The sequence below is a fragment of the Burkholderia stagnalis genome (genome assembly GCF_902830275.1).
Taxonomy (GTDB): Bacteria; Pseudomonadota; Gammaproteobacteria; order Burkholderiales; family Burkholderiaceae; genus Burkholderia; species Burkholderia stagnalis.
In genome coordinates, this window is sequence record NZ_CADESW010000027.1 from 1 (window position 1) to 103,773 (window position 103,773).

The following is a 103,773-nucleotide window of genomic DNA, read 5'->3' on the forward strand; positions in this document are numbered from 1 at the left end:
ATCCTCCGGTTGCCGGGAAATGCGTGCATTTTCCACCTGGGCACATCGATGCCGTTGGCCCGTGAGGATCCACCTCTTCCTCCGCACTCACATTCACGGGTGGGACGCGTTCATTTCAATTCTCCACGGGCCTTCGTTATATGTGTGCTGCGGCAGCGCGCGCCGCGCGTGCATCGCGATGCGCCGCGGCCATCGCGTCACGCGGTTTTCGCGACCGGATCCGCCTGCTCGTCCCGCTCCGCCGATTCGTGCAGCGTTTGCGCGGGCTGGATGCCGCCGCCGAACCACGGCACGTCCGCCGACAGCGCCGCGGTATAGCGCGTCCAGCCGCGCGGGTTGCCGGCGAACAGCTTTGCGCAGATCGGCGCGGCGAGCGCGTCGCGGTCAAGTTCCGCGTCGAGCAGCTGCTGTGGCCACAGGCAGAATGCGTGCAGCACGGCGCTCGCGAATTCGCGTACGGTCATGTGGTCGAACACGTGTTCGAGTAGCGGCAGGTCGGCCAGCATCGGCCGGGTCGCGATCAGCGCGCCGATGGTGGCGTCGTCGCGCTCGCTTTCGAGCAGGCAGCTAAGGGTGTGCATCACGCTGCCGAGATGCAGCAGCAGCGCGCGGCGTTCGAATGCTTCGTTCATGAACGGATCCTCCGGCAGGGAGGTGTGAGCGGTGCGCGTTCAAGCCTCGACTGCAGTCCTGGAATAAAAGGGTAGTAGTGCGCGGATGGAAGTCAAGCGGCGGGTGTCGCGGTGCGCAGGCCGGCGCAATGCGACCGGGCGTCTCAGTGCGGACGGCGGGCGAATTCGGTATCGTCTTGTGCGGCGCGGCGTGCCCGCCGCGTTCCGGAGCCGGGGCCGGCCTGTCCACTCAATAACAAGGAGTCGAACGAACCATGACCGCTGCCTATTTCAGCGTGCCGACGCTGGGCATGCTGGCCCTTGTCCATGTTTACTGGGCGTGCGGCGGCCGCCTGGGCAAACGCGCGGCGATTCCGGAGCTCGACGGCGAGCCGGTGCTGCGGCCATCCAGGGCCGGCACGTTCGCGGTCGCGGTGGCGCTTGCCGCCAGCGCATGCGTGGTGGCCGCACAGGCCGGCTGGCTGCCGCTCGTGCATTCGAGCGTGGTCGCTGCGGGCACCATCGTGCTCGCCCTGATCTTCGCGGTGCGGGCGGTCGGCGATTTCCGCTACGTCGGTTTCTTCAAGCGGATTCGCGGCTCGCGATTCGCGCGGCTCGACACGCTGTGCTATTCGCCGCTGTGCGCGGCGTTGTCGCTATCCATCGCATCGATGCTCTGGGCGCGTTGAGCGGGGTGCTGCGGTGCGGTGGCGGTGTCCTCGTTTCAGCCGGCGGGTGCGTCGAGCAGCGACAGGAATTCGGCGGGGACGGCATCGGTGAGCCATACGCCGTTCTCGGCCATAAAGAAGCGGAAGCCGCGCTCGTGCATGTGCCGCGCGCGGATCGCGAGCACCACCGGCTTGCCGTAGCGCTTGCCGACTGAAATCGCCGTGCTCATGTCCTGCGACAGATGCACGTGATGGCGCGTGCCGGCCTTCAGCCCCTGTGCGCGGATCGAGTCGAGAAAGCGCGTCGCGGTGCCGTGATAGAGCACGTCGGGCGGTTGCCGCTCCGGATATTGCCGCCGCACGGCGGGCGTCGAATGGCCTTGCACCGCGCGGATGCGCCGGCCGTCGTCGGAAAGGGCAAAGCGCTTCTTGTCGTTGGTGGCGACCACGGCCTCGATCGTGGCCCGGTCGAGCTGGCGCCCGTGGCGGGCGGCGCCGGCGACGAGCGCGTCGATATCGGCCCAGCCTTCCGGGTCGAGCTGCAGACCGATCGCCTGCGGTTCATGGCGGAGCAGGTAGCTCAGGTATTTGCTGGTGTCGTCCAGCGTTTTCTTATGGGTATGCATATCGGGGCGTGAGCGTACCAGCTTTTGGTCGCAGGCACACGATTTCCCTGATCGTTGCGCGCGCCGCGCATGGATTCCTGGATTGTTGCGATTTTCGACTCAGTGAATTGCGGCAAAATGCCTCGAAATGGAACCGGTTCCATTTATAATTCGCCGGATCGTCGATCCGGGCCGCCGAGAAGGCCGGGCCGGGCATACCTTTCTTGCTGTCAGCGGGAGCGGTGACTAAGTTGATAAAGCCCGTGGCGACAAAGGGCGGATTCGGGCCGACCGGCACGCATTCGTCAGATGAAAAGACCCGCAAGAGGTCGATACGCTTTGGACTCCGAGAGATCGGGCGCGAAAGCGGTTGTATGACGGTGCAGGCTGCGCGCGTTGCGCAAGGTCGCAGTCTGCATCTTGTTTGTTAGTGAAGCGAAAGAAATAGGCGGCCGGGCGCATTGCGGCCCGGCCGACGCGTGCCGCGCCCGGCGCATGCCGCCTGCGCGCGTTCGAAGCGCTGTCCCCAACGATCATCACCCGACCATGTCCACGCCACCCGACAAACCCAATTCGCGCCGTCATTTCCTGCGCTCGTCGGTCGCGCTCGTGCCGATCGCGTCGCTCGCCGGCTGCGACCTGCGCCCGTCGTCGACGCCCGCGACGACGGCCGGCAACGCGCCCGCCGAATCGGCCGACGCCGCGCGCGCGCCCTACAAGCCGACCTTCTTCGACGGCAAGGAGTGGGCGTTCGTCCAGGCGGCCGTCGATCGCCTGATTCCCGCCGATGCCGAAGGCCCCGGTGCGCTCGACGCCGGCGTGCCCGAGTTCATCGACCGCCAGATGGAGACGCCTTATGCGCACGGCGCGCTGTGGTACATGCAGGGGCCGTTCCAGCAGGGCGTGCCGGAGCTCGGCTACCAGCTGAAGCTCGTGCCGCGCGACATATACCGGCTCGGCATCGCGGCCGTCGACCGGTTCTGCACGAAAGCGCACGGCAAGGCATTCGCGGATCTCGATGCGGCCGCGCGCGACGCGGTGCTCGGCGCGCTCGAGAAGGGCAGCGCGCCGATCGACGACGTGCCGCCGGCCGTGTTCTTCGGTCAGTTGCTGCAGAACACGCGCGAAGGGTATTTCTGCGATCCGGTCCACGGCGGCAATCGCGGGATGGCGGCATGGAAGATGATCGGGTTTCCCGGCGCGCGCGCGGACTTCATGGATTTCGTCAACCAGAACGGCAAGCCGTATCCGTACGGGCCGGTCTCGATCAACGGGGAGCGTAGCTGATGGCCGCTGAGAAAAAACCGCACGTCGATGCGGTCATCGTCGGCTTCGGCTGGACCGGCGCGATTCTCGCGAAGGAACTGACCGAAGCGGGCATGAAGGTGGTCGCGCTCGAGCGCGGCGAATATCGCGACACGTATCCGGACGGCGCGTATCCGAACACGATCGACGAGCTGACCTACAACATCCGCAAGAAGCTGTTCCTCGACCTGTCGAAGACCACCGTGTCGATCCGCCACGGCGTGCAGGACACGGCGCTGCCGTACCGCCAGCTCGCGGCGTTCCTGCCGGGCGAGGGCGTCGGCGGCGCGGGGCTGCACTGGTCGGGCGTGCATTTCCGCATCGCGCCGGAGGAGCTGCGGCTGCGCAGCCACTACGAGGAGCGCTACGGCAGGAAGTTCATCCCCGAAGGGATGACGATCCAGGACACGGGCGTCACGTACGACGAGCTCGAACCGCACTTCGACTTCGCCGAGAAGGTGTTCGGCACGTCGGGGCAGGCGTACAAGGTCGACGGCAAGGTGGTCGGCGACGGCAACGTGTTCGACGCGCATCGCAGCGACAATTTCCCGCTGCCCGCGCAGCTCAACACGTATTCGGCGCAGCGCTTCTTCGACGCGGCGAAATCGCTCGGCCTGCATCCGTACCGGCTGCCGTCCGCGAACACGTCCGGGCCGTACACGAACCCGTACGGCGTGCAGATGGGCCCGTGCAACTTCTGCGGCTACTGCAGCGGCTATGCGTGCTACATGTACTCGAAGGCGTCGCCGAACCTGAACATCCTGCCCGCGCTGAAGCAGGCGCCGAACTTCGAGCTGCGCTCGAAATGCCACGTGCTGCGCGTCGATCTCGACGACACCAAGAAGCGCGCGACGGGCGTCACCTACGTCGATCCGGCCGGCCGCGAAGTGCACCAGCCGGCCGATCTCGTGATCCTCGCCGCATTCCAGTACCACAACGTGCACCTGCTGCTGCTGTCGGGCATCGGCAAGCCGTACGACCCGATCTCCGGCGAAGGCGTGGTGGGCCGCAATTTCGCGTACCAGAACCTGTCGACGATCAAGGCGTTCTTCGACAAGGACACCTACACGAACCCGTTCATCGGCGCGGGCGGCAACGGCGTCGCGGTCGACGATTTCAACGCGGACAACTTCGACCACGGCCCGCTCGGCTTCGTCGGCGGCTCGCCGCTGTGGGTGAACCAGGCCGGCGTGAAGCCGATCAGCGGCATCGCGACGCCGCCCGGCACGCCGCAGTGGGGCTCGGCGTGGAAGAAGGCGGTCAAGGACAACTACGCGCACACGATCTCGATGGACGCGCACGGCACCAACATGTCGTACCGCGACGTGTACCTCGATCTCGATCCGACCTATCGCGATTCGTACGGCCAGCCGCTGCTGCGGATGACGTTCGACTGGAAGGACAACGACATCAGGATGGCGCAGTACGTGACCGGCCGGATGAAGAAGATCGCCGAGGCGATGGGGCCGAAGGCGATCGGCGTATCGACGCGCGAGTTCGGCAAGCGCTTCGATTCGCGCCAGTACCAGACGACTCACCTCGTCGGCGGCGCGGTGATGGGCACCGATCCGAAGACGAGCGTGCTCAACCGCTACCTGCAAAGCTGGGACGTGCACAACGTGTTCGTGATGGGTGCGTCGGCGCTGCCGCAGGGCATCGGCTACAACCCGACCGGGATCATCGCGGCGCTGGCCTACTGGTCGGCGCGGGCGATCCGCGAGCAATACCTGAAAAACCCCGCTCCGCTGGTGACCGTATGAAGCGCACGACACGAGACAACGCCGCGCGCCGCACGGCGCGCGTACTGGCGGCCGGTGCGGCCTGGCTGGCGTTCGGGCTGGCGAGCGGCGCGGCCATCGCGCAGCCGGCAGCCGCGCCCGTGGCGGGCGCATCCGCTTCGGCCGCACCCGCACCCGCACCCGCTTCGGCCACGTCTGCCGCCCCGCAATCCGCGAATGCGCTCGTCGCGCGCGGCGCGTATCTCGCCCGCGCGGGCGACTGCGTCGCGTGCCACACCGCGAGCGGCGGCAAGCCGTTTGCCGGCGGGCTGAAGTTCGACACGCCGATCGGCGCGATCTACTCGACCAACATCACGCCCGACCCGAGGACGGGCCTCGGCGGCTGGACGCTCGAGGAGTTCGACCGCGCGCTGCGCGCGGGCGTGCGCAAGAACGGCGATACGCTGTACCCGGCGATGCCGTTCCCGTCGTACGCGCGCCTCACCGGCGACGACGTGAAGGCGCTCTACGCGTACTTCATGCACGGCGTCGCGCCGGTGCAGCAGGAGAACCGCCCGGTCGACATCGTGTGGCCGCTGTCGATGCGCTGGCCGCTCGGCTTCTGGCGCAAGCTGTTCGCGCCGACGCCGAAGCCGTTCGATGCCGCGCCGTACCCCGATCCGGTGCTCGCGCGCGGCGCATACCTCGTGCAGGGGCTCGGCCACTGCGGCGCGTGCCATACGCCGCGCGCGCCGACGATGCAGGAGCGCGGGCTGACCGACGCGGACGGCCCGGACTTCCTGGCCGGCGGCGCGGCGATCGACGGCTGGGTGCCGACGAGCCTGCGCGGCGAGCCGCGCACCGGGTTCGGCGCGTGGACGGAAGCGGAAATCGTGCAGTTCCTGAAGACCGGCCGCACGGCGCGCACCGCCGCGTTCGGCGGGATGACGGACGTGGTCGGCCACAGCATGCAGCACCTGACCGACGACGACCTCACGGCGATCGCGCGCTACCTGAAGACGCTGCCGCCGAAGGTGCAGGGCGAGACGCCGTACGCGTACGACGCGGCGGCCGCGAAGGCGCTGCAGGCCGGCGACGCGAGCAAGCCGGGTGCGGCGGTGTACCGCGACAACTGCATGGCCTGCCACCGCAGCGACGGCCGCGGCTACACGCGCGTGTTCCCGGCGCTCGGCGGCAACCCGGTCGTGCAGGGCGACGATCCGACCTCGGTGATCCACGTCGTGCTGGCGGGCAGCGCGCTGAAGGGCACGCACACCGCGCCGTCGACCTTCACGATGCCGCCGTTCGGCTGGCGTCTGTCGGACCAGGAGGTCGCGGACGTCGCGAACTTCGTGCGCACGAGCTGGGGCAATACGGGCTCGCCCGTCACCGCCGCGCAGGTCGCGAAGGTGCGCAAGGCGACGCCGGGCACGCGCCCCGAGCCGCCGCCGGGCGCGCGCTATCCGCAGGCGGCCCGCTGACCGGGGCAAGGCGACCGGGGCAAGGCGACCGGGCCTAGGCAACCGGGCCTAGGCGACCAGGCCTAGGCAACTGGGCCCAGGCAACCGGGCCCAGGCAACCGGGCCCAGGCAACCGGGCCCAGGCAACCGGGCCCAGGCAACCGGCCGCGGCGCGCGCCGCGGCCGTCGCCGGAATCTCGCCGAATCCCCGCGCATTTCGTCCCCAAACCCACCGCATTGTCCCGCATCGCGCCGCCGCCCGTGAATTTTTCGCGGCGGCGCGCCATTTCTCCCGCCTCATCCCTTATCCTTGAACCTTACTAAACGGTTACACAGACAAGGGAGGGGGGATGCCACATGACGTCAGCCTGATTGCTTTGCTCGCGGCCGGTTTCGGTCTCGCGATGATCTTCGGTTATCTCGCGTCGCTGCTGAAGATGCCGCCGCTGGTCGGCTATCTGCTCGCCGGGGTCGTGATCGGCCCCGGAACGCCCGGCTTCGTCGGCGATCTGTCGCTCGCGCAGCAGCTCGCCGAGGTCGGCGTGATGCTGCTGATGTTCGGGGTCGGGCTGCATTTCTCGCTCGGCGACCTGCTCGCGGTGCGCAAGATCGCGCTGCCCGGCGCGATCGTGCAGATCACGGTGGCGACGCTGCTCGGCGGCGGGCTCGCGCTCGCCTGGGACTGGAGCATCGGCGCGGCGCTCGTGTTCGGGCTCGCGCTGTCGGTCGCGAGCACCGTCGTGCTGTTGCGCGCACTCGAGGGGCGCGGGCTCGTCGAATCGGTGAACGGGCGCATCGCGGTCGGCTGGCTCGTCGTCGAGGATCTCGTGATGGTGCTCGTGCTGGTGCTGCTGCCGCCCGTCGCGGGGCTGCTCGGCGGCACGCCGCCCGGCGGCGCGCACGCGGCCGGCGGCAGCCTGTGGGGCACGCTCGGCGTCACGATGCTGAAGGTGGCCGCGTTCATCGCGCTGATGCTCGTGGTCGGCAAGCGGGTGTTTCCGCGCATCCTGTGGCTCGTGGCCCGCACCGGCTCGCGCGAGCTGTTCACGCTGTGCATGATCGCGGCGGCGGTCGGCATCGCGTTTGGCGCGGCGAAGCTGTTCGACGTGTCGTTCGCGCTCGGCGCGTTCTTCGCCGGGATGATGATGCGCGAATCCGAATTCAGCCGGCGCGCGGCCGACGAGACGCTGCCGCTGCGCGACGCGTTCTCCGTGCTGTTCTTCATCTCGGTCGGCATGCTGTTCGACCCGAAGGTGCTGCTCGACGAGCCGCTGCACGTGATCGAGGTCGCGGCGATCGTGCTGGTCGGCAAGACGCTCGCGGCGGTCGCGCTCGTGCTTGCGTTCCGCTATCCGCTCAATACGGCGCTGATCGTCGGCGCGGGCCTCGCGCAGATCGGCGAGTTCTCGTTCATCCTCGCCGGGCTCGGCCATTCGCTCGGGCTGCTGTCGCCGGAAGGGCAGAACCTGATCCTCGCAGTCGCGCTGATCTCGATCGCGCTGAATTCGCTCGCGTTCGCGATGATCGATCCGGCGCTCGCGTGGATCCGCAAGCATTCGGCGTTCGCGCGGCGGCTCGACGCGCGCGACGATCCGCTCGCCGCGCTGCCGATGTCCACGCCGCAGACCCACCTGACCGGGCAGGTCGTGATCGTCGGCTACGGCAAGGTTGGCGCGCGGATCGCGCAGGCGCTCGACGAGCGCCGGATTGCGTATGTGGTGGTCGAGCAGAACCGCGAGATCGTCGAGAAGCTGCGCGAAGACGGCGTCGCGGCGGTGTCCGGCGATGCGGTCGAGCCGATCGTGCTCGTGCAGGCGCACATCGCGCGCGCGGGGATGCTCGTCGTCACGCTGCCGGACGTGTTCGACGTGCGGCAGATCGTCGAGATCTCGCGCACGCTGAACCCGTCGCTGGAGGTCGCGCTGTGCACGAACAGCGGCGACGAGGCCGCGCTGCTCGCGAGCGAGGGCGTCGGCACGGTGTTCATGGGCGAGACGGAGCTGGCGCGCGGGATGACCGACCACGTGCTCGCGCGGATGACGATGCCGGCCGCGCCCGCCCACGCGCATTGACGAACGGCGCCGGCGCACGCGTGTCGACACGCGCGCCGGGCCGTCCTCTCAGTAGAACGTCTCGAGCGTCAGGAAGCGTCGGAGGGCGGGGGCAACGGTCACGCGCGCGGCGCGGCCGAGGCCGGCGCCTGCGCGCTGGCCTTCGGCGGCGCGAGCTTGTCCGGCTCGACGGGCGTGTCCGGCGGCACGCCGAGCAATTGCAGCGAGCCGCTCGTGACCGACGAGAACACCGGCCCGGCGACCGTGCCGCCGTAGTAGCCCTGGCCGCGCGGCTCGTCGATCATCACCGCGACGATCAGGCGCGGGTTGCTCATCGGCGCCATGCCGGCGAACAGCGCGCGGTACTTGCCCTTCGCGTAGGTCGCGCCGACCTGCTTGCGGGCCGTGCCGGTCTTGCCGCCGATCCGGTAGCCGTCGACGCGCGCGCGGCGGCCGGTGCCGCCTTCGCCGACCGCCATCTCGAGCATCGAGCGGATCGCCGCCGCCGTCTGCGGCGACGTCACGCGATGGCCGCGATGCGCGTCGAGCGTCTGCTTGTCGTTGCCGTTCTTCAGCAGCGACACGGGGTGCAGCGTGCCGTCGCCCGCGTAGGCGGTGTACATCTGCGCGATCTGCAGCAGCGACATCGACAGCCCGTAGCCGTACGCCATCGTCGCCTGCTCGATCGGCCGCCAGCGTTTATGGGGCCGCAGCCGGCCCGACGCCACGCCGGGGAACGTCAGTTCCGGCGCGCGGCCGATCCCGTATTCCTGGTATTTGTTCCAGATCGTCTCGGCCGGCAGGTTCAGCGCGAGCTTCGCGAGCGCGACGTTGCTCGACTTCTGCAGCGCCTGCGCGACGGTCAGCGAGCCGTGGTTGGACGTGTCGTGGATCACCGCCGGCCCGATCTTGTAGGTGCCGGGGCCCGTGTTGATGATCGTGTTCGGCGTCACCTTGCGCTCGTCGATCGACAGCGCGACGACGAGCGGCTTGATCGTCGAGCCGGGTTCGAACGTGTCGATCACCGCGCGGTTGCGCAATTGCTGGCCGGTGAGGCGCGCGCGGTCGTTCGGGTCGAAGGTCGGGTAATTGGCGAGCGCGAGGATCTCGCCGTTCTGCGCGTCGAGCACGACGACGCTGCCGGCCTGCGCGTTGTTCGCGACCACCGCCTGCTTGAGCTGGCTGAACGCGAGCTGCTGGATGCGCCGGTCGATCGTCAGCTCGATCGTCGCGCCGTGCTGCGCCGGCACGAGCGGGCGCGTATCCGACACGATGCGGCCGAGCCGGTCGCGGATCACCTCGCGCTGTCCGGCGGTGCCCGACAGCGGCGCGTTGGCGGCCAGCTCGACGCCTTCCTGGCCCTTGTCCTCGACGTTCGTGAAGCCGACCACGTGCGCGGCCGATTCGCCTTCCGGGTAGAAGCGTTTCGAATCGGCGATCTGCGTGATGCCGCCGATCTCGAGCTTGTCGAGGCGGCTCGCGGTGTCGGCGTCGATCTGGCGCTTGAGCAGCACGAAGGTGCGGTCGTGGCCGAGGCGACGCTTCACCTCGGCGAGCGGCATGTCGAGCAGCTTGGAGATTTGCGGATAGTCGGCTTCGGCGACCTGCTTCGGGTTCGCCCAGATTTCGTAGGTCGACAGGCTGACGGCGAGCATCGCGCCGTTGCGATCGACGATGCTGCCGCGCATCGCGTCGAGCTCGATCGTGCGCTGGTAGCGCTTCTGGCCTTGGCCGACGTAGAAGTCCTGGTTGGCGACCTGCACCCAGAACGCGCGGGCGATCAACGCGGCGAACGCGAGGAACACGATGATCACGATCAGCTTCGAGCGCCACATCGGCAGGCGCGACGCGAGCATGGGGTGCTTCGTTGCCGCGGCGTACGGATCGGCGGGATGGGTCTTGTTTTTCACGCTCATGCGAGGGCAGGATCGGGCCGCGACGCGGCGGCGGGGCAGTCTGAATAATGCGATTGTAATAAATGAGTAATCACAGTGTGGGGAAAGTGTGTGAGCAATCGCAAAACCGGGCCGGATCAGAGGCGGAAGCAGGCGCGCGGGGGCGCTCGGTGGTCGGCCGGAAGAGGTGAGAACAGGAAGCAGGAGGGCGGTCCGGCGACAGGCGATGCGTGCACCGGAATGCAGCAAAACCGGCGAATTAACCCGGCCCTGATTAATTCATGAAATCGAAAATTAAAAACGCCCCGGCGGGGGCGTCCAAAATCGCGGAACGGAAAAACGAATTCGATAAAACTGGAATAAACCCGAAAACCGCAGACAATACACGTCAAAAATACCTATCGATCGACGGAAATAAATTCCTTGTATTCCGGCTGGATCGTGCATGTGTCGACTTCCTGCAGGCGCCATGCACCTTTTGCGTGCTCGCCTGCGAGCTCGGCAGTGCCTTGTTCGCGCTGCTTCGCATCGAACGACAAACCCTGCAGCTTGCAGACGGCCTTGCCGCTGTCAGCCGCACAGAGCGCCATTGCGCCCTCGACGTCCTTGACCTTGCCCCAGGTCGGAAGATCGATACCTTGATGTGCCTCGCGAGACCAGAGCCCTTCGTCGGTGTCGACCCACAGCACGGCAAAAGACTGCCGGGCCGCTGATTCGCTGCCATTAATTCGAATGGTGAGGCGCATTAGATCGTCTCCTTGAGAAAATGAACATTCGACCGTACGACCTGATAAGTCTAGATTTCCTGCGCTGAAACGCAAGACGCAGCGCGCAATAAATAAACGCGGGGCGCATTCGCAATCCGCATGAAATGACGCCCGATGAAACAGGTTGCGCAATATGCACGCCGTGTAACGCCCGCTGCAGGCGGCGCGACGTCGGCGGCGGCCGGTTGCCCTTCGCGGCGGGGCAATTGCCGGGGCGCGGGGGCGCGTCGATGTGTCGCGCCGGCCGGCGGCCGCTGTTTCAGGGGGGCGGATCGGCTGCGGCGAAAGCGGGACAGCGGCCACCCGGGCGACACACTCCGACAAACGCATACAAATTCGCACACTTTCGCAAAACTTTCAGGACAGACGCGGCGCCGGTCCGGCCCCACACTGGCGCAGTCCCGATCCAGCGCCGCGGCGTCAGTCCGCGGCGCCGCCTGCATTCCCCCTCGTGCCGACACCCCTTGCGGGCGGGCCCCGGATCGGGGCACCCCCCGGGCGCACTCCAGTCGCGACCTGTCAGACAGGTCCCATGCCCGGCGCCCATGCGCCCGACATCCCGCCGCCCGACGAATCTTGAAGGAGAGAAGTTCCGTGCTGAACTGGAAAACCGCCCTGTCGCTCAACTGGCGCACGAGCCTCGTATCGCCGTCCAGCGCGCCGGTGGCCGCGGCGAACGTCGGGCGGCTGGTGCTGACGGGCGCGACCGGTTTCATCGGCAGCACCGTGCTGACGGCGCTCGTCAACGCGGGGCTGCTCGAACGCGTGGTGTGCATCGTGCGCGCGCAGGATCGCGGTCACGCGGTCGAGCGGCTGCGCGAGGCGGCGCTGCGCGCGGGGCTCGCGCCATATTGGGCGTCGCGCCTGACCGACGCGAACGTGATCGTCGGCTCGCTCGGCGACGTCTGGCGCGGCGCCGACGCGGGCCGTCTCGCGCAGGCGACGCACGTTATCCACTGCGCGGGCCGTCCGTCAGTGGCGGACGGCGCACACCTGCAGGCCGACCTCGACGCCTCGCTGCGCTTTGCCGAGGGGTTCGCGCAGGCCGCGCAGCTGCAGCGCTTCGCGTACGTCGGCACCGCGTTCGTGCGCGGCGGCCGGGGCGGCATCGTGCTGGAGGACGCGCAGGGCTGCGACGCGAGGGATTCGGGCGCGGCGCTGGCGGGCGCCGTGCTGGCGGCCGACTACCTGCATGCGAAGCGCGAGATGGAGGCGCGCCTGCGCGCGCTCGGGCTGCCGCTCGTGATCGTGCGTCCGTCGCACGTCGTCGGGCATACGGTGCTCGGCACGCGGCCGTGGCCGAATTCGTTCTGGATGTTCCGCCTCGTGCACGCGGCGCGCCGCTACACGGCGCGGCCGATGACGCGCATCGACATCGTGTCGGTCGACGACGTCGCGCGCGCGACGATGCTGCTGGCGGTCAAGCCGGCGCTCGCGCACGACGTCTACCATGTGTCCGCGGGCGTCGAGGCGCCGATGGTCGCGCAGATCGTGCGCGCGATGGACGAGGCGGCGGGCATGACGGGCGCGCCGCGCTACGCGGCATGCGCGGCGGCGGAACTGCCGTTGGTCGTGCGAGACGTGCTGGGGCGCAACGATCCGGCGCTCGAACGCGTGATCGGCAAGGCGCTGCAGCGCTTCGCGGAATTCTCGGCCGCGGACCGCGTGTTCGACAACAGCCGCGTGCGCGACGAAATCGATTTCGAACCGCTGCCGTTCGTCGACTACGTCGAGGAATGCATGCGCACCTCGCGCGGCGTCGCGGTGACCGAACTGATGCGCGGCGCGGCCTGACCGCGCGCGCCGCTTACGACGGCTCGCCGGCGCCGAGCTCGATCAGCCGGTCGAGCGCGCGGTAGATGTCGTCGAGCGCGGCCGGGCCGAAGCGCTCCTCGAGCAGCCGGTACTGCTCGTCGATGCGCGGGCCGATTTCCGAGACGAGTTTCCGGCTTTGCGGCGTCAGGCTCACGAGCAGCCTGCGCTGATCTTCCTGCGCGCGCGTGCGCCTGATCAGGCCGTCGCGCTCCATCCGCTCCAGCACGCCCGTGAGGCTCGGGCTCAGGATGCAGCAGCGCCGCGCGATCTGCCCCGCTTCGAGCGCGTGCGACGCTTCGCCGTCGAGCACGCGGATGATCCGCCATTGCTGTTCGGTCAACGCAAATTCCTTGAGAATGGGGCGGAACAGCCCCATCAGCGTTTCTCGGGCTTCGAGCAGCAGCATGGCCAGATTGCGGTGGTCGAGCGTACGGTTCATCGAGGTGCGGGGATGGACGGGGACGCGCCAATCTTAACAGGCGGTCGTGACGAATTTCACGTATCAGGGTAATCGAGGTTGTCAGCGCACGATTGTTTACTTAAGATGTTAAGTATTGACGATGCGCCGCGACGCGCGGCAGGGGAATGACGCATGGAGCTGTCTTGCACGACCGCCGCGGCGGCGCCGCCGCTGCCGGTCGCCATCGGTACCGTCTACGGTGCGCTGCTCAACGAGCGCGCCGCGCGCGACGCGCTCGGCGATGCGGTGCACCAGCCGCCTTACGGGCGGCCGCCGCAGGCGCCGGTGCTGTACATCAAGCCCGCCAACACGCACGCCGCCGACGGCGCGGCCGTGGTCGTGCCGGCCGGCGTCGACGCGCTGGAGATCGGCGCGTCGGTCGCGGTGGTGTTCAGCCGCCGCGCGACCCGGGTGGCCGCGGCGCGCGCGCTCGACTACGTGCACGGCTTCACGCTCGCGAGCGACGTGTCCGTCCCGCATCCCGACTACTACCGTCCCGCCGTGCGCTACAAGTGCCGCGACGGGTTCTGCCCGCTCGGGCCGGCGATCGTGCCGCCCGGCGCGCTCGCCGATGTCGACGCGATCGGCGTGACCGTGCGGATCGACGGCCACGTCGCGCAGGCCGCGTCGACGGCCACGCTGGTCCGGCCGGTGCGGCAGCTGATCGCCGACGTGTCGGCGTTCATGTCGTTCGACGCCGGCGACGTGCTGCTGCTCGGCGTGCCGGGCGGCGCGCCGCGCGCGAAGGCCGGCAGCCGAATCGAGATTGCCGCAGTCGGCATCGGCACGTTGCGGCATACGCTGATCGAGGAGGCTGCCCGATGAAAACCGCACGCGTGACCTACAACGGCGCATTGCATGCCGCCGAGCCGGCCGGCGATGGCCTGATCCGGCTCGACACGGGGGCCGTCGTCGCGGAAGGCGAGGTGGGCTGGCTGCCGCCCGTCGCGCCGCGCACGACGTTCGCGCTCGGCCTCAACTATGCGGACCATGCGAAGGAACTCGCGTTCAAGGCGCCGAGCGAGCCGCTGATCTTCCTGAAGGGGCCGAACACGTTCGTCGGCCATCGCGCGCGCACCGTGCGGCCCGCCGACGCGACGCACATGCATTACGAGTGCGAGCTGGCGGTCGTGATCGGCCGCCCCGCGCGCGGCGTGCGCCGCGCGCAGGCGCTCGACTACGTGGCCGGCTACACGGTCGCGAACGACTACGCGATTCGCGATTACCTCGAGAACTACTACCGGCCGAACCTGCGCGTGAAGAACCGCGACACCTGCACGCCGCTCGGGCCCTGGCTCGTCAGCCGCGACGAGATCGGCGACCCGGGCGACCTGGCCTTGCGCACGACGGTGAACGGCCGCGAGACGCAGCGCGGCAGCACGCGCGACATGATCTTCGACGTGCCGGCGCTGATCGAGCACATCAGCGGCTTCATGACGCTCGCGCCGGGCGACCTGATCCTCACCGGCACGCCCGAAGGGCTCGCGGATACGCAGCCGGGCGACGAGGTCGTCACCGAAATCGAAGGCATCGGCCGGCTCGTGAACACGATCGTCGCCGAACACGACTACTATCGCGCCGGCTGAGCCCGCCGCACAAGGAGAGCAGATGACCATCAAGCACTGGATCGACGGCCGGGAGGTCGCAAGCCGCGACACGTTCGCCACGCTGAATCCCGCGACGGGCGACGTGATTACCGAGGTCGCGTCGGGCGGCGAGGCGGAAGTCGACGCGGCGGTGCGCGCGGCGAAGGAAGCCTTCCCGAAGTGGGCGAACACGCCCGCGAAGGGGCGCGCGAAGCTGATGCGCAAGCTCGGCGAGCTGATCGAGAAGAACGTGCCGATGCTCGCGGCGCTCGAAACGCAGGATACGGGCCTGCCGATCGCGCAAACGAGCAAGCAGCTGATTCCGCGCGCGTCGGAGAACTTCAATTTCTTCGCGGAAGTGTGCGTGCAGATGAACGGCCGCACGTATCCGGTCGACGACCAGATGCTGAACTACACGCTGTACCAGCCGGTCGGCGTGTGCGCGCTGGTGTCGCCGTGGAACGTGCCGTTCATGACCGCCACGTGGAAGACGGCGCCGTGCCTCGCGCTCGGCAACACGGCGGTGCTGAAGATGTCCGAGCTGTCGCCGCTGACGGCCGACCAGCTCGGCCGGCTCGCGCTCGAAGCCGGCATTCCGCCCGGCGTGCTGAACGTCGTGCAGGGCTATGGCGCAACCGCCGGCGATGCGCTCGTGCGGCATCCGGACGTGCGCGCGGTGTCGTTTACCGGCGGCACGGTCACCGGCAAGCGGATCATGGAGCGTGCGGGCCTGAAGAAATACTCGATGGAGCTCGGCGGCAAGTCGCCGGTGCTGATCTTCGACGACGCCGACTTCGATCGCGCGCTCGACGCCTCGCTGTTCACGATCTTCTCGATCAACGGCGAACGGTGCACGGCCGGCTCGCGGATCTTCGTGCAGCGCACGATCTACGATCGCTTCGTGCAGGAATTCGCGCGCCGCGCGAACAATCTCGTGGTCGGCGATCCGTCCGACCCCGCGACCCAGCTCGGCGCGATGATCACGCGGCAGCACTGGGAGAAGGTGACGGGCTACATCCGCATCGGCGAGCAGGAGGGCGCGCGCGTCGTCGCGGGCGGCGCGGACAAGCCGGCGGGGCTGCCCGACGCTCTGCGCAACGGCAACTTCGTGCGGCCGACCGTGTTCGCCGACGTCGACAACCGGATGCGCATCGCGCAGGAAGAGATCTTCGGCCCGGTCGCGTGCCTGATTCCGTTCGACTCCGAAGAGGACGGGCTGCGGCTCGCGAACGATACGAGCTACGGCCTCGCGTCGTATATCTGGACGCAGGACGTCGGCAAGGTGCATCGCCTCGCGCGCGGCATCGAGGCCGGGATGGTGTTCGTCAACAGCCAGAACGTGCGCGACCTGCGCCAGCCGTTCGGCGGCGTGAAGGAGTCGGGCACCGGGCGCGAGGGCGGCGAATACAGTTTCGAGGTGTTCGCGGAGATCAAGAACGTTTGCATCTCGATGGGTTCGCATCACATTCCGCGCTGGGGCGTCTAAGCGGCGCGTATAAGAACGAGACGGAGATTTACGGAGGCTTACGATGGGCAAACTGTCCCTCGCCGCGAAGATCACGCACGTGCCGTCGATGTACCTGTCGGAACTGCCCGGCAGGCATCACGGCTGCCGCGAGGCGGCGATCCGCGGCCATCAGGTGATCGGCGAGCGCTGCCGCGCGCTCGGCGTCGACACGATCGTCGTGTCGGACGTGCACTGGCTCGTCAACGCGGGCTATCACGTGAACTGCAATGCGCGCTTCGCCGGCACCTATACGAGCAACGAGCTGCCGCATTTCATCCGCGACATGCAGTACGCGTATCCGGGCAATCCGGCGCTCGGCCGGCTGATCGCCGAAACGGCGACGGCGCGCGGCATCGCGACGCGCGCGCACGAGATCGACAGCCTCGAGCTCGAATACGGCACGCTGGTGCCGATGCGCTACATGAACGGCGACCAGCATTTCAAGGTCGTGTCGATCGCGGGCTGGTGCATGTGGCACACGCTCGACGAGAGCCGCCGCTTCGGCGAGGCGCTGCTCGACGCGATCGAGCGCAGCGATGCGAACGTCGCGTTCCTCGCGAGCGGCTCGCTGTCGCACCGCTTCAACGACAACGGCAGCCCCGAGGAATCGATCCACGAGATCAGCCGCGAATTCTTCCGGCAGGTCGACCTGCGCGTGGTCGAGCTGTGGAAGCAGGGCGACTTCAAGACGTTCTGCGCGATGCTGCCCGAATACAACCTTCATTGCCACGGCGAAGGCGGCATGCACGACACCGCGATGCTGCTCGGCCTGCTCGGCTGGGACCGTTACGACAAGCCCGTCGAGATCGTCACCGACTACTTCGCGAGCTCGGGCACCGGGCAGATCAACGCGATCTTCCCGCTCGCCTGACCCGCGCGCGACGTCCTTTCAGGAGAACCGACATGCCACACATCGTCGTCGAGTACACCGCGAACATTCGCGACGACGCGCGCATTCCCGCGCTGCTGCGCACGATCAACGCGACGCTAATCGCGCAGGGCGGCGTGTTTCCGACCGGCGGCATCCGTTCGCGCGCGATCGAGCTGCACGATTACTGCGTCGCGGACGGCACCGGGGACGATGCATTCGTCCACGTGACGCTGAAGATCGGCTCGGGCCGCAGCGACGCGCAGAAGCAGGCCGCATGCGACGCGCTGTTCGACGCGATCAAGGCGCATTTCGCCGAGCTGTATGCGCAGCGCTATCTCGCGCTGTCGATGGAGCTGACCGAATTCAGCGAAAGCGGCTCGTACAAGCACAACAACATTCACGCCCGCTACAAGCGGGCCGATTGAACCCCATCCCGATTCCACCATGCTCGAACCCGCCACCATCGACCAGCTCGCGCGGCGCCTGCACGACGCCGAGCGCGAGCGCAAGCAGATCCGCCAGATCTCGCTCGACTACCCGGACATCACGATCGACGACGCGTATGCGATCCAGCGCGCGTGGGTGGACGTGAAGCTCGCGGAAGGCCGCACGCTGAAGGGCCACAAGATCGGCCTCACGTCGAAGGCGATGCAGAACACGTCGCAGATCGACGAGCCCGACTACGGCGCGCTGCTCGACGACATGTTCTTCGACGACGGCGGCACGATCCCGACGCAGCGCTTCATCGTGCCGCGCGTCGAGGTCGAGCTCGCGTTCGTGCTCGGCAAGCGCCTGAGCGGGCCGAACTGCACGATCTTCGACGTGTACGACGCGGTGGATTACGTGGTGCCCGCGCTCGAGATCATCGACGCGCGCAGCCAGTCGATCGACCCCGACACCCAGCGCCCGCGCAAGGTGTTCGACACGATCGCCGACAACGCGGCGAACGCCGGCGTCGTGATCGGCGGGCGGCCCGTGCGCCCGGCCGACGTCGACCTGCGCTGGGTTGCCGCGATCATGTCGCGCAACGGCGTGGTCGAGGAGACGGGCGTCGCGGCCGGCGTGCTGAACCATCCGGCCAACGGCGTCGTGTGGCTCGCGAACCGGCTTGCACGCTTCGACGTCGCGCTGGAGCCGGGGCAGATCGTGCTCGGCGGCTCGTTCACGCGGCCGTGCGCGGCGCGCTCGGGCGACACGTTCAGCGTCGACTACGGTCCGCTCGGGACCATCCAGTGCCATTTCGAGTGACGGACGATGCAGATATCAACGAACGCCTTCAAGGCCGCGCTCGCGCGCGGCGATGCGCAGGTCGGCCTGTGGCTCGGGCTGGCGAATCCGTACGGCGCCGAGGTGGTCGCGGGCGCCGGTTTCGACTGGCTGCTGATCGACGGCGAGCACGCGCCGAACACGGTGCCGACGATCCTCGCGCAATTGCAGGCGATCGCGCCGTATCCGTCGCATCCGGTCGTGCGGGTGCCGTGGAACGATCCGGTGCGGATCAAGCAGGTGCTCGACGTCGGCGCGCAGACGCTGCTCGTGCCGATGGTGCAGAGCGCCGGCGAGGCGCAGGCGGCGGTTGCCGCGACACGCTATCCGCCGCACGGGATTCGCGGCGTCGGCAGCGCGCTGGCGCGCGCGTCGCGCTGGAATCGCGTCGGCGATTACCTGCACCGTGCGAACGACGAGATGGCGGTGCTCGTGCAGGTCGAGACGCGCGCGGGGCTCGACGCGATCGACGCGATCGCGCGGGTGGACGGGGTCGACGGCGTGTTCATCGGGCCGGCCGATCTTGCTGCGGATCTCGGGCATCTCGGCAATCCGGGGCATCCGGATGTGCAGGCGGCGATCGACGGCGCGATCCGCGCGATCAAGGCGGCCGGCAAGGCACCGGGGATTCTCAGCGCCGATGAGGCGGCGGCGCGGCGGTATCTCGAAGCGGGGGCGTTGTTCGTTGCGGTCGGGGTCGATACGACGCTGCTGGCGCAAAGCGCGGAGCGGTTGGCAGCGCAGTTCAAGGGGATACCGGCCGACGCCGCGAAGCAGGGCGACGGCACGTACTGAAGGCACGGCGAATCGAATGCCGCCACCGTCGATGCGTGCATGCGAGCGCACAATGACGCGCTACGCGGTGTCGCCCTGGCGTGCGCTGCGTCCGGCTTCCATATATCGCCCCGGCGTCGTCCCCAACGCTCGCCGGAACATGTCGATGAATGCGCTTACGTTGTCGTAGCCGAGATCGAGCGCGATCGTCGTCACCGGCACGCCGTCGGCCACCTTCTCCAACGCGCGCATCAGGCGCGCCTGCTGACGCCACTGCGCGAACGTCAACCCCGTTTCGGCGACGAAGCGGCGGCTCAGCGTGCGCGGCGCGATGCCTGCCCACTCCGCCCATTCCTCGAGACGGCGGTTGTCCGCCAGATCGGCGCTCAACGCGTCGGTGATCCGTCCGACCCGCGGGTCGCGCGGGCGCGGCAGGCCGAGCGTGACCGGCGGCGATGCCGCGATCTCGTCGAGGATCACGTCCGCCACGCGCGCTTGCGCCGCGTCGAGCGCGCCGCCGCGCCAGCTGGCCGCGCGCCGCACCGCCTCGCGCAACAGCGCGGAGGTGCGGATCGCGTGCGGCGTGTGCGGCAGCGATGCGCAGCGCGGTTCCGCAACGAACACGCTCCAGCCGGAGAACGGCCCGAACGACCGCAGCGAATGCACGCAATGCGGCGGAATCCAGATTGCATGAACCGCCGGCACGACCCAGTCCTGGTCGTCGAGGCCGAGCGACAGCAGGCCGGTCAACGCGCCGACCAGCTGGCCGCGCGCATGGCGATGCGGCGCGGTCACGCGCGCGTCGCGCTGCGTCAGCTCGGCGGCGGCGATGAACGGGCCGTCGGAAGAGGTCACGAGGTCGGCGGGAAGAAGCGGATCGTCCGGCATGGCTGGAATTCGGTATCGAATGGCATTTATACCGGAGCCCGGCCGCATTTGCATCCCTAAACTCCACGCATGTTCATCACTTCAGGAGGGCCGCGCGATGCGAGCCGATGAAATGCTTCCCGACCACCTCAACCAGCTCGACCTCAACGGCACGACGATCCGCAAAGGCAGCGTGGGCGCCTTTCTCGCGAATGCGCGCGTGCTCACCGACCCGCACGCGGACGAGGCCGAGCGCTCCCGCGCGGCGGCCGATGCCGCCGACGTGCTGCCCGCGCTGCGCGCGCTCGGGCTGTTCGACGTGTTCGAGATCCGCGACGCTGCGTTGCGGGCATGGGTCGACGCACGGTGATGGCGCAGGCCGTCTGAAGGAGAGCACCCATGAAAGCAGCAATCGTCAAGGGGGCCGGTGAGCGCCCCGTTTTTGCCGAGTTCGAATCGCCGCACGCGTTGTCCGGCCACCGGCTGGTCGAGGTGACCGCGTCCGCACTGAGCCGGCTCGCGCAGGCCCGGGCGTCCGGCTCGCACTATTCGTCGACGGACGGCTTCCCGTTCATCGCGGGCGTCGACGGCGCAGGGCGCCTCGAAGACGGCCGGCGCGTCTATTTCTTCGGCCCGCTCGCGCCGTTCGGCGCGATGGCCGAGCGCACGGTCGTGCCCGACGCACAGTGCGTGCCGCTGCCCGACGCGCTCGATGACGTCACGGCTGCCGCGATCGCGATTCCGGGGATGTCGTCATGGGCCGCGCTGATCGAGCGCGCGCGCATGGCCGCCGGGGAGACCGTGCTGGTCAACGGCGCGACCGGCGCGTCCGGGCGGCTGGCCGTGCGGATCGCAAAGCACCTGGGCGCGGCGAAGGTGATCGCGACCGGCCGCAATGCGGCAGCGCTGGCAGCATTGCAGTCGGCCGGCGCGGATGCCGTCGTATCGCTGCAGCAGGACGACGCCAATCTGGCGCGCGCGCTGGAGCCGCATTTCCGGGCGGGCGTCGACGTCGTGCTCGACTATCTGTGGGGGGCGAGTGCGCGGGCGCTGCTTGTCGCAGCCGCGAAGACGACGCGCGATGGCCGGCCGCTGCGCTTCGTGCAGATCGGCTCGATCGGCGGCGCGGACGTGCTGCTGTCGGGCGCCGTATTGCGCGCGACGGCCATCGAGCTGATGGGCAGCGGCCTCGGCAGCGTGTCGCTGCCGCGTTTGCTGGCCGCGGCGCGCGGCGTGTTCGACGCGGCCGGGCCGGCGGGCCTGGCGATCGATACGCGCGCCGTGCCGCTGTCGGAAGTCGGTGAACACTGGGGCGACGCGAACACGCTCGTTCGCCCCGTGTTCACGATGCGCGGCGAAGGATGAATCGTGTTCGGTGAAGCGAAGTGAAGGGCGGCGCGGCGCGCGAGACGCGCATCGCCCGCCGCTTCCTCGCACCCGGCGCATCAGAACCGCTGCTGAATCCCGACGGTCGCCCCGACCTGCGTGGTGCCATACCCCGCGAAATCGCGCGACAGGCCGACCTTCTGCCCGTGCTGAGCGATCGCGAAGCCGCCGGACGCATACAGCACCGTGCGCTTCGACAGCGCGTAGTTCGCGCGCACCGAGACCAGCGTCGGATCGGCATCGGTGCCGCCCTTGATGTTCTGGTGATACACGGCCGCGATCAGCGAGAACGCCGGCGTGAACTGATACGAGCCGCCGACCCAGTACATGTCGCTCAGCTGGTTCGCCGCGGCCGTGCGGAACGTGCGCTTGTAATTGCGATAGCCGGCCATCGTCTTCAGGTTGCCGAAGTCGTAGCTCAGGCCCGCATGGATGCCCTGGATGTAGTTGACCGGATCGGCCGGCGTGACGCTGTCGGCCGCGCCGTTTTGCCGGTCGAACGTGACCACCGCGGCGAACGGCCCCTTCTCGTAGCCGAGCGCGAAGTCGTACTTCGAGCTGGTCTTCACGCTGCCGGGCACGTTGCCGAACCCGTACATCGCGCCGAACTTGAAGCCGCCGAATTCGCCGTCGTAGCGGACGGCGTTCGACGAGCGCGAGAAGATGCCGTCCTTGCGTCCGCCGGTCGCCATCGACGATGACGCCCACGAATAGTTTTGCGAGTAACCCATCGGGTCGAACGGCATCATGTAGTCGTACGTGACGGTGAAGTTGCGGCCGAGAGTCAGCTCGCCCCATTTGCCTTTCAGGCCCACCGTCGCACGGCGCGCGAAGATCGAGTCGGGGCCGTCGTCGGACGCGCCGTTCGCGAGATCGATCCCGCTTTCGAGGCGGAACACGGCCTTCAACCCGCCGCCGAGATCCTCCACGCCGCGCAAGCCCCAGCGCGACGTGTTCTTGTTGCCCGACTTCAACTTGAACGAATTGCCGCCTTCCGGTGCAGCGTGGTTCGTGTATTCGATGCCGGCGTCCATGATCCCGTAGATCGTGACCGACGACTGCGCGTGAGCGGCGGGGGCCGCGAGGCAGGCGGCGGAAGCCGATCCGGTCAGGACTACTGCGCGAAGGGCGCGTTCTGCGCAAGACTTCATTGACGGTGTCTCCGTGGTTGTTGTAGGTGAGGGAAATCGTGGCGCGCACGGCGCCTCAGCGCACGCCCGTGACGCGTGCCGAGGTGCGATGCGCCGCGCGGGTCAGCCCGCTTTCGCGAACGCCCAGCAGTCGTTGGTCGGGAATTCGAGCCAGTGCTTGCCGGCCGCGCGCGGCACGTGGCCGAACGCACGCAGCCGCAGCTCGCCGCAGTGGAACAGGTATTCCCAGCGGTCGCCGAGATACATCGACGTGACGAGGTCGGCCTGCAGCCGGTTCGCGCCGGGGCCGTCGGCCACCTGCACGCGTTCGAGGCGGATCACGGCCTGCGCGTCCTGGCCCGGCGCGAACGTGTCGCGGGCGAGCGCGCGCAGCTGCCAGCCGTCGCCGGCGAGCGTCACGCATTCGCCGTCGACGGCCGCGACGCGCGCGTCGATCCGGTTGTTGCTGCCCATGAATTCGGCCGTGTACAGCGAGCGCGGCGCGCCGTACAGCTCGGCCGGCGTGCCTTCCTGCTCGATGCGGCCGTTGCGCAGCAGCAGGATGCGGTCGGACATCGCCATCGCCTCGGTCTGGTCGTGCGTCACGCAGAGCGCGGACAGCCCGAGCGACACGATCAGCTCACGCAGCCACGCGCGCGCTTCCTCGCGCAGCTTCGCGTCGAGGTTCGACAGCGGCTCGTCGAGCAGGATCACCGGCGGGTTGTAGACGAGCGCGCGCGCGATCGCGACGCGCTGCTGCTGGCCACCCGACAGCTGGTGCGGCAAGCGCTCGGCGAGATGGCCGAGGCCGAGCTGGTCGAGCGCGGTCTGCACGCGGCGCTTCTGTTCGGCCGGCGCGACGCGGCGCAGCTTGAGGCCGTAGCCGACGTTGTCGGCGACGGTGCGGTGCGGCCACAGCGCGTACGACTGGAACACGAGCCCGAGCGAGCGCTGTTCGACCGGCAGGTCGACGCGCCGGGCGCCGTCGAAGAACACCCGGTCGTCGAGCTGGATGCGGCCGTCGGACGGCTGCTCGAGGCCGGCGACCGCGCGCAGCAGCGTGGTCTTGCCGCTGCCCGACGCGCCGAGCAGGCACACGACTTCGCCGGCTTTCAGTTCGAACGACACGCCCTTGAGGATCGGGTTCGCGCCGTAGCTGAGATGAAGATCGTCGACGATGAGCTTATCCATGAAGTTTCACTCCGAAGCGCAGGGCCACGCCGAGACCGGCGCCGACCATCGCGATGTTGATGACAGAGAGCGCGGCGACCTGGTCGACGGCGCCGGTCGCCCACAGCGACACGAGCAGCGCGCCGATCACTTCGGTGCCGGGCGACAGCAGGTAGACGGCGGTCGAGTATTCGCGCTCGAAGATCATGAAGATCAGGAGCCACGCGGCCAGCAGCCCGAAGCGCACGAGCGGCAGCGTCACGTCGAGCGACACGCGCCCGCGCGTCGCGCCGACGCTGCGCCCGGCTTCCTCGAGCTCCGGCCCGACCTGCAGCAGCGCGCTCTGGATCAGGCGCATCCCGTATGCGAGCCACACGACCGTGTACGCGATCCAGATGCTCCACATCGAGTTCTTGATCTCGCGCAGGCCCGGCACGAACAGGAAGATCCACAGGAACGCGAGACCGGCGAGCAGGCCCGGCACCGCGCGGGGCAGCAGCACGAGGTAGTCGAGCAGCCTGGTCGCCCAGTCGTGGCGGCGGTGGCCGGCGAACGCGACGAGCGAGTAGAAGCCGACCGCCACCGCGCCGCCGATCACGCCGATGCCCAGCGTGTTGACGATCGCGCGCACCAGGTTGTCCTGCTCGAACAGCTCGATGAAGTTCGCCAGCGTCAGCACTTCGCCGAGCGCCACGCCTTCGCCCCAGTTGGTCACGAACGCGCGCAGCACGATGCCGGAGATCGGCACGACCACGGTGAGCGCGAGCCACAGCATGACGATCGCGAGCGCGACCCAGCGCCACGCGCCGAGCGGCAGCACCGTCGTGCGACCGGCCTTGCCCTTCACCGTCACGAAGCGGTTCGCCGTCTTCAGCAGGCGGCGCTGCAGCAGCACGAGCGGGAACGTGATCGCGACGATGCACACCGCCACCGCGGCCATCAGGTGGTACGACGGCACGCCGAGCTTGTTGGTCAGCTTGTACAGGTAGGTCGCGAGCACGAGGTGGCCTTCCGGATCGCCGAGCACGAGCGGCAGCCCGAACACCTCGAAGCCGAGGAAGAACACCAGCACGCCGGCGAACAGCAGCGCGGGCATCGTCATCGGCAGGCTGACGTCGAGCGCGACGCGGAACGGCCGCGCGCCCGCCACGCGCGCCGCTTCCTCGACGTCGGAGCCGAGGTTGCGCAGCGCCGCCGACGAATACAGGTACACGTGCGGCACGTGCGTGAGGCCGACGATCAGCGTGATCGCGAAGACCGAGTAGACGTTCCAGGGCACGTTCTGCACCCCGAACAGTTCCTTGAACCACACCGAGTAGAAGCCGACCGGGCCGGCCGCGACGACGTAGCCGAACGCGAGCACCATCGGCGACACGAACACCGGCGTGAGCAGCAGCGGCTCGAGCCAGCGGCGGCCGGGCAGGTCGGTGCGCACCATCAGGAACGCGAGGATGCCGCCGAGCGGGATCGAGATGAACAGCATCCCGCCGGCGATGATGAACGAGTTCTTCACGGCCGACCAGAAGTCGGGATCGCTGAAGATGAAGCGGAAGCCGTCGATGCCGAGCGTGCGGTTCGCGTCGAAGAACGGCGCGGACAGCAGGCTCTGGAACAGGATGAAGCCGAGCGGCAGCGCGACCGCGACGGTGAGCACCGCGATCACGATCCAGCGCAGCATGCCGGCGAGCGGCTGCAGGCCGTTGGCCGGCAGCGCGGGGATCGCGCCGCCCGGGTCGATGGTGGGCGCAACGGCCGGCGCCGTTGCCCGTGTGCTGGTTGAAAGCATGAGTTCGCCCCTGCGGCCATCCGGATGGCCGCCTCTAGGAAGTCGGTAAGGGGAAGGGGCCGCCCACGCGGTGCGTGGTGGGCGGCCGTTGGTCAGCCGAGGCCGATCAGCGGATCAGCGGATCAGTTCTTGATCGCCTGCTGCCATTGCTTCAGGAACGCGAGCCGCTTCGACTGGTCCAGGTAGACGAGCAGGCCGGTGCCGATCGGGATCGGCTTCAGCGAATCGCCGAGTTCCTTCGTGAGGCTCGCGGCCGACGTTTCGCCGGTCACGTCCGTGCGGATCGCGTACAGGTTGGCCTGGTTCGCGATCAGCGTCTGGCCGCGCTTCGACAGCAGGTAGTCGACCCACAGCTTCGCGGCGTTCGGGCTCTTCGCCTTCTTCGAGATCGTGGCCAGGCGGCTCACGACCTGCGTGTAGTCCTTCGGGAATACGTAGCCGATCGACTTGTCCTTCTTCGCCTTCGCGTACGCGTACGAGCCGATGATGTTGTAGCCGATCAGGTTCTCGCCCGACGAGATGCGCTCCATCATCGCGCCGGTGCTCGATTGCAGCTTCGGGCCGGTCGTGCCGATGGCCTTCACGAGTTCCCACGTGACCTTTTCGTTCAGGTGCGCGTCCTGCGTCAGCGCGTTGAAGCCGACGCCGGATTTCTCGACGTCGTACGTCGTGAGCTTGCCCTTGAACTTGTCGGGTTGCGACGTGAGCAGCTTGATCAGGTCGGTGCGCGTCTTCGGCACCTCGTTCTCTGGAATCAGGCGCTTGTTGTAGACGATCGCGAGCGGCTCGAACGTCGTGCCGTACGCCTGCTTCTGGTATTGCGCCCATTGCGGCACGTTCGGGCTTTCCGGCGAATCGTACGACGCCATCAGGCCGTCGTTGACGAGCTTGACCTGCAGGTCCATCGCCGAGCTCCACAGCACGTCGGCGCTCGTGCTGCTCGCCGCGTTCTCGCTGATGTAGCGGTTGTACAGCTCGGTGCTGTTCATGTCGTTGTATTCGACCTTCACGCCGTACAGGCTTTCGAAATCCTTGATCAGCGGCCGTACGAGGCCCGTGTCGGTCGTCGAGTAGACGATCAGCTTGCCTTCCTTCTTCGCGGCGTCCACCACGCCCTGGTAGCTGCCCGGATAGCCGGCCGGAACCTGCGCCCACGCGGCGCCGGCGGCGGCGCCCGCGATGAGCGTGAGGGCGGTGGCGAGATGCTTCGGTGCGAACGGCATGTGTCTTCCTCCAATTACGCGTCGGTGTTGTTCGAGTGAGGCGGATGGTAAGTGGGGGGCACTTTCAGCCTGCTTTCATTTTTGTGTGCAATCGATGCGTTTGTGTCATGGATTTCCCGAGGTCGACAGCAGCGTGCCGAGAATCCGGCCGCCATGTTTCGCGTGCGCGGCGGTGAGCGCCGAATACCCGACGATGATGCCCGCGGCGAGCTCGGCGCTTCGGCAGAAGCCGCGAATCGGCTGCAGCGACACGCCGGCCGCGTGCGCGTTCGCGACGTACGACGCGTCGTCCATGCCGGGCGGCAGCCACAGCACGAAATGAAAGCCGGCATGCTCGCCCGACACCGTGTATTGCCCGCTGCCGTGTTTCGCGAGCTGCTCGAGCACGATGTCGCGCCGCTGGCGATATGCGTGGCGGCTGGCGCGCAGGTGCTTCGCGAAATCGCCGCGCCCGATGAAGCGGGCCAGCACGAGCTGCGGCGCGACGCCGACCGAGCGCCCGGTCACCCGCCACACGTCCGCGAGCGCCGGCCGCAGCGCCGCCGGCACGACCATGAAGCCGATGCGCAGCCCGGAGAACAGCGTCTTGTTGAACGAGCCGCAGTAGATCACCCGGTCGCACGCGTCGAGCGACTTCAGCGCGGGCAGCGGGGCGGCCTGGTAGCTGAATTCGCCGTCGTAGTCGTCCTCGATGATCCACGCGCGACGGCGCTGCGCCCAGTCGAGCAGTTCGAGCCGGCGCGACACCGACATCGTGACGCCGAGCGGCGATTGATGCGCGGGCGTCACGTAGGCGGCGCGCGCATCGGGGTGCCGGTCCAGCGCGGCCGTTTCGATCCCTTCGCGGTCGACCGGCACGTCGACCACGGTCGCGCCCGTCATCGCGAAGATGTGTGCCGCCGACGCGTAGCCGGGGTCTTCCATCAGCACCGTGCTGCGCGGGGCGAGCGCCGTGCGCGCGACGAGATCGATCGAATGGCGGATGCCGGTCGTGATGAAGATGTCGTCGGCGGCGCACGGGATCCCGCGGTATTCGCGCAGGTATCCGGCAATTTCGTCGCGCAGGGCCGCGACGCCTTGCGACGGCGTCGAACAGAGGTCGCTGGCGGTCGCGGCAAGCAGGCTCGCGCCGAGCGCCTTCTTCCATTGCTGCATCGGCAGCAGGTCGGGATCGGCGAGCCGCGCGACGAACGGGACGCCCGGGCGGACCGCGTGTTCCGGGGCGGCCGCGCCCGTTGCGCCGGCCGGTTGCGGCTCCGGCTCCTGGGCCGGTGTTGCGCCGCCGCGCTGCCGAGATTGCGCGGACGCGCGCAAATAGCTGTCCGGCACCACCGCGCACACCCGCGACCCAGAGCCGCGCGTGCGCGCGATGTAGCCCTCTGCGCCCAACCGGTCGTACGCGGCTTCGACCGTGCCGCGCGCGACACCCCAGCGCGCGGCCAGCGTGCGGCTGGACGGCAGTGCGCTGTCGCCGGGGAGCAGGCGTTTCAGGATCGCGTCGCGAATCGCGTCGGCAATGCAGTCCTGCTTCGATTGCGGGCTTCCGGTCGACAGGCCCGGAGGGCACGGCAGATCGAGCGGAATCGCGGCTTTGCCTCGCGTCATAGTGGTCTAGTTGATGGTCGATTTAATGGCTCTTCAGCTTATATCACTTTGTTCGTAGATTGATGCCGAGCACTTGAACCCGAAGGAGACGAAAGCACCCTATGAAATCCCGGTCGTTGCCCCAATGGGGCTGGTTGTTGCTGTTGATGCTCGTCGTGTGCCTGCCGCGCGTCACGATCGATGCCTACCTGCCGTCGCTGCCCGCCATGGCGGATGCGCTGCACGGCACCGACGCGCAGCTTCAGCTCACGCTGACGCTGTACATGGTCGGCTATGCGCTGTCGATGCTGGTGTCGGGGCCGTTGTCCGACCGGTACGGCCGCCGCCCCGTGCTGCTCGGCGGGCTGTGCCTCTACGTGGCCGCGAGCGTGGCCTGCGCGCTCGCGACGAGCGTCCCGGCGATCGTCTGCGCGCGCATCTTCCAGGCGCTGGGCGGTTGCAGCGGAACGGTGATCGGGCGCGTGGTCGTGCGCGAGCGCTTTCCTGCGGCGATGCAGGCGACGATGCTCAGCCGCATCTCGGCGGGCATGGCGCTGTCGCCCGTGATCGCGCCGCTCGCGGGCAGCGCGATCGCCGCGTGGCTCGGGTGGCGCGGCGTGTTCGGCTGGCTCGTGGCCGGCGGGGTGATCGCGACGGCGATGGTGCTGCGCTACCTGCCCGAGACGCGCGCGAGCGACGCGCGGCCGGAGCCGGGCGCGGGCCTGCTGCGGACCTACGCGGGGCTGCTGCGCGAGCGCCGTTTCCTGCGCTACTCGCTCGCGATCAGCTTCGTCTACTGCACGTACTTCCCGTTCATCGCGGAATCGTCGACGCTGTTCCAGCGGCAGATGGGCGTGTCGGGGCCGGTCTATGCGGGGATCTTCGGCCTGACCGTGCTCGGCTACCTGATCGGATCGAGCGTGTTCCGGCGGGCCAGCGGCCGCTGGAACACCGATGCCGTGATCGCGTCGGCGGCCTTCGTCAACCTGGCCGGGGCCATCGCGCTGTGCGGGGCCGACGCCGTCGCGCCCACGCACGCGGCGGCCGTCGTCGTGCCGATGTTCTTCGTGATGATCGCCGTCGGGATCGCGATTCCCGCATGCCAGTTCGCGGTGATGCAGCCGTATACGAAGATCGCGGGCACGGCTTCCGGGCTGTTCTTCTTCATCCAGATGGCGATTGCCGCCGTGTGCGGCGGGGTGCTCGGGGGGCTGTCGGACGGCACGGCCCGCCCGCTGGCCGCCGTGACCCTCTGCGCGAGCGTCGCGTTCCTGGCCGCGATCTACGGCCTGCGCGAGCGGAACGCCGCCACCGCCGGGGCCGATGGCTTGACGACGGGAGGCCGGCGCGCGGCGGAGTGACGGGCGCTGCTCGTTGCGTGTAATACGTGGCGGCAAGCGGCAGGCGGCGAGCGGCGAGCGGCAGGCGGCAGGCGGCAGGCGGCAGGCGGCAGGCGGCAAGCGGCAAGCGGCAAGCGGCAAGCGGCAAGCGGCAGGTAGCAGGTAGCAGGCAGCAAGCGGCAAGCGGCAAGCGGCAAGCGGCAAGCGGCAGGCAGCAGGCAGCAGGCAGCAGGCAGCAAGCGGCAAGCGGCAAGCGGCAAGCGGCAAGCGGCAAGCGGCAAGCGGCAGGCGGCAGGCGGCAGACGGCAGACGGCAGACGGCAAGCGGCAAGCGGCAAGCGGCAGGCGGCAATCGGTAGGCAGCAGGCGGCGGGCAGGCGAGCAGCAGACGGGCAGCGCGCAACACGGAACAGGTGTTTTCGCGGAGCGGCAGGGCGGAAAGGATCGTGTAATGTAGCGGCCTTGACGTTACCTGCCGACCTGACCGGATTCCCCATGCGTGTGCTGCTCGTCGAAGACAACCCGATCCTCGCGCAATCGCTCGGCGACGCGCTGAGCGCCGCGCGCTTCGCGGTCGATCACATGGCGGACGGCGAGGCGGCGGACCACGTGCTGCGCACGCAGGACTACGCGCTGGTGATCCTCGACCTCGGGCTGCCGAAGCTCGACGGGCTCGAGGTGCTGCGGCGGCTGCGCGCGCGGCGCAACCCGGTGCCGGTGCTGATCCTCACCGCGCACGGGTCGGTCGAGGACCGCGTGAAGGGGCTCGATCTCGGCGCCGACGACTATCTCGCGAAACCGTTCGAGCTGACCGAGCTGGAGGCGCGCGCCCGCGCGCTGATCCGGCGCAGCCTCGGGCACGAGCATTCGCGTGTGGCGTGCGGCCCGCTCGCATACGACAGCGTCGACCGCAGCTTCCGCCTCGCGGGCGAGCCGCTGTCGCTCACGCCGCGCGAGCGCTCGGTGCTCGAGGTGCTGATCTTGCGCAACGGCCGCGCGATCAACAAGGAAACGCTGTCGGAGAAGATCTTCGGGCTCGACGAATCGGTCAACGCCGATGCGATCGAGATCTACGTGTACCGGCTGCGCAAGAAGCTCGAGCACAGCGGCGTCGCGATCGTCACGCTGCGCGGGCTCGGCTACCTGCTCGAAGCAAAAGCCGCATGATGCGCCCGAACCTGCGGATGCAGGTCGCGCTGTGGCTGCTGCTGCCGCTGCTCGGCCTGCTCGCGCTCGATTCGTGGCTGACCTACCAGCGCGCGATGAACGCCGCGCACGTCGCATTCGACCGCACGCTGTCGTCGTCGCTGAAGTCGATCCGCGAAGGGGTGCGGCTCAAGCAGGGCGAGGTCGAGGTCGACCTGCCGTATCTCGCGCTCGAGATGTTCGAATCGAGCGACGGCGGCAAAATCTACTACCTGATCCGCGAGGACAACGGCCGCGCGGTCACCGGCTACCCGGACCTGCCGTTGCCGAGCGGGCGCGACGCCGGCGACGTCGCGCTGTACGCGACGCGCTACTACGACGCCGTCTATCGCGGCGAACGCCTGCGGATGGGCGCGCTGCGGCTGCCGGTGCACGACGTGCCGAGCGCGCAGTCGCGCATCGTGTGGGTGATGGTCGGCGAGACGATCGAGGGGCGCCAGGCGCTCGCGCGCGAGATCCTGATGGGCTCGCTGCTGCAGGAGGGGCTGCTCGTCGTGCTCGCGCTCGGCATCGTGTGGCTCGGCGTCGGGCGCGGGCTGCGGCCGCTGAACCGGCTGTCGGCCCGGGTCGCCGCGCGCACCGAGGACGACCCGACGCCGCTCGACACGGGCGCGATGCCGAGCGAGCTCGCGCCGCTCGTCGATTCGATCAACCAGTACATCGGCCGCACGCAGCGGATGCAGGTCGCGCGGCGGCGCTTCTTCGCGGATGCGGCGCATCAACTGAAGACGCCGCTGGCCGCGGTGCAGGCGGGCGTCGAGCTCGCGCTGCGGCCCGGCGAGCAGCCGCGCGTGAACGTGCACCTGCTGCGCGTGAACGGCGCGGTGCGGCAGGCGGCGAAAATCGTCCAGCAATTGCTTTCGCTGTCGCGCCTCGACGCGGACAGCGGGCAGGCCGTCACGCACGAGCCGGTGGCGCTGCACCGGCTGGCGCGCAGCGTGACGCTCGACTGGTCGCCGGTTGCGCGGGCGCGCGACATCGACCTGGGCTTCGAGCACGAGGCCGACGTCGACGTGCCCGGCCGGCCCGACCTGCTCGGCGAGATGATCGGCAACCTGATCGACAACGCGATCCGCTACGCGGGCGACCGCGCGGTGATCACGGTGCGCGTGTCGCGCGACGGCGAGCATGCGCGGCTCGACGTGATCGACAACGGGCCGGGGATTCCCGAAAACGAGCGCGACGCGGTGTTCGAGCGCTTCCATCGCGGCAGCAAGACGCAGACCGTCGAAGGTACGGGGCTCGGGCTGTCGATCGTGCGCGAGATCGCGCGCGTGCATCAGGGCAGGGTGACGCTGGCCGATGCGGCCGGCGGCGGGCTGGTCGTCACGGTGACGCTGCCGGTCGGCCCCTAGAAACACAGGCGGTTATCGCGCGATCATGCGTAATCGCGAGGCTCGATCAAATCGAAACATTTAATTCGAAAATTGAGCGATTTTATAATCGCCCCGGCATGCTGTGATTTCTGACAGCTAGAAAACCCCATTTTCCGACCTACGATAAATCAGCCGTCCAATATACGGCTTCACCTTGTTTATTCAGGGATGAATCGTAATTTTCTATAATTAATTGAGGGCAAAATCATGGCCACGACACTCGATGAAGAAGTCCTGCCGGAGATTTTCGTCAAACGATTCAGGGTCAGCGGCGGGCACGTCACGTCAGGAAAGGGAAACGCGCCGACCATCAACTTCATCGCCGCTTTCCACCCGGAATTCGAGCATCCGCAAGGCTCGGGTTCGCTGCAGGGCTCCGGCCGGATCATCTGGACCCATCGGCCCAACAACGTCACCCAAATCACGATCGGCGGAAACTATACCCACTTCCCGTTGAAGGAAGGGGAAAGCGCGTCCGTCCTTCCGGTGCGGTCGCTTTTGCTGCACGTGCACGGTTACGTCGGCGGGATCATTCCCATCAACAAGTATCACGGCATCCCGCCGGCACTGTTCCCGGTGCTGGATTTGTCGTCCCTTATTCCGCTGAATTCGAAAACCGGGACGGCCAACTATACGGTTGTCGATCCGCAAAATCCGGAGGAAAAATTTACGATAAGCGACGCAAAGATTGCGGAATTGTGATTCCGGCAGAAATCGATCGGCATATTGTCTGAAATCGAATCCGGTGGCGCAGTGCGGTAAATAATCGCATGCGCCACCTTCCGATGCGGCGCTTTGCGCCGCTCATGCGGGTTCGCGATTTTTAATCGCCGAACCCGATCTCCGCTTCGAGTTCCTGTCCAACCTCGAGAAAACGCCCCGTGCCGTGCACGACGATCGCGTTGTTGCCGAACGTCAGCGCGCCGTCGAAGCCCGGATGCGCGCGGTAGGCCTGCATCGTGTCGGTCGGCTCGTGTGGCCACGCGGGATCGGGCGCGCCCGTGCGCTGGTCGATGGTCGGCACCGGGCAGCGCGTGCACAGCTTCACGAGGCGCAGCCGCACGGGCGTGTCGCCGCCGGCGTCGAGATGCTCGACGTAATCCTCTTCGTACGCGTCGAGGCCCGATACGACGACGTTCGGGCGGAAGCGGTTCATCGGAATCGCCGGCGCGCCCTTCGCGGCGAGCCGCGCGTTCAGATCGTCGAGCGACGACTGGCCGATCACGAGCAGCGGATAGCCGTCGGCGAACCGGGTCGACGCATCGAGCTCGCCGGTCCATTTGCGGTTGCACGGGCGCCGCGCGCCGGGCGCGAAGCGCGCGAGCTTCGCCGGCGTGCCGAGGTAGCGGGTGAACCACGCGGCGGTGGCAGCGCCCGTGTCGATCGCGTCGACGGTGTCGCGCCAGACGGTCGCCGCCATCTTCGGCGTATCGGCCGTCGCTTCGCCGTCGAGCGGCGTGCGAATTTCCGGCATGTCGGGCGCGTTCAGCACCAGCACGTCACCGTCGAACGCAGTCTGCACGAGCGCGAGGCGCGGGTGCGTGCGCTGCGTGATCATCTCGCCGGCGGCGTCGGTCACCATCCAGTGGCGGTCGTATGCCAGCCCGGTGTCGAGCAATTGCGCGCGGCGCAGCGCGATGCCGCCGCAGGATTTGATCGGATAGACGAAAAGTTCGCTGATGGCTGGCATGGCGCGGGCTTCGAATGACATGGAAAGTCAAAGCGCGATTGTGCCAGATCGCACCGAAACCGGCCTTCTCGCCGGACGCTCACGCCGGCAGCGGGAAACCGCGGTCGAACGTCGCGCGCACGTCGAGCGGCTGGCGCAGCAGCGCGGCCTTCAGGTAGAAGTCGGCGGTGCGCTGCTGCTCGGCGATGACCGCCGCGTCGATCGGCAGCCAGCGTGTGCGGCGCCGCTCGAACTGCAGCTTCGCGGCCGGCTGCGGAATCCCGATGATCCGCGCGAGCGCCGCCGAGAATGCGTCCGCGTGCTGGTACGACCATGCCTGCGCACGCACGACGCGCTGCAGGAAATCGCGCAGCACGTCGCGTTTCGCGGCGATCGCGGCGTCGGTCGCCGCGAGGTAGCTGAGCCCCGACCACAGCCCGCGGCCGCTGACGAGCACGCGCGCGCGGCCGCTCGTTTCCGCGAGCGCCGTGTATGGCTCCCAGGTCGCCCACGCGTCGATCGAGCCGCTCGCGAGCGCGAGCATCGTATCGGCGGGCGGCAGGAAGCGGAACGACACGTCGTCGGGCGCGAGGCCCGCCGCGTCGAGCGCCTTCAGCGTGACGAAATGGCCGATCGAGCCGCGCGTCGTGCCGATGCGCTTGCCCTTCAGGTCGGCGGCGGTCTTCAGCGGCGCGTCGGGCCGCACGACCACGGCGGTGCCGTATGGATCCGAGCGGTTCGCGCCGATCACCTTGATTTGCGCGCCCGACGCGAGCGCGAAGATCACCGGCGCGTCGCCGATCGGCCCGCAGTCGACCGCGCCCGCGTTCAGCGCCTCGGCGAGCGGGGCGGCGGCCGGGAACTCGGTCCATGCGATGTCGTAGGCGAGGCCGTTCAGCTCGCCGGCCGCTTCGAGCAGCGCGCGCAGGCCGCCTTTCTGGTCGCCGGCGCGCAGCAGCGGCCGCGCGGCGGATTGCGCGTGCAGCGCGAGCGGGGCTGCGGCAAGTGTCGCGAAGGCGGCGGCCTGGGTGAGGAAGTGGCGTCGCATCTGATTCATCGTGAATTTCACTCGGTCGGTCAGTCAGTCAGTCAGGGAAGGGGCGAATGCCGGCGCTCAATGCGGCAGGCCGGCCTGCACGTCGCGCACGGGGTCGGCGTCGAATCGCAGCAGCAGCGCAGTCAGCGGATCGCGGCCGGCGGTCGAGCCCGCGATGCCGGGCGCGGCGGCTGCCGGGCCGGCGTCACCGGCACGGCACAGCAGGTCGGCGTCCGACCATCCGGCCTGGCCCGGCAATGCCCGCGCGCGCAGCCAGCCGGCGCGGTCGGCGAGGAACTGCGTGCCGCCGAGCGCATCCGGCGCGAGGCCGGCGATCGTCGCGAACACCCGCCATGCGTCCGCCGTCGCGGCGATGCAGTTCGCGCGCCCGTGGGCGGCCGGCGGCGCGACGGCATCCCGCGTGACGAGCAGCGTTTGCCAGCGCGCGTCTTCGGCGGGCGGCGGCGCACCCGGCGCGAGCGCGACCACGCGCACGCGCTGGCCGTCGCGCCAGCGTTCGAGCGCTTGTATCGCACCGTGCTCGCCGCAGCGCACGTCGAGCGCCGGCAATGCGACAGGCGCGGGCCACGCGCCGCCCGCCTGAGCGCCGCTGCCTGCCGCCAGCGCTTTCAGGTAATCGAGCAGTGCCCACGTGTCGGGCGCGCTGAACGTCGTGTCGAAGCCGGGCGTCGACGCCGTGCGCTGCGCATCGTGCAGGCCGTGCCGCACGCGCCAGTAAAGCTCGCCGTCGAGCCGCCGCGCGAGCAGCGTGCCGGCAAAGGTCGGCGGCCAGTGCGCGAGCGACGCGGCGAGCGGCCCTTCGCCGCGGCCGTCCGCACCGTGGCAGGCCACGCAATGACGGCCGTACAACTGCGCGCCGCGCGTCAGGTTCGTCACCGACAACGGTGCGGGGCTGCGCTGGAAACTCGTCGGCACGGCGGGCGCAAGCCACAGCGCGGCAGGCGGCCACGGCGCGCACACCCCGGCGAGCACGGCCGCGCCGGCCCAGACGACGCGCCGCCTGCGCAACACGAGCGCGGCAAGCGCGAACGCCGCCGCGAGCGCCGTCAACGCGAACGCGAGCGCGAGTTGCCGCGTCAGCCCCGCGTCGATCCGCAACGTTTCGAGCGCGATCCGCTGCGGCCATGGCCACGCGGCCTGGCCGTCCGCGTCGCCGGTCGCGCCGGCCACGCGCAGCACCTGCGCGAGCGCGACCTGCGCGCGATACAGCACCTGCAGGAACGCGAGCGTCCAGTCGGCGAACGGCGGCGCGCTCATCGGCCGGGCCGCCGGGGCGATGCGATGCCGCGCATCTACCAGCTCGCATCGAGCCCGAGGTGGCGCAGCGCGTCGTGCCGCAACTCGGCCAGACGCGGGTCGCCGCGATGGCGCGGATAGGGCAGGTCGACGTGCAGCTCCGCGACGATCCGCGCGGGCCGAGGGCCGAACACGATCACGCGCTGCGCGAGGAACAGCGCCTCCTCGACGTCGTGCGTGACGAGCAGCGCGGAGAAGCGGTCGCGCCGCCACAGCGCGGTGAGCTCGGCCTGCATCGTCAGCCGGGTCAGCGAATCGAGCTTGCCGAGCGGCTCGTCGAGGATCAGCACGCGCGGATCGTTGACGAGCGCGCGGGCGAGCGCGACGCGCTGCGCCATCCCGCCGGACAGCTGATGCGGGAAAGCGTGCGCGAAATCCTCCAGCCCGACGCGCGCGAGCGCATCGTCGACGCGGTGCTGCGCGGCGCGCGCCACGCCGCGCGCCTCGAGGCCGAGCGCGACGTTCGCGCGCACGCGGCGCCACGGGTAGAGCGTCGGATCCTGGAACACGACGATGCGCGACGGGTCGGGCCGCACGATCGGTTCGCCATCCTGGGCGATGGTGCCTTGCCGCGCGGCGTCGAGGCCCGCGACGAGCCGCAGCAGCGTCGATTTCCCGCAGCCGCTGGGCCCGAGCAGCGCGACGAACTCGCCGGCGGCGACCGACAGCGTAACGTCGTCGAGCACGGGCAGCGCGCCGCCGGCTGCGTCGAACGCATGGCTCACGCGGCGCACGTCGATGCGCGCGCCGCGCGGCGCCGCAGGCGCCGGCGGCGCGGAAACGGGGGATTCGAGGACGGCGGCGCCTACCATTTGACGGTTCCTTTCTGCCATGCGAGGGTGCGGTCGCGCACCGCGAACAGCAGTGCGATCAGGCCGGAGAACAGCAGTGCCATCACGAGCAGCGCCGCGTACATGTTCACGTACGACGCCCAGCCCTGCGCCCAGCTCAGGTACCAGCCGAGCCCCGACTTGACGCCCATCATCTCCGCGACGACGAGCACCGTGAACGACGCGCTCAAGCCCATGAAGATGCCGACGAACACGTGCGGCAGCGCGGCCGGAATCGCGACGCGCAGCACGAGGAAGCGCGCGTTCGCGCCGAGCGTGCGGGCGACGTCGTAGTACTGCTTGTCGACGCTCGCGACGCCGGACCAGGTCAGCACCGCGACCGGGAAGCCGGTCGACAGCGCGATCAGGAACGCCGCGGCCGAGTAGCTCGACGGGAAGAAGTAGAACGTGAGCGGCAGCAGCGCGGTGGCCGGCACGGGCCCGAGCACGCGCAGCACGGGGTGCACCCAGTAGCCGATGCGGCGCGACCAGCCGATCGACACGCCCACCGCGAAACCGGCCGCGACGCCGTACGCGAAACCGAGGCCGAGCAGCTTGAGCGTATTGCCGGCGCTACCGGCGAGGCGCGCCCAGTCGTCGGCGTAGACCTCGATCAGCGCCTGCGGCGGCGCGAAGAACGGCGTCGGCAGCCAGCCGGTTTTCGCGGTCGCGATCTCCCATGCGGCCAGCCCGAGCGGCAGCGCAACCAGCCACGGGCCGGCCGGGTGCACGCGCGCGAGCGGCGCGCGCAGCGCGCTCACGCGGGGGCCGAGCGCCGCGAGCGCGAGCAGCAGCGCGGCGATGATCCACGCGGCCGTGCCGAAGGTGTCGGTGTACGCCCAGTCGCTGAAGCCGACGACGCGATTCGGCCACAGCCGCGTCACCGCGCCGAGCGCGGCCCACGCGACGGCCGCGGCGAGCCCCGTGGCCCAGAACGGCGCGCGGCGGGCGGCGGCGGCCTGCGCCGCGTCGCAGGCGGTGCACGCGATGCGCGGTATGGGCGCGGGCGCGATCGACGCGGCGGGCACGGCGGCCGAGGCCGTGGCGGCGGATGCCGTCGTGGAGACGTGTTCGAGCGTCGACATCGCGTCACCCCAGCACGTTCGCATAGACCTGCTGCGCGAAGCGCTGCGGGTCGGTGCTTTTCTTGATCACGCCGATGCGGCGGAAATCGTCCGCGTAGAACGCGATTTCCTGCTGCAGGTCGACGCTGGTCGGGTGGTGCGTGTAGGTGAGCGTCGCATACAGCTTGCGCAGGTCTTCCGGATCGATCTTCGGCGAATACTTCGCGAACGCCCTGGCGGCTTCGTTCGGGTTCTCATGCGTGAACTCGGTCGCCTGCACGATGGCGCGCGCGAGCGCGGCGGCGGCCGGCCGGTCGTTGCGCACGAGCTCGCCGCGCGCGCCGATCACGCAGCACACCTTGCGCGCGTATTCGCCGGACAGGTTCGTCGCGAGTTCCGTGTACTTGCCGGCGCTGCGCTTCTCGAGCAGATACAGGTTCGGGTCGCCGTCGGCGATCGCGTGGATCTCGCCCTTGTCGGCCGCGACGCCGAGCAGGTCGGCCGGATACTGCCGCCACGTGATGTCGCGCTCCGGATCGATGCCGTTCTTCGCGAGCAGGATCGAGAAGAAGTGCTTGCCGGGCGCGGCGAGATCGCTGACGCCGACGGTCTTGCCCTTCAGCGCCTGCAGCGTCGTGACGCCGGCCGCCTTCGCGCCGAGCAGCCGCACGCAGCCGCCGTGCGAGCTGCCGACGATCTTCACGTCGAAGCCCGCCTCGAGCGGCTTCAGCCAGCGGTGGATCATCCCGACCGCCGCATCGGCCTTGCCGGTCGCGATCGATTCGAGCAACTGGTCGGTCGAGCCGCTGTAGTTGATCAGCTCGACCTTCAGCCCGTTCTTCTCGAAGAAGCCGCGTTCCTGCGCGACGACGATCGGCGTCAGGCAGAACGCGTTCTGGTTCCACGCGAAGGTCAGCTTCTTCAGCGGCGCAGCGGACCACGCGCGGCGGCCGAGCGTGAGCGCGGGGGCCGCCAGCGCGGCTGCGCCCGCCGCGCGCAGCAGGCGGCGCCGTTGGGTGTCGTGCGCGCCGGGCGCGGGAGCGGTGGGGCGAGTCATCGTCAGGTCTCCGAGAGATTTCCGTGAAGCAGGGCAATGCGTGCGAGTGGTCAATCGAGCAGGTCGGGTTCGTCGGCGACGATGCGCGCGTACAGGCTGTCGAATGCGTGCAGCGCGCCTTCGGGGCCGCCGATCTGCCCGTGCGTATGGCGCGCGGTGGCCGGATCGATCGGCTGCGGCGTGCCGGCCGCTTCGGCGAGCAGCTGCGTATGCGCGGCGTTGTCGAGCGCGATGTACCACCACGCGGCCGCCTCGACGGACGGGCCGGCCGTGAGGATGCCGTGGTTCTTCAGGATCACGCCCTTGTGCGTGCCGCCGCCGGGCCGCGCGAGCGCCTGCGCGATCCGCGCGCCTTCGCTCGTGTCGACCACCATCCCGGTGAAGTCGTCGAACAGCGCGTGATCCTCGTAGAACACGCACGCGTCCTGCGTCAGCGGATCGAGCGGGCGGCCGAGCGTCGACCACGCCTTGCCGTAGGTCGAATGCGTGTGCGCGGCCGCGACGACGTGCGGATGCGCGTCATGGATCGCCGCGTGGATCGCGAACGCAGCCTTGTTCAGCGGCCGCTCGCCGATCGCGGTTTCGCCGCGCGCGTTGACGAGCAGCAGGTCGGACACCTTGATCTGCGAGAAATGCACGCCGAGCGGATTCACCCAGAAGTGATCGGGCAGTTCCGGGTCGCGCGCGGTGATGTGGCCGGCGAGGCCGGACGCGAAGCCGAAGCGCGCGAACAGGCGGAACGCGGCCGCGAGGCGCGCCTGGCGATGACGCCGCTCGGCGGCGGCGTCCGCGCGCGGCGCGGGCGGGTCGAACCAGAAGTGCTGGTGCGGCGACGCGGCGAGCGCGAGGCCGGACGCGGTGCGCACGGGCTGAGGCAGGACGGTGGACATGCGTGCGTCTCCGTTCCGGGTCAGGCCGCGCGGCGGGCCGCATCGCGTGCGGCGACGGCGGCGCGCACGCGCGGAATCAGCTCGCGGCCGTAGTCGATCGCGTCGTCGAGCGGATCGAAGCCGCGAATCAGGAACGTCGTCACGCCGAGGTCGTAGTAGTCGAGCAGCGCGTCGGCGACCTGCTCGGGCGTGCCGACCAGCGCCGTCGAGTTCGAGCGCGCGCCGGTCAGTTTCGCGATCTCGGTCCACAGCCGCTTGTCGACGCGGGAACCGCGCTCGGCGGCGGCGAGCAGGCGGCGCGCGCCTTCGCTCTGCAGCGGGGTGCCCGCGCCGAGGCCGGCGGCGTCGCGCAGCCGGCGCGTTTCGTCGAGGATCCGGTGCGCGCGCGCCCATGCGTCGTCCTCGGTCGCCGCGAGGATCGGGCGGAACGACACCGAGAAGCGCACCTGCCGGCCATGCTTGGCCGCCTCGGCGCGCACGCGCGTGGTCAGGTCGCGCACCTGGTCGAGCGATTCGCCCCACAGCGCGTAGACGTCCGCATGCTTGCCGGCCACCGCGAGCGCGGCGTCCGACGCGCCGCCGAAGTAGATCGGCACATGCGGCTGCTGATACGGCTTCACGTCGGAGAAGCCCTGGCGGAAGCGGTAATGCGCGCCTTCATGATCGAACGGCCGCGCCTCGGTCCAGATCCGGCGCAGGATGCCGACGTATTCGTCGGTGCGCGCGTAGCGGGCGTCGTGGTCGAGGAAATCGCCGTCGGCCTGCTGCTCGCGATCGGAGCCGCCGGAGATGATGTGCACCGCGAGCCGGCCGCGGCTGAACTGGTCGAGCGTCGCGATCTGGCGCGCGGCGAGCGTCGGCACGGTGAAGCCGGGGCGATGCGCGAGCATGAAGTGGATCCGCTCGGTCGCGGCGGCCGCGTAGGCGATCGTCAGCGTCGCCGACGGCCCGGTGGAATGGTGCGGCACGAGGATGCGGTCGAAGCCGGCCGTCTCGTGCGCGCGGGCGAAGTCGCGCACGTAATCGGGGTCGACCGTCTGGCCGGACGGCGGGTGGATCTCCGACTGCTTCTGGCTCTGGATCATGCCGATGAATTCGACGCTCATCTGGGGCTCCGGTGCAAGGACGGCCCGGCACGCGGGCCGGGTGGGACTGGAGCGCAGATTACTGCCGAGATCATGCGAAACGGAAATAATCAATACGGAATTGAATATCAGATTTGCATGGTTTGATCGGCCTGGCCACGCGCCTACGCTGTGGGCTCGCGATCGATCGGGATCGCTGTCGGATGCATGTCTTGCGGGTGTTTCGCGCGTGAGTGCCGGGGCTTCCGGCAGGGCGCCGCGTCGGGCATGCACGTCGGCCCCGCGTCAGCGCCGTACCGGTCGATCTCCGTGTTTGCCCGACCGATGGAATCCGTCCCGATGCCTGCCAGCCTTGCCGTTTCCCCGCCGCCATCGCAGCCGCAGACGCTGCGTCACCTGCCGGCCGACGACGCACGCGTCGCCGCGCTGCTCGAACGCATCGCGCCCGAACTGGCTGCCGACGCCGCCCGCAACGACCTGCACGGCCGTTTCCCGCACGAGAACTTCGCGCGGTTGCACCGTGCGGGGCTGATCGCGCAGGTCGTGCCGCGCGAGCATGGCGGCGCGGGCGCGACGCTCGCGCAGGCGAGCCGGATCGTCGCGGCGGTCGCGCGGGCCGATCCGGCGACCGCGCTGGTCCTGACGATGACGTACCTGCAGCACCGCGCGCTCGGCCGCGCGGACAGCCGCTGGCCCGCGCCGCTGCGGCGCGCGGTGTTCGACAGCGCGGTGGCCGACGGCGCGCTGATCAACGCGCTGCGGGTCGAGCCGGCGCTCGGCTCGCCCGCGCGCGGCGGGCTGCCGGACACGGTGGCGCGCCGCGACGGCGACGGCTGGCGGCTGTCCGGCCACAAGCTGTACAGCACCGGCATCCCGGCGCTGCGCTGGCTCGCCGTGTGGGCGCGCACCGACGAGCCCGAGCCGCGCGTCGGCGTGTTTCTCGTGCCGCGTGATCCGGACGGCGGCGACGCGGGCATTCGCGTGATCGAAAGCTGGGACCATCTCGGCCTGCGCGCGTCGGGCAGCCATGAAGTCGTGTTCGACGACGTCCGGCTGCCGGCCGGGCACGCGGCGGACCTGCGCGCGCCCGACGCGTGGGCCGTGTCGGCGGCGAGCCACGCGGATCTCGACGCGCACGCGGACCAGCAGGCGTGGATGGTCGTGCTGCTCGGCAGCCTGTACGACGCGATCGCGCGGGCGGCGCGCGACTGGCTGATCGGGTTCGTCGCGACGCGTGCGCCGAGCGGGCTCGGCGCGCCGCTGGCGACGCTGCCGCGCGTGCAGGAGGCGGTCGGCGGGATCGAAGGCTGGCTGCACGCGAACCGCGTGCTGCTCGACGACGCGATTTCGCGCACCGACGCCGGCGCACCGCCCGCGGTGACGACGAGCGGGCTCGTCAAGCGAACCGTGATCGACCACGCGATCCGCACCGTCGAGCAGGCATTGAAGCTGTCGGGCAATCACGGGCTGAGCCGCGGCAATCCGCTGGAACGTTACTACCGCGACGTGCTGTGCGGCCGCGTGCATACGCCGCAGGACGATGCGATCGCCGTCGCGGCGGGGCGGGCGGCGCTCGACGCGGCGCGCGGCGATGGCGCGTAAACCGCGCGGCGCGGCCAGCGGCACGGCCGGGCCGCGCAGGCCCGGCGGATCGTCGCCGTCGCCGCTGCCGTCATGCGGCGGCGGCGTCGCTCCCGCGCGCCGGCGGGTCGAACGCCGCGCGCGCGTGCTCGGCGATCGCCGCGAGCGGCGCGGCGAACCGTGCCGCGTCGTGCCGCCTGAGCAGCCACAGGTCGATCTGCGGCTTGAAATCGGCGAGCGGCACGATGTCGAGCGCGTCGCGCAGCGGGCTCTGCTCGACGAGCGGCAGCGGCATGAGCCCGAGCCCGACGCCGTTCGCGACGCTCTGCAACTGCAGGTCGCGGCCGAACGTGTCGAGCGTGACGCGCAGCGGCAGCCCGTGCGTGTCGAGCGCGCGCCGCAGGCCCGCGCGGAAGCCGCAGCCGTCCGGGTTGAGCACCCAGCCGCGCGCATGGCAGTCGGCGAGCCGGTAGCTGCGGCGCGGCCAGTCGCCGCGGCGGCCGACCGCGACGAGCCGCGTGGTCAGCAGCCGCTCGCCTTCGACCTGCGGCGGCAGCCCCATCTCGCGCGCAAGGAACACGAGCGCCGCATCGAGCTCGCGCCGCGCGACCCGCTCGACGAGCGCGCCGCCCCATGCGGTCGTGACCAGCGGCGCGAGCGCGGGCCAGTGTTCGCCGAGCTGCGCGATCAGGCCCGGCAGCATCAGCTCGCCGAGGCCCTGCGTGAGCCCGATGCGGAATTCGCCGGCCGGCGGCAGCTGGCCGGCGGTCAGCTCGCGCAGCGCGTCGACTTCGCGCAGGATCGTGCGGCATTGCTCGAACACCTGGCGGCCGATGTCGGTCGGGCGCGGCGGTTTCGTGTTGCGGTCGAGCAGCACGACGCCGAGCGCCTCCTCGAGGTTCTGCACGCGTCGCGTGATCGCCGGCTGCGTCATGCCCAGCTCGGCGGCCGCCTGGCTGAGCGTCTGGCAGCGGACGACCGCTGCAAAAGCGTCGATATCGCTAATTTTCATGTTTGTTCTGCATGGATTTTCAGTTGCATCATGACGATCCATCATAATCGCGATGAATCATATTCGAAGAGGCGACCGATGAATACGGCTACCTTGCGGCAATCGCCGCTGCACCCGTTCGTCGACGCGCTGGGCGCGCTGCTTGCGTCCGGCGCGGACGAGGCGCGCATCCTGGACGAGGGCGGCGCGTTGCTGGCCGCGCTCGTCGCGCACGACGACTGGCTGCCCGACGCGTTCGCGCAGCCCGATCCCGAGCGCTACCGGCAGTACCTGCTGCATCTCGATCCGGACGCGCGGTTCTCCGTCGTCAGCTTCGTGTGGGGGCCCGGGCAGGCCACGCCGATCCACGACCACACGGTGTGGGGGCTGATCGGCATGCTGCGCGGCGGCGAGTTCTCGCAGCCGTACCGGCTCGACGCGGCCGGGCGGCCGGTGCCGGCAGGCGACGCGGTGCGGCTGCGGCCGGGGCAGGTCGAGGCCGTGTCGCCGCGCATCGGCGACATCCATCGCGTGAGCAACGCATTCGCCGACCAGGTGTCGATCAGCATCCACGTGTACGGCGCGAACATCGGCCAGGTCGAGCGCGCCGTGTATCTCGAGGACGGCACCGTGAAGCCGTTCGTGTCGGGCTATTCGAATGCGTGACGCCCGGCGCCGGATTCCATCCACTTCCACCCATCGACTTCATCGGACATCGTGACGCAACCCACTGATTCCACCCAACGCTTCGCCGCCGCGTCGTATCACGACGTGCGCGCCCGCCTGCTCGCCGGCGACGAGATCGCGCTGCTCGACGTGCGCGAGGAAGCCCCATACGCGCACGGCCATCCGCTGTGGGCCGCCAACTTTCCGCTGTCGAAGCTCGAGCTCGACGCGTGGACGCGGATTCCGCGCCGCGACACGCCGATCGTCGTGTATGGCGACGCCGGCGGCGAGGATCTCGCGCCGCGCGCGGCCGCGACGCTCGCGCGGCTCGGCTACACGGACGTGCGGCTGCTCGACGGCGGCCTCGCCGGCTGGCGCGACGCGGGCGGCGAGCTGTTCATCGACGTCAACGTGCCGAGCAAGTCGTTCGGCGAATGGGTCGAGGCCGAACGGCATACGCCTTCGTTGTCGGCGCAGGAAGTCAAGGCGCTGATCGATGCGCGCGCGGACGTCGTGATCGTCGACGCACGCCGCTTCGACGAATACCAGACGATGAACATCCCGACCTCGACCAGCGTGCCGGGCGCGGAGCTCGTGCTGCGCGTGCGCGCGCTCGCGCCGGACCCCGCGACGCAGGTGATCGTCAATTGCGCGGGCCGCACGCGCAGCATCATCGGCACGCAGTCGCTGGTCAACGCGGGCCTGCCGAACCCGGTCGCGGCGCTGCGCAACGGCACGATCGGCTGGACGCTCGCGGGGCAGGCGCTCGAACACGGCGCGGCGCGCCGCTTCCCCGGCGAGATCGACGCGGCGCAGCGCGCCGACGCGCGCCGCGCGGCGCGGGCCGTGGCCGAGCGCGCGGGCGTGCCGCGCATCGCGCTCGCCGACGTGGCGGCGCTCGCGGCGCCGGGCCGCACGCTGTACCGCTTCGACGTGCGCACCCCCGACGAATATGCGGACGGCCATCTGCCGGGCTTCCTGAGCACGCCGGGCGGCCAGCTCGTGCAGGAGACCGACCATCACGCGCCGGTGCGCGGCGCGCGGATCGTGCTCGCGGACGACGACGGCGTGCGCGCCGACATGACTGCGTCGTGGCTCGCGCAGATGGGCTGGGACGTGCGGGTGGTCGAGCCGGACGGCGCGCATGCGTTCGACGAGACCGGCGAGCCGCCGCGCGACGTGCCGGCGGCGCCCGAGGTCGCGGAAGTGTCGCCCGCGACGCTGGCGGGCTGGCTGCGCGACGCGGCGCCGGATTCACTCGCGATCGTCGACGTGACGGCCAGCGCGAACTACGTGAAGCGCCACATCCCGGGCGCGTGGTTTGCGGTGCGCGCGCAACTGCGCGACGCGCTCGCGACGATTCCGGCCGCGCAGCGCTACGTGTTCACCTGCGGCTCGAGCCAGCTCGCACGGTTCGCGGCGGCGGATGCGCGCAGCCTGCTGCCGGCGTCGGCGCAGATCGCGGTGCTGGCCGGCGGCACCGCCGCGTGGATCGCCGCGGGCCTGCCGCTCGAAACGGGCGAGACGCGGCTCGCGTCGCCGCGCGTCGACCGCTACCGGCGGCCGTACGAAGGCACCGACAACGCGGCGGCCGCGATGCAGGCGTACCTCGATTGGGAGTTCGGGCCGTCGATCAGCTGAAGCGGGACGGCACGCACCACTTCCGCGTGATCTGACGCGCGGCGGCGCGCGCCGCGCGTCGACGCGTGAAGATCAGCGCTTGAAGGTATCGACCGCGGTGCGGCCGACCGCGGGATCGTCGGTGAAGAAGCCGTCGATCCCCGCGCGCAGGTACGCCTGAATCTCGCGCACCGAGCCGGCGGTATTGCGCGCGCTCGCCGCGCCGCCGTCCTTCAGCGATGCCGGCAGGAAGTTGTTTTCCGGCCGGAACGTGTACGGATGCACGACGAGGCCGGCCTCGTGCGCGTAGCGCACGTACTGCGTCGGCTGCTGCAGCGTGCCGTCGGCGTTCACCGCGATGATCGACGTCTTGTACGGCCCGACGCCGTTCGCGTAGGTCGCGACCTCGCGCATGCCGTCGCGCGTCGACAGGTCGCCGTACGTGCGCTTGTCGTTCGCCTTCACGAAGTCGTACGGGCGCTGCGCGGCGTCGTCCATCAGCTGCACGAGCTTCCAGTTCGGCTGGCTCGCGCGGATCCGGTTGCGGATCGTCTTCAGGTTCGCGACCTCGAACGACTGGATGTAGATGGTCGCGGTGGTCGCCGTGTACGCATCCTTGAGCAGCGCGTCGACGAGGCGATCCTCGAGCGGCAGGCCGATCGACTGGAAGTAGGTCGGGTGCTTGGTTTCCGGATACAGGTGGATCGTGCGGCCGACCTGCGCGGACATCTGCTTCGCGAGCGCGACGATCTCGTCGAACGTCGGGATCTCGAACTGGTCGTTGTACGCGGTGTTCGCCGGACGGATCTGCGGAATGCGCTCGCGGGCGCGCAGCGTCTTCAGCTCGGCGAGCGTGAAGTCCTCGGTGAACCAGCCGGTCAGCTGCACGCCGTCGATCGTCTTGGTCGTCTTGCGGCTCGCGAACTGCGGCAGCGCCGATACGTTGGTCGTGCCGGAAATCTCGTTCTCGTGGCGCGCGACGAGCACGCCGTCGCGCGTGGACACGAGGTCGGGCTCGATCACGTCCGCGCCGTCCTCGATCGCCTTGCGGTACGACGCCAGCGTGTGCTCGGGGCGCAGCGCGCTCGCGCCGCGGTGGCCGACCACCTGCACCCTGGCGGCAATCGGCTGCGTGGGGTCCGACGTGACGTCGTCGCCGCCGCAGCCGGCGAGCAGGAACGTGGCGGCACAGGCGAGCGGGACGCAGCGGTGGGCGAACGGGCGCTTGAAGAACATGTCGATGAACCTTCGGAACGGGTTGGGGTGGAATGGGAGCGTATCGGGACGGCCCGCGCGCTTTTTGGCGCGGGCATGTAAACGATCCCGAATGGGACGGGATCGTCTCATCGGATCATTACACATGTATTACTCGATGCTTTCCGGTTGATTCGACGGGCGGGGGGCTTCCGGCCGCTGCCGCGACGCTGTCCTTGGCCGGGTCTTGCGCCGGATGCACTAAACTTGCGGGACTTTTGCATCGCCGGGCGGGGGCGGGCGCAGGATGCCGTGCGCGTCCGGCGCGCGGTCCCGCCGAATTTCCCGGACCCATGACGACCCAAACCGATCCCGCCTACCTGCTCGGCGAACTCCTCAAGAACGTTTCCCGCTCCTTCTACCTGACGCTGCGCGTGCTGCCGGACGGCATGCGCAACCCGGTCGGCCTCGCGTACCTGCTCGCGCGCGCGGCCGACACGATCGCGGACACCGCGCTCGTCGCGCCGGACCGCCGCGCGGCGCTGCTGACGCAATTGCGCGAGAACGTCGAGCAGCTCGACGACGGCATCGCGCTGTCCCGCGCGCTGGAAGACGTGACGCGGATGCAGACGGATTCCCACGAACACGTGCTGCTCGGCTCGATGCCGCCGATGCTCGCGCTGCTGCGCGCGCAGACGGACGCCGACAGCGCGGCGATCCGCAAGGTCGTCGCGACGCTGACGTCGGGGATGGAGTTCGACCTGCGCACGTTCCCGGACGAGCAGGCGGGGCAGGTGGCCGCGCTGCCGTCGCGCGACGCGCTCGACCGCTATACGTACCTCGTCGCCGGCTGCGTCGGCGAGTTCTGGACCGACATGACCGGCATGCACACGCGCGCCGCGCGGCGCTGGAACCTGCCGGACATGCGCGAGAAGGGCATCCGCTTCGGCAAGGCGCTGCAGATGACCAACATCCTGCGCGACTGCGCGAAGGACTTGCGGATCGGCCGCTGCTACCTGCCGCAGGAGGTGCTGGACGCACACGGGCTCGGCGTGGCCGACCTGCTGCGGCCGGACGCGTCGCCGCGCGCGCGCGGCGTGCTGGTCGACCTGCTGCGCGTCGCGCTCGCGCAGTATCGCGACGCGTGCCGGTACACCGTCGCGATTCCGCGCCGCTTCGTGCGGCTGCGCCTCGCATGCCTGTGGCCGATCCTGATCGGCCTCGAGACGTTCGAGCTGCTGGCCGGCCACGACGCGTGGCTCGACCCGGCGCGGCCGGCCAAGGTGCCGCGCAAGCGCATCTACCGGATCATGGCGTCGTCGCTCGCGATCGTCGGTTCGAACGCGGCGATCGAGGCGCGGGTGGAGCGGCTGATCGAATCCGTCGATTCATTGATTCGGGTCAATGCGCCGGTTGCGCACTGAGGCCCGGACGAGGGCGCCCGTTCGATATCCCAAGCGATTGTTTCGCTGCATGCAGCAACACCGGTGCAACGATTCGGTTGCCGAAATACCACCGTCATATCCGTCCTGCATCCTCCGCGGTCGCGGCGTAAGGAAGCCATCGCCCGGGCGCGGATTCATCCATGAAATCCATCGCGCGGGCATATGACGACCCCGGATGGAAACGGTTGCACGCGTAAAAATGTAAAGCTAGGGTTTTCACTGGGAAATGCCTGAAACCCGCGCCGGCTATGCCGCTGCGGGCCGCGCGTAACTGTTTAGTGAACCTTCGCGTTGCGTCGATCATACGATGACCGACCCGGCAGGTTGGGAAACAATCGGCAATCCGTCAGAATTGCGTCCGCATGTACTCGCACATGTGTCAGAACCACACCAGATAAGAATTCATTCTTTGAGGACGGAGAATCAATGAAAAAGCGCGTCGCTTTCGCCATGACGGCAGCTGGCCTTGCAGCCGCCACCGCCGCCCACGCTCAGAGCAGCGTGACCCTGTACGGTATCGTCGATAACGGTATCGCTTACCAGAACAACTCGTCGGCCACCGGCGCGACCACCGGCGGTCATTCGAAGGTGCAGATGTCCACGGGCGTGTGGGCAGGCAGCCGTTTCGGCCTGAAGGGTTCTGAAGATCTGGGTGGTGGCACGAAGGCGATCTTCCAATTGGAAGCCGGCGTGAAGACCAACGACGGCACGTCGCAGTGGACGAACGGCATCTTCACCCGCCAGGCATGGGTCGGCCTGACCAACCCGACGTACGGTACGCTGACGGCTGGCCGCCAGTACACCGCGTACTACACGCTGCTGTCGCCGTACAGCCCGACGACCTGGCTGACCGGCTATTACGGCGCGCACCCGGGTGATATCGATTCGCTGGATACGAGCTACCGCGCGAACAACTCGCTGGTCTACATGTCGCCGAAGTTCTACGGCTTCACGGTCGGCGGCTCGTACTCGCTGGGCGGCGTGGCGGGCAGCTTCAACCGCGGCTCGACCTGGAGCGCGGCGGTTCAGTACCTGAACGGCCCGGCAGGCATCGCAGTCGGCTATCAGCGCATCAACAACTCGACGCTGGGCGGCGGCACGTGGGGTGCAAACTCCACGACGCAGAACGGTCTGACGGCAGCTGGCGACGGCAACGAGCCGGCCGTTTCGTCGATCAACAACGGCTACTCGAAGGCTCAATCGCAGCAGCGCGTGGCAGTCACGGCCGGCTACCAGTTCACGCCGGCGTGGGACATCTCGGTGTCGTACTCGAACGTCCAGTACATTCCGGGCTTGAACTCGGGCTTCTCGGGCACCGCGATCTTCAACACGGGCGGCGCAGTGCTGCACTGGAAGGCATCGACGCAGTGGGACTTCGCGGCAGGCTACTCGTACACGGCGGCAACGCAGTCGAACGGTATCACGAGCTCGGCCAAGTACCATCAGGTCACGCTGTCGCAGTACTACAGCCTGTCGAAGCGCACGGGCCTGTACGCGGTTGAGGCATATCAGCACGCAAGCGGCAACACGCTGAACGGTGGCAAGATCATCGCAGCAACGACGTCGATCGGTGACGGCGTTGGCGCAGGTTCGAAGCAGAACCAGATCGGCGTCGGCGTCGGCCTGATCCACCGCTTCTGATTCCGCGCGGCGCGCGAGCGCCGCTTGCAGCATGCGGTATGAAAACCGGCCTTCGGGCCGGTTTTTTTTCGTCCGCGTTTGCCGCGCGACGTGGCCCGATCCATCTTTCCCGGGCCGAGCGCGTGACGTCCGGTCCATTCAAGCGACCGTCCGACCTCGCTACGCTTCTCCTTGACGATACCGACGGAGAAGCCAGCGCAATTCCCCCTCTCCATGCGGCAATCTCCGAGCCGCGTATCGCCGGCATGTCTTTCGTGGCTCCGCTGCCCGGCCCGGCGGGGCCATCTTTTTCATGCCGGTTCACTACGCGCGTCACGGCGCCATCCAGCTTCCCCCCAACGCCTGAAACAGCGCCGCCGTATCGGCGAGCCGATCCGCCTGCGCACGCGTGCGATCGAGCGCCGTCTGCAGCGCCTGCCGCTGCGCGTCGAGCAGCCCGAATTCGCCAAGCCCGCCGGCCGCGTAACGCGCCGCGGAAATCGTGTTGCTCGCGTCCGCTTCGCGCGCCGCTTCGTCGCGCGACCGCAGCGTTTCCGCGTCCTGTTCGACCGCGCGCATCGCATCCGCGACCTGCTGCAGCGCCAGCAGCACGGTCTGCCGGTAATCGGCGAGCGCCGCATCGTACGCGGCCTCGGCAGCGTGTTTTTTCGCGCGCAATTCGCCGCCGTGGAACAGCGGCTGCGTCAGGTTCAGGCCGATGTTCCAGATATTCAGGCCGTTCACGATATCCGCGATGCGCGTGCGCTCCGAACCCGCGCCGGCCGAGATCGCGAAGCGCGGATACAGGTTCGCGGTCGCCACGCCGACGTTCGCGCTCGCCTGATGCAGTACCGCCTCGGCCGCGCGAATGTCCGGCCGCTCGCGCGCGAGCGTGGACGGCAACGTGACCGGCAGCGCACCGGGCAGCGCGAGCGCATCGAGCGGCACGTCCGGCAGGTCCGCTTCCGCGGGCGGCATGCCGATCAGGATCGCGAGCCGGTGATCGGCCTGCGCGCGCTGCGCCGCGAGCGGCGGCAGCGACGCCTGCGTCTGCGCGAGCAGCGTGCGCTGCGCGTGCACGTCCGCCGTCGACACGCCGCCCGCCGCATGACGCGCTTCGACGATGCGCAACTGGCGCGCCTGCGCATTCGCGAGCTGCTGCGTCAGCGCGAGCTGCCGCGCGAGCGACGCGCGCCGGACGACGGTCGCGACGACGTTGCCCGCCAGCGTCAGCCGCGCTGCCTCGAGTTCGTACGACTGGTAGTCGACCTGCGCGCGCAGCGCTTCGAGCGCGCGCCGGTTGCCGCCGAATACGTCGAGCACGTACGACACGCTGACCGACGCGTTGTACAGCGTGAACGGCCCCGGGTTCGGCACGTTGGCCGGCAGCCCGAACGCGGCGGTGTCGACTTTCTCGCGCGTGCCGGACAGTTTCGCGTCGACGCTCGGCCACTGCGTCGCGCCGGCCTGCGCGACATAGTTCTGCCGCGCTTCGTCGAGCCTCGCGCGCGCCGCGTCGACGGTGGGGCTGTGCTTCAGCGCGTCGTCGACGAGCCGGTTCAGCGGCTCGCAGCCGAACTGCGTCCACCAGCGCGGCAGCGCGTGCCCGGCGATGGTGAAGGTTTGCGGGTTCGCGGCCGCGCCGCCGGCCGACGCCGTCGTTGCGGGCGGCGCGCCGCGCGTGTAGCGCTGCGTCGGCGGCGCCGCAGGCGTGCCGAAGTCCGGCCCGACCGCGCAGCCGGACACGAGCGCCGCGACGGACGCGACGCAGGCGGCAACGCGAACACGGCGGCGGACGAATGACATCGCGGCGCTCCTAGTCCAGCGTGCGCCGGTAGAAGCGCAGCGCGACGGCCATCACGATCACGGTGAACACGGCGACCGGCCACACCGACGGCCACAGGTCGACCCAGCCGTTGCCCTTGAGCAGGATGCCGCGCACGAGGCGGTTGAAGTAGGTGAGCGGCAGCAGGTTGCCGATGAACTGCGCCCATTTCGGCATGCCCGCGAACGGGAACATGAAGCCCGACAGCAGGATGTTCGGCAGGAAGTAGAACACCGCGAGCTGCATCGCCTGCAACTGGTTCTGCGCGAGCGACGACAGCGTGATGCCGACCGTCAGGTTCGCGGCGATGAACAGCAGCGCGGACAGGTAGATCGCGAGCACGCCGCCGACGAACGGCACCTGGAACACGAAGCGTGCCGCCGCGAGGATGATCGACACCTGGATCAGCCCGATGAACACGTACGGCACGATCTTGCCCGTCATCACCTCGAGCGGCAGCACGGGCGTCGCGAGCAGGTTCTCCATCGTGCCGCGCTCGCGTTCGCGCGTGATCGCGAGGCCCGTCATCATCACCATCGTCATCGTCAGGATGACGCCCATCAACCCCGGCACGACGTTGTACTGCGTGATGCCCTCGGGGTTGTACAGGCGATGCAGCCGCACGTCGAACGCGGCCGGGCGGCCGTTCAGGCGGGCGAGCGGGCCGGTCAGGTCCTTGTCCGCGACCGGCTGCACGAGGCCCGACAGCGCCGCGATGGCCGACGCAGTCGCGACGGGATCGGTCGCATCGGCCTCGACGAGCAGCGAAGGTCGTTCCCCGCGCAGCAGCCGGCGCGAGAAATCGGCAGGAATGCTCAGCACGAACAACACGTCGCCACGCGCGAGCGCATGCCGGCCGGTCGCCTCGTCGGGCAGCGTCGCGACGACGTCGAAGTAGGCGGAGTTGCGCATCCCGGCGACGAAGCTGCGCGCAAACGGGCTCGAATCCGCGACGATCACCGCGGTCGGCAGGTGCTTCGGGTCGGTGTTGATCGCGAAGCCGAACAGCGTGAGCTGGATGATCGGCACGCCGACGATCATCGCGAACGTCACGCGGTCGCGGCGCAGCTGCAGGAACTCCTTCAGCACGATGCTCCACCAGCGCGCGAGCGAGAACGACACATGCCACCAGGACGGCGTGTTCATGACCGCGCGCCTCCGGACAGGCCGGCCGCGTGGCGTCCCATCATGAAGATGAACACGTCCTCGAGGCCGGTGTCGATCGGCGCGGCTCCAAGCGCCGCGTCGGCGGCGACCTGCGCGACGCTCGCGTCGAGCGCGCGGCGGTCGCGGCCGCTCACGTGCAGCGCGGTGCCGAACACGACCGTCTGGTCGACGCCCGGCATCGTGCGCAGCCGCGCGGACAGCTCGGTGAGATGCTCGCCGGTGATCGCCCAGGTCGCGAGCCCCTGCGACGCGACGATCTCCGCCGACGTGCCCTGCGCGAGCAGCGCGCCGTCCGCGATGTACGCGAGCTTGTGGCAGCGCTCGGCCTCGTCCATGTAGTGCGTGCTGACGAGCACCGAGATGCCCTGCGCGGCGAGCCGGTGCAGCTCTTCCCAGAAATCGCGGCGCGCGGCCGGATCGACGCCGGCGGTCGGCTCGTCGAGCAGCAGCAGTTCCGGGCCGTGCAGCATGCATGCGGCGAGCGCGAGGCGCTGTTTCCAGCCGCCCGACAGCGCGCCGGTGAGCTGGCTCGCGCGGCTCGTCAGGCCGAGGCCGTCGAGCGCGCGCTCGACGGCCGCCTTGCGGTCGGGCATCTGGTAGACGCGCGCGACGAAGTCGAGATTCTCGCGGATCGACAGGTCTTCCCAGTACGAGAAACGCTGCGTCATGTAGCCGACGCGGCGCTTGATCTGCGCGCTGTCGCGCACGATGTCGTAGCCGACGCAGGTGCCGCTGCCCGAATCGGGCGTGAGCAGCCCGCACATCATCCGGATCGACGTCGTCTTGCCGCTGCCGTTCGGCCCGAGGAAGCCGAAGATCTCGCCGCGCGCGACGCGCAGCGACACGTCCTTTACCACGTGCTTGTCGCCGAAACGCTTGTTCAGCTTGTCGACGTCGATCGCGTACGGGGCGCCCGGGGCGTTCATGGCAGCCTCACGGCGACCGGCTGGCCCGGATGCAGCTTCGGCGCGTCGGCGGCGGCCGGCCGGGCCTCGACCATGAACACGAGCTTCGTGCGGCTTTCGTTGCTGTAGATGACGGGCGGCGTGTATTCGGCCTCGCTCGACACGTAGGTGATGCGCGCGGGCACGCCGGCCGCGCAGCCGTCGCACCGGATCTCGACCGCGCGGCCGGGCGCGAGCGCCGCGACGGCGGCCTCGGGCACGAAGAAGCGCACCTTCACGTTCTGCGGCGGCAGCATCAGCACGACCGGGCTGCCGGCCTGCACCCATTCGCCGAGCCGGTACAGCGTGTCGTAGACGCGCCCGGCCGCCGGCGCGGCGACGCGCTTCTGGTCGAGCTTCCATTGCGCCTCGACAACCGCCGCCTGCGCGGCATCGACCTGCGCGGCCTGCGCGGCGACCTGCTGCGCGCGGCCGGGCAGGCGCGCGACGTCGACCTGGCTTTGCAGCTCGCGCACCTGGGCGGCGCTCGTCTGCGCGGCCGCGCGCGAATCGTCGAGCTGCTGCTTCGCGATGCCGCCGGCCTGGTACTGCCGCTCGTCGCGCGCCAGTTGCTCGGCGGCCTTGCGGGCCTGCGCGGCGGCCTGCGCGAGCTGCGCCTTCGCGACGTTCACTTCCGGCGGCCGCTTGCCGGTGCGCAGGTCCGCGAGCTGCGCCTGCGCGGCGGCGAACTGGTGCTGCGCCTGCTGCAGCGCGGCCGTTTCGTTGACGGCTTCGAGCGCGAACGCGGGCGCGTTCGCGGCGACCGTCTGGCCGCGCTGCACCGCGAGCTGCGTCAGCGTGCCCGATTGCGACGACGACAGGTAGACGAATTCGCCTTCGACGTAGCCCTGGTAGGTCGGGCGCTCATCGGCGCGTGGCTTGCAGCCGGCGGCGAGCGCGATGACTGCGGCGGCGAGCGCGAACGATGCGGCGGCGCGCTTCGTCGTCACGATCGCCTCCTGGCTGCACGGGCGGGCGGCGGGGGCTGCATTCCGAAGCCGAGCAGCGCGCCGACGTGCCGCTGCAGCCCGTCGCGATCGATCGGCGGCATCCCGCGCGCGCCGCGCCACAGCTTCGCGGTGGCGAGCGGCAGCATCACGAGCGCGATGATCGACTGGAACAGCAGCGCCGGTTCGAGCGCGGGATTCACGATGCCCGCCTGCTGCGCGCGCCGGATGCGCTCGGCGAAGCGGCCGATTTGCTCGAGCGGAATCCGCTTGACCATCCGTTCGCGCAGCAGCCCGCCTTCGTTGACGATCTCGCGCAGCCACAGCGACGGCAGCCACGGCATCCGGGCGGTCACGTCGAAGAAGCGCGCGACGAGTTCGCCGACGAGCGCGAACGGGTCGTTCTCGACCTGTGGCTCGGTTGGTTGCCAGACGAACGCGATCACCTGCGCGAGACGTTCCTCGACGATCGCGTCGAGGAGTTGTTCGCGATTCGTGAAGTAGTAGTGGACCATCGCCGACGTGACGCCGGCGGCTTCCGCGATCTGCGCGACCGTCGTGGCCGCGATGCCGCGCTCGGCGAACAGCGCGGTCGCGACGTCGAGCATGTGGTTGCGCAGGTCGAAATCGTCCACCGACGGGCGGCGCCCGCGCGGTTTCGGTGCGGTGGATTTCGCGTTCATGCAGTCGACGCTAATTGACGGGTTAGTTAATTTCAAGGAAGGGTTTTCGACGAAGTGGACGGGTGTCAGGCGCGGCGCGAATGGCGGCGCGGGTGGGCGGGCCGAAGGCCGCATGGTGCGGGGCGCCGCGATGCGGAAATGAAGGGAGCAGCTATAGAAACGCGGGGAGGGCGAATGCTTGTATCCGAGGAGACGGACGGCCACCAGATCGAGACGCATCGACACCTTCAAGCCGGACGCATCGCCATATCATTGGCTCGCAACAGCCAAGCGCCGTCCGAGCGCAAGAACAGCATTGCCTTCCGAGGGAAAAATGACGACAAAGCACACGACAGGGTGGCCGCTGGCGGTTTTTGCCGCCATGATTCTGGCGAGCTGCGGAGGCGGCGACGATTCGCCTGCTCCGGCCGCGGCGACCGGCAGCGCGAGCCCGACGCCGACATCGAATCTCGAATGCGATCCGGTCTATCAGCCGGGCGATACCGTGAAGCTGCACGTCTATCTGCAGGCGTCGCCGCAAGGTCAGATCGTCGACAACGGCATCTACACGCGGACTTACGCGCCGGCGACATTCCAGGGCGTCTCGCTGACGCAGCAGGCCGAAACCACGCCCGGCTCGCCGATCCAGACCAATCGCTACTATCTGGTCGGCAACGGCGCGCGCACGTACTACGGCGGGGAGGTCGTCAGTGCAGGCGCGCTGGTGCTGCGGGACGTGAATTCACCGCCGTATGCGGAGACGATCGGGCTCTCGGGGAGCGAATCGGCGAATTACGTGGATACGCCGGTCGCGCCGGCCGCCGGGGCCTCGACGAGCGTGTCGATCGACCGTGCATACGTCGCGCGTGAATCGGTGACCCTCAAGAACGGCAAGGTCTTCAACAACGCCTGCCACTATCACGCGACGGAGAAGCTGACCGGTCCGGCGATGACGAGCACGACGATCGCCGACGACTGGCTGGCCCCGGGCGTCGGCCTGGTCAAGTCGGTCGCCAGCAACGGCGGGGGGCAGGTCGTGACGCGCGAACTGGACTCGGCGACGGTCGGCGGCACGACCTTCTGAAGCGGCGGACCGGCTGGCCGCCCCGGCCACCGGCTCCGCGCAGGGCCGCTAGTGTTCCAGCGGCGACTTCAGCGGATCGTGCTCGCCCGTCAGCCCGAACACGACGATCTGTGCCGGCGCGGTAGCGCTCCCGTTGCGCGACACGAGGTGCCGCGAGCCGGGCGGCTCGTACCAGCCTTCGCCTGCGCGATAGCGGCGCAGCGGGCCGTCGTTGACATGCGACAGCACCTCGCCCTTCGACACGACCGCAAACACCGAGCCGAGATGCCGATGCGGCTCGGACGCCTGGCCGGGCGCATAGTCGACGGTCGCGACCACCGCCAGCTTGCCGGGCGCTTCCGGCACGGCCCGCTTCATGACCGGCCGGACGTTGTCGCTGCGTGCGTCGCCGTCGTGCGCATGCGCGGCCGTTGTGACAACGCCCAGCGCGAGCGCGACGCACGCGGCGGCGACGCGCAGATACATGCTGCGGGTCATCGCCGCCTCCTCACTCGGGCATCTTGCGGAACGCGATCGCGAAGCGATTCCACGAATTGATCGTCGCGATGAGCATCGACAGGTCGAACAGCTCTTCGTCGCTGAAATGCGCCTTCACGGCTTCCCAGACGGCGTCCGGCACGTGGTTGTCCGCGACCAGCGTCAGCGCTTCGGTCCATTCCAGCGCCGCGCGCTCGCGATCGGTAAAGAACGGCGTTTCGCGCCACACGACGACGGTCGCGAGACGGCGCTCGGTTTCGCCGCCCTTGCGCGCGTCGGTGGTGTGCATGTCGACGCAGAATGCGCAGCCGTTGATCTGCGATGCGCGCAGGCGCACGAGTTCGGCGAGCGGCTTCTCGATTGCGCTTTTGGCCAGGAATTCCTCGGCGGCGCGCATCGCCTTGATCGCGTTCGGGCTGGCGGTATAGAAGTTCAGGCGCGGTTGCATGGCAGGTCCTCGTTCGGTTGATGCGCACGGTGGCGCGACAGGACCCAGATTAACGACCGCGCTGGCCTTCCGGAATGACCAATTTCAGGTATATCGAGGTAACCAGTGGCGCGGCGTCAGACACCCGCCCGCAGCAGCGCGGCGAGCCGGGCGAGCGCCGTATCGATGCGCGTCGCGTCGATGCCGCCATAGCCGAACAGCAAGCCCGCCTCGCGCGGCACGTCGACATGGAAGGCCGAGATGCCGTACAGCCCGAGGTCGTGCGCGCGCGCCGCGTCGACCAGCGCGGCCTCGTCGAGGCCCGGCCTGAGGCGTGCGGCGAGGTGGATTCCCGCCACCGGCACGATCGCGTCGAGCCACGGCGCGAGGCCGCCGCGCAGGTGCGCGAGCAGCACCTTGCGGCGCGCGTCGTAGTGCTTCTGCACGCGGCGCAGGTGCCGTGCGAAATCGCCGTCGAGCATGAAGCGCGCGAGCGCGGCCTGCGTCAGCGTGCAGCTGTGCCAGTCGACCACCTGCTTCGCCTTCGCGAGCGCGGCGTGCAGCGCGCGGGGCGGGATCGCGTAGCCGATCCGCAGCTCGGGGAAGATCGTCTTCGAGAACGTGCCGACGTACGCGACGAGGCCCGCGCGGTCGAGGCTCTTCAGCGATTCCATCGGCCGGCCCTCGAAGCGGAATTCGCCGTCGTAGTCGTCCTCGATCACGACCGCGCGCCGCCGCTGCGCCCATTCGAGCAGCGCTACGCGCCGCTCGAGGCTCATCGGCATGCCGAGCGGGAACTGGTGCGACGGCGTCACGTAGACGAGCCGCGCGTCGTCGGGCAGCCGGTCGACGACGAGCCCGTGCGCGTCCACCGGCACGCTGGCCACCGTCGCGCCGAGCGATGCGAACGCGGCGCGCGCCGGCGGGTAGCCGGGATCTTCCACCGCGACCACGTCGCCGGGCCGCACGACGACGCGCGCGAGCACGTCGAGCGCCTGCTGCGCGCCTTGCGTGACGATCACGTCCTGCCAGTTGCAGGCAACCGCGCGGCTGAACGCGACGTAGCGCGCGATCGCGAGCCGCAGCTGCTGGTCGCCGGCCGGGTCGTGATACTGGCCGGGGCCGCGCGCCTGCAGGCGCAGCGCGTGATGCAGGCAGCGGCGCCACGCGTCGAACGGGAACAGCGTCTTGTCGGTCACGCCGCCGCGGAAGTCGAAGCCGGCTCCGGGCAGCGGTTCCGGCATGGCCAGCGCGTCGGGCAGGTCGGTCCACACGGTGCGGATGTCCGGCGCATCGGCGGGGCGGGCTTCCGCGGCGATCGCCGGCGTCGCCGCCGCCGGCCCGTGCGGCACGCGCGCGAGGCCGTCGGCGACGAACGTGCCGTCGCCGCGCCGCGTCCACAGGTAGCCTTCGGCGACGAGCTGCTCGAACGCGTCGAGCGTCGTCTTGCGCGACACGCCGAGCTGCGTGGCGAGATCGCGGGTGGACGGCAGCCGCGCGCCGCCCGCAAGGCGCCCGTCGACGATCGCGGTGCGCAGCTGGCGGAAGATTTGCCCCGTCAGGTCGTGACGGCCTTCGATGTGGATCGCGATGTCCATCGCGGTGGTTACCTCGGGTTTGGGGATTTCGCCGGAATCGGCATACCGCGAGTATGACGCGTGAATCGCCGCGCCGGGGTTGAACCGCCGCGCCCGGCGGCCTTACGATGCACGTCAATTCCCGGACCCGGAGCGTGGCCATGTTGTCAGAAGAAGAACTCGCGCTGCTCGATGCGATTCGCGCGACCGGCAGCCTGTCGCGCGCGGCGGCGCGCCTCGGCAAGGCGCCGTCGACGGTGTCGCACGCGGCGCGCCAGCTCGAGGCGCGGTTTGACGCGCTGCTGTTCGACCGGCGCCGCTACCGGCTGCAGCTCACGCCGGCCGGCCAGTTGCTGGCCGACGAGGCCGCGCGCCTGATGCTGGACGTCGCGCGGCTCACGCAGCGGGTGCGGCAGATCGCGAACGGCTGGGAGGACCGGCTGTGGATCGTCAGCGACGAGCTGCTCGAATTCGACTCGATGATGCCGGTGATCCGCGCGTTCGACGCGCTCGAATCGGGGGTGTCGCTGCGCTTCACGCACGAGGTGCTCGGCGGCACCTGGGAAGCGCTGCGCGACGGCCGCGCCGACCTGATCGTCGGCGCGACCAACGAGCCGCCGGCGATTCCAGGGCTGAAGTGGTTCGAGCTGGGCGCGCTCGACTGGGTGTTCGCGGTGTCGCCGCGCCATCCGCTCGCGGCGGCGCGCGGCCCGCTCACGCGCGACGCGATCGGCGCGCATCGCGCGGTGGTGGTCGCGGATTCGTCGCGCAGCGCGGCAGGCCGCGTATACGGCGTGCTGGGCGGGCAGCCGGTGCTGGCGGTGCCGTCGATGCGCGCGAAGATCCTCGCGCAGCGCGATGCGCTCGGCGTCGGCTGGGTGCCGCGGCGGCGCGCCGCGACGCTGCTCGCGCGCGGCGAACTGGTCGAGATGCCGGCCGCCGATCCGCGCGAGCCGAATGTCCTGTACGTCGGGTGGCACGGCGACCGCGAAGGCCGGGCGCTGCAATGGTGGCTCGACCGGCTGCGCGAGCCGCGCCTCGCGCAGCGGCTGCTCGACGGGATCGACGTGCTGCCGTAACGTACCGCGAGTACCGCGAACGTTCGACGATTTCGAACGTGTTCGTCACGCGCGCGGCACGGCAGCGCGCGGCTTCACGCGCACCATGCAGTCACGGTCATTCACCGGAATCACTGGAGAACATCATGGAACGTTTCACCGGCAAGACAGTGCTCGTCACGGGCGGCACCAGCGGCATCGGCCTCGCGGCCGCACAGGCATTCGCGTCCGAAGGCGCGCGCGTGATCATGACGGGCCGCGATGCGGACGCGCTCGCTGCGGCGCAGCGCACGCTCGGCGGCGACGCGCTCGCGATCCGCAACGAAACGGGCAGCGTCGCGGCGGCGCGCGAGCTTGCGAGCGCGATCGCCGCCGCGGGCGCGCGGCTCGACGCGGTATTCGTCAACGCGGGCGTGGCGAAGCTCGCACCGTTCGCGGACATCGACGAGGCGCTGTGGGACCAGGTCTTCGATACCAACGTGAAGGGCGCATATTTCCAGATCCAGTCGCTCGTGCCGCTGCTGAACCGCGGCGCGTCGATCGTGATCAACGGCTCGATCAATGCGCATATCGGGATGCCCGGTTCGTCGCTCTACGCGGCGAGCAAGGCCGCGGTGAATTCGTTCGCGAAGACGCTGTCGACGGAACTGCTGCCGAACGGCGTGCGCGTGAACGTCGTCAGCCCGGGGCCCGTGCAGACGCCGCTGTACGGCAAGCTCGGGCTCGACGCCGCGACGCTCGAGGCGACCGCCGACAAGATCAAGGGCCTCGTGCCGATCGGCCGGTTCGGCACGCCGGAGGAAATCGCGTCGACCGTGCTGCACCTGAGCGCGCCGGAGTCCGCGTTCATCGTCGGCGCGGAAATCATCGCGTCGGGCGGGATGGGGCTGCTTTGAGCGGACGGCGGCGCGGGGGCTGTCGCCCCGCGCGCCGCACGCCCGGCGGGCGATCCGGCCCGCGACGCTAGCGTTCGCGGCAAGCGGGGCCGGCGCCGCCCGGCTCCGCGAGGTGCGTCACCGTCAGCCCGCCGAACGTCGCGCGGCCATGCTCGGCGAATACCGCGATCCGGTCGGCGTCGCGCGGCGGGAAGACGAGGTCGGTGATCGCGGCGCGGCCGTGGCCGGCGAACACCTCGACCGAGCCGCGATCGACGACGATCTCGAGCGGCAGGCGCCCGTCGACGAGCGGCAGGTTCACGATGTGCTGCCGGCTGAACGCGTTCGAGAAACCCGACTCGCCCGATGCCGAGCGGTCGAGCGTCAGCGTCCGCTGCGCGGTGTCGTAGACGATCCGCGTGCCGATCGCGCCATCCGCCGAGCGCCGCACGACGATTCCCGCGCGCGCGGCGGTTTGCGGCGCGAGCGTCAGCGTGATGCGCTGCACCGTGCCGCGCGTCGCGGCCGGCAGTTCGCGCAGCGCCGACGCGACGCCCACGTCGCCGAGATGCGTCGCGGGCCGCCCGTCGGCCCACGCGGTGAACGCCGGCGCCGGCGTGACGACGAGCCGCGGTTCGCCGTCGATCGTCTTCAGCGCGAACGCACGCGGCAGCGTCATCGCGCCGCGCCACGGCGCGGTGGGCGCTTGCGCCGCGTAATCCCAGTTGCTCATCCACGCGATCGCGACGGGCCGCGCGCCGGGCGCGCCCGAGAACGTGCCGGCCGCATAGAAATCGGCGCCGTGATCGACCCATTGGAATTGCGCGGGATCCGAGCCGGCCGGCGCGACCCGGTCGGGCGTGAAGGTGCGGCCGTCGAACGTGCCGACGAAGGCCATCGCACCCGAGCCGCCCGCGATCGACCACGGATTGACGTTGACGATCATCACCCATTTGGTCCGGCGCGGATCGTCGTCGAGCGGCAGCGGCACGAGGTCGGGCATCTCCCACAGGGCGCCGGCATGCGGCACGCCGGGCAGCGTGAAGTCGCTGAGGAAATCCCAGTGGATCAGGTCGTTCGAGCGGTACAGCTTCACGACCTGCGCGTCGGCGACGACGGTCGTCATCAGCCAGTAGCCGCCCGGCGCGTACCACGACACCTTCGGGTCGCGGAATTGCTTCGATTCCGGATCGAGCGTGAGCACCGGGTTGTGCGCGTACGGCTGCCAGGTCGCGCCGTGGTCGAGGCTGTACGCGAGCGACTGCGCCTGCGTGCCGGGCGCGTGCCCTGAACCGGCCTTGTAGACGCTCGTATACAGCGCGACCAGCGGCGCCTGGCCCGGCGCGCCGAGGCCGGACGTGTTGCGGGTGTCGGCGACGATCGAGCCGGAGAAGATCTCCTCGGTGGCGTTCGCGCGCATCGCGACCGGCTGCTCGCGCCAGTGGACGAGGTCGGTGCTGGTCGCGTGGCCCCAGGACATGTTGCCCCAGTCGTTGCCGGCCGGATTGAACTGATAGAACAGGTGATAGCGGCCGTTCTCGTAGACGAGGCCGTTCGGATCGTTCATCCAGTGGCGCTGCGGCGTGTAATGGAGCGCGGGCCGCCACTGCGGCGTGCCGTCGGCGGCGGGCGCGGGGCACGGCGGGGCCGATGCGTGCGCGTTCGCGGCACATGCCAGAAGCAGCGCCGCCGCGCGGAACGTAAAGCTTGCGGACGGAAATTTCATGCGTGCAGCCGTGCTTCGGCGGGCGAAGCGGAAAGAAGGCGGGGAAGCGCGCGCCGCGCGATCCGGAGAGGGCGCGGCGCGCGGGTTGACCGAAGGGTGACGCACGCGCGCACGGGACACGCCCGATGCGCGCGCGGCCGCCGTCAGTGGCCGGGGCCCTGCGCGGGCAGGTTCGCGGGGATGTCGCCGTAGCCGCCGAGCCCGCCGCGGCCGTACTGGCGGTCCACCGCCGTCGACGTGCCGTTGATGTTGATCTTCACCGTCGGCGCGAGCGTGCCGCCGCGGCGCGGGCCGATCGCGTCGATGAACGACTCGACGAGCCCGCCCGGCATCACGAAGTGCGAATACGACTGGAATTCGCGCGGGTTCTGGTTCGGATCCTGCGCGTACGGCGCGCCGGCCGGCGCCGTGAAGTCGGTCGGGTTGCCGAGCACGAGGCCGCCGCCGCCGTTCAGCGGCAGGTAGTCGCTGCGGATGCCGTTGCCGACGAAGCCGTACACGCCGTCCGGGCCGTCGACGCCCGCCGCCATCGTCGTGCGGTGGCTGATCGTGAACAGGTAGTACTTGCCGTCCTTCAGGTAGATCTGCGGGCGCTCGGTCTGGTCGTCCACGCAGTTCGCCGACAGGATCGGCGGCAGGAACTTCCATTCGGTGAGCTGCGGGTTCGTCGCGACCGCGAGGCCGACATTGGCCTTTTGATACACTGCGCCCGAATTCATCACCGCGTTGAGGTCTTCCCGGTACGGGTCGTTCGGCGCGTAGCCGAGGTCGGCTTCGGTGCAGGTGCGCGCGCCGCGCGGGCCGCCCGTGTTGCCCTCGAACACCATGTAGGTCTTGCCCGGGTGCGCCGGATCGGTGAACACGAACGGATCGCGGAACGAGAAGTAGGTGTTCTGCTGGCCCGTCTGGTAATAGTTGCCGTCCGGCTGCAGCAGCGCCTTGTGATCGTCGAAGCCGCTGAACCACACGTGCTTGTCGTCGGCATGGATGTGGCCGTCGGCGCGCGTGATGATCGCCTGCGGCGGCGTGATGTCGGCGCCGCCGGGCGCCGAGCGGTTGAACGACGTCGCGGTGTAGTAGAGGCTCACGTTGCCGCCGTTCGTGAGGCGCGCCGAGCCCGACCATTCGGCGTTGTTGGTCATCGGCGCGGTGCCGAACACCTTGGCGCTCGCGCCGTCCGGGAACAGGTGGCCGCCCCAGGTCCAGCCGCCGTTGGCCGGCCGCTGCGCCGCCGGGATGCCCGCGCGGCGGTAGAAGAAGCCGATCCGCGCATGCACGTGGCGGTCGTCGAACGTATAGCCGGCATGCGGATCGGCGGTGAGCGAGAAGATCACCTCCCAGCCCTTGTAGCTGAGCTGGTTCGCGCGCAGGTCGGCGAGCGGCCACGTGTCCCACACCCACACGTCCGGGTTGATCAGCGGGAAGTCCTGCGGGATGTTCGGCATCGACAGGGCCTGCGGCAGCGAATTCCGGTCGGCGCCGGGCGTGTGCGACTGCGCGACGATCTGGCGGATGTCGGCGCGCGTCCAGCGCATCGTGAAATTGCCTTCGGGGTCGTAGGCCTGCTGCGTATGCGGCGTGGGCGCGGGGGCGCCGGCGGCCTGCGCGTGCGCCGCGGTCGTGCCGGCCGCGAAGGCGGCCAGTGCGCCGCCAGCGAGCAGCAAACGTTTGCACGGGAGCGAACGGAAAAGGGGAAAGTATGTCATCTCGGCGTTGTCTCGAAATGGGGTGAACGGGAACGTCTGAGGGTGGCATCGATGTCCAAACCGGTTTGGATGCTATTTCAAACCGGTTTGGACGTCAAAAGATATTTATTTGACGGTAATGCTTACCAGGTGGAAATAATTGCCCGGAAAGACCGGTTCGGTCGGGCGGCACCAGACTGCGAGGAATGACGGTGAAGGTGAATCTGAAGGCGCTATCGGATGCGCTCGGGCTGTCGCGCACGACGGTCAGCCGTGCGCTGAACGGCTATGACGACGTGAGCGAGGCGACCCGCGAGCGGGTGATGCGGGCGGCGCGCGAGATGGGCTACGTCGCGGATCCGACCGCGCGCCGTCTCGCGACCGGCCGCGCGGACGCGATCGGGATCGTCTATCCGTTCGGCGCCGGCGATCTCGGGGATCCGCGCTTCGGCGAAGTCGTGGCGGGGATCACCGAGCGGCTGGCCGAGCGCAACCTGGATTTCATCATCGTGTCGGCGCGGCCGAACGCCGAGCTGGACAGCTACCGGCGGCTGGTCGACGGCAAGCTGGTCGACGGGCTGATCGTCGCGCGCACGCTGGTCGACGATCCGCGCATCGCGTTCCTGCAATCGCGGGGGTTTCCGTATGTCGCCTACGGGCGCACCCGGCAGGCCGAGCCGTACGCGTGGTTCGACTTCGACAACGAGGCCGGCGCGAAGGCGGCCGTGCAGCGGCTGATCGGGTTCGGCCACCGGCGCATCGCGATGATCAGCGCGCCGCTCACGCTGAACTTCGCCGCGCAGCGGCGCGCCGGTTTCGAAGCGGCGCTGCGCGAGGCCGGCATCGCGCCCGATCCGGCCTTACTGGTCGAGTGCCCGTTCACGCGCGACGGCGGGCTGCAGGCGGCCCAGACGTTGCTCGCGCAGCCCGCGCCGCCGAGCGCGGTGCTCGTCGACAACAACATCGCTGGCGGCGGCGCGTTTCGCGCGATCGCCGCCAGCGGGCGGCGCCTGGGCGAGGACCTGTCGCTGATCGTCTACGACGGGGTGCCCGCGGATATCGCGCATCCGCATCGCGTGACCGCGATCGCGCAGCCGACCGGGCACGCGTCCGGGCGCTCGATCGCGGAGCTGATGCTCGGCATGATCGACGGCGGCGTGCGCGGCGAGCGGCTGGAAATGCCGGTGATCGAAGCGGGCGATACCGACGGGCCGGCGCGCGGGTGACGGGGCGCGACGGCGGACGCGGGGCGGTGTGGCCCGCGCCGGTCGCCCGGCCGCCCGCAATCGTGAGACGAAATCCACGTCGACCGTAAGGTCGAATCCCGATCGCTAGACGACTGGTCTAATAACCGTCTATCATCGCATCCCATGAGCGCTACGGCGACGGTCGGCAGGCTGCCGGCCGGGCCATCATGGCGCTCGGTCGGTTGGCGCAATGCGCGACATCGTCGCGTTTTTTTATCGCCGCTAACTAGACGACTGGTCTATTAGATTGAGGATGGCATGCAGAATTTCGACTACGCGAACCCGACCCGCATCGTATTCGGCGACGGCACGATCGCCCGCCTCGCCGACCTCGTGCCGGCCGACGCGCGCGTGCTGGTGCTCTACGGCGGCGCGAGCGCGGAGAAGAACGGCACGCTCGGCGAGGTGCGCGCCGCGCTCACGGGCCGCCACGTCGCGTCGTTCGGCGGCATCGAGCCGAACCCGTCGTACGAGACGCTGATGGAGGCCGTGGCGCTGGTGCGCCGCGACCGCCTCGACTTCCTGCTGGCGGTGGGCGGCGGCTCGGTGATCGACGGCACCAAGTTCGTCGCGGCGGCGGCGCGCTACGACGGCGAGCCGTGGCGGATTCTCGAGACGCACGGCGCGGACGTGCGCGACGCGCTGCCGCTCGGCAGCGTGCTGACGCTGCCCGCGACGGGCTCGGAGATGAACAACGGCGGCGTGATCACCCGCAAGGCGCTCGGCGCGAAGCTCGCGTTTCGCAGCCCGCACACGTTCCCGCGTTTTTCGGTGCTCGACCCGGTGAAGACCTACACGCTGCCGCCGCGCCAGATCGCGAACGGAATCGTGGATGCATTCGTGCACGTCGTGGAGCAATATCTGACGTATCCGGCCGGCGGTCTCGCGCAGGACCGCTTCGCCGAAGGGCTGCTGCAAACCTTGATCGAAATCGGCCCGAAGGCGCTTGCTCAGCCGCACGATTACACGGTGCGCGCGAACCTGATGTGGGTCGCGACGCTCGCGCTGAACGGCCTGATCGGCGTCGGCGTGCCGCAGGACTGGGCGACGCACATGGTCGGGCACGAACTGACCGCCCGCTACGACATCGACCATGCGCGCACGCTGGCGATCGTGCTGCCGTCGATGCTGGCGGTGCGCCGCGACGCGAAGCGCGACAAGCTGCTGCAGTACGCCGCGCGCGTCTGGGGCCTGACCGGCGGCAGCGACGACGCGCGCATCGACGCGGCGATCGAGCGAACCCGTGCGTTTTTCGACAGTCTCGACGTGAAGACGCGCCTGGCCGACTACGGGATCGGCGCGGACGCGATCGACGGGCTCGTCGCGCAGCTCGACGCGCACGGGATGACGGCGCTCGGCGAGCACGGCGACGTGACGCTCGACGTCGGCCGCCGCGTGCTCGAAGCGAGCCTCTGAACCGGGCCGGGCGCCGCACGGCCCCGTTTCAACCCTTTCTGAGGAGTAACCGATCATGAAGATTCTGGTTGTCCTGACTTCGCACGACACCCTCGGCGATACCGGCAGGAAGACCGGCTTCTGGCTCGAGGAGCTGGCCGCCCCGTACTACGCGTTCAAGGACGCGGGCGCCGAACTGACGCTCGTATCGCCGAACGGCGGCCAGCCGCCGCTCGACCCGAAGAGCAGCGATCCGTCCGCGCAGACCGACGCCACCCGCCGTTTCGACGCGGACCCTGCCGCGAAGGCGCAGCTCGCCGCCACGGGCAAGCTCGCCGACGTGTCGCCCGACCACTACGACGCCGTGTTCTACCCCGGCGGCCATGGCCCGCTGTGGGATCTCGCCGAGGATCTGCACTCGATCTCGCTGATCGAGCGCACGCTCGGCGCCGGCAAGCCGGTCGCGCTCGTGTGCCATGCGCCGGGCGTGCTGCGCCACGTGAAGGACCCGCGGACGGCCGAATCGGTCGTGCGCGGCAAGCGCGTGACGGGCTTCACGAACAGCGAGGAAGCCGCCGTCGGGCTGACCGAAGTCGTGCCGTTCCTCGTGCAGGACATGCTCGAGACCAACGGCGCGCGCTTCGAGCACGGCCCCGACTGGGCGCCGTACGTCGTGGCCGACGGGCTGCTGATCACCGGCCAGAACCCGGCGTCGTCGGCGCCGGCGGCCGACGCGCTGCTCGGGATCCTCAAGCGCGCGTAACCGCCGCGCGGCGCCGGTCGCGCCGGCGCCGCCCTGTCACCCGTCCGCCGGTTCGCGCCGGCGGGCGCATCGAATCGTTCCACCGCGCCGCGTGCGCGGCGGGCCGAGTTGTCGCTTTGCTTTGCAGAACCAACCAAAGGAGTCGTGGATGTCTGCCTTGTTCGAACCGTTCAAACTGAAGGATGTCACGCTGCGCAACCGCATCGCGGTGCCGCCGATGTGCCAGTACGTCGCCGAAGACGGCGTCGCCAACGACTGGCATCACGTGCACCTCGCCGGCATCGCGCGCGGCGGCGCGGGCCTCGTGATCGCCGAGGCGACCGCCGTGTCGCCGGAAGGCCGCATCACGCCCGGCTGCACCGGGTTGTGGAACGATGCGCAGGCCGCCGCGTTCGCGCCGTCGGTCGCCGCGATCAAGGCGGCCGGCGCGGTGCCTGGCATCCAGCTCGCGCACGCGGGCCGCAAGGCGAGCGCGAACCGGCCGTGGGAAGGCGACGACCACATCGCCGACGGCGACCCGCGCGGCTGGCAGACGATCGCGCCGTCGGCGGTGCCGTTCGGCGCGCACCTGCCGAAGGTGCCGCGCGCGATGACGCGCGACGACATCGCCCGCGTGCAGGCCGATTTCGTCGCGGCGGCCAAGCGTGCGCGCGACATCGGCTTCGAATGGCTCGAACTGCATTTCGCGCACGGCTATCTCGGCCAGAGCTTCTTCTCGGTGCACGCGAACCAGCGTGACGACGAATACGGCGGCTCGGCCGAGAATCGCGGCCGCTTCCTCGTCGAGACGCTCGCGGCGGTCCGCAAGGTGTGGCCCGAGCACCTGCCGCTCACGGCGCGCTTCGGTGTGATCGAATACGACGGCCGCGACGACGAGACGCTCGCCGAATCGATCGCGCTCACGCAGCGCCTGAAGGCCGAAGGGCTCGACATGCTGAGCGTGTCGGTCGGCTTCTCGACGCCCGACGCGCAGATTCCGTGGGGCCCGGCGTTTCTCGCGCCGGTGGCCGAGCGCGTGCGCCGCGAGGCGGGGCTGCCGGTGGCGTCCGCATGGGGCATCGACACGCCGCAGCTCGCCGAGCGCGTCGTCGCCGACCAGCAGCTCGACCTGGTGATGGTCGGCCGCGCGCATCTGGCCGATCCGCACTGGCCGTACTACGCGGCGAAGCAGCTCGGCGTCGAACGGCCGTCGTGGACGCTGCCCGCGTCGTACGCGCACTGGCTCGAGCGCTACAAGGTCGCCGCGAAGGCGGCCTGACGCGAACGCCGGCCGGCCCGCCGCACGAACGCGGCGCGGCCGGCCCGCCGGATCGCATCCCGGCCCCGATAGAATGGCGGTTCGCGCAGGCTTCGGCCTGCCGAACCGCCATTTTTCTTTCAACGACCGGGCAGAGGGGCCATGGGTGCAAACGTTCCGCCGTCATCCGATTCCACCATGCGGCCAAGCGCGCAGCAGATCGCCCGCGCGCTGCTGTATGCCGGACTGCTGGCGCTCGCGCTGTGGGTGATCCGCGCGTTCATTCCAGCGATTGCGTGGGCCTGCGTGATCGCGATCGCGCTATGGCCGCTGCTGAAGCGCTTCGAGTCGCACCGGCTGTTCCGCGAGCGGCCGACCATCGTCGCGACCGTGATGACGGCCGCGGTGTCGCTGCTCGTCGTGCTGCCGGTCGCGATCGCGCTGATCCAGGCGATCGGGCAGGCGCACGACCTGCGCGAGTGGCTGCGCACGATCCAGGACAACGGCATTCCGGTGCCCGACGTCGTCGGCCGGCTGCCGTTCGGCGCGGCGCAGGCCAGCGCATGGTGGCAGGCGCATCTCGGCCATCCGCTGCATGCGTCGGCCGCGATGAAGGGCGTCAACGGCGAAACCTTCCTCGCGGTCGGGCGGCAGTTCGGCTCGAAGCTCGCGCGCGCGGTGCTCGAATTCGGCTTCATGCTGGTCACGCTGTTCGTGATCCTGCGCGCGGGCCACAAGCTGTCGGGCGCATTGCTGCAAGGCGCGCAGCGGGCGTTCGGCCGCAACGGCGCGCAGCTGATCGAGCGGATGGCGGCCGCCGTGCACGGCACGGTGACGGGCCTCGTCGTCGTCGGGCTCGGCGAAGGCGCGCTGCTCGGCGTCGCCTATGTGCTCGCGGGCGTGCCGCACGCGGCGCTGCTCGGGCTCGTCACGGCGATCGCCGCGATGCTGCCGTTCTGCGCGCCGGTCGTGTTCTGCGGCGCGGCGCTGTGGCTGTTCGTGCAGGGCGCGACCGCGTGGGCGGTGGCGGTCGCCGTGACCGGCTTCGTCGTCGTGTTCGTCGCCGAGCACTTCGTGCGGCCAGTGCTGATCGGCAGCGCCGCGCGGCTGCCGTTCCTGCTCGTGCTGTTCGGCATCCTCGGCGGCGCCGAGACGTTCGGCCTGCTCGGGCTGTTCATCGGCCCCGCGCTGATGACGGTGCTGACGATGCTGTGGACCGAGTGGGTCGCATGACGGCGGCCGCGCCCAAGGGGTTCCCGAAAGGTTTCTTCACGTTTTTCACAAGCGGGAAGCCTGAATGGACGCGGATTCTTGCACGGCGCTCTACAAATCTTTTCGATCCGGCCCCGGAGGTCGAGTAGCATGGGGGCTTTTCAACGCGGCTGCCCGGCGCAGCAGATCTACCCCAGCATGCGATTGATCCCGATGTCCCGGCCCGCGGCGGCGCTGTCCCTGGTGGCGAGCTGCCTGATGATGAGCGGTTGCGCGTGGTTCGACTGGATGATGCCCTTTTCGTATTCGCGCCTGCCGGTGCCGAAGGCGGCCGCCGCGCGCGGCGCGACGCGCGCCGACATTGTCCGCGCGGGCGGCAACCCGCGCAGCGTATGGATGGTCCGCAACGGCAGCGGTGTCTGCTACAACTACCAGCTCGACCACGGCGACCAGCATCGGCCGTACTTCGTCGTGTTCGACCCGGCGGGCGCCGTCACGCGTCACGGCTTCGAGACCTGCATCGACGCGGACCGCAAGGGGCTGCTGCAGACGCAGAAGGTCGGCAAGCGATAGCGGGCCGCGCCGTCGCCGCTAGGCGATCGTATCGACCACGCCGCCGTCCACGCGCAACGCGGCGCCCGTCGTCGCCGATGCCTGCGGCGAGCACACGTACACCACCAGGTTCGCCACCTCCGCCGGCGTCGCCGGCCGCTGGATGATCGAGCTCGCGCGATGGGTGCGCACGAAATCCACCGCGACCTCGTCGATGCTGCGGCCGGATTCGTCGGCGCTTTTCTTCAGCAGCGTGCGCACGCCCTCCGACAGCGTCGGCCCCGGCAGCACCGAATTGACGGTCACCCGGCTGCCGGCCGCGAGCTTCGCGAGCCCGCGCGCGATCGATAGCTGCGCGGTTTTCGTGAAGCCGTAATGGATCATGTCGACCGGAATGTTCAGGCCCGATTCCGACGAGATGAACACGACGCGCCCCCAGTTGCGTTCGAGCATGCCCCGCATGTAATGCCGCGAGAGCCGCACGCCGGACATCACGTTCATCTGGAAGTAGTGCGCCCATTCGGCATCGTCGATGTCGAAGAACTGCTTCAGCCCGTAGACGCCCGCGTTGTTGACGAGGATGTCGGCCTGCGGCGCCGCGCGCGTGATGCGGGCCACGCCGTCGGCGTCCGACAGGTCCGCGGCGATGCCCTCGACGGCCGCGTCCGGCGCGGCGGTGCGCAGGTGTGCGAGCGCGGACTGCACCGACGCTTCGCTGCGCCCGTTGACGACGATGCGCGCGCCGGCGCGCGCGAGCCCTTCGGCAATCGCCAGCCCGATGCCGGCGGTGGAGGCGGTCACGACCGCGGTCTTCCCATTCAGATCGATGTGCATACGTGTGAGCAGCGGTGGTTGGACGGGAGCCGCCGGACGGACGCGGCGGCCGGAATTCCAAGCTTAGGCGAATCCGCGCGAATCGCCAGCGCGGCAGCTCAGCTTAGTTCAGTTCAGTTGCTTCGGGCCGCGCGCTCTTGTACGGTATGCGTTTGCCGCATTTCCCCCCGGGAGCCCGTCGCGTGAGCCGTTCCGTCAAACCCGCCATGCCGTCGCCGTTCTGGCGCGACGCCGCGCTGCCGTTCATCGAGGCGCGCACCGTCGACGACGGGCGCACGATCTGCTACGCGAAGCATACGCACGACACGTTCTCGCTCGGCGCGGTGGTCGGCGGCACCAGCACCTACCTGAACGGCGCCACGCAGCAGCGGATCGGGCAGGGCGCGCTCGTGATCATCGACCCCGCGCAGGTGCACGCGTGCAACCCGTACGGGCCCGATGCGTGGGCCTACCGGATGGTGTATGTCGAGGTGGCGTGGCTCGCGCGGCTGCAGCACACGCTCGGCCGTAGCCCGAACGCGGATTTTCACGGTTTTTCGCAGACGTTGACGGATCGGCGCGACCTGTTCGCGCAGTTTGGCGGCTTCTACCGCACACTGGTCGCGCGCGGCGGCGAGCCGCTCGGCAAGGAGAGCGCGGCGGTCGACTTCTTCACGCATCTGCACGACGCGCTCGATCCGGCGGCGCCGCGCGCGCGGTGTGCGGCCGACAATGCGAAGCTCGCGCGCGCGGCCGACTACATCGCCGCGCACTGCCGTCAGGCGGTCACGCTCGACGCGATCTGCGCGGCGGCCGACTTGTCGCCGTCGTACCTGATCCGCGCCTTCAACGCGCGCTACGGGATGACGCCGCATGCGTTCCTGATCGACCGCCGCGTGCAGTACGGCCGCGCCGAGCTGCGCCGCGGGCGGCCGATCGCGGACGTCGCGCTCGATGCGGGCTTCGCCGACCAGGCGCATTTCCAGCGCGCGTTCCGGCGGATCGCGGCCGCGACGCCGGGGCAGTATCGCGGCGCGGCGTGCTGAGCGCGCCTGCCGCCCGGCGGCGCGTCACGCATCGAGCAGGTAGAGCGCGCTGCCGGCCAGCAGCAGCGCCATCAGCCGGTTGAACGCACGCATCCGGCGCGCGTTCGCGAGCCGGTGCTGCAGCGACGCGCCCGCGTACGACCAGCACGCGATCGACGCGAAACAGATCACCAGGTACAGCGCGGCGAATTGCCAGACCAGCGCGCGGTCGCCGTCGGCCGCGTACGCGCCCATCGCGGCCACGCACGCGAGCCATGCCTTCGGGTTCAGCCATTGCATCGCCGCGCCGGCGGCTGCCGACGGGCCCGCGACCCGCGCATCGGGCGACAGCTGGCCGCTGTCGAGCGCGAGGCGCAGCGCCATGTACAGCAGGAACGCGATGCCCGCCCATTGCGTCGCGGCCGTCAGCACCGGCCAGCGCACGAGCGCCGCGTGCAGGCCGAGCCCGATCAGCAGGAACAGCGCGACGAAGCCGAGCGTCGCGCCGGCCGCGTACCGGAGGCTCGCGCCGAGGCCGTAGCGCGCGCCGGCGCTGAGCGCGACGATGTTGACCGGGCCGGGCGTGATCGACGACGCGAGCGCGAACGCCGCCATTGAAACCAGAATGCTCATTCGGTGCCTCCATGCGGATTGAGAGTCGCATCGAGGCTAAAGGCGCGGGGCGGGGGTGTATTGAAGAAAACTGCCCTTGGCGGCGCGGGCCGCCGAAGGGCGTCAGTGCAGCGCGCGCGGCGCGGGAGCCGTTGCCGGAGCGGAAACCGGCGCTGCGTCGGCCGCCCGCGCCGGCTCGGCGGCCGGCGCCGCGACCGAGAACCCGAACGTGTTGAGGCCGGCCGCGCACGCGACGAACACGCTGCCGCCGTGCATTTCCGCGACCGCCTTGACGATCGACAGCCCGAGCCCGTGGTTTTCCGTGCTGTTCGCGCGTGCCTCCTCGAGCCGGTAGAAGCGTTCGAACATATGCGCGCGCTGCGCGACGTCGATCGGCGCACCGGGGTTCGCGACCGACACCTCGACGAGCGTGTCGCGCCGCGTGATCGTCACCTGCAGCATCGCGCCGGGCGCCGAGTGCTGGATCGCATTGATCAGCAGGTTCGTCATCGCGCGGCGGAACAGCGACGGATCGACGCTCGCGCGCGCGTCGCCGTGCAGCTCGGCGCGCAACTGCGCCTCGTCGAGCGGGATCTCCAGGAAATCGAGCATGCGCCGCACCTCGCCGGCGAGCGACACGTCCTTCAGGTCGCTCGCGCGCTCGCCGCGATCGCTGCGCGACAGGAACAGCATGTCGTTGACGATCACGCGCAGCCGTTCGAATTCCTCGAGGTTCGACTGCAGCGTCTGGCGCATCCGCTCGACCGAGCGGTCGCGGCTCGTCAGCGCGACCTGGGTCTGGCCGATCAGGATGCTCACCGGCGTGCGCAGCTCGTGCGCGACGTCGGCGTTGAAGGCCTCGAGCCGCTCGTAGGCCTGCTGGATGCGTTCGAGCGCGCCGTTGAACGACGCGGCGAGATCGCGCAGCTCGGCCGGGAGCGCGTCGGTCTGCAGCCGCTGCTGCCGGTTCGCGGAGCCGATCGCCGCCGCGTCCTGCGACATCCGGTCGAGCGGCGCGAGCCCGAAGCGCGCGACCGCGCGGCCCAGCAGCAGCGTGATGCCGGTGGCGAGCGCGATCAGCGCGGCGAGCGTCCAGCCGAAGCGGCGCAGCATCCGCTGCGTGCGCTCGCACGACGTCGCGACGATCAGCTTCAGCTCGGGGCGTTCGCCGCTGCCGGCCACCGTGACGGTCTTGGTCATCACGTCGTAGCTGCTGTCGTTGAGCCGGTAGCGCTGGAACGCGCCGAACGGCGCACCGTGCGGCGTGCCGTTCGGCGGGCGGCCGAAGCGGAACGCCGGGTTCGCGCTGTCGACCTGGTAATGCGTCGAGCCGTCCGGCGGCTCGAGATCGGCGAGCTTCTCCTGCGTGATGTGCCAGCGCGCGGCCGTGGTCGCGTGCGACACGATCATCTCGACCACCTTCGCTCGCGTGTCGAGCGTCGCGCGCAGCTCGGCGAACAGTTGCCGCTCCATCATCACGAACAGGCCGACGCCGACCAGCGTAAACACGAGGAACGACACGATGCCGAACATCGCGGACAGGCGCAGGGCGATCGAGCGTTTCATAGGCGCCTCTCGCCGTCGGCCTCGTCGCGCGCCTCGCGCTCCTCGAGCACGTAGCCCATCCCGCGGATCGTGTGCAGCAGCTTGTCGGCGAACGGGCCGTCGAGCTTCGCGCGCAGCCGCTTGATCGCGGTCTCGACGACGTTCGCGTTGCTGTCGAAGTTCACGTCCCACACGAGCTCGGCGATCGTCGTCTTCGACAGCACCTCGCCGCTGCGCCGCGCGAGCACGCCGAGCAGCTGGAATTCCTGCGCGGTCAGGTCGAGGCGCGTGCCGTCGCGCGTCGCGCGGCGGCCGATCAGGTCGACCCGCAGGTCGCCGATCGAGATCAGCGTCGATTCCTGCACGCGCGCGCGGCGCGTCAGCGCGCGCAGCCGCTCGATCAGCTCGAGGAACGAGAACGGCTTGGTCAGGTAGTCGTCGGCGCCGCCGCGCAGCCCGCGCACGCGATCGTCCACGCGGTCGCGCGCGGTGAGCATGATCACCGGCGTCTGCTTCTGCGCGCGCAATGCGCGCAGCACGCCGAAGCCGTCGAGCTTCGGCAGCATCACGTCGAGCACCACCACGTCGTAGTCGAATTCGACGGCTTTCCACGCGCCGTCCTCGCCGTCGAGCGCGGTGTCGACCACCCAGCCTTCCTCGGTCAGGCCGCTCTTCAGGTATTCGACGACCTTCAGTTCGTCGTCGACGATCAGCACTTTCATGTCGGGTTCCGTTGTCGGGTCAGGGGGCCGCCGCCGTGACGGCGGGCGGTGCGGGGTTCGCCGGCTCGCCGTCCGCCCAGCCGCCGCCGAGCGCCTTCGCGAGGAACACCACGAGCGCCGCGCGCTGGCCCTGGATCTGCACGGCCTGCCGCTCGCTCGTCAGCAGTTGCTGCTGCGCGGTCAACACGTCGATGAACGGCGTCAGCCCGCCCGCGTAGCGGTCCTGCGCGAGCGACACCAGCTTGCGCGCGTCGTCGACCGCGGCCGCCGCCTGCCGCGCCGCCTCGTCGAGCACCGACAGGCCGGTGACCGCATTTTGCACCTCCTGGAACGCGGTGAGCACGGCCTGCCGGTAATTCGCCTGCGCGGCAACGTAGCCGGCCTGCGCGAAATCGACGCCGGCCTTCAGCCGGCCGCCCTCGAACAGCGGCTGGCTGAGCGACGCGCCCACCGACCACAGCAGCGCCGGCACGGTGAACAGCCCCGAGAAGCGGGCCGCGTCCCAGCCGATGCCGGGCGTCAGCGTGACGCGGGGGAAATACGCGGCGCGCGCGACGCCGATCTGCGCGTTCGCGGCGGCCATCGCGCGCTCGGCCGACGCGACGTCGGGGCGGCGCTGCAGCAGGTCGCTCGGCATGCCGGTCGGCAGCGCGGGCGCATTGATCGGCACCACGCGCGGCGGCAACGAGAAGGCCGGCGCGGGCGTGCCGACCAGCGTCGCGATCGCCGTCTCCACCTGCGCACGCTGCTGGAGCAGCAACTGGGCCTGGGTGCGCGTGGCGTCGAGCTGCGCGCGCTGCTGCAGCAGATCGAGGCCCGACACCGCGCCGAGGTCGTGGCGCGCGGTGACGTAATCGAGCGCCTTCTGCTGCAGGTCGATCGAGCGCCTGACGACGTCGATTTCCGCATCGAGCTCGCGCAGCGCGAAGTAGCTCGACGCGAGATCGGCGGTCAGCACGAGGCGCGCGTTCGCGAAATCGTCGCGTGCCTGCTCGGTGCCGGCCTGCGCGGATTCGACGCTGCGCCGCACGCGCCCGAACAGGTCGAGTTCGTAGCTGGCGCTGGCGCCGACCTGGATGTCGTTCTGCACCGTCGACGAACTCCTTACCGCGTAGTTCGTCTGCGGCCGGTCGGCGGAGATCTTGAAGCGCTGGCCGCTCGCGTTCAGGTTCACGGCCGGATACTGCGCGGACGCGACCGACGCGAGCGTCGCCTTCGCCTGGTCGTAGCGCGCGGCGACGACTTTCAGGCTCTGGTTGTTGCGCAGCGCGTCGGCTTCGAGCGCGTCGAGCTGCGGATCGCCGAACGCGCGCCACCAGGCCGGATCGAGCGGCGCATGCGCGGGCGCGGCCGGGTGCCAGTACGCGTCGGCCGGGTCGAGCCGCCACGCGGCGGGCGTGTCGACGTCGGGCCGCCGATAGTCGGGGCCGACCGCGCAGCCGGCGAGGGCGGCGAGGGTGGCGAGCGCCGTGGCCAGCGCGACCGGCCGCCGCGGGAAGCGGGCGCGCGTCACGTCTTCGCTCCTGGCGCGGCGCCGGACGCGGGTTGCGGCGGCTGCTTGGCGATGACGACCTGGTCGCCGTTCGCGAGCGCGTCGCTCGGGTTCACGACGAGGCGATCGTCGGGCGTGATGCCGCCGTCGATCTCGAGCGTCTGCCCGACGGTGCGCAGCACCGTCACCGGTTTCAGGCGGATCTGGCCGTGCGCGTCGACGGTCGCGACCGTCGGCCCTTCCGCGCGGAACAGCAGCGTGTTGGCGGGGATCGACAGGCGGCCGGCAGGTGCCATCGGCAGCGTCGCCTGCACGTAGGCGCCGGGCAGCAGCCGGCCGTCGGGGTTCGGCAGCGTGATCTCGATCTGCAGCGAGCGGGTGGCGACGTCGATCGCCTCGGACGTGCGCGTGATCGTGCCGTCGAACGTCTGCCCCGGCAGCTCGGCCTGCGCGACGCTCACGTGCTGGCCGGTCTTCACCTGCTGCGCATACGCCTGCGGCACCTGCACGTACAGGCGCAGCCGGTCGGCCTGCACGACGGTGAACAGCGCGCGGCCCGCGTTGCCGGAACTGACGAGATCGCCGACGTCCACGTTGCGCTGCGTGACGATCCCGTCGATCGGCGCGACGATGCGCTGGAAACCCTTCAGCTCGGTGAGCCGGCGCATGTTCGCGTCGGCCGCCGCGAGGTTGGCAGTGCCCTGGTTGTACGCGCCCTGGCGGTCGTCGAGCTCCTGCTGCGACACCGCATCGCGCTGGCGCAGCTGCTGCGCGCGCTCGAACGACGTCTTCGCGAGCGCGAGCGCGGCCTGCGCCTGCTGGCGTTGCGCGGTGGCCTGCGCGAGCTCCTGGTTCAGCTCAGGGGTGTCGAGCTCGGCGAGCAGCTGCCCCTGCTTCACGTGCGCGCCGATATCGGCCTGCCAGCGCAGCACGTAGCCGCTCGCACGCGCGAAGATCGGCGCCTCGACATAGCCGCGCAGGGTGCCCGGCAGCGACAGCCGGCCGCCGGACGCGGCGTCGGCCGGATGCACGACGTTCACGTACTGGCGCGCGTTCTGCGCGGTGAGCGCGTCGAGCCGGTTGTGGTTCGTGACGTTGCTGACGATCGTGCGCGCCGCGCCGGCCGCCAGCAGCACGCCGACGACGATCACGACGATCCGCGCGCGTCGCCACACGCCGGCCCGCGCGGGCAGGTCGAGCCCGTGTTCGTCTACCTGGATGCCGACGGCGCTGTGATGTTTCTCTTCCATGAGTTCAACCGGTCTATATGCGAAGCGGGAATCAGTGTCCGGCCTAGCTCGCCCGCCGCCGCGCGAGCCGCGCATGCACGCCGGCGAACACGAGCGGAACGAACAGCAGCGTCGAGACGGTCGCGAACAGCAGCCCGCCGATCACCGCGCGGCCGAGCGGCGCGTTCTGCTCGGCGCCTTCACCGAGGCCGAGCGCCATCGGCACCATGCCGATGATCATCGCGAGCGCGGTCATCAGCACCGGGCGGATGCGGGTCGCGCCGGCCTCGAGCGCGGCGGTGAGCGGCGGCGCGCCGGCCGCGAGCCGCTGGCGCGCGAACGACACGACGAGAATGCTGTTCGCGGTCGCGACGCCCACCGTCATCACCGCGCCCGTCAGCGCGGGCACGCTCAGGTGGGTGCCGGTGACGAACAGCATCCACGCGATGCCGGCGAGCGCGGCCGGCATCGCGCTGATGATGATCAGCGGGTCGAGCCACGACTGGAAGTTCACGACGATCAGCAGGTAGACGAGCACGATCGCCATCGCGACGCCCGCGCCGAGGCCGATGTATGACGTGCGCATCGTCTCGATCTGGCCGCGCATCGTCAGCTCGGTGCCGCGCGGCAGCGTCGCGCGCGCGTCGGACACGATGCGGTCGATCTCGCTCGCCACCGAGCCGAGGTCGCGGCCCTCGACGCTCACGTACAGGTCGATCGCCGGGCGGATGTTGTAGTGCGTGATCACCGCCGGCTCGCTCGTGGTGCGCACCTGCACGAGGTTGCCGAGCAGTTGCAGCGGCGCGCCGGTGCGCCCGGCGGATACGGGCGTGCCCAGCAGGTCGCCCACCGAGCCGATGTCGTACTGCGGGGTCTGGATCGCGAGCGGGTACTGCACGCCCGACTTCGGGTTGACCCAGAACGATGGCGTGGTCTGCCCGCTGCCCGACAGCGAGATCAGCATGTTCTGCGCGACGTTCTGCGCGGAGAGGTTCAGCTGCTGCATGCGCGTGCGGTCCATGTCGGCCACCAGGGTCGGCTGGTCGTTGCGCTGCAGCACGTGCGCGTCGACCGCGCCGGGGATTTGCCTGACCTGTTTCATCAGGCGGCTTGCGATAGCCATGTTACTCGCGAGATCGTTGCCGAGCACCTGCACGTCGATCGCGGCCGGCTGCCCGAAGTTCAGGATCTGCGTGATGATGTCCGACGGCTGGAAGAAGAACTCGGCGCCCGGGAAGCGTTCGGGCAGCAGCGCGCGCAGCCGCTCGACGTAGTGCTGCGTTGCCGCGTGGCCGGGCTTCAGCGCGATCAGGATCTCGCCGTCGAGCGAGCCGATCGTGCCCGCGTTGCTGTACGACAGGTTGATGCCGCTGATCGGCTGCCCGAGGTTGTCGACGATCGCGCCGAGCTCGTCGGGCGGCACGACCTCGCGCACCACGCGTTCGACCTGGTCGGCGAGGCGCGCGGTTTCCTCGATCCGGTAGCCGGTCGGCGCGCGCATGTGCAGCCGGATGTTGCCGGAATCGGCGTTCGGGAAGAAGTCGCGGCCGAGCGCGAACACGAGGCCCGTCGACAGCACGCAGAAGCCGAGGAAGCACATCGCGTAGAAGCGGCGGCGCACCAGCAGCATGCTGAGCAGCACGATGTACGACGCGCGCAGCCGCTCGAACGCGTGATTGAAGCGGTGATGGATGCGCGCGAAACGCGACGTCGAACGGCCGGGCCCGGTGCTCGCCTGCTGCGGGCGGAACAGCAGCATCGCGAGCGTCGGCACGAGCGTGCGCGACAGCACGTACGACGCGAGCATCGCGAACACCACGGCTTCCGCGAGCGGCACGAACAGGTAGCGCGCGACGCCGGTGAGGAAGAACATCGGCACGAACACGATGCAGATGCACAGCGTCGACACGAACGCCGGCACCGCGATCTCGCCCGCGCCGTCGAGGATCGCGTCGTGCAGGCCGGTGCCGAGATGCAGGTGACGCTCGATGTTCTCGATCGTCACGGTTGCATCGTCCACCAGGATGCCGACCGCGAGCGCAAGGCCGCCGAGCGTCATGATGTTGATGGTTTCGCCGAGTGCGGCGAGCGCGATCAGCGACGTGAAGATCGACAGCGGGATCGAGATCGCGATGATCAGCGTGCTGCGCCAGTTGCCGAGGAACAGCAGGATCATCAGCGCGGTCAGCACGGCGGCGATCAGCGCCTCGTGGATCACGCCCTGCACGGCGGCGTCGACGAACACCGACTGGTCGAACAGCGGCGTGATCGTCAGGCCCTCGGGCAGCGTCGGCTCGACCTTCGGCAGCAGCGCTTTCAGGTCCGACACGACCTTCAGCGTCGATGCGTCGCCGCTCTTCAGGATGGACACCAGCACGCCGCGCTGGCCGTTCTGGCGCACCACGTTGGTCTGCGGCGAGAAGCCGTCGCGCACGGCCGCGACTTCGCCGAGGTAGGTGGTCGCGCCGTTCACGGTCTGCAGCGGGATATGGCCGATGTCGGCGATGGTGTCGGCCGACGCGTTGGTGTCGATCCGGTACTCGGTCTGGCCCATCTTCGCGGTGCCGGTGGGCAGCACGAGGTTCTGCGCATTGACCGCGTTGACGACGTCGGTGGGCGTGAGCCCCTTCGACATCAGCGCCTTCGAATCGATGTCGACCGCGACGACGCGCGTGCGCCCGCCGTACGGGAACGGCACCTGCGCGCCGGGGATCGTGATCAGCTGCGGGCGCAGGAAGTTCAGCGCGATGTCGGCGAGCGACTGCTCGCTGAGCGTCTTGCTCGACAGCCCGAGCTGGATCACCGGGATGCTCGACGCGGAATAGGTGATCACGAGCGGCGGCGTCGCGCCCTGCGGCATTTGCCGGACGATCGCCTGCGCGGACGATACCGTCTGCGCGATCGCGGTCTGCACGTTCGCGCCCGGCTGCAGGAACACCTTGACGACGGCCGTGCCGGGCAGCGTCGTCGATTCGATGTGCTGGATGTTGTTGACGGTGGTCGTCAGCACCCGCTCATGCACCGCGGTGATGCGGTTGGTCATCTCCTTCGCCGACAGCCCGTTGTAATTCCAGATCACGCTGATCACGGGGATGTCGATCGACGGCAGCACGTCGACGGGCGTGCGCATCAGCGCGAGCGGGGTGGCCAGCACGATCATGATGGCCATCACGATGAACGTGTAGGGGCGCCTGAGCGCGAGATTGACGATCCACATGGAGGCAGCGAGGCAGGCGGCGATCAGACGTTGGTAACGGGCACTCGAATGATAGGCGGGCAGGCTGAACGGGTCACTGACGCGAAACTGGCGGGATTGTCAGCTTCGCGCGGCGCCGGCGTGATGGCCGGTTGCGCGCGCATTCGTCAGACGTGAGCCGCGACTCGTTCGCGGCCCGCCCCGCGGCGCTCGTCGCTCAGATCTGCTCCATCCCGAACCGCGCGAGCGCCGCGAGATCGACGACCTCGATCTGGTTGTACGCGAGCCGCAGCACGCCGCGCTTCTCGAGCTGCTGCAGCGCCTGGTTGATCCGCTGCCGCGACACGCCGACCAGCATCCCCAGTTCCTCCTGCGAAATCGCCAGCGCCGGGCCGGTGTCCGGGTACAGGTCCGGGTTGAACAGCTGCGCGAGCGCCTGCGCGACGCGCGCATCGACGTCGAGCAGCCGGCTGTTCTGGATCGACGCGATGAATTCGCCCATCCGGTTGTTCAGCTGATGGATCACGAAGCGCGTGAACGGCAGGCTGCTGTCGAGCAGCGCGTGGAACGTGTCGGCCGGCACGAACAGCACGGTCGAGCGCTGGATCGCGACCACCTCGTACTTGCGCGGCTCGCGCTTGATCACGCTGCCTTCGCCGAACCAGCCGCCGGACGGCACCCCGGAGAACGTGCAGCCGCGCCCGGACGCATTGAAGATCGCGAGCTTCAGCAGCCCGCGATGCACGCCGATCCAGTACTCGGACGGCGCGAGCCGCTGCGCGATCACGTCGCCGGCCTCGCGGCATTCGACGCGCGACTGCGCGAGCACCATCGCCTGGTGTTCGGGGGCGAGCGTGCGGAACCACGCGCACTGGCCGAACAGCACGGCCAGCGGGCCGGGCTCGGGCGGCGCATCCACGGCGGGCGCGTCGAAGGGGGCGCGAGGGGGGAGAACGTCGTCGTGCATGGGTCCGGGTTTGCGAGGATAGGGATAACACGCGGGGCGCCGGGCGGACTCTGTCGTTTCGATGACAGACGGCCCACAATAGCGCCCGTTAGGCTAGGGTCTGTTTACATATGGAACGTGCATGCGTTGCCACGAGAACGGCCGCTCGCGAGGCGCGCAACGCGGCGAGCGGCCGTTCTCGTGGCAACCCAAATTGAAAAACCATTCCAGGGGAATGCCCGAAATCGCCCGCATGGCGGCGTCGCTTGTCGCTTGTCTGGCTCGGCCAAACGGCGCTCCTCACTTCTTGCCTGCGAGCGATTTCGGGCATTCGCATGCACGTGCCATATGTAAACAGCCCCTAGAATTGAACCACATCAAAACGATTCGAGGCGCGAGCGCCTCGGCTTTGCACGGGACCTGACCGACGCGCGAGCGCCAGGCCGGGCCGACTGGAGACAACACCATGACGCAGATGTTCGAAGCGGGCCTCGAGCGCCGCGATGCCAACTACGTACCGCTCACGCCGATCGACTTCCTCGTGCGCTCGGCCGAGGTGTACGGCGACCGCCTGGCGATCGTGCACGGCGACGTGCGCCGCACCTGGGGCGAGACCTACACGCGTTCGAAGCAGCTGGCGAGCGCGCTCGCGCAGGCCGGCGTCGGCCGCGGCGACACGGTCGCGGCGCTGCTGCCGAACATCCCGCCGATGGTCGAGGCGCACTTCGGCGTGCCGATGGCGGGCGCCGTGCTGAACACGATCAACACGCGGCTCGACATCCCGTCGATGCTGTTCATGCTGCGCCATGGCGAAGCGAAGGTGCTGATCGTCGACACCGAGTACGCGGACCTCGCGCAGCGCGCGGCGCTGGAGATCCCCGGGCTGCGGATCGTCAGCGTCGCCGATGCGATGCCGGCCGACCCCGCGCGCTTCGCGGGCGCGACCGACTACGAGGCGTTCGTTGCCGGCGGCGACCCCGACTACGCGTGGACGCCGCCCGCCGACGAGTGGGACGCGATCGCGCTGAACTACACGTCCGGCACGACCGGCGACCCGAAGGGCGTGGTCTACCACCACCGCGGCGCGTACCTCGCCGCGATCAGCAACCTCCTCGAATGGGACATGCCGAAGCACGCGGTCTACCTGTGGACGCTGCCGCTGTTCCACTGCAACGGCTGGTGCTTCCCGTGGGCGATCGCGGCGCGCGCGGGCGTGAACGTGTGCCTGCGCAAGTTCGACGCGAAGACCGTGTTCGACCTGATCCGCCGGGAGCGCATCACGCACTACTGCGGTGCGCCGATCGTGCAGAGCGCGATCGCGAACGCGCCGGCCGAATGGCGCGAAGGCATCGACCACACCGTGCACGCGATGGTCGCGGGCGCCGCGCCGGCGCCGTCCGTGATCGCGAAGATGAAGGAGATCGGCTTCGACCTGCTGCACGTGTACGGGCTGACCGAGGTCTACGGCCCGGCGACGGTCTGCGCGCAGCAGTCGCACTGGAGCGAGGTGTCCGACGACGAGCGCGCGCGGCTCAACGCGCGGCAGGGCGTGCGCTACCACCTCGAGGCGGGCGCGACGGTGCTCGACCCGGACACGATGGCGCCGGTGCCGGCCGACGGCGAGACGCTCGGCGAGATCATGTTCCGCGGCAACATCTGCATGAAGGGCTACCTGAAGAACCCGAAGGCGACCGACGACGCGTTCCATGGCGGCTGGTTCCATACGGGCGATCTCGCGGTGCTGTCGCCGGACGGCTACATCCGCATCAAGGACCGCAAGAAGGACATCATCATCTCGGGCGGCGAGAACATCTCGAGCATCGAGGTCGAGGATGCGCTGTACCGGCATCCGGCGGTGGCGGTGGCAGCGGTGGTCGCGATGCCCGACCCGAAGTGGGGCGAGGTGCCGTGCGCGTTCGTCGAGCTGCGCGAGGGCATGGACGCGACCGAGGAGGAGATCGTCGCGCACTGCCGGCAGCTGCTCGCGGGCTTCAAGGTGCCGAAGGCAGTGCGCTTCGGCGAGCTGCCGAAGACGTCGACCGGCAAGATCCAGAAATTCCAGCTGCGCAGCGCGGTCGGCTCGGACAAGGCGATCGATCTGGCGGGAAGCGGAAAGAAGTGACCGTCCGCGGTGTGGCGCGTGCGCTCAATGCGGCACGAGCCACACGATCGCCAGGTAGCGGCCGACCTTCGCGAGCGTGACGATCGCGAGAAAGCGCGGCAGCGGCTCGCGCATCACGCCGGCGATCATCGTCAGCGGATCGCCGATCACCGGCGCCCAGCTCAGCAGCAGCGACCAGTGGCCGTAGCGCGCATACCAGCGCCCGGCGCGCGCGAGTGCCGCCGGCTTCACCGGAAACCAGCGGCGCTCGCGGAAATGCTCGATCCCGCGGCCGAGAGCCCAGTTGATCGTCGAGCCGGCGACGTTGCCGATGCTCGCGACGAGCACGAGCGCCCACGCCGGCTCGCGGCCGGCGATCAGCAGGCCGGCGAGCACGGCTTCGGACTGGAGCGGGAACAGGGTCGCGGCCACCAGCGACACGGCGAACAAGCCGCCGTAGGTGGCAAATTCGGCAAGCAATTCGGACATCGCGCGATTGTACCGGCCGCGCGGCGGCCGGCTTGCGTCAAGCGTGGGCGGCGCGCCGCTATTCGCCGCGGCCGAGCTTGAACACGCTGACGGCTTCGGCGAGTTCGGCCGCCTGGTCGCGCAGCGTGACGGCCGCGTGTTCGGCCTGCGCGATCAGCGCCGCGTTCTGCTGCGTCGCCTCGCCGATCTGCGTGACCGCGAGGTTCACCTGCTCGATGCCGGACGACTGCTCGCGCGACGCCGTGCTGATTTCGGCGATGATGGTGCGCACCTGGTCGACGCGCGTGACGATGTCGCGCATCGTGCCGTGCGCGGCCTCGGCGATCCGGTAACCCTGCTCGACGGTCGTCGCCGATTCGCTGCTCAGCGCCTCGATTTCCTTGACCGCCGCCGCGCTGCGCTGCGCGAGCGCGCGCACTTCGGCGGCGACCACCGCGAAGCCCTTGCCGTGCTCGCCCGCGCGCGCGGCCTCGACGGCCGCGTTCAGCGCGAGGATGTTGGTCTGGAACGCGATGCCTTCGATCACCCCCGTGATCTCGGCGATCTTGCGCGTCGCGCGCTCGATCTCGCCCATCGTCGCGACCACCCGCTGCACGGCTTCACCGCCGCCCGTCGCGGCGTCGGACGCGCCCGCGACCAGCGCGTTCGCCTGCGCCGCATGCTCGGCGTTCTGCTGCACGGCGGCGGTGATTTCCTCCATGCTCGCGGCCGTCTGCTCGACGCTGCTCGCCTGCGTCGCGATGCGGGCGGCGATGTCGCCGCTGCCGGCCGCGATCTCGACGGTGCCTTGCGCCATCTCGGCGGAGCCGCGCCGCACCTGCGCGACGATCCGCGCGAGGCCGTCGCCGATGCCGTCGACGGCCTGCACGAGGCGGCCGATCTCGTCGGCGCCGCGCGGCGCGTGGCCGTCGTCGCGGATGCGCGCGCTCAGGTCGCCGGCGGCGAAGCGCTCGGACGCCCGCGCGGCCGCTTCGAGCGGCCGGCTCACGACGCGCCGCACCACGACCACGAACACCGCGGCGAACGCGAGCACGAGCACGGCGGCGATCAGCAGGAAGCGGTTGCGGGTGGCGCGCATGTCGGCCAGCATCTCGTCGTCGATCGCGATGCCGCCCACCAGCCACTGCCACTGCGGGATCGTCGAGAACGACACGAATTTCGCGCTCGGGCCGCGATCCTGCGCGGCCGGGTCGGTCGACGTGTACGCGAGCTGGCCGCGGCCCGCCGCGAGCATCTGCGCGTAGGGCGCCGCGTCGCCGTCGGCGCGCTTGCCGGCCGCGTCCGGATGGACGACGAAGGTGCCGCGCGCGGGGCCCGGCGACGCGTCGATCACGAAGTAGTAGCCATGCTCGCCGATCTTCAGCTCGCGGATGCCGGCCTCGACGAGGCTGATCTCGCTGCCGACGTCGAGGCCGACGAACAGCGCGCCGATCACGCGGCCGCTTGCATCGGTGACGGGTTTGTATTCGGTGATGAACGGCTTGCCGAACAGCTTCGCGAGGCCCGTGTAGCTGCGGCCCGCGATCAGCGGCGCATACGCGGGGCTCGCGCGGTCGAGGCGCGTGCCGATCGCGCGCGCGCCGTCCTGCTTCTTCAGCGACGTGGTGATGCGCACGAAGTCGTCGCCGTCGCGCGCGAAGATCGTCGCGATCGCGCCGCTCTTGTGCAGGAACTGGTCGGGAATCGAGAAGTCGAGATCGAGCGGCTTGCCGCCCGCGGACAGCGTCGGCGCCATGACGCCGCCGCCGAGGTCGAAGGTGCGTGCCGGGTCGAGCGCGAAATCGGCCGGCAGGAAACTCGCGAACAGCGTCATCGCGCGGTTCGCTTCGGCCGACAGCGCCTTGTCGAACAGCTCGATCATCGCGCCGATCGAGCGTTCCTTTTCCGCGATGCGCGCATGCGCCTGGTCGGCGATCTGCTCGCCGGCGAGATGGGCGAGGGTCCACGCGAAGGCGGCGAACAGCAGTGCGACTGTCGCACACGACAATGCAGCCAGACGAGCGCCAACGCTCACCCGGCCCAGGGGAATCAAGCTCATAAAACTTCCTGCGTGGGGACGGAGAGGAGGCGGAACGCACGCGTCACCGCAATTTCGTCACAGGAATAACGGCAGCGCGCGGGCGTTCTTTAGTGCGATCGACTTCGATATGTCGTGCGAAGGGGTTTGGGGCGAGGGCGGCGCGCGGGGCGGTTCAGTTCCAGCCGACCATGATCGCGCCCATCCCGACCAGCAGGCCGCCCGTCACACGGTTCATCGCGCGCATCCGCGCGGGCCGCTGCATCGCGCGGCTCAGCCGGTGCGAGAACAGCGCCATCGACGCGACGCCGCCCGCGAACAGCAGCGCGAACGTCGCGGCGAGCAGCAGGTACTGGAGGTTCAGGCTCCATTCGGCGTTCGCGCTGATGAATTGCGGAAAGAACGACGGGAAGAACAGCAGCGTCTTCGGATTCAGGCCCGAGGTCGCGACGCCGCGCCAGAACAGTTCGCGCCCGGCGCCGGATGCGGGCTGCGCGATATCGGACGAGGCGGCCGGCGTCTGCGCCGGCGCGCGGTTGAGCCATTGCCTGCAGCCGAGCCAGACCAGGTACGCGGCGCCGGTCCAGCGCAGCACGGTGAGCGCGCGCTCGTCGATATGCACGAGCGAATTCAGGCACAGCGCGGTCAGCGCAAGCTGCAGCAGCACGGCGAGCGTGCCGCCCCACACGCAGGGCAGCGCGCGCCGCCAGCCGGCGCGCAGCGCGTGGTTCATCGTGAGCAGGTTGACGGGGCCGGGGGCGTAGACGAGAACGATGGAAGCGGCGAGAAACGACAGGTAAAGCCGGAACGACATGACGGAAAGCGCGGTAAGGGAGGCGGGCGCCAGCGCCGCGCACGGTGGGGTGGGTGCGCGGAAGGCGGTCTTCGAATGCCCGGGTGCCCGGCAGCGCAACTCGTGATTGCGCGCGTGCGCTCCATTGCGAAGGGGTTGTCGCGGGGAGCGTGCCGGGCCACAGGCATGGAGAAAATGTATCAGGCCCTCAACTTAAAAGGCTTCCTGTTTTCCAGCGAAACGGGTCTGAATCAGGAATGTCGTTCAGCTAGAATGCGCATTTTCAGTAGAAGATTCTTCCTGCCATGGCTACCCGCGAACGCACCCCGAAAACCCTCGACAACCAGGACCGCAAAATCCTTGGTGCGCTGCAGAAAAATGCGCGCCTGTCGAATGCCGAACTGGCCGAGCAGATCGGCATGTCGACCACCGCCTGCTGGAACCGCACGCGGCAACTCGAACTCGACGGCTACATCGATGGCTATGTCGCGCTGATCAACCAGCGCATGCTCGGCTACGCGGACATCGTGATTCTCGAAGTGACGCTCGATCGCCATGAGGACGATGCGCTGGCCCGCTTCGGCGCGGAACTCGCGGCGCTGCCCGAGGTGCTCGAGGCGTATCTCGTGTCGGGGGATTACGACTACTGGATCAAGGTCGCGGTGGACGGCACGGCCGGGTATGAACGGTTTTTGCGCGAGAAGCTGTACAAGATCTCGAGCATCCGTCACAGCCGGTCGATGTTCGCGTTGCGCTGCATGAAGGACGTGCCTTCGATACAGGTGTGAACGTGCGGGGGAATGGGTGGCCGCGCGAGGCGCGCAGCGCAGGCGGGCGGAAAGACCAGGCCGGCGATCGGGCCGCCGGCCGGCGTCGTGTCGTTCCGTTCAGCGCGGCAGGCGTGCGTGGGCCTCGGCGATGATCGCGCAGTTCTCGAGGTGCAGTGCCCATGCTTCTGCGAGCAGCGCGCCCATGCGCGTGAGCCAGCCAGCGGATGCGTTGGAACGATTGGAGACGGTGGACGTTTGCATGACGTTGCCCCATTCAGGTGGCGAGTTAGGGATAACCCTAATGATAGAGAAGCGTCACCGTCTTGTGAAATGCCATTTTGTAATATGGTAATTACTGGGCGATTTTGTTGCCGCGGCGCAACATGTCGGCGTCAGTTTGACGCGCGAACGCGACGAGACCGTGACGAAGCACGGTCTCGCACCCGGAAAAATCAACTGAACGGAATGGGCCGCCGGCGAGCGCAGGGGGCGGCGGCCGTCACTGCCCGCCGAGCCACCCGAAGCGCCACGACAGCCGCCGCGTCGCGGCGAGCAGCGCCTGCGCGAGGTCGCTGTCGGGCCCGCGCGGAAAGCCGCGCGACGCGCCGATGATCGCGATCACGAGCCGGATGCTGCCGGTGTGATCGAACACGGGCGCGGCGACCGTCGCAATGCCGGGCACCGGCGCGTCGAACGCGAAGTCGAGCCCGTCCGCGCGAATCCGCGCGAGCTGCGCGCGGAACCCATCGTCGGCGTGCACCGCGCGCCCCGCGAGGCGCACGGGCTCGTCGGCGAGCAGGTCGGCCAGCACGTCGTCGGGCACGCAGGCCGCGAACGTGCGGCCGATTGCCGTGTTGACCAGTGACATCACCGTGCCGATTCGCAGGCTCACATGCTGCGGCCGTGCCGATTCCTCGAAGCGGATCACGGTCGGCCCGAGCGGCCCGAGCGTTGCCGTCGCGACGCTCATGTCGGTCGCCTCGGCGAGCGCGACGATCTCGGCTTCGGCGTCGCGCGCTGGCGACACGCGCTGCATCGCGATCAGGCCGAGCGCCTGGCTGAGCGGGCCGGCGCCGAAGCAGCCAGTGTCGTCGCGGCTCAGCAGGCCGATCTTCAGCAGGCTCACGAGATGCGGAAATGCCTTCGCGGCCGGCATTCCGGCCGCCGTCGCGAGATCGCGCAGCGGCAGCGCGCGGCCCGCCGATACGAGCGCGAGCAGCAGATCGCCGGTGCTGTCGAGTGCGTTGATGCCGCGTTGCGCCTTCGCGTCGCCGGCCAGCGCGGGCGGCATGTGCAACGCCGCCGTGACCGGCGCGGGCGGCAGCGCGCCGTCTTCCGCGCCGAGCGCCGCGGTTGCCTGCCGCGCCGCGTCGAGCAAGGCGGTCGCGATCGGGCCGTCCCAGGTCACGTCGATCGATCCCGTGGAACCGATCACTGTCAACGCGAGCTGCAGGCGACCGTCGGCGTCGAGCACAGGCACGCACATCGCGCTGACGCCGGGGCTCGGCAAATCGACGCTGCGCTCGATGCCGCGCGAGCGGATCGCGTCGATTTCAGCTTGCCGCGCCGCGGCGTCCGGGGCCGGCCGCGTGCCGTCGGCGCCCGCGAGCGCATCGCCCGCACCGGCCTGGCTGGCCGCCATCGCGGCAAGCTGCGCGGGATCGCCGAACGCGCGGAACACGCGGCCAGTCGCCGTCGTATCGAGCGACATCACCGAGCCGACGTGCAGGTTCACGTGCAGCGGATAGCCGCCATGCTCGATGCGCACGATCGTCGGCCCCGTTGCGCCCGGCACCGACAGCGCGACGCTGTGCCCGACGCCTTCCGCGAGCCGCGCTGCGTGCGGCAGCGCGGCCCGGTAGGCCGGCTGCCGCTCGATCGACATCAGGCCGAGCCGCAGCGACAGCGGCCCCGGCTCGTAATTGCCGGTGATCGCGTCGCGCTTCACGAGCGCGAGGCGCGTGAGGCTCACGAGATACGTATGCGCCTGCGCGCTCGACAGCTCCGCGGCCGCCGCCAGCTCGGACAGCCCGAGCGGCTTGCGCCGCCGCGCGAGCGCGTCGAGCAGCCGGCCGCCCACCTCGACGCTCTGGATGCCGCGCTGCGCCTTCTGCGGCGCGTCATCCGCGCGATCTTCGTCGTTCTGCACTGCATTCACCTGAATTCGAAACATCCCGCATGGTATCCGACGCCATTTATCGGGCCGCCCCGCACGTTTACCCGTATTCAACAATAGCAAGCAGATTTGTCATTGACAAATAATCCGGGCGAGACGATGATCCGCTCAACCCCTCAACACATGGCTCGCAGCCACGGAACGCAACATGGCCAAAGCATTCGCCTCCCAAGCCGACCTGGAAGAGAAGAAAGTCACCTGGACCCGGCTCTCCGAAAACGCATACGCCTACACCGCCGAAGGCGACCCGAACTCGGGCGTGATCATCGGCGACGACAGCGTGCTGATCGTCGACACGACCGCAACGCCCGCGATGGCGCAGGACCTGATCGCGAAGATCCGCGGCGTCACCGATAAGCCGATCAAGCACGTCGTGCTGTCGCACTACCACGCGGTGCGCGTGCTCGGCGCGTCCGCGTATTTCGCCGAAGGTGCGCAGCAGGTGATCGCGAGCCGCGGCACCTACGAGATGATCGTCGAGCGCGGCGAGGCCGACATGAAGTCGGAGATCGAGCGCTTCCCGCGCCTGTTCGCGGGCGTCGAGACGGTGCCGGGCCTGACCTGGCCGACGCTCGTGTTCGAGCGCGAGATCACGCTGTTCCTCGGCAAGCTCGAAGTGAAGATCATGCATCTCGGCTCGGGCCACACGAAGGGCGACACGGTCGTGTGGCTGCCGTCGCAGAGGGTGCTGTTCTCCGGCGACCTCGTCGAATACGACGCCGCGTGCTATTGCGGCGACGCGCAGCTCGAGCAGTGGCCGGCCACGCTCGAGGCGCTGCGCGCGCTCGGCGCGGAGAAGCTCGTGCCGGGGCGCGGCCCCGCGCTGCTGAACCCGGCCGAAGTGAACCAGGGCCTCGACTACACGAAGGATTTCGTCACGACGCTGCTCGCGCAGGGCCGCAAGGCGGTCGAGCGCAAGCTCGACCTGAAGGCCGCGATGGCGCTCACGCGCGAGGCGATGGACCCGAAGTTCGGCCACGTGTTCATCTACGAGCACTGCTTGCCGTTCGACGTGTCGCGCGCGTTCGACGAGGCGAGCGGGATCGCGCATCCGCGCATCTGGACCGCCGAGCGCGACAAGGAAATGTGGGCCGCGCTGCAGGACTGAGCGGCGGCTGACGGCGGGGCGTCCGGGCGGATGCCTCGCTCTTCCGTAGCGGCGGCCGCAACGAGGCCGCCGCGATCCTCGATCTCACAAGAAAGCAGGGCGCACGCACGCCCTCGGAGACTGCTGCGCGCTCGATTCGCGCAGTGTTTGGAGAGAGACATGCCCCAGACCCTTCCTGCCGAAGCGGCGGTTGCAGCCGCGTCCGCGTCCGCATCGGCTTCCGGCGACGCGTTGCTGTTCCGCAAGATCGCGTGGCGGATCATTCCGTTCCTGTTCCTCTGCTACGTCGTGTCGTTCCTCGACCGCATCAACATCGGCTTCGCGCAACTGCAGATGAAGCACGACCTCGGCTTCAGCGATGCGATGTACGGGCTCGGCGCGGCCGTGTTCTACGTCGGCTACGTGTTCTGCGAAGTGCCGAGCAACCTGCTGCTCGCGCGCTTCGGCGCGCGCCGCACGTTCACGCGGATCATGCTGCTGTGGGGCCTCGCGTCGACGGGGATGATGTTCGTGTCGACGCCGTCGCATTTCTACGTGCTGCGCTTCCTGCTCGGCGTGTTCGAGGCCGGCTTCTTTCCCGGCATCGTGCTCTACCTGACCTGGTGGTTCCCGGCGAACCGGCGCGCGGCGGCGATCTCGGTGTTCTTCGCAGGCGTCGCGGTCGCGGGCGTGCTCGGCGGGCTCGTGTCGGGCTGGATCATGCGCGACATGAGCGGCGTGCTCGGCCTGTACGGCTGGCAATGGATGTTCGCGATCGAAGGCGCGCCGGCGATCGTGCTCGCGTTCGTCGCGTTCGGCTACCTGGTCGACCGGCCGCAGGATGCCGCGTGGCTCACGCCGGACGAGAAGGCGCGCGTCACGGTGCTGTGTGCGGGCGGGCAGGGCCGCGATACGGCGCACGGCGCGCATGACTCGCGCAGCTTCGCCGCCGCGCTGCTGAACCCGCGCGTGTACCTGTTCGCGTTCATCTATTTCTCGCTGACCTGCGCGTCGCTGACGCTCAACTTCTGGATGCCGCTGATGATCCGCGATTTCGGCGTGACCGACGTCGTCGCGGTGAGCCTCTATACGGTCGTGCCGAACGCGATCGGCGCGGTCGGCCTGATCCTGATCGCGCGCCGCTCCGACCGCACCGGTGAACGTCGCCGGCATTTCGCTTTCTGCACCGTCGGCGGCGGGCTCGCGCTGGCCGCGCTGACGCTGCACCTGCACAGCTTCGCGGCGATGCTCGCGTGCCTGTCGATCGCGGCGACGCTGATCTTCGCCGCGCTGCCGATCTTCTGGGCGGTGCCGACCGCGCATCTGTCCGGCAAGGCCGCGGCGGGCGGGATCGCGCTGATCAGCAGCATCGGCATCACGAGCGGCATCGTCAGCCCGTGGGTGATCGGCCTGATTCGCACCCGTACCGGCAGCATGGATCTCGCGGTGTACCTGCTGGCGGCGCTGCTGGTCGCGAGCGGCGCTGCGCTGATGCTCGGCGTGAAGGGCGAGCCCGCGCGGCGGGCGTGAGCGACGGCGGCCCGCCCGGCGCGGTGAATCCGGCCGGGCCGGACAGAAACCATTCAGGAGACAACCGATGTCTGCTCCTCTACAAGCGGAAGCGGCGCGCGGCGTGGCACCCGATGCCGGCACGCCCTCGGACGACGCGCTGTACCGCCGCATCGGCATGCGCATCGTGCCGTTCCTGTTCGTCTGCTACATCGTGTCGATCCTCGACCGCAGCAACATCGGCTTCGCGCAGTTGCAGATGCGGCAGGATCTCGGCCTGACCGACGCGATGTACAGCCTCGGCGCGGTGCTGTTCTTCGTCGGCTACGTGCTGTTCGAGGTGCCGAGCAATGCATTGCTGCGCCGCTTCGGCGCGCGCCGCACGTTCGCGCGGATCCTGGTGCTGTGGGGCGCGGTGTCGGTCGCGATGATCACCGTCGACAGCGCGCGGCAGTTCTACGCGCTGCGCTTCCTGCTCGGCGTGTTCGAGGCCGGCTTCTTCCCGGGCCTCGTGTTCTATCTGACGTACTGGTACCCGGCGCGGCGGCGCGCGTCGGTGCTGTCGATCTTCTACGCGGGCGTCGCGGTGGCGGGGATGGTCGGCGGGCTGCTGTCGGGCTGGATCATGCGCGGCATGTCGGGCGTGCTCGGGCTGCACGGCTGGCAATGGATGTTCGCGATCGAGGGGGCACCCGCGATCCTGCTCGGCGCGATCGCGTGGTTCTGGCTGTGCGACCGGCCCGAACAGGCCGCGTGGCTGACGCCGGACGACCGCCGCCGGCTCGCCGACGATCTCGCGGCCGATCGCGCGCAGGCGCCCGCGCGCGCGGCGGCGTCGCTGCGCGCGGTGCTCGCCGAGCCGCGCACGTACCTGTTCGCGTTCGTGTACTTCTCGCTGACCACCGCACTGCTGATGCTGCTGTTCTGGATGCCGCTGATGATCCGCGAATTCGGCATCCACGACGTCGTGCATATCAGCCTGCTGTCGATCGTGCCGAATGCGATCGGCGCGGCGGGCCTGATCGCGATTGCGCGGCGCTCGGACCGCAAACGCGAACGGCGCAGGCATTTCGCCGCCTGCGCGCTCGGCGGCGCGGTGGCGCTCGCGCTGCTGACGCTGCACCTGCCGAGCATCGTCGCGATGATGGCGCTGCTGTCGCTGGCCGCGATGCTGATCTTCGCCGCGCACCCGGTGTTCTGGGCGATGCCGTCCGGGTATTTCTCGGGCGCGGGCGCGGCCGGCGGGATCGCGTTGATCAGCAGCATCGGCGTGTCGAGCGGAATGATTACGCCGTGGATCGTCGGCACGATCCGCACGCGCACCGGCAGCATGGATCCGGCGATGCTGATGATCGCCGCGCTGCTCGCGGCGTGTGCGGTGGCGCTGCTGGCGGGGACACGGGCGGAGCCGCCGACGGAGCCGGCGCGATGACCGTCAATCCCCGGGAACGAAGGCCGAATTGAACACCACTTCCCGCAGACGGCCGTCCGGATCCTGAAAGTATCCGGAATAACCGCCCCGGAAGGTCGTGCCAGCCGGCTTCACGAGCCGCGCGCCGGCGGCGACCGCCTGCTGCATCGCTTGGTCGACCGGCTGTGCGCTTTCGACGTTGTGACCGATCGTGAACTCGGTCGCGCCGCGTCCGGAGACAGGCATTCCGGCGTAGTGCGCAATGTCGGCGCGGCGAAAGACGCCAGCTTCAGGTTGCTATGGAGATCGAAGAACGAGACCGCGCCATGTTCGAACTCCGTGCCGACGATGCCTTCCGTTTCCAGGCCCAGGCCGTCGCGGTAGAAGCGCATTGCCGTTTCCAGATCGTCGACGCCGATGGTCGGTACGCTGATTCTTGGTTTCGGCGGCGGCCATCAAGGTTCGATGTGCTTGCAGGGGCGAATTCGCCAACCGAGCCGCACATCGCACCCGACAAGGAAAGCCGAATTGCCGCACCGATGATCCGGTAAGGGAAGGATGTCGATCACGCCAGCAGCGTCGCGCCGGCCCATGCGATCAATACGACGCCCAGCGCGCGGCCGATGCGTTCGCCGCCGGGCAGGATCTTCTCCGCGAAGACGACGAGCGACAGCGCGGCGATCCAGACGAGATTCATCACGCCGCCGACGAATAGAAGTGCCATCAGCAGCCAGCAGCAGCCGATGCAGTAAAGGCCGTGGCGCAGTCCGAGCCGGAAACTGCCGGCGACGCCCGGCCGCCAATGCGTAGTGAGGAACTTCACCGGCGACCTGCATTGCGTGAGGCAAGCGCGTTTGAACGGCGAAAGCTGATAAATCCCGGCCGCGGCCAGAACGATCGCGGAAAGGAGCGCACTTTTCGACCACAGCATCATTGCCGAAATGAGGCCGGTTGGCTGCAGCATTTTCTGCAGCGATGCCGCACCGATCGAAAACGCCAGCCAGGCCGTCAGGTAGCCGGCCAGTAGCGCCAGCGACGGCGCGGGCGATGCCCCGTCGGCCCCGTCGTAATGTCGCAAGACGCGCCGGTACAGAAAGATGAGCGGCGTAGCGCCGGGCGTCATCATCGCGATCATCATCGTCCACCACATGACGATCACGGTCGCCAACGACGGATCCATGCTGCCGATGCCGTGCGGCAGGCGATGCGGGAAGAGCGTGACGGCCGTCATGTCGAGCGCCGACATGCCCATTCCCGCGCCTGTCCACAGGTAGAGCCACGACAGCGCGACGACGGCTGCCATGCCGAGCGCGGTGACGATGCGCTCGTGCCTGAGGAGCGCGTCGATGCCGATCATGCGGCGGTGCGATGCCGGATCAGTCCCGTGTTGTTCATGTGCAGTCGCGCGAATTGCGCGTAGGTATCCTTGAGATCCAGTGCGATGTTTCCGCGCGAACGGCTGGTGCCGGAGCCGATCTCGGCCAGTTCGTATTCGAAGCCGTGCGGCAGGTCGATCCGGGCGCGATGTTCGGCGCCCGTCACCGGATTGCGGATCGGTTCCCCGACGACGTCGAAAATGCCTTCGACATGAATCCGGCCGCGCCGGGCGTCGACGTCCACGTCGAAGTCGATTTTCGCGAAGATCGGATCGAACGCGTGCTCGAGCGTCGACGCGAATACCGAGAACATCGTGGCGAACGGTTCGGTGTCCTGCCCCGTCATGATTTTCAGAACGGCGTCGCGCTGCGCCGGGCTGGCCCGTTCGTCGACGATCGGCTGGCACTTGCCCTTGCCTTCGTGGATGGGGCCCGGCCACTGGAACACCACCGCGAGGTTGACGCCATCGAGCCGCACGTCGCCGTAATGGCCGCTGCCGATCGAAATCGCGCCCATCGCTTCGCAAAAGCCGTTGGTCGGCGGCGCGCTGAACTGGCAAGGGCAACCGTATGAGCAATTGCAGTTCATCAGTTCGGTGCCTTGAATTTCCCAGGGCGTCATGGCAGTGCTCCTTGCGCGCCGCGTCGAGTCGCGTCGTTCGAATCTAGTGCACGCGCTGGGGGAAGTCAAAGCGGGGCTTGCCGCCGTTCGAAACTGCGCGAACGGCGGTGGCGGTGGTCGTGCGGGCACGAGAAGAAGCTGCCCCGGACATCTTGCCTGTACTGGTCGGCAAGACGGTCAATCATGGCGGTGACGATTGAGTCTGCTTTCGTGCTCGCAAGCTGGAAGGGACGCCTGTCATGGAGAAAGATGTCCGGCGCGTGAACGGCAGGCGAGAGAAAGTGCTATCAGCGGTGTGGCGCAAGAAAAGCGCATGCGTGCAGATAAACTCGTTCAGATTTGATTTCAGGCATTTTTAACAATTCATTCAGTATTTCTATTCATGTTGCATGTCGGTCATTCCTCGTTTAGAGCGGATTGAAGTGCGGCGCGTGGTGGCAGCGGGAGGGGCGACGTGGTCTGAGTGCTTGATACCCCGGCGTTGGCGGCGCGGGAATTTCGCGAGATCGAAAGCGCGAATCTCACGCTCGAGCGTCTTTGGCAGATGTTTTACGGATGAGTGCCGTTCGCTCGCCGCGTTGATTCGGTTGCTTGAGAGGATTCGCCGGAGATCTTTTAGGGCGTGCCTCATGGCCTGAAAAGATGTGAGGCATGAAAAAGTCTGTTGACGATTTGAGCGTCAATCATGATGAATATAGTTAGCATGACAAATCTAATGTGAATTTGAATTGATCAATTCAAACGGGAGGAGAGGGTGGTGGTATATGACACTTTAATTTAGGTGGCGAGCTCTAAATGGAGTAGTTGTGTTGACAGCAAATTAGTAAAGCATGCTAACTAGATAGGCGTTGGGGTGGGCGGGCGTCACTGCCCGGATGAAGAGGTGTTGTGCTTTACTTTTATTGCTAAGGGGAATTTATGAATATTCTGCGTTTGTTCGCCGGCCTTGGTTTGGCGCTGGCGGCGTCCTTGTCGCATGCCGCGATTGCATGCCGACCGGCGACGCCGGCCGAGGCAGCGATCTATACCACGACGTCCGCGTTTCCGGGGGTGGTTTCGCCGAAGGACGGCACGTGCTGGGTCAACAATCTCATCGTGACGATGCCGGACGGTACGAAGCTGACCGCGAATGCCGCGCTGCCAAAAATCGTCAGCGCGGATCAGAAGTTTCCGAGCATCGTCATGATCGCCAGTTGGGCCGCGCCGGATTTCATCGAATATCGCGGCCAGCAGCAACGCCTCGCGCAAGATGGCTATATCGTCGTGAGCTATACGGCCCGCGGCTTCTACCTGTCGGGCGGACAGGTTGGCGTGGCGAGTCCGCAGGACGTGCAGGACGTCTCGTCGGTGGTGGACTGGATGATCGCCAATACGCAGGCGGACGCTGACCGGCTGGCCGTCAGCGGCATCTCCTACGGCGCGGGTATGTCGTTGCTGGCGCTGGCTCATGACCCACGGCTGAAGACGGCGGTCGCGTTTTCGGGGTGGGGCGATCTGGCCGACCAGTTGTATCAGGGGGACTCCCCGAACGCGACCTGGTCGGCTCTCCTGTTCCTGTCGGGGAAGGTGACGGGGCGTCTCGATCCGATCGTGGATCAGTACATCAATGCGCTGCTCGATCCGAACACATCCGAAGCCAAGATCAACGAGATCCGCGCATGGGCCAAGGTTCGTTCGCCTTCGTCCTATATCGACGCCATCAACCGGCGCGGCGCGCCGGTGTTCATCGGCAAGAATTTTCAGGACGACATGTTCCCGCCGAATTCGTCGATGAGGATGTTTGCGGCACTCACCGGCCCCAAAAAGTTGCTGTTGAGCTCCGGTGTTCATGCGCAGGCGGAAGTCGGCGGCGCGGTGCTCGGTGTGCCGAACTATCCGTACGATCAGGCGCACCGCTGGTTCGACCGCTGGCTGAAGGGCGTACGGAACGGCGTGGATACCGAGCCGAAGGTCTCGATGCAGGTCAAGTTCACCGATACGAGGGATGTGTTCGAAACGTGGCCGGCCAGCAACGTCAGTACGCAGACGCTGTACGTCGGGCCGCGCGGCCCGATCCGCTGGGATTTGAGCTGCTTATGTGCGAAAGGCACGGCGGGCGACCTGCTGGGCGCGCCGAACCGGACGCCGGGCTCCGACCTGATCCAGAATCTCTTCGACACCACGGCGACGAGCGGCCCCATTCCAGTGCTGTCGACCTTCGGCGAAAGCGTGGGGGCGCCCGTGGTGAACGCGTTGTCGACGGTGAACCTTGCGGCAGGCGTGCGCTATGAAGGCGCGCCGCTCCGATCGCCGATGCGCCTGCGCGGCATTCCGACGCTGAACCTGCGCGTGACGCCGTCGCAGGCGCGTGCCCAGGTGGTCGCGTATCTGTACGACGTCGATGCACTCGGCGTGGGTACGCTGATCACGCATGGCACGCGCTCGCTGCACCGGGCCACACCGGGGGCGACGATCGATTTTCCGATCGAGTTTTCCGGGACAGCCTATGACGTGCCGGCCGGCCATCGTATCGGTATCGTGCTGGATACCTTCGACAGCCTGTACGGGCAGCCGGTCAATCCGGGCGAACGCTTCGGTGTGAAGTTCGAGTTCGATCCGACCAGGCAGTCGACGCTGGCGTTGCCGGTACGACTTTGATGGTGGCGACGGTTGCTTGAACGGCGAGGATGCCGTTGCGCTCAGCGCGTGACGAACGGCGCGGCGGCATCCGGCGCCGTGCGCGCATGCTTGCGCTGGCGCAGCAGCGCGACGCGGCAATTCTCCCGCGCGGTCTCGCGGCCGTCGTCGTCGAGCAGCACGAGGTCGCCGCGCATCACGTTGAAGGTGATCACGTCCGCGCCGTCGCCGCCGAGCGTCTCCGGCGTATGGACCGAGCCGGCCGGCTCGAGCACCGTCGAGCCGGCGTGCGCGACCCAGTCGTATTCACGGTAGCGCCACGCGCCCTGCAGCGTATAGACGAATACCTGGCCGTCGTGGCGATGGCGCGGCAGCGTGCCGCCAGCGGGCATCTTCAAGAGCGCGGTCAGCGTGTCCTCGGCCGCGTTGATGTGCAGGTACTTGATCTCGAGGCCCGGCAGGTCCGGGCTCATCGGCAGCCACGGCAGCGCGTCGCCGGGCAGGCAGGAGATCGGCGGCAGGTCGGTGGGGAGCGGGGCGGACGGGGGCGTCATGGCGGGTACGGGGCGGTTGAGGTCGCGGTAGAGGCAGCATTATCGCAGAGGGATGGGGCGACTTCATGGCTTTGGGGGATCCACCGTTGCGATCGAGTTGTCGCGTTGTGACCGACGTTCCGTCACGAACATTGTTGTGAATCGTTTCCATTCGCTGGACGTATTCGTAGCTAACCGGTTATTCCTTCGGCTTCCGAGAAAAAGCAGAACGCTGAGAGAACACGATGGCACGAGAACGAGGCGCACAAGGCGCGCTGGCGCAGTGGATAACCGGTCGTCAGTCATATTTCCTGGAAGTACCAGGCGCCCCGCGGGTGCAAGATCTGTCGATCATGTCGTTCGCGCTCGAGGAACGGCTTGGCGAGCCCTATCGGATCGAAGTGACGCTGACGAGCCCGATTGCGCTCACGCGCGCGGACTACCTCAATCGCCCCGCCACCTTCACGATCGAGCCGCCGGGAACGAACGGCATCGCCGAAGCGTCGCGCAAATTCGCAGGCTGCGTCACCGCGTTCGGCCAGATACGCAAGACGCGTGATTTCGTGTCGTACCGGATCGTCGTCGAGCCGTTCGTTGCGCGTCTGCGCCTTGCTCAGGCGACACGTATCTATCAGCAGCAGTCCGTGCCGGAGATCGTCGAATCGATCCTGAGACGACACGAATTCCGTTCGCATCAGTTTTCGTTCAAGTTGCGGCGCGCTTATCCACGTCTCGCGTTCCGCATGCAATACCGGATGTCCGATTGGGACTACCTTCGCCTGCTGATGGAACAGACGGGCCTGTTCTGCTTCTTCCGCGCCGGACAGCATGGTGACGAACTGCATTTCGGCGACGACGTCGATGCCTATACGTACCGGCCGAACGTGACCATTCCATACCGCGAAGCAAGCGGTCTTGAGACAGGCCACGAAGCCGTGTTGGCGCTCGAATCGCATAGCGAAACGATCCCGCGTTCGATCATGGTTGCCGACTACAACCCCGAGAAGGCCTACGACCGGTTCAACGCGGAAGCCAATGTCGCGCGTGATGATCCGACGACGTGGGGCCAAAGTTACCGATTCGGCACCCATCATCCGGACGAGGACGAAGCGAAGCGCGAAGCCCAATTGCGCCATGAGGCCGCTGTCGCATGGCAAGTGACGTATTCCGGCAGGAGTTCGGTGGTGGACCTTGCAGCCGGGCTCGTCGTAAAACTCGACGAGAAGCTGGCCGACGCGCCACATGGCGTCGTGATCGTATCGGTCCGCCACACCGGCGGCCGGGAAGCATCATACGTCAACACGTTCGAAGCCATTCCCAGTGGACGGCCGTTCCGCCTGAGGCTCGATGAGCGTAACTGGCCGACGATCGCCGGCACGTTGTCGGCACGCATCACGACGCCGGACACTTCGCCGTACGCCAATCTGACGAGCGCCGGTCTGTACACGGTGCGCTTCGATTTCGATTTCGACGCCTGGCCGGCGGGCGGCGAATGCGTGCCATTGCGGCTCGCCAAGCCGTTCGCGGGCGGGAATCAGACCGGCTTCCATTTTCCCCTGCTGGCCGATACGGAGGTGGCGGTTGCATTCGTCGGAGGGAATCCGAATCGGCCATATATCGCACACGCCCATCACCACAGCCAGGCCGTTGATCTTGTGACGAGCCGTGACGGTTTCAATTCACGCAACGTGATACGCACGCAGGCGAACAACAAGCTTCGTTTCGAAGATTTCAAGGGACGCGAGGGGATCAAGCTGTCGACTGACTACGGCGGGAAGACGCAGGTCAATCTCGGTCATCTGGTCGATAGCCGCAAAGCGGTGCGTGGCGAGGGATTCGAAGTCCGCACCGACGAGCGCGGCGTGTTGCGCGCAGGCAAGGGGCTGTTCCTGTCAGCCGATGCCCAGTCGAACGCGGGCGGCCATGCGTTCGACATGGCGGTTGCGCGGGAGCAGCTCGATGCGGCACGATCGAGAATGAATAGCCTGGCCGAGGCGGTTACGAAAGCCAAAGCGACCGTTGCCGCATGTGAAGCGCAACAGGCATTGCTGGAAGCACGGATCAAGGATCTGGAAGCGGCCGTGCTGCTCGTCTCCGCGCCGCAGGGTGTCGCGATCACGAGCGGTGAGCACATGCAACTGGCAGCCGGCGGACATCTGTTCACGACGACCGGCGGCAATGCGGATGCAGCGATCGGCGGCAACTACACGGTCGCGGCCGGCAATGCGCTGTCGATGTACGCGAATGCACAAGGCATGAAGCTATACGCGGGGGCTGGCAAGGTAGACGTTCAGGCGCAGGGGGACGCGCTGGAACTGACGGCCCTGAAGGGCGTAATGATTGCAAGCACGTCGGACGCGGTGACATTGAACGCCGCCAAGTCGCTCACGCTGATGTGCGCGGGCGCGTACATCAAGCTGTCGGGCGGCCAGGTCGAGATCGGCAGCGCGGGCCATATCCGGCTGAAGGGGCCGTTGCGCATCGAGCCGTCCGCTACCCAGCGGCAGGCATTGCCGCTGATGCCGAAGCAGGAACAGACCGGCATGCAACTCTGGCACGCGTATCCGAACGGCGAGCCGGTGAGGCATGCGCCATACCGTGTGACGTTTCCGGATGGTTCGTGGCGCGAAGGCCGGCTCGACGCCAACGGACGCGGCACGCTGGCGACCGTGCCGCGCGGCGGCGGCACGGTCGAGTATCTCGAGGAAGATCACGATCTGCAGGACAAGGCGCGCAAGTGGAGCGATCCGATTGGCGCGGCACAACTGGACAGGGGCGCAGGTAACGCTGGCGATGCCGTTCCCAGTCTCGTCGGGCCCGCGATGGCCGCGCCGATTGCGCGGATTGCGGAGTCGGCAACTGCGATCAAGGCGACGGCGTCGAGCGTTGCCGCGAGTGTTGCCGAGGGCGATGTCGCGGCACTCGGCCGCGCTGGACTCAACGCGCTCGAACAGCGGGCCGTAGGCTCAATGGCCAGCCATGCGACGACTTCTACGCCGGTCCTCGCCCAAAGCTTGACCACGACCATTGCGTCGTCTTGACCCTGGATTTGCATTCCATCCGATTCTTCCAGACAAAGAATAAGTCCATGGCCGGCCCCGAAACCCTCCGTACCCCTCAGCGCCAGATCCCCCAAGCCCTCCAGCACAACGCCGAAGCCCGGCGCGTGATCGTCAGCCCGGTTCCCGCGCCCGCGACATCGCCGAAGGTGGTCGCCGCCCGCGCCGAATCGGTCAAGAACCACGGCCTCGAGATTTTCGTCCAGTGCCTGTACATGGTTCCGTTCGTCGGCAATGCGATGTCGCTCTACGACGTCGGCGTCGACATCTACCGGATCTGCAG

At 69.1% G+C, this 103,773-nt stretch carries 89 protein-coding genes and 2 pseudogenes; 43 read left to right on the forward strand and 48 right to left on the reverse strand.

Going from position 1 to position 103,773, the window contains the following annotated elements:
• Positions 1–197: 197 nt before the first annotated feature.
• Positions 198–632, reverse strand: coding sequence for a hypothetical protein (locus tag HWY45_RS31930; protein ID WP_059883700.1), 435 nt, complete (start codon positions 630–632; stop codon positions 198–200).
• Between the two features lie 254 nt (positions 633–886).
• Between HWY45_RS31930 and HWY45_RS31935 the strand changes: the two genes are divergently transcribed.
• On the forward strand, positions 887–1,300 hold the full coding sequence (locus HWY45_RS31935) for a DUF3995 domain-containing protein (RefSeq protein WP_059807993.1): 414 nt from the start codon (positions 887–889) through the stop codon (positions 1,298–1,300).
• A 35-nt stretch (positions 1,301–1,335) separates the two neighbouring features.
• On the opposite strand, the gene HWY45_RS31940 is transcribed toward HWY45_RS31935, so the two are convergent.
• Complete coding sequence (locus HWY45_RS31940; RefSeq protein WP_059883699.1) at positions 1,336–1,905, reverse strand: RNA 2'-phosphotransferase; 570 nt, start codon at positions 1,903–1,905, stop codon at positions 1,336–1,338.
• A 525-nt stretch (positions 1,906–2,430) separates the two neighbouring features.
• Between HWY45_RS31940 and HWY45_RS31945 the strand changes: the two genes are divergently transcribed.
• From HWY45_RS31945 to HWY45_RS31960, 4 genes are all read left to right on the forward strand, one after another.
• Complete coding sequence (locus HWY45_RS31945; RefSeq protein WP_059883698.1) at positions 2,431–3,171, forward strand: gluconate 2-dehydrogenase subunit 3 family protein; 741 nt, start codon at positions 2,431–2,433, stop codon at positions 3,169–3,171.
• Entirely contained in the window at positions 3,171–4,949 is a 1,779-nt protein-coding gene (locus HWY45_RS31950) for a GMC family oxidoreductase (protein WP_059883697.1), read from the forward strand. The genes HWY45_RS31945 and HWY45_RS31950 overlap by 1 nt, the downstream gene beginning before the upstream one ends.
• Positions 4,946–6,388 (forward strand): cytochrome c, encoded by a 1,443-nt coding sequence (locus HWY45_RS31955; protein ID WP_059883696.1) that lies wholly within the window; start codon positions 4,946–4,948, stop codon positions 6,386–6,388. Before HWY45_RS31950 ends, HWY45_RS31955 begins: the two co-directional genes overlap by 4 nt.
• Positions 6,389–6,717: 329 nt before the next feature.
• Positions 6,718–8,439, forward strand: coding sequence for a cation:proton antiporter domain-containing protein (locus tag HWY45_RS31960; protein ID WP_059807980.1), 1,722 nt, complete (start codon positions 6,718–6,720; stop codon positions 8,437–8,439).
• A 98-nt stretch (positions 8,440–8,537) separates the two neighbouring features.
• On the opposite strand, the gene HWY45_RS31965 is transcribed toward HWY45_RS31960, so the two are convergent.
• Complete coding sequence (locus HWY45_RS31965; RefSeq protein WP_059807977.1) at positions 8,538–10,334, reverse strand: peptidoglycan D,D-transpeptidase FtsI family protein; 1,797 nt, start codon at positions 10,332–10,334, stop codon at positions 8,538–8,540.
• 377 nt (positions 10,335–10,711) lie between these two features.
• Positions 10,712–11,059 carry a DUF3564 family protein gene (locus HWY45_RS31970; protein WP_059561217.1) on the reverse strand — a complete coding sequence of 116 codons (348 nt, stop codon included), beginning with the start codon at positions 11,057–11,059 and terminating at the stop codon, positions 10,712–10,714.
• Between the two features lie 615 nt (positions 11,060–11,674).
• Between HWY45_RS31970 and HWY45_RS31975 the strand changes: the two genes are divergently transcribed.
• Complete coding sequence (locus HWY45_RS31975) at positions 11,675–12,874, forward strand: SDR family oxidoreductase (protein ID WP_059883695.1); 1,200 nt, start codon at positions 11,675–11,677, stop codon at positions 12,872–12,874.
• A 13-nt stretch (positions 12,875–12,887) separates the two neighbouring features.
• Here the strand turns inward: HWY45_RS31975 and hpaR are convergent, their stop codons facing one another.
• Positions 12,888–13,334 carry a homoprotocatechuate degradation operon regulator HpaR gene (gene hpaR / locus HWY45_RS31980; RefSeq protein WP_059561211.1) on the reverse strand — a complete coding sequence of 149 codons (447 nt, stop codon included), beginning with the start codon at positions 13,332–13,334 and terminating at the stop codon, positions 12,888–12,890.
• A 153-nt stretch (positions 13,335–13,487) separates the two neighbouring features.
• Here hpaR and HWY45_RS31985 point away from each other — a divergent pair, with 153 nt between their 5' ends.
• Genes HWY45_RS31985 through hpaI form a run of 7 tightly spaced genes read left to right on the forward strand, consistent with a single transcriptional unit; the run spans position 13,488 to position 19,380 of the window.
• Positions 13,488–14,180, forward strand: a complete 693-nt coding sequence (locus tag HWY45_RS31985) for a fumarylacetoacetate hydrolase family protein (RefSeq protein ID WP_059883694.1) — start codon at positions 13,488–13,490, stop codon at positions 14,178–14,180.
• Positions 14,177–14,941: a fumarylacetoacetate hydrolase family protein gene (locus HWY45_RS31990; RefSeq protein WP_059883693.1), complete on the forward strand. Its 765-nt coding sequence runs from the start codon at positions 14,177–14,179 to the stop codon at positions 14,939–14,941. Before HWY45_RS31985 ends, HWY45_RS31990 begins: the two co-directional genes overlap by 4 nt.
• A gap of 22 nt (positions 14,942–14,963) precedes the next feature.
• Positions 14,964–16,427, forward strand: coding sequence for a 5-carboxymethyl-2-hydroxymuconate semialdehyde dehydrogenase (gene hpaE, locus HWY45_RS31995; RefSeq protein ID WP_059883692.1), 1,464 nt, complete (start codon positions 14,964–14,966; stop codon positions 16,425–16,427).
• Between the two features lie 43 nt (positions 16,428–16,470).
• Entirely contained in the window at positions 16,471–17,319 is an 849-nt protein-coding gene (gene hpaD, locus HWY45_RS32000; protein WP_059807962.1) for a 3,4-dihydroxyphenylacetate 2,3-dioxygenase, read from the forward strand.
• A gap of 32 nt (positions 17,320–17,351) precedes the next feature.
• Positions 17,352–17,744 (forward strand): 5-carboxymethyl-2-hydroxymuconate Delta-isomerase, encoded by a 393-nt coding sequence (locus HWY45_RS32005; RefSeq protein ID WP_059561194.1) that lies wholly within the window; start codon positions 17,352–17,354, stop codon positions 17,742–17,744.
• A 19-nt stretch (positions 17,745–17,763) separates the two neighbouring features.
• Positions 17,764–18,567 carry a 2-oxo-hept-4-ene-1,7-dioate hydratase gene (gene hpaH, locus HWY45_RS32010; RefSeq protein ID WP_059883691.1) on the forward strand — a complete coding sequence of 268 codons (804 nt, stop codon included), beginning with the start codon at positions 17,764–17,766 and terminating at the stop codon, positions 18,565–18,567.
• 6 nt (positions 18,568–18,573) lie between these two features.
• Entirely contained in the window at positions 18,574–19,380 is an 807-nt protein-coding gene (gene hpaI, locus HWY45_RS32015) for a 4-hydroxy-2-oxoheptanedioate aldolase (RefSeq protein ID WP_059883690.1), read from the forward strand.
• Between the two features lie 60 nt (positions 19,381–19,440).
• On the opposite strand, the gene HWY45_RS32020 is transcribed toward hpaI, so the two are convergent.
• A complete protein-coding gene (locus HWY45_RS32020; RefSeq protein ID WP_059883689.1) occupies positions 19,441–20,247 on the reverse strand; it encodes an AraC family transcriptional regulator in 807 nt (268 codons plus the stop codon).
• Positions 20,248–20,344: 97 nt separating this feature from the next.
• Between HWY45_RS32020 and HWY45_RS32025 the strand changes: the two genes are divergently transcribed.
• Together HWY45_RS32025 and HWY45_RS32030 are read left to right on the forward strand one after the other, a co-directional pair.
• Entirely contained in the window at positions 20,345–20,596 is a 252-nt protein-coding gene (locus HWY45_RS32025; RefSeq protein WP_042587756.1) for a hypothetical protein, read from the forward strand.
• Between the two features lie 29 nt (positions 20,597–20,625).
• Complete coding sequence (locus tag HWY45_RS32030; protein WP_059883688.1) at positions 20,626–21,591, forward strand: quinone oxidoreductase family protein; 966 nt, start codon at positions 20,626–20,628, stop codon at positions 21,589–21,591.
• 80 nt (positions 21,592–21,671) lie between these two features.
• On the opposite strand, the gene HWY45_RS32035 is transcribed toward HWY45_RS32030, so the two are convergent.
• The 5 genes from HWY45_RS32035 to pdxR (HWY45_RS32055) all read right to left on the reverse strand — a co-directional run bounded on the left by HWY45_RS32035 (position 21,672) and on the right by pdxR (HWY45_RS32055) (position 28,526).
• On the reverse strand, positions 21,672–22,763 hold the full coding sequence (locus tag HWY45_RS32035) for a porin (RefSeq protein ID WP_059883687.1): 1,092 nt from the start codon (positions 22,761–22,763) through the stop codon (positions 21,672–21,674).
• Positions 22,764–22,865: 102 nt separating this feature from the next.
• A complete protein-coding gene (locus HWY45_RS32040; RefSeq protein ID WP_059561176.1) occupies positions 22,866–23,933 on the reverse strand; it encodes an ABC transporter ATP-binding protein in 1,068 nt (355 codons plus the stop codon).
• A complete protein-coding gene (locus HWY45_RS32045) occupies positions 23,926–25,698 on the reverse strand; it encodes an ABC transporter permease (protein ID WP_059883686.1) in 1,773 nt (590 codons plus the stop codon). Before HWY45_RS32045 ends, HWY45_RS32040 begins: the two co-directional genes overlap by 8 nt.
• A 122-nt stretch (positions 25,699–25,820) precedes the next feature.
• Positions 25,821–26,921 carry an ABC transporter substrate-binding protein gene (locus tag HWY45_RS32050; RefSeq protein WP_059807933.1) on the reverse strand — a complete coding sequence of 367 codons (1,101 nt, stop codon included), beginning with the start codon at positions 26,919–26,921 and terminating at the stop codon, positions 25,821–25,823.
• 105 nt (positions 26,922–27,026) lie between these two features.
• A complete protein-coding gene (gene pdxR, locus HWY45_RS32055; protein WP_059883685.1) occupies positions 27,027–28,526 on the reverse strand; it encodes a MocR-like pyridoxine biosynthesis transcription factor PdxR in 1,500 nt (499 codons plus the stop codon).
• A gap of 101 nt (positions 28,527–28,627) precedes the next feature.
• Between pdxR (HWY45_RS32055) and HWY45_RS32060 the strand changes: the two genes are divergently transcribed.
• The 4 genes from HWY45_RS32060 to HWY45_RS32075 all read left to right on the forward strand — a co-directional run bounded on the left by HWY45_RS32060 (position 28,628) and on the right by HWY45_RS32075 (position 33,128).
• Complete coding sequence (locus tag HWY45_RS32060; RefSeq protein ID WP_059883684.1) at positions 28,628–29,866, forward strand: multidrug effflux MFS transporter; 1,239 nt, start codon at positions 28,628–28,630, stop codon at positions 29,864–29,866.
• Between the two features lie 473 nt (positions 29,867–30,339).
• Positions 30,340–31,011, forward strand: a complete 672-nt coding sequence (locus HWY45_RS32065; protein ID WP_059561161.1) for a response regulator — start codon at positions 30,340–30,342, stop codon at positions 31,009–31,011.
• Complete coding sequence (locus HWY45_RS32070) at positions 31,008–32,405, forward strand: sensor histidine kinase (RefSeq protein ID WP_059883683.1); 1,398 nt, start codon at positions 31,008–31,010, stop codon at positions 32,403–32,405. The genes HWY45_RS32065 and HWY45_RS32070 overlap by 4 nt, the downstream gene beginning before the upstream one ends.
• Positions 32,406–32,633: 228 nt before the next feature.
• The gene (locus tag HWY45_RS32075; RefSeq protein ID WP_059561155.1) at positions 32,634–33,128 is read left to right on the forward strand and encodes a hypothetical protein; all 495 of its coding nucleotides are present in this window, start codon (positions 32,634–32,636) and stop codon (positions 33,126–33,128) included.
• Positions 33,129–33,249: 121 nt separating this feature from the next.
• Here the strand turns inward: HWY45_RS32075 and HWY45_RS32080 are convergent, their stop codons facing one another.
• The 8 genes from HWY45_RS32080 to HWY45_RS32115 all read right to left on the reverse strand — a co-directional run bounded on the left by HWY45_RS32080 (position 33,250) and on the right by HWY45_RS32115 (position 41,395).
• Positions 33,250–34,116 carry an MOSC domain-containing protein gene (locus HWY45_RS32080; RefSeq protein ID WP_059883682.1) on the reverse strand — a complete coding sequence of 289 codons (867 nt, stop codon included), beginning with the start codon at positions 34,114–34,116 and terminating at the stop codon, positions 33,250–33,252.
• A gap of 79 nt (positions 34,117–34,195) precedes the next feature.
• Complete coding sequence (locus HWY45_RS32085; RefSeq protein ID WP_059883706.1) at positions 34,196–35,152, reverse strand: ABC transporter substrate-binding protein; 957 nt, start codon at positions 35,150–35,152, stop codon at positions 34,196–34,198.
• 57 nt (positions 35,153–35,209) lie between these two features.
• Complete coding sequence (locus HWY45_RS32090; protein WP_059883681.1) at positions 35,210–36,409, reverse strand: c-type cytochrome; 1,200 nt, start codon at positions 36,407–36,409, stop codon at positions 35,210–35,212.
• A gap of 35 nt (positions 36,410–36,444) precedes the next feature.
• Positions 36,445–37,260, reverse strand: a complete 816-nt coding sequence (locus tag HWY45_RS32095; RefSeq protein WP_059883680.1) for an ABC transporter ATP-binding protein — start codon at positions 37,258–37,260, stop codon at positions 36,445–36,447.
• On the reverse strand, positions 37,254–38,363 hold the full coding sequence (locus HWY45_RS32100; RefSeq protein ID WP_059883705.1) for an ABC transporter permease: 1,110 nt from the start codon (positions 38,361–38,363) through the stop codon (positions 37,254–37,256). The genes HWY45_RS32095 and HWY45_RS32100 overlap by 7 nt, the downstream gene beginning before the upstream one ends.
• Before the next feature lie 4 nt (positions 38,364–38,367).
• A complete protein-coding gene (locus tag HWY45_RS32105; protein ID WP_059883679.1) occupies positions 38,368–39,399 on the reverse strand; it encodes an ABC transporter substrate-binding protein in 1,032 nt (343 codons plus the stop codon).
• 50 nt (positions 39,400–39,449) lie between these two features.
• Entirely contained in the window at positions 39,450–40,289 is an 840-nt protein-coding gene (locus tag HWY45_RS32110; protein ID WP_059883678.1) for a class II aldolase/adducin family protein, read from the reverse strand.
• A 20-nt stretch (positions 40,290–40,309) separates the two neighbouring features.
• The gene (locus HWY45_RS32115) at positions 40,310–41,395 is read right to left on the reverse strand and encodes an LLM class flavin-dependent oxidoreductase (RefSeq protein ID WP_059883677.1); all 1,086 of its coding nucleotides are present in this window, start codon (positions 41,393–41,395) and stop codon (positions 40,310–40,312) included.
• Positions 41,396–41,713: 318 nt separating this feature from the next.
• On the opposite strand from HWY45_RS32115, the gene HWY45_RS32120 reads away from it, so the two are divergent.
• On the forward strand, positions 41,714–42,976 hold the full coding sequence (locus HWY45_RS32120) for an acyl-CoA dehydrogenase family protein (protein ID WP_059883704.1): 1,263 nt from the start codon (positions 41,714–41,716) through the stop codon (positions 42,974–42,976).
• 70 nt (positions 42,977–43,046) lie between these two features.
• Here the strand turns inward: HWY45_RS32120 and HWY45_RS32125 are convergent, their stop codons facing one another.
• Positions 43,047–43,967, reverse strand: a complete 921-nt coding sequence (locus HWY45_RS32125; protein WP_059883676.1) for a LysR family transcriptional regulator — start codon at positions 43,965–43,967, stop codon at positions 43,047–43,049.
• 78 nt (positions 43,968–44,045) lie between these two features.
• Here HWY45_RS32125 and HWY45_RS32130 point away from each other — a divergent pair, with 78 nt between their 5' ends.
• The gene (locus HWY45_RS32130) at positions 44,046–44,612 is read left to right on the forward strand and encodes a cysteine dioxygenase family protein (protein WP_059807896.1); all 567 of its coding nucleotides are present in this window, start codon (positions 44,046–44,048) and stop codon (positions 44,610–44,612) included.
• A gap of 51 nt (positions 44,613–44,663) precedes the next feature.
• Positions 44,664–46,288, forward strand: a pseudogene (locus tag HWY45_RS32135) (rhodanese-related sulfurtransferase).
• Positions 46,289–46,325: 37 nt separating this feature from the next.
• Here the strand turns inward: HWY45_RS32135 and HWY45_RS32140 are convergent.
• Complete coding sequence (locus HWY45_RS32140; RefSeq protein WP_059561114.1) at positions 46,326–47,468, reverse strand: glycerophosphodiester phosphodiesterase; 1,143 nt, start codon at positions 47,466–47,468, stop codon at positions 46,326–46,328.
• Between the two features lie 311 nt (positions 47,469–47,779).
• Here HWY45_RS32140 and HWY45_RS32145 point away from each other — a divergent pair, with 311 nt between their 5' ends.
• Positions 47,780–48,850 carry a phytoene/squalene synthase family protein gene (locus tag HWY45_RS32145; RefSeq protein ID WP_059883675.1) on the forward strand — a complete coding sequence of 357 codons (1,071 nt, stop codon included), beginning with the start codon at positions 47,780–47,782 and terminating at the stop codon, positions 48,848–48,850.
• 447 nt (positions 48,851–49,297) lie between these two features.
• Positions 49,298–50,512 (forward strand): porin, encoded by a 1,215-nt coding sequence (locus HWY45_RS32150; protein ID WP_059883674.1) that lies wholly within the window; start codon positions 49,298–49,300, stop codon positions 50,510–50,512.
• 312 nt (positions 50,513–50,824) lie between these two features.
• On the opposite strand, the gene HWY45_RS32155 is transcribed toward HWY45_RS32150, so the two are convergent.
• From HWY45_RS32155 to HWY45_RS32175, 5 genes are read right to left on the reverse strand one after another with little or no spacing between them, the layout of a single operon-like run.
• Complete coding sequence (locus tag HWY45_RS32155; RefSeq protein WP_059883673.1) at positions 50,825–52,297, reverse strand: efflux transporter outer membrane subunit; 1,473 nt, start codon at positions 52,295–52,297, stop codon at positions 50,825–50,827.
• A 10-nt stretch (positions 52,298–52,307) separates the two neighbouring features.
• A complete protein-coding gene (locus HWY45_RS32160) occupies positions 52,308–53,462 on the reverse strand; it encodes an ABC transporter permease (protein ID WP_059883672.1) in 1,155 nt (384 codons plus the stop codon).
• Complete coding sequence (locus HWY45_RS32165) at positions 53,459–54,409, reverse strand: ABC transporter ATP-binding protein (RefSeq protein WP_059883671.1); 951 nt, start codon at positions 54,407–54,409, stop codon at positions 53,459–53,461. The genes HWY45_RS32160 and HWY45_RS32165 overlap by 4 nt, the downstream gene beginning before the upstream one ends.
• Positions 54,406–55,377: an HlyD family secretion protein gene (locus HWY45_RS32170; protein WP_059883670.1), complete on the reverse strand. Its 972-nt coding sequence runs from the start codon at positions 55,375–55,377 to the stop codon at positions 54,406–54,408. The genes HWY45_RS32165 and HWY45_RS32170 overlap by 4 nt, the downstream gene beginning before the upstream one ends.
• Positions 55,374–56,057 carry a TetR/AcrR family transcriptional regulator gene (locus tag HWY45_RS32175; RefSeq protein ID WP_059883669.1) on the reverse strand — a complete coding sequence of 228 codons (684 nt, stop codon included), beginning with the start codon at positions 56,055–56,057 and terminating at the stop codon, positions 55,374–55,376. Before HWY45_RS32175 ends, HWY45_RS32170 begins: the two co-directional genes overlap by 4 nt.
• A gap of 313 nt (positions 56,058–56,370) precedes the next feature.
• Between HWY45_RS32175 and HWY45_RS32180 the strand changes: the two genes are divergently transcribed.
• Entirely contained in the window at positions 56,371–57,120 is a 750-nt protein-coding gene (locus HWY45_RS32180) for a hypothetical protein (protein ID WP_175038374.1), read from the forward strand.
• Positions 57,121–57,168: 48 nt separating this feature from the next.
• Here the strand turns inward: HWY45_RS32180 and HWY45_RS32185 are convergent, their stop codons facing one another.
• From HWY45_RS32185 to pdxR (HWY45_RS32195), 3 genes are all read right to left on the reverse strand, one after another.
• Positions 57,169–57,597, reverse strand: a complete 429-nt coding sequence (locus tag HWY45_RS32185) for a cupin domain-containing protein (protein WP_059883668.1) — start codon at positions 57,595–57,597, stop codon at positions 57,169–57,171.
• Positions 57,598–57,607: 10 nt separating this feature from the next.
• On the reverse strand, positions 57,608–58,045 hold the full coding sequence (locus HWY45_RS32190) for a carboxymuconolactone decarboxylase family protein (RefSeq protein WP_059883667.1): 438 nt from the start codon (positions 58,043–58,045) through the stop codon (positions 57,608–57,610).
• A gap of 116 nt (positions 58,046–58,161) precedes the next feature.
• Complete coding sequence (pdxR, locus tag HWY45_RS32195) at positions 58,162–59,622, reverse strand: MocR-like pyridoxine biosynthesis transcription factor PdxR (RefSeq protein WP_059883666.1); 1,461 nt, start codon at positions 59,620–59,622, stop codon at positions 58,162–58,164.
• Positions 59,623–59,762: 140 nt separating this feature from the next.
• Here pdxR (HWY45_RS32195) and HWY45_RS32200 point away from each other — a divergent pair, with 140 nt between their 5' ends.
• Complete coding sequence (locus HWY45_RS32200; RefSeq protein ID WP_059807861.1) at positions 59,763–60,680, forward strand: LysR family transcriptional regulator; 918 nt, start codon at positions 59,763–59,765, stop codon at positions 60,678–60,680.
• A 125-nt stretch (positions 60,681–60,805) separates the two neighbouring features.
• Positions 60,806–61,555 carry an SDR family oxidoreductase gene (locus HWY45_RS32205; RefSeq protein WP_059883665.1) on the forward strand — a complete coding sequence of 250 codons (750 nt, stop codon included), beginning with the start codon at positions 60,806–60,808 and terminating at the stop codon, positions 61,553–61,555.
• A gap of 67 nt (positions 61,556–61,622) precedes the next feature.
• On the opposite strand, the gene HWY45_RS32210 is transcribed toward HWY45_RS32205, so the two are convergent.
• Together HWY45_RS32210 and HWY45_RS32215 are read right to left on the reverse strand one after the other, a co-directional pair.
• Positions 61,623–63,260 carry a glycoside hydrolase family 32 protein gene (locus HWY45_RS32210; protein WP_059883664.1) on the reverse strand — a complete coding sequence of 546 codons (1,638 nt, stop codon included), beginning with the start codon at positions 63,258–63,260 and terminating at the stop codon, positions 61,623–61,625.
• Between the two features lie 143 nt (positions 63,261–63,403).
• Positions 63,404–64,966, reverse strand: a complete 1,563-nt coding sequence (locus HWY45_RS32215; protein ID WP_059883663.1) for a glycoside hydrolase family 68 protein — start codon at positions 64,964–64,966, stop codon at positions 63,404–63,406.
• 185 nt (positions 64,967–65,151) lie between these two features.
• Between HWY45_RS32215 and HWY45_RS32220 the strand changes: the two genes are divergently transcribed.
• The 6 genes from HWY45_RS32220 (at position 65,152) to HWY45_RS32245 (ending at position 71,372) form a co-directional block, all read left to right on the forward strand.
• Positions 65,152–66,171: a substrate-binding domain-containing protein gene (locus HWY45_RS32220; protein ID WP_059883662.1), complete on the forward strand. Its 1,020-nt coding sequence runs from the start codon at positions 65,152–65,154 to the stop codon at positions 66,169–66,171.
• 279 nt (positions 66,172–66,450) lie between these two features.
• A complete protein-coding gene (locus tag HWY45_RS32225; RefSeq protein WP_059883661.1) occupies positions 66,451–67,608 on the forward strand; it encodes an iron-containing alcohol dehydrogenase in 1,158 nt (385 codons plus the stop codon).
• A gap of 55 nt (positions 67,609–67,663) precedes the next feature.
• Positions 67,664–68,350, forward strand: coding sequence for a type 1 glutamine amidotransferase domain-containing protein (locus HWY45_RS32230; protein ID WP_059561046.1), 687 nt, complete (start codon positions 67,664–67,666; stop codon positions 68,348–68,350).
• 148 nt (positions 68,351–68,498) lie between these two features.
• Complete coding sequence (locus tag HWY45_RS32235; protein ID WP_059807843.1) at positions 68,499–69,608, forward strand: NADH:flavin oxidoreductase/NADH oxidase; 1,110 nt, start codon at positions 68,499–68,501, stop codon at positions 69,606–69,608.
• Between the two features lie 141 nt (positions 69,609–69,749).
• Entirely contained in the window at positions 69,750–70,820 is a 1,071-nt protein-coding gene (locus HWY45_RS32240) for an AI-2E family transporter (RefSeq protein ID WP_059883660.1), read from the forward strand.
• 177 nt (positions 70,821–70,997) lie between these two features.
• On the forward strand, positions 70,998–71,372 hold the full coding sequence (locus HWY45_RS32245) for a hypothetical protein (RefSeq protein ID WP_081069837.1): 375 nt from the start codon (positions 70,998–71,000) through the stop codon (positions 71,370–71,372).
• Positions 71,373–71,390: 18 nt separating this feature from the next.
• Here HWY45_RS32245 and HWY45_RS32250 read toward each other — a convergent pair whose 3' ends face one another.
• Complete coding sequence (locus tag HWY45_RS32250) at positions 71,391–72,185, reverse strand: SDR family NAD(P)-dependent oxidoreductase (protein WP_059807838.1); 795 nt, start codon at positions 72,183–72,185, stop codon at positions 71,391–71,393.
• 206 nt (positions 72,186–72,391) lie between these two features.
• Here HWY45_RS32250 and HWY45_RS32255 point away from each other — a divergent pair, with 206 nt between their 5' ends.
• A complete protein-coding gene (locus HWY45_RS32255) occupies positions 72,392–73,210 on the forward strand; it encodes an AraC family transcriptional regulator (protein WP_059883659.1) in 819 nt (272 codons plus the stop codon).
• A gap of 24 nt (positions 73,211–73,234) precedes the next feature.
• Here the strand turns inward: HWY45_RS32255 and HWY45_RS32260 are convergent, their stop codons facing one another.
• The 7 genes from HWY45_RS32260 to HWY45_RS32290 form a co-directional block, all read right to left on the reverse strand.
• A complete protein-coding gene (locus HWY45_RS32260) occupies positions 73,235–73,822 on the reverse strand; it encodes a LysE family translocator (protein WP_059807832.1) in 588 nt (195 codons plus the stop codon).
• Between the two features lie 102 nt (positions 73,823–73,924).
• Positions 73,925–75,367, reverse strand: coding sequence for a heavy metal sensor histidine kinase (locus HWY45_RS32265; protein WP_059807830.1), 1,443 nt, complete (start codon positions 75,365–75,367; stop codon positions 73,925–73,927).
• Positions 75,364–76,068: a heavy metal response regulator transcription factor gene (locus HWY45_RS32270; protein WP_059883658.1), complete on the reverse strand. Its 705-nt coding sequence runs from the start codon at positions 76,066–76,068 to the stop codon at positions 75,364–75,366. Before HWY45_RS32270 ends, HWY45_RS32265 begins: the two co-directional genes overlap by 4 nt.
• A 19-nt stretch (positions 76,069–76,087) precedes the next feature.
• Positions 76,088–77,581: an efflux transporter outer membrane subunit gene (locus HWY45_RS32275; protein WP_059883657.1), complete on the reverse strand. Its 1,494-nt coding sequence runs from the start codon at positions 77,579–77,581 to the stop codon at positions 76,088–76,090.
• The gene (locus HWY45_RS32280) at positions 77,578–78,810 is read right to left on the reverse strand and encodes an efflux RND transporter periplasmic adaptor subunit (protein ID WP_059883656.1); all 1,233 of its coding nucleotides are present in this window, start codon (positions 78,808–78,810) and stop codon (positions 77,578–77,580) included. Before HWY45_RS32280 ends, HWY45_RS32275 begins: the two co-directional genes overlap by 4 nt.
• A gap of 43 nt (positions 78,811–78,853) precedes the next feature.
• The gene (locus tag HWY45_RS32285) at positions 78,854–82,006 is read right to left on the reverse strand and encodes an efflux RND transporter permease subunit (RefSeq protein ID WP_059883655.1); all 3,153 of its coding nucleotides are present in this window, start codon (positions 82,004–82,006) and stop codon (positions 78,854–78,856) included.
• A 196-nt stretch (positions 82,007–82,202) separates the two neighbouring features.
• Positions 82,203–82,952 carry a Crp/Fnr family transcriptional regulator gene (locus HWY45_RS32290; protein ID WP_059566661.1) on the reverse strand — a complete coding sequence of 250 codons (750 nt, stop codon included), beginning with the start codon at positions 82,950–82,952 and terminating at the stop codon, positions 82,203–82,205.
• A gap of 445 nt (positions 82,953–83,397) precedes the next feature.
• Between HWY45_RS32290 and HWY45_RS32295 the strand changes: the two genes are divergently transcribed.
• A complete protein-coding gene (locus HWY45_RS32295) occupies positions 83,398–85,053 on the forward strand; it encodes an acyl-CoA synthetase (RefSeq protein ID WP_059883654.1) in 1,656 nt (551 codons plus the stop codon).
• A 24-nt stretch (positions 85,054–85,077) separates the two neighbouring features.
• Here HWY45_RS32295 and HWY45_RS32300 read toward each other — a convergent pair whose 3' ends face one another.
• From HWY45_RS32300 to HWY45_RS32310, 3 genes are all read right to left on the reverse strand, one after another.
• Complete coding sequence (locus HWY45_RS32300; RefSeq protein WP_059566663.1) at positions 85,078–85,521, reverse strand: YqaA family protein; 444 nt, start codon at positions 85,519–85,521, stop codon at positions 85,078–85,080.
• Positions 85,522–85,579: 58 nt separating this feature from the next.
• Positions 85,580–87,559, reverse strand: a complete 1,980-nt coding sequence (locus HWY45_RS32305; protein ID WP_059566664.1) for a methyl-accepting chemotaxis protein — start codon at positions 87,557–87,559, stop codon at positions 85,580–85,582.
• Between the two features lie 154 nt (positions 87,560–87,713).
• Complete coding sequence (locus HWY45_RS32310) at positions 87,714–88,352, reverse strand: LysE family translocator (protein WP_059883653.1); 639 nt, start codon at positions 88,350–88,352, stop codon at positions 87,714–87,716.
• Positions 88,353–88,636: 284 nt separating this feature from the next.
• Between HWY45_RS32310 and HWY45_RS32315 the strand changes: the two genes are divergently transcribed.
• A complete protein-coding gene (locus HWY45_RS32315) occupies positions 88,637–89,119 on the forward strand; it encodes an Lrp/AsnC family transcriptional regulator (RefSeq protein WP_017329575.1) in 483 nt (160 codons plus the stop codon).
• A gap of 99 nt (positions 89,120–89,218) precedes the next feature.
• Here the strand turns inward: HWY45_RS32315 and HWY45_RS32320 are convergent, their stop codons facing one another.
• Together HWY45_RS32320 and HWY45_RS32325 are read right to left on the reverse strand one after the other, a co-directional pair.
• A complete protein-coding gene (locus tag HWY45_RS32320; RefSeq protein WP_167361402.1) occupies positions 89,219–89,362 on the reverse strand; it encodes a hypothetical protein in 144 nt (47 codons plus the stop codon).
• Between the two features lie 238 nt (positions 89,363–89,600).
• Positions 89,601–91,250, reverse strand: a complete 1,650-nt coding sequence (locus tag HWY45_RS32325) for an IclR family transcriptional regulator (protein ID WP_059883652.1) — start codon at positions 91,248–91,250, stop codon at positions 89,601–89,603.
• A gap of 175 nt (positions 91,251–91,425) precedes the next feature.
• Here HWY45_RS32325 and HWY45_RS32330 point away from each other — a divergent pair, with 175 nt between their 5' ends.
• The 3 genes from HWY45_RS32330 (at position 91,426) to HWY45_RS32340 (ending at position 95,305) form a co-directional block, all read left to right on the forward strand.
• A complete protein-coding gene (locus tag HWY45_RS32330) occupies positions 91,426–92,385 on the forward strand; it encodes an MBL fold metallo-hydrolase (protein ID WP_059883651.1) in 960 nt (319 codons plus the stop codon).
• Positions 92,386–92,544: 159 nt separating this feature from the next.
• Entirely contained in the window at positions 92,545–93,894 is a 1,350-nt protein-coding gene (locus tag HWY45_RS32335; RefSeq protein ID WP_059883650.1) for an MFS transporter, read from the forward strand.
• Positions 93,895–93,961: 67 nt separating this feature from the next.
• Complete coding sequence (locus HWY45_RS32340; protein WP_059883649.1) at positions 93,962–95,305, forward strand: MFS transporter; 1,344 nt, start codon at positions 93,962–93,964, stop codon at positions 95,303–95,305.
• 3 nt (positions 95,306–95,308) lie between these two features.
• On the opposite strand, the pseudogene HWY45_RS32345 reads toward HWY45_RS32340, so the two are convergent.
• A pseudogene (locus HWY45_RS32345) lies at positions 95,309–95,676 on the reverse strand (VOC family protein).
• Between HWY45_RS32345 and HWY45_RS32350 the strand changes: the two are divergent.
• Entirely contained in the window at positions 95,611–95,835 is a 225-nt protein-coding gene (locus HWY45_RS32350; RefSeq protein ID WP_170304050.1) for a hypothetical protein, read from the forward strand. The pseudogene HWY45_RS32345 and the gene HWY45_RS32350 sit on opposite strands and share 66 nt — an antisense overlap.
• 14 nt (positions 95,836–95,849) lie before the next feature.
• Here the strand turns inward: HWY45_RS32350 and HWY45_RS32355 are convergent, their stop codons facing one another.
• A complete protein-coding gene (locus tag HWY45_RS32355; RefSeq protein ID WP_059883648.1) occupies positions 95,850–96,641 on the reverse strand; it encodes a DUF2182 domain-containing protein in 792 nt (263 codons plus the stop codon).
• Entirely contained in the window at positions 96,638–97,282 is a 645-nt protein-coding gene (locus tag HWY45_RS32360; RefSeq protein ID WP_059807797.1) for a DUF1326 domain-containing protein, read from the reverse strand. The genes HWY45_RS32355 and HWY45_RS32360 overlap by 4 nt, the downstream gene beginning before the upstream one ends.
• 918 nt (positions 97,283–98,200) lie before the next feature.
• Here HWY45_RS32360 and HWY45_RS32365 point away from each other — a divergent pair.
• A complete protein-coding gene (locus HWY45_RS32365) occupies positions 98,201–99,919 on the forward strand; it encodes a CocE/NonD family hydrolase (RefSeq protein WP_059883647.1) in 1,719 nt (572 codons plus the stop codon).
• Positions 99,920–99,960: 41 nt separating this feature from the next.
• On the opposite strand, the gene HWY45_RS32370 is transcribed toward HWY45_RS32365, so the two are convergent.
• Entirely contained in the window at positions 99,961–100,452 is a 492-nt protein-coding gene (locus HWY45_RS32370; RefSeq protein WP_059883646.1) for a 2,4'-dihydroxyacetophenone dioxygenase family protein, read from the reverse strand.
• 224 nt (positions 100,453–100,676) lie between these two features.
• Here HWY45_RS32370 and HWY45_RS32375 point away from each other — a divergent pair, with 224 nt between their 5' ends.
• Together HWY45_RS32375 and HWY45_RS32380 are read left to right on the forward strand one after the other, a co-directional pair.
• Positions 100,677–103,472, forward strand: a complete 2,796-nt coding sequence (locus HWY45_RS32375) for a type VI secretion system Vgr family protein (protein WP_230946970.1) — start codon at positions 100,677–100,679, stop codon at positions 103,470–103,472.
• Positions 103,473–103,519: 47 nt separating this feature from the next.
• Positions 103,520–103,773, forward strand: a 254-nt coding sequence (locus HWY45_RS32380) for a hypothetical protein (RefSeq protein WP_176118422.1), incomplete at its 3' end; no start/stop codon positions are given.

Bases quoted from the DNA above. Each gene is read 5' to 3' on its own strand.
- HWY45_RS31930 (WP_059883700.1), bottom strand. From the start codon at position 632: ATGAACGAAGCATTCGAACGCCGCGCGCTGCTGCTGCATCTCGGCAGC.
- HWY45_RS31935 (WP_059807993.1), top strand. From the start codon at position 887: ATGACCGCTGCCTATTTCAGCGTGCCGACGCTGGGCATGCTGGCCCTT.
- HWY45_RS31940 (WP_059883699.1), bottom strand. From the start codon at position 1,905: ATGCATACCCATAAGAAAACGCTGGACGACACCAGCAAATACCTGAGC.
- HWY45_RS31945 (WP_059883698.1), top strand. From the start codon at position 2,431: ATGTCCACGCCACCCGACAAACCCAATTCGCGCCGTCATTTCCTGCGC.
- HWY45_RS31950 (WP_059883697.1), top strand. From the start codon at position 3,171: ATGGCCGCTGAGAAAAAACCGCACGTCGATGCGGTCATCGTCGGCTTC.
- HWY45_RS31955 (WP_059883696.1), top strand. From the start codon at position 4,946: ATGAAGCGCACGACACGAGACAACGCCGCGCGCCGCACGGCGCGCGTA.
- HWY45_RS31960 (WP_059807980.1), top strand. From the start codon at position 6,718: ATGCCACATGACGTCAGCCTGATTGCTTTGCTCGCGGCCGGTTTCGGT.
- HWY45_RS31965 (WP_059807977.1), bottom strand. From the start codon at position 10,334: ATGAGCGTGAAAAACAAGACCCATCCCGCCGATCCGTACGCCGCGGCA.
- HWY45_RS31970 (WP_059561217.1), bottom strand. From the start codon at position 11,059: ATGCGCCTCACCATTCGAATTAATGGCAGCGAATCAGCGGCCCGGCAG.
- hpaR (WP_059561211.1), bottom strand. From the start codon at position 13,334: ATGAACCGTACGCTCGACCACCGCAATCTGGCCATGCTGCTGCTCGAA.
- HWY45_RS31985 (WP_059883694.1), top strand. From the start codon at position 13,488: ATGGAGCTGTCTTGCACGACCGCCGCGGCGGCGCCGCCGCTGCCGGTC.
- HWY45_RS31990 (WP_059883693.1), top strand. From the start codon at position 14,177: ATGAAAACCGCACGCGTGACCTACAACGGCGCATTGCATGCCGCCGAG.
- hpaE (WP_059883692.1), top strand. From the start codon at position 14,964: ATGACCATCAAGCACTGGATCGACGGCCGGGAGGTCGCAAGCCGCGAC.
- hpaD (WP_059807962.1), top strand. From the start codon at position 16,471: ATGGGCAAACTGTCCCTCGCCGCGAAGATCACGCACGTGCCGTCGATG.
- HWY45_RS32005 (WP_059561194.1), top strand. From the start codon at position 17,352: ATGCCACACATCGTCGTCGAGTACACCGCGAACATTCGCGACGACGCG.
- hpaH (WP_059883691.1), top strand. From the start codon at position 17,764: ATGCTCGAACCCGCCACCATCGACCAGCTCGCGCGGCGCCTGCACGAC.
- hpaI (WP_059883690.1), top strand. From the start codon at position 18,574: ATGCAGATATCAACGAACGCCTTCAAGGCCGCGCTCGCGCGCGGCGAT.
- HWY45_RS32020 (WP_059883689.1), bottom strand. From the start codon at position 20,247: ATGCCGGACGATCCGCTTCTTCCCGCCGACCTCGTGACCTCTTCCGAC.
- HWY45_RS32025 (WP_042587756.1), top strand. From the start codon at position 20,345: ATGCGAGCCGATGAAATGCTTCCCGACCACCTCAACCAGCTCGACCTC.
- HWY45_RS32030 (WP_059883688.1), top strand. From the start codon at position 20,626: ATGAAAGCAGCAATCGTCAAGGGGGCCGGTGAGCGCCCCGTTTTTGCC.
- HWY45_RS32035 (WP_059883687.1), bottom strand. From the start codon at position 22,763: ATGAAGTCTTGCGCAGAACGCGCCCTTCGCGCAGTAGTCCTGACCGGA.
- HWY45_RS32040 (WP_059561176.1), bottom strand. From the start codon at position 23,933: ATGGATAAGCTCATCGTCGACGATCTTCATCTCAGCTACGGCGCGAAC.
- HWY45_RS32045 (WP_059883686.1), bottom strand. From the start codon at position 25,698: ATGCTTTCAACCAGCACACGGGCAACGGCGCCGGCCGTTGCGCCCACC.
- HWY45_RS32050 (WP_059807933.1), bottom strand. From the start codon at position 26,921: ATGCCGTTCGCACCGAAGCATCTCGCCACCGCCCTCACGCTCATCGCG.
- pdxR (WP_059883685.1), bottom strand. From the start codon at position 28,526: ATGACGCGAGGCAAAGCCGCGATTCCGCTCGATCTGCCGTGCCCTCCG.
- HWY45_RS32060 (WP_059883684.1), top strand. From the start codon at position 28,628: ATGAAATCCCGGTCGTTGCCCCAATGGGGCTGGTTGTTGCTGTTGATG.
- HWY45_RS32065 (WP_059561161.1), top strand. From the start codon at position 30,340: ATGCGTGTGCTGCTCGTCGAAGACAACCCGATCCTCGCGCAATCGCTC.
- HWY45_RS32070 (WP_059883683.1), top strand. From the start codon at position 31,008: ATGATGCGCCCGAACCTGCGGATGCAGGTCGCGCTGTGGCTGCTGCTG.
- HWY45_RS32075 (WP_059561155.1), top strand. From the start codon at position 32,634: ATGGCCACGACACTCGATGAAGAAGTCCTGCCGGAGATTTTCGTCAAA.
- HWY45_RS32080 (WP_059883682.1), bottom strand. From the start codon at position 34,116: ATGCCAGCCATCAGCGAACTTTTCGTCTATCCGATCAAATCCTGCGGC.
- HWY45_RS32085 (WP_059883706.1), bottom strand. From the start codon at position 35,152: ATGAATCAGATGCGACGCCACTTCCTCACCCAGGCCGCCGCCTTCGCG.
- HWY45_RS32090 (WP_059883681.1), bottom strand. From the start codon at position 36,409: ATGAGCGCGCCGCCGTTCGCCGACTGGACGCTCGCGTTCCTGCAGGTG.
- HWY45_RS32095 (WP_059883680.1), bottom strand. From the start codon at position 37,260: ATGGTAGGCGCCGCCGTCCTCGAATCCCCCGTTTCCGCGCCGCCGGCG.
- HWY45_RS32100 (WP_059883705.1), bottom strand. From the start codon at position 38,363: ATGTCGACGCTCGAACACGTCTCCACGACGGCATCCGCCGCCACGGCC.
- HWY45_RS32105 (WP_059883679.1), bottom strand. From the start codon at position 39,399: ATGACTCGCCCCACCGCTCCCGCGCCCGGCGCGCACGACACCCAACGG.
- HWY45_RS32110 (WP_059883678.1), bottom strand. From the start codon at position 40,289: ATGTCCACCGTCCTGCCTCAGCCCGTGCGCACCGCGTCCGGCCTCGCG.
- HWY45_RS32115 (WP_059883677.1), bottom strand. From the start codon at position 41,395: ATGAGCGTCGAATTCATCGGCATGATCCAGAGCCAGAAGCAGTCGGAG.
- HWY45_RS32120 (WP_059883704.1), top strand. From the start codon at position 41,714: ATGCCTGCCAGCCTTGCCGTTTCCCCGCCGCCATCGCAGCCGCAGACG.
- HWY45_RS32125 (WP_059883676.1), bottom strand. From the start codon at position 43,967: ATGAAAATTAGCGATATCGACGCTTTTGCAGCGGTCGTCCGCTGCCAG.
- HWY45_RS32130 (WP_059807896.1), top strand. From the start codon at position 44,046: ATGAATACGGCTACCTTGCGGCAATCGCCGCTGCACCCGTTCGTCGAC.
- HWY45_RS32140 (WP_059561114.1), bottom strand. From the start codon at position 47,468: ATGTTCTTCAAGCGCCCGTTCGCCCACCGCTGCGTCCCGCTCGCCTGT.
- HWY45_RS32145 (WP_059883675.1), top strand. From the start codon at position 47,780: ATGACGACCCAAACCGATCCCGCCTACCTGCTCGGCGAACTCCTCAAG.
- HWY45_RS32150 (WP_059883674.1), top strand. From the start codon at position 49,298: ATGAAAAAGCGCGTCGCTTTCGCCATGACGGCAGCTGGCCTTGCAGCC.
- HWY45_RS32155 (WP_059883673.1), bottom strand. From the start codon at position 52,297: ATGTCATTCGTCCGCCGCCGTGTTCGCGTTGCCGCCTGCGTCGCGTCC.
- HWY45_RS32160 (WP_059883672.1), bottom strand. From the start codon at position 53,462: ATGAACACGCCGTCCTGGTGGCATGTGTCGTTCTCGCTCGCGCGCTGG.
- HWY45_RS32165 (WP_059883671.1), bottom strand. From the start codon at position 54,409: ATGAACGCCCCGGGCGCCCCGTACGCGATCGACGTCGACAAGCTGAAC.
- HWY45_RS32175 (WP_059883669.1), bottom strand. From the start codon at position 56,057: ATGAACGCGAAATCCACCGCACCGAAACCGCGCGGGCGCCGCCCGTCG.
- HWY45_RS32180 (WP_175038374.1), top strand. From the start codon at position 56,371: ATGACGACAAAGCACACGACAGGGTGGCCGCTGGCGGTTTTTGCCGCC.
- HWY45_RS32185 (WP_059883668.1), bottom strand. From the start codon at position 57,597: ATGACCCGCAGCATGTATCTGCGCGTCGCCGCCGCGTGCGTCGCGCTC.
- HWY45_RS32190 (WP_059883667.1), bottom strand. From the start codon at position 58,045: ATGCAACCGCGCCTGAACTTCTATACCGCCAGCCCGAACGCGATCAAG.
- pdxR (WP_059883666.1), bottom strand. From the start codon at position 59,622: ATGGACATCGCGATCCACATCGAAGGCCGTCACGACCTGACGGGGCAA.
- HWY45_RS32200 (WP_059807861.1), top strand. From the start codon at position 59,763: ATGTTGTCAGAAGAAGAACTCGCGCTGCTCGATGCGATTCGCGCGACC.
- HWY45_RS32205 (WP_059883665.1), top strand. From the start codon at position 60,806: ATGGAACGTTTCACCGGCAAGACAGTGCTCGTCACGGGCGGCACCAGC.
- HWY45_RS32210 (WP_059883664.1), bottom strand. From the start codon at position 63,260: ATGAAATTTCCGTCCGCAAGCTTTACGTTCCGCGCGGCGGCGCTGCTT.
- HWY45_RS32215 (WP_059883663.1), bottom strand. From the start codon at position 64,966: ATGACATACTTTCCCCTTTTCCGTTCGCTCCCGTGCAAACGTTTGCTG.
- HWY45_RS32220 (WP_059883662.1), top strand. From the start codon at position 65,152: ATGACGGTGAAGGTGAATCTGAAGGCGCTATCGGATGCGCTCGGGCTG.
- HWY45_RS32225 (WP_059883661.1), top strand. From the start codon at position 66,451: ATGCAGAATTTCGACTACGCGAACCCGACCCGCATCGTATTCGGCGAC.
- HWY45_RS32230 (WP_059561046.1), top strand. From the start codon at position 67,664: ATGAAGATTCTGGTTGTCCTGACTTCGCACGACACCCTCGGCGATACC.
- HWY45_RS32235 (WP_059807843.1), top strand. From the start codon at position 68,499: ATGTCTGCCTTGTTCGAACCGTTCAAACTGAAGGATGTCACGCTGCGC.
- HWY45_RS32240 (WP_059883660.1), top strand. From the start codon at position 69,750: ATGGGTGCAAACGTTCCGCCGTCATCCGATTCCACCATGCGGCCAAGC.
- HWY45_RS32245 (WP_081069837.1), top strand. From the start codon at position 70,998: ATGCGATTGATCCCGATGTCCCGGCCCGCGGCGGCGCTGTCCCTGGTG.
- HWY45_RS32250 (WP_059807838.1), bottom strand. From the start codon at position 72,185: ATGCACATCGATCTGAATGGGAAGACCGCGGTCGTGACCGCCTCCACC.
- HWY45_RS32255 (WP_059883659.1), top strand. From the start codon at position 72,392: ATGCCGTCGCCGTTCTGGCGCGACGCCGCGCTGCCGTTCATCGAGGCG.
- HWY45_RS32260 (WP_059807832.1), bottom strand. From the start codon at position 73,822: ATGAGCATTCTGGTTTCAATGGCGGCGTTCGCGCTCGCGTCGTCGATC.
- HWY45_RS32265 (WP_059807830.1), bottom strand. From the start codon at position 75,367: ATGAAACGCTCGATCGCCCTGCGCCTGTCCGCGATGTTCGGCATCGTG.
- HWY45_RS32270 (WP_059883658.1), bottom strand. From the start codon at position 76,068: ATGAAAGTGCTGATCGTCGACGACGAACTGAAGGTCGTCGAATACCTG.
- HWY45_RS32280 (WP_059883656.1), bottom strand. From the start codon at position 78,810: ATGGAAGAGAAACATCACAGCGCCGTCGGCATCCAGGTAGACGAACAC.
- HWY45_RS32285 (WP_059883655.1), bottom strand. From the start codon at position 82,006: ATGTGGATCGTCAATCTCGCGCTCAGGCGCCCCTACACGTTCATCGTG.
- HWY45_RS32290 (WP_059566661.1), bottom strand. From the start codon at position 82,952: ATGCACGACGACGTTCTCCCCCCTCGCGCCCCCTTCGACGCGCCCGCC.
- HWY45_RS32295 (WP_059883654.1), top strand. From the start codon at position 83,398: ATGACGCAGATGTTCGAAGCGGGCCTCGAGCGCCGCGATGCCAACTAC.
- HWY45_RS32300 (WP_059566663.1), bottom strand. From the start codon at position 85,521: ATGTCCGAATTGCTTGCCGAATTTGCCACCTACGGCGGCTTGTTCGCC.
- HWY45_RS32305 (WP_059566664.1), bottom strand. From the start codon at position 87,559: ATGAGCTTGATTCCCCTGGGCCGGGTGAGCGTTGGCGCTCGTCTGGCT.
- HWY45_RS32310 (WP_059883653.1), bottom strand. From the start codon at position 88,352: ATGTCGTTCCGGCTTTACCTGTCGTTTCTCGCCGCTTCCATCGTTCTC.
- HWY45_RS32315 (WP_017329575.1), top strand. From the start codon at position 88,637: ATGGCTACCCGCGAACGCACCCCGAAAACCCTCGACAACCAGGACCGC.
- HWY45_RS32320 (WP_167361402.1), bottom strand. From the start codon at position 89,362: ATGCAAACGTCCACCGTCTCCAATCGTTCCAACGCATCCGCTGGCTGG.
- HWY45_RS32330 (WP_059883651.1), top strand. From the start codon at position 91,426: ATGGCCAAAGCATTCGCCTCCCAAGCCGACCTGGAAGAGAAGAAAGTC.
- HWY45_RS32335 (WP_059883650.1), top strand. From the start codon at position 92,545: ATGCCCCAGACCCTTCCTGCCGAAGCGGCGGTTGCAGCCGCGTCCGCG.
- HWY45_RS32340 (WP_059883649.1), top strand. From the start codon at position 93,962: ATGTCTGCTCCTCTACAAGCGGAAGCGGCGCGCGGCGTGGCACCCGAT.
- HWY45_RS32350 (WP_170304050.1), top strand. From the start codon at position 95,611: ATGTTCGAACTCCGTGCCGACGATGCCTTCCGTTTCCAGGCCCAGGCC.
- HWY45_RS32355 (WP_059883648.1), bottom strand. From the start codon at position 96,641: ATGATCGGCATCGACGCGCTCCTCAGGCACGAGCGCATCGTCACCGCG.
- HWY45_RS32360 (WP_059807797.1), bottom strand. From the start codon at position 97,282: ATGACGCCCTGGGAAATTCAAGGCACCGAACTGATGAACTGCAATTGC.
- HWY45_RS32365 (WP_059883647.1), top strand. From the start codon at position 98,201: ATGAATATTCTGCGTTTGTTCGCCGGCCTTGGTTTGGCGCTGGCGGCG.
- HWY45_RS32370 (WP_059883646.1), bottom strand. From the start codon at position 100,452: ATGACGCCCCCGTCCGCCCCGCTCCCCACCGACCTGCCGCCGATCTCC.
- HWY45_RS32375 (WP_230946970.1), top strand. From the start codon at position 100,677: ATGGCACGAGAACGAGGCGCACAAGGCGCGCTGGCGCAGTGGATAACC.